This window comes from Bacillus sp. FSL W8-1202 (genome assembly GCF_038006165.1).
Taxonomy (GTDB): domain Bacteria; phylum Bacillota; class Bacilli; order Bacillales; family Bacillaceae; genus Bacillus; species Bacillus subtilis.
The window spans coordinates 3,078,080-3,191,043 of the sequence record NZ_JBBOUR010000001.1; the positions used below are offsets into that span (position 1 = coordinate 3,078,080).

Genomic DNA, 112,964 nt, shown 5'->3' on the forward strand with positions numbered 1-112,964 from the left:
GGCCGCCTAACAGAGCTCCTATTGTTTTGGCAATTCTGTCAAACCGCTTTACGAAAGATGCTAATTATGATAATGCTCTTATCGCTGAGGCTGCAAAAGTCGTCCTTAACGATCTCAAATAATATGTTTAGCCTTTTGCCACAAAGGAAAAGACATTACTTTTTTAACCCCTACCGTTCATTTTTTGATGAACGGTTCTTTCATAGGACCTCTAGAATCATATATTTAAACACCACAAAATTAAACGTTATTATAATTAACGGCAAGTTTTCATTTTATGGAACAAGTAAAGTTTGACCTGACAAGAATTAAGATTAAGCACCCTAAAATCCGTTTTCTTTCCTTCCAAGAATATACTCCTTAGTGCAAGCCATTATAAAGAAGTGAACATACAATGCAGACAACTCTCTTAAGTCTCTTATTCTGTGATCAATTTGTAATACTCATTGATATTCGGACTCTCTTCCCAATATTTCGTCTCGTTCGAAGACACTAACATATCAAACCACTTGAATTAACATAACTGAACTTGATATTGGTCACTGGCAGTTTCAATGCAATAGAACAACATTTGTTGTCTCAGAGGTTATCTATATGAGAATTCAACAATTTTTTTATAATAATTCATATTTTTGTATCGTTGCACTTGGTGGATTTGACTCTTTTAGTGTATGGAACCACACTTTTATTTTTTCACCTCTTTTGAGATCATCTGTGTTATCAATCTCACTTAATCCTACAATTACTATGTTATTTTTAAACTTGTTCATAAGTTGTCCTTCAGAAAGATCGTAATCTTCTTTTACTGGAGTTTCTGTAGTGGTAATGAGAATTGCCCTATTATTGTCTTTAAGCACGACATAGCCTACTAGGCTCTGCATCTTTGTTTCGTCTCCGTTTTGTTCATTTTTATTGCAGCCTGCAAGGAAAATAATGAGCACTATCAAGCTTACTCCGATTTTCGGCAACCTTTCTCCCTCCCGTCATGTTTAACAATCTCACTCCATAACTACATATCAATAAACTGTAGTGTAAATCTATCCAGAAACTTCTTCATTTTCTCATATTGAATCTTTTACAAGCTGGTAATACACAGACTAAATCGGGTAAAAATTCGTAGAGGTGATTTCATTGAATGATGATCATAAAGTAACTCATTACTCTTCATTTATTTTTTCAACAATCATGGTATTGGCGGTCGCCATCTTTCCACAATACACTTCTTGGTTTGTAACAGTTTTCTTCTTGGGTTTTGCACTTATCTATACATTCGAAAAACATAAAACAAGTTCTTCAAAAGCAATATCTTATATTTCGTATTTTTTATTCATTGTTTCATTGACTTACACTTTAGTTAATATGTAATAGTAATCCTCCCTTTGTGGGAGGATTTTTTGTTTAAGCTTATTTCTAGGCTGCTTTTGGGCCACCTCTATCTATAATGATAAAACTATCTGAACCATTTTTTTCTTCCGATCTTTGTCTTCGTAAATAGCAACATTTTGGCGTGTCATTAATGTAATACCGGCCATTTTAAACTCTTTTTGATCTTTATAATAAACAACAGGGACATTCACCAAACGGATCTACTTCTTTTTGTTCTTTCTCAAATGTTTGTATGTGGTTGTCTTCGAACCATACCCTTACTCTTATTCCGCTAAAATCGAGATTTTTACTTTTTATGATCCATTATTCACTTTCAAAATAACTTCCAATCACAGCATAATATATGTATAAATTGTTAATGGAGTTGATGTAATTGAAGATTAGGAAAATCTTATTGAGTTCTGCTTTATCCTTTGGCATGCTCATATCCGCGATTCCCGCATTGGCTGCTGGCACTTCGTCTGAGGTTGCAGTAAAAAGTGATGAATATGATTATGACACTATATACCGCATTAGTCCTCTGCCAATGGACTTCCAGCCAACAATAGAATACAACGGTTATACTTATACGCTTACACGTCATTATTTTGATTACTCAATCGGGTTTTACACGGCTATTTATACAAAAGTTGTTTAAATTTATAAAGGAGCTTTTTAGCTCCTTTTTCTCTTGTTTTAAGCACAAATACAAGTTTAAATGCTGGTAATAAACAATTCACTTTAAAGAAGTGCCGCCCGCAAAATGCGGCTTTTGCACACTACGCCAATTTTATATAGAAAAGCCAGACCTCCTCCAAGAGGTTCCAGCTTTTCTTAATGTGCTATCGATCTTCGTTAGTTCAACGGGAACTTTATCATTCGGTACAATTGCAGCCTCCCAACTTCTAGTTAGGGCTGGTGGGGAATATCTGATGGCTCTCTACACACATCAGACATTATAAGATTTCAATGTAGCCTTCTGTACCATGAACGCGAATTCGTTGCCCATCTTTTATCAGCTTGGCAGCATTTTCAACGCCAACAACTGCAGGTAAGCCATATTCACGGGCTATAACAGCTCCATGGGTCATCAGCCCCCCAACTTCGGTGACTAGGCCTTTTATGGATACAAACAATGGTGTCCAGCTTGGATCGGTAAAGGAGGTAACTAATATATCTCCATCTTCTAAATCAGCATCTTCCATGTTTAAAATGACACGCGCTCGCCCCTCTATCACTCCGGAGGAAACAGGTAGACCTACAATCGCTCCGGCTGGGAGATTTTCTCGTTTATACTCACCTGTAACGATTTCACCATCAGACGTGATAACACGTGGTGGAGATAGTTTTTCATATAATGTGTACTCGTCTTTTCGTGTACTGATGATTTGATAATCCAGTTTATGTGTGCGTACGACTTCGTGAAGTTCTTCAAAAGTGAGATAGTATATATCTTCTTTTTCATGAATAACGCCCGCTTCTATGAGTTGTTCGGCTTCTTTCAGTAAAGCCTGCTTATAAACGAAGTATCGATTAATCATGCTATATTTTGGATATTCCCTGAACCCGCTGAAATTCCGGATGATATCTATCATTCGTTTTGTTTCTTTGGCTTTTTGTTCACCATCCGGTAATTGCTTCAATCGATCTAATAACTCTTGTTCTTTCTTCAAAGCTTCCTGTCGCCCTTGCTCAAATTTCCGATGGCTGGCATTAGGCTCACTGCTATTGATATTATTAAGAATCATTGGGATAAGTGTAGTTGGTTTTTCGCTCCATCGAGTTCTTGTAATATCAATTTCTCCGGTACATCGCATTCCGTATTTGCTGAGATAATCATAGATCGCGTCTCGGGTTTTGCTTCCGCCATCAAACTTAGCCAGTTCATCCAAAAAATTATCATCTTTTACATGTTGTAAGTAATCAATTACCTCTGGATAAGGACGAATCACATCTGCGACGTCTAATAGCGCAAGACCCATTTCTGAAGTAATATTATGGGGTACAGATTGAGAAAGCGTATCTGCTGCGTTTTTTTCACCTAACCACTCGTTCATTTTTTCGTTAATCCATAATGAAGCATTCATAGCAGTTCGAATCACAACAGAACTTTCTGGGTTAAATAAAATCTTCTTTAATTCCTGGATATCTTCCAGAATAAAACGAAATAAATCTGATCCTGATTTCGTTTGGATGTTTTGTTTTAACTCTTCTATCGATGTTTGACTGCTCTCAATCAAATCAGACACGATTGTCGGATCGTTTTCAACTTGAGCCGGCATATCTGCATTGCCTCTGCTGGGATTTGGTGCTGTTTTATCATTTGGTATCGACTTTATGAAATCTCGTCGCTTTATTATGGTCATAAGTGCGTCTTTTAAGAGCTGATCGTGCTGCCCCATGCCTTTTAAGAAAACTTCTCTGCTGTCAGGGGATGCCAGATGATGTGTGACATCAACAAATAGCCTTCCACCGGCTTTACGCATGGGTGCAGCAGTCGTCAACAGAAAAAAAGACAATCCTAGTGGTTTTATGGGATCCGTCATCATTTGTTGATGACCAACAGAAATATAGACGTGATTTTCTTGGTCACTCGCTTCAGGGATGGGGAATAAAGTAGTGATTGGACGACTCTGTACAATATAAAAAGTATCGCGGGCCAAACACCATTCGATATCTTGCGGCTGGCCGAAATGAGCTTCGATCTGTCTTCCAATGCGTGCCAGCTGTAAAATTTGTTCATCAGTCAGTGTTTGAGCCTTTTGCTGATCAGAATCGATCTGATGTGTTTCTGTTCCGCCTTCTTTTCGTCCGTAGATAGCCAATTTTTTAGTTGCTATTCTCTTATCGATGATTTGCCCATCCTGTACTTTATAACAATCGGCAGATACCAAGCCGGAAACCAGTGCTTCACCAAGTCCAAAACCGGCATCGATGGATAACACCTTTCGGCTTGAGGTAATCGGATCAGCGGTAAATAAAATCCCCGAAGCCTGAGGGAAAACCATCCTTTGAACGATAACGGATAAATAGACTTGGCTGTGGTCAAATCCATTTTGCATACGGTAAATAACCGCGCGATCCGTAAATAGGGACGCCCAGCATTTACTGATATGCTGCAAGATTGCATCGACGCCGATAATATTTAAATAGGTGTCTTGTTGACCGGCAAAAGAAGCATGTGGTAAATCTTCGGCAGTTGCACTAGAACGCACGGCATAGGCATGTTCCTCGCCAAACTGGGAGAGATAGTGAGCCACTGCTTTCACAACATCGGAAGGAATGTCTACTTCCATAATGATTTGCCGAATCTTCCGGCTGATGTTACCAATCTGATCTCGGTCCTCAACTTTTAGCATTGCCAACTGATCCAACAACTCTTGTAACGTTTCGTTTTGTTCGATGGCTTTTTGATATCCTACTGTTGTGACACAAAATCCTTCTGGTACTTGTATACCTTGAATTTTTGATAATTCCCCTAAATGTAACCCTTTTCCTCCAACGAGCGAAAACTGTGTTTTTTCAATTTCATGTAAACCGAGAACCAAAGAACTCATTCTACATCTCCCCTTCAAAAAAAATATTGACAAGAGCTTCCTAGCAGGATATAATAAAATTATAAGATGGATATCTATAACTTTTTAACTAGAAAGCGCACGTAGTGTGATTATATCACCGTGTCTGTTTTTGTGCAATATAAAAAGAACCTGGGCAATTTCACCAGGTTCTTTTCTTAATTTCCATAGCTAGTCGCATTAAAAAACTTGGTTTGAGCTGATTCAATCCTCTAAGGAAATCCTAAAGTTGGGTTCTTTTTGAACTTACTTGCTTTGTTCGTAGAGTCCCCATTCATAAATTGGACTTTTTGTTCTTAGCAGTCCCACCTTTAACTAGTATAAAGTTATGAGGATCTGGTTAACTACCAGATATTTTTATTTTGAATAAGGCTTATGTTTGATAAAGAAGGGTTATGTAAAGGTGTCTGTTGTGAGCAAGCGCTGACTACAAAAAATTGATAGCATTCTCATTTAAATACCATTCTATTAACCTATAGAAAAAGTTATAAAACCAGATGGAGAATACCCTACCTCCAGTAATTCCAAGGCCGTTCACCTAGTAGAAAACAACCTTTAACCATTACTAACGATTTTAATAATCATTGATTATAAAACTTCTCCAGGAACGATCATCAGCCCGTTAGCTACCCCTGATTAAAGATGATCTGCTACCACACTGTTACGTTAGAACTTCCACTACTTTGATATCCTTCTGTCGCCATGACTTGGTAAGCCCAATTACTGCCCAGATTCATTCCATGGCTCTTCCATGCGTTCACATGATTGCTGAAAGTGATTGTAGCGTTGCTTCCGGTTGGTCTCTTCGTCTGACGAACACTCCAGTACTGCGTAAAAGTAGTGCGATCGCCATCAATGGAAGGTGCGTTATAACGTGTAGTTGTATATATGTCATATGTACCCCCATCACTTTTTACAGTACCTTTATACGTTCCAGTAGGCCTATAAGTACCCCATGAATCCACTACATAATATTCTATGAGAGGCGATCTCGTCCAACCATATAAAGTTAAATATCCATTGCCATTCGGTGCCCAAACTCCGGCATTATAGTTTATCGTCCTAAATGGCGAACCTGTAGTCCAACCTTTACCAACAACAAAATTTCCGGTATTAGACCAATTAACACTGTAATTCCCGCCAGATCCATTAACAGCGTTTACTATACCGCCCCCATCAGTCCAATTTTGCCAGTAGTCTGTGCTAGCTGCAGAGGCGGTTGCCGAAAACAAGCTAATACTCATTAAAGCTGCCGATAATCCAACTAAGAAATTCTTTTTAAACTTAAACATATGTTACCTCCTATAATATTTTTTCCGACTTTGAGGTAGCACTCGTATACATTTAAAACATTCTTAATTACTAATGCCAAAGCTTTTGATCGTCCCCTTCAGTATAATACCACGAATTCATGAGTGAATATTAAAAGTATTTGTAATTTAATTACAAATACCTAGAAACACATTATAAGTGGTCTTCTTCCACCATATCCTGATCCTTTTTTCGTAGGATCACAATTCTTGTTTCTAATTCAGATGGAGTAATATCTGCAATGAATTCCCATTGAACCATTTCAAATAAAGGAGATACACATTAGAGATTGTGAAATTATTGTAGCTGCCGCTTGTCTAATGAAGGGAAGCAAATTTATGAAGAATATGAAGAACTGAAGAAGAAAACAATTAAGGTTATACTAAGAAAGAACTGCTCAATTAGAATTATTGACCAAAAATTTGAGGATGATAGCTTAGATCAGTTTTACAAAGAAGTTGCAAGATTGTTATTTGAAAGGACTCTGAAAAAGAAAAATAAGAATTGACAATCGGGGTAACTGTGGAATGTAACCGAGCCTCCAATTCAAAATAAATTTCTTTAAAATACTTATTTTATTTAAAGAGGGACTGTATATCCCTCTTTAAAATTAAGCTTTAGATTGCTGCTGAAAGTAATAAAAATTGTACTTTTGATCAAACCCTTCTTCGCTTCCACAAAGAAAAATAATGAATTCAATAAATGCGATAATAGACGGAATACCAGTCCAGCAAAACAAAATATATAGAATACCTTGTCCTACTCTTCCCAAATAAAACTTATGTATTCCCAGACCCCCGAAGAAAAATGCTAATAATGCCGCTACAATTTTGTTCTTCTTGCTTACCATGACTTCCTCCTAGTTCATTGCTACCATTTTTAAAGTAATGCTTTCACATTATAATGCATTTTCCGCCAGAAATCGTGAAAATTTTGAAATTCTTTTGAGATTTTTTATTTTATTGAGAAATGAAAGCTCATATAATTGAACTAGATGGTTTTGGGAGGCATTTATTCAAAATGTATTGCCAAAGATTACGGCAATTACGAAAGGCACACAAATTAACAATGGAACAGTTAGCTGAGAAAATTGGAATTGCAAAATCAAGTTACGGCGGGTATGAAGCTGAAAGCAAAAAACCACCATTGGACAAGTTGGTTATTTTAGCTAGACTATATGATGTTTCAGTTGATTACATACTTGGATTAACAGATGATCCTGATCCTAAAGTGGAAAGAAAAAATCTAAAAGAGTTTTTAGAAAAACCAGATATTCACTGGGATGGATATAAACTTACCCCTGAGATATTAGATCCTATACGGAAAATTTTGAAGTTGGTTACTGCAAACAACAATTAAAAAAGCCCTCATAAGGGCTTTTGCATAAAACAATTATTTCATTGAATTTTCTGGACTCATTTCAAGAAGTTTATTCATGATGATAGCTAAACTTTCACCAGCTTTTTGTAGCTTCTCACCTGCTTTTATCAGAGTAATTAAAGCACTTAAAAAGTCCACTAAGCTATTTTGATTTATTGCAACTGTTTCTTTATAAGCTTTGTAAGCTTCTTCAAACTGATCAAATTGCACACCTTTCATAGCAACAACAGCTAATTTATCTGAAATATTTCCATATGACTCTGTTAAACTAAAAAATCTTTTGACATTGATTAGTAAGGCAATGCACTTTAAATAATCGTGCCCCAGACCAATATGTAAATTGCCTGCAGCAAACAGCAAATCGTTCAAAACTGTGTACGGTTCACCATTCCTTGCAACTGTTTCAATCCCTTTAGAGAACATTAGAGGATTATTGCTTTAGGATTTCTTTCTGCAGTTGCTTTTCTAATTCATTCTTTTATGGTTGGAACTCCTCCAAATAGGACAGATGCTTGTGAGCAATGGTATTCAACTTGAGCATATTTTTTAACAGCTGAAAAAACTCCCAAAAGAATTAAACTTATAATTATTAAAGTGATTGTCCAGGCGTTATACTCTGTTGTTATTGCTGTTATCAAAGAAAACAAAAAGTTTAATATAGGTACAATTGTAAGTTTTGATTTAAAAAAGGTAAGTACAATGGTAGTTATAGCTGCTAAACAATTAATAACTATTATAAATATGTACAAATCCATTGGGCTTGTCAAGAAAAGTGTGTAAGTTATTCTAGATATTTCTTCACACGTTCCTTTAGGTGGTCATGAACTAATAGTTGATTCATGACCATAGCCCATTGCTGGATGCGTCCACCATCCCATTTCTTTTCTAATTCTTTTGTTCGTAAAAACAATATTTTTAATAGGGCATTCTCATGGGGGAATGCTCCTTTTTTCGTGACTTTTCGAAAGCTAGAGTGGATACTTTCAACGGCATTTGTAGTGTACATGATTTTACGAATATTACCACCATAATCGAAAAGTTGTTCCACATGAGAAAAGTTTCGTTTCCATACGTCTACAGCTCCAGGGTACGTAGACCACTGCTTTTCAAAAGATTCAAATGCACTGTGACAAGCCTTAAGGCTTGGAGCTCCATACACTTTCTTTAAGGCAGCAGTAAAAGGCTTGTAGTCTTTACTTGGTATATACTTAATCGAATTTCGAATTAAATGAACAATACATCTCTGTACGGTCACATCAGGAAAAATCGCACGTGCTCCTTCTTCCAGACCACTAACGCCATCCATTGAGAGAAAGAAGATATCTTCTACACCACGAGATTTGATTTCATCAAAAATTTGCATCCATTTATGTTTACTTTCCGTTTCATTCAACCACAAACCTAGAATGTCCTTTTTACCTTCTATGGTATATCCTAGTATTGTGTAAACGGCATACTTCTTCGTTTCATAGTCATTACGAATGGTTGTGTAAAGACAATCGACAAACACAAAAGGGTAACAGTTACTTAAGGGACGATTTTGCCACTCTTCTAAATTAGGAAGTACAGTATCCGTAATGTCGGATACCATTTCATGAGATACAGAAAAGCCATAGATGTCTTCTATCGTGGAAGAAATGTCTCGTTGTGACATTCCTCTGGCATACATCGAAATGACCTTATCCTCTATAGAGGATACATCTCTTTTACGCTTTGGAATCAACTGCGGTTCAAATGAACCATCACGATCACGGGGGACTGCAATTTCAACTTCTCCTGCCGTTGTTTTCACGATCTTTTTGCCATATCCATTTCTTCTATTTCTTGTTTCTTTTTCTCCCTTGTCATTGGATTCATAGCCCAAATGGTGATTCATTTCACCTTTTAGCATTGACTCAAACATGGGACCAAATATGTCTTTTAATGCTTCTTGCATATCTTCTACTGATTTAGGCTGATACTGTTCGATAATCTTGTTAGCTAATTCTACGGAGTTCGGATCTCTTTTCAATTTCCCCACTGAAACCACTCCTTTAGCTTTATACTTATTATTCTATCAAATAAAAAACTGTGTGAGTAAGGAACCGTACGCATTCCTTACTTACACAGTTAATATTACACTCCCAATCCATTTAGTTTCACACCTTTTGATTAAAAGGATTCTTTTATCTTAATGGCTCTCCCGAAGCTATATGCCAATGTAGATGCTTCGAATCCTGATATTCTCCCAAGTTTGTAAGTACTCTACAAGAACCGTTTTCTTTTGTTACCATAGCTGCAACCTTTTTTATCACACCAAGCAACTCAAGTAGTAGCTCGTTATCCCCTTCTTCCAAAGTTATTAAAGAAGAAATATGCTTTTTTGGAATTGCAACTATATGGACTGGCCAAAAAGGTCTTGTATGATGATACGCTAAGACATTCTCGGTTTCAAAGACTTTATTTACTTTTGTTTTTCCACTTAATACTTCATCGCAATAAAAATCTTCAGTCATTATTAATCCTCCCAACAGCGTTTAGCTTCGATCCTCATAGTCAATATATAAATTAATCCAATGCTCTTCTCGAGGATTTGGCTCTTTGTTAGTTATGTACCAGCCGTTAAAGTGGGCAATCAAATGAATCATTATTTTTCTGCTTGTCCTTTAGAATCCATACCTAATTGGGTAAAGCCACTTTTAGTGCTTAACGGATCTCCATCTCGGGGGTATCAAATTGTATAAGAGCTATATAGTATTTCCTAAGTCTGTACCAAAAGGTTATAGAGCCACCAAAGTGATCTCGATAGTGACTAACTTAAATTTTTGGTTTATAACTCTTTGATTTTAAATAGTCGGCAATTTCTTCCGCGCCAAATTCTTGACCTATTTGTCCTCTTTCTTTAAGCACCCTCTAAACCTCACAATAAAATGATTATTTTATTACTATTATACTACAATTTTCCATGGTCATACTAAACAAAAAGCAGTCTATTCAGATCTGTTCCTTAGCGTTTTCTTCTTTTAAATTTTTGTTTAGTTTGAAACCAATTAAGACATTGACAATAGCTGCTGGAAGATATAAAATTCCTGCACCCATTATTTCTAACGCGGTACTAGAACTCACTATAAATGCCTGCATTTCTGTGTTTCTTGACTTCAAGCTAAGTAATACGAGGAAACCAGCTAAAACACCCATAAGCCGTGCAATAACTGAAATAAAGAAATCTGTTAGGACTCCAAATAATAGCCCTATAAGCGATAGCACAATCCCGAAAAAGCTGGACAATAAAACTAAATTTTTAATGGCATTTCACCCCTTTTTAAAGCCGCTTCCATTCAACATACCCAAACCGCTTTTGATACCGGTCTTCCAGTATAGCAGCCCATTCAATCCATCCTTCCGCAATAAGACTTTTTTTCCTCGTTCTCAATCCACTCTATCCAATACACCTAAACCCCCTAACGCTTTACGACTTGAATTTCCCTTACCTCACATTGCACATTACACTTTGATTTAAGCTCATTTGCTACCTCAATGATTTCATACATTGTTTGCAATTTAGATGTTCCGTGGCGGTAGCTAGATGTCAAATAACCTTCCTCATCTAACTTTGATTTGAAGTATTCCTTGTTTTCAAACTGCAGTACATAAAAATAATCAAGCAAAGGTATAAATCAACCTCTTTTAAATAATTTTGTAATCCTCATTGCTAATGGCAGCAAACCAATTATCATGAAAAAGGCAATTGCATTAAGCTTATTTTTGAAAAACAGGCTGGCCAAATTCCTTTCCATGCCCGCCGCTGTTTCTTTATCCATGAGTTCTTTAAACTCTTCATCATAGACCTGATCAACAAAAATAAACTTAATGCCAGTCAACAATCCAACTCCAAGCCAGATAATTAAAAAATAAGCTAATCCAATCATTGTTTTCTTCCCTATATCGAACGAAATTTGGTATTCTTGAGTATGTTGAATAAGTTATGTAGGTGATCTTGTGGAAGAGAAATACAAACGGGTATAATACTTCAATCGTTTATGATTACAAAGAATATTCTGATGTAAAATACGGCCGCTGCGCCAATTGTGATTACACTTTGTTCAAAAGCTCTGCGAAGAGTGGAATATTCTTGCGTGAATGTCGGCGATGCGGTATAAAAAAGAGCATTTAGTTTAATGCTCTTTAGCCTGCCTAATCTTCTTCTGTACCAACCTCATATACTTTAATTACTGAAACTGTAGTTGATTTTTCATTTATCTTTAATGTTTCGGTTCCAACCTTTACCCCTTTAGCCGCTATAAAAACGGATTTCTTCGCAGATGGATTATTTTCGAGTTTATTTCTTATTTCCCAAGTTAAATCCTTAACAGCACGTCCAACAGTATTTATACCTGTATAACATTTTATAATGTCTCTATTTGCACCCCTCAAGAAAAAATAGGGATTTTCTGAAAATTTGAGACTCTTCCATTCCGACATCCAAAGATAGCCTAATACATAGAATGCGTTATCTACCTTTTTATTTTGTATATCAATTAAAAGTTTATCGTATGATTTAGTATTATAGAAAACGCACTGATCTTTTAATTCACTATATGTTTTCACTTGTGTTTCTTTGTCAAACTCTTTGAGCTCATTTCGTAATGCAAATAGAGATCTAACGCTAGCCAATTTTTCAATATTAGGTTTTATGGTAAATTTATTTGTTCTAGTTATTTTTATTGAAGATTTTTTTTGATCTGTATGGGGGGAGAGACCATCTACATTATTGGGGCCCTCTAATTCGAATAATGGAACTCTCCATTCGACCCCGTGATATTTGATTCTCTTTTTGTTAGCAGTTTTAATGTTAACGTATTCATTTATATAGTCGCAATCTACATGGTTATTAAGCTCACCTTTTGGGAGCTTACGGAGGAAAAATATGGCTTGGGATTCTTTCCACGTCCTCTATTATGACTTAACTTAGCCTTACAATTAGAAGTTGGACAATAAAAAATTTCACTTCTATCCTTCATTTCTTTAGTAACTTCTGTTGCCTTAATCGGTTCCAATTTACCATTTGATCCTTTAACTAAAGCTTCATAAATAGCAGTCCCTCTCCCCATAAAACAAGCCTCCATTTAATTTTTCGCTCACTTTCATACGAATAGGCATAAGAAAAGTTTCAATTCTTATAAAACACTTCTTTTATCTTGATTCTTTATGCTCTCGGATTAAGACACGTAATGTGTTATGTTAATGCATGACTGTATAAGGAGTGATACATTGCTAAAAGTTGCAAAAATTTCGGTTTCTTGCATTGCATTAGTCTTGTGCGTATACTCTCTGTTTAATCAAAATGAATTATTGTTGCTGGTAGTTCAATTGTTTGTTGCAGCCCTTTTATCAGTAGTCGGAGTTGAAGCGATATTAAGCAAACAAAAACTGTCTGGATATTTACTGTTTGGATCAGCAGCCTTCTTACTTGTTGTAAACGTTGTGAAATTCATGATTTAATTTAATGTGTTAATTTCGTAGGAATATGGAGTCCCAAAACCAATAAATAAGACCTGCAACAATACTCATAATGTAATAATTTAAGCTTCTGAATACAGTAAGAGCATTTGGCGGATAATCAACAGTCCAGAACAAAAACACAGCTAAAAAGGCTACTGCAATATAAATTAAAAAATTGTTCAAACTGAATTTTCTGGGCCTTCTTCTAAGCCACACTTGCAAAGGGACAGCAAATACCAAGTAAGTGATTAAAGCATAGAATCCTATGATGCCAATAGTGACTAATGCGATTGCCATAAAACCAGAGTAAGCAAACATATACAGACCAAAGATTAGACCAAATGATAAACTAGAGATTATCAGAGTATAAACATAACTGTTTAACAATCTATTAGGTAGCAAAAGTCTATCCTCCTGTCTTCAAGAAACCTTATTAATACAAAACTTTACTTAAGCCAAATAGCCTTAGTCGCATCCACTACTCTACATTTTTCATCAAGATATGGGGAGTGTAATATTAACTGTGTAAGTAAGGAATGCGTACGGTTCCTTACTCACACAGTTTTTTATTTGATAGAATAATAAGTATAAAGCTAAAGGAGTGGTTTCAGTGGGGAAATTGAAAAGAGATCCGAACTCCGTAGAATTAGCTAACAAGATTATCGAACAGTATCAGCCTAAATCAGTAGAAGATATGCAAGAAGCATTAAAAGACATATTTGGTCCCATGTTTGAGTCAATGCTAAAAGGTGAAATGAATCACCATTTGGGCTATGAATCCAATGACAAGGGAGAAAAAGAAACAAGAAATAGAAGAAATGGATATGGCAAAAAGATCGTGAAAACAACGGCAGGAGAAGTTGAAATTGCAGTCCCCCGTGATCGTGATGGTTCATTTGAACCGCAGTTGATTCCAAAGCGTAAAAGAGATGTATCCTCTATAGAGGATAAGGTCATTTCGATGTATGCCAGAGGAATGTCACAACGAGACATTTCTTCCACGATAGAAGACATCTATGGCTTTTCTGTATCTCATGAAATGGTATCCGACATTACGGATACTGTACTTCCTAATTTAGAAGAGTGGCAAAATCGTCCCTTAAGTAACTGTTACCCTTTTGTGTTTGTCGATTGTCTTTACACAACCATTCGTAATGACTATGAAACGAAGAAGTATGCCGTTTACACAATACTAGGATATACCATAGAAGGTAAAAAGGACATTCTAGGTTTGTGGTTGAATGAAACGGAAAGTAAACATAAATGGATGCAAATTTTTGATGAAATCAAATCTCGTGGTGTAGAAGATATCTTCTTTCTCTCAATGGATGGCGTTAGTGGTCTGGAAGAAGGAGCACGTGCGATTTTTCCTGATGTGACCGTACAGAGATGTATTGTTCATTTAATTCGAAATTCGATTAAGTATATACCAAGTAAAGACTACAAGCCTTTTACTGCTGCCTTAAAGAAAGTGTATGGAGCTCCAAGCCTTAAGGCTTGTCACAGTGCATTTGAATCTTTTGAAAAGCAGTGGTCTACGTACCCTGGAGCTGTAGACGTATGGAAACGAAACTTTTCTCATGTGGAACAACTTTTCGATTATGGTGGTAATATTCGTAAAATCATGTACACTACAAATGCCGTTGAAAGTATCCACTCTAGCTTTCGAAAAGTCACGAAAAAAGGAGCATTCCCCCATGAGAATGCCCTATTAAAAATATTGTTTTTACGAACAAAAGAATTAGAAAAGAAATGGGATGGTGGACGCATCCAGCAATGGGCTATGGTCATGAATCAACTATTAGTTCATGACCACCTAAAGGAACGTGTGAAGAAATATCTAGAATAACTTACACACTTTTCTTGACAAGCCCAAGATATGCATATTTTCTCTCCCACTCGCTTTTTCTCCAAGCCTCTTGATTTGCAAACGATGATTTAATTGGTTTTGGGTACTCATCCTTTGACCAGCCGTCTTCAATATGGTTTAACTTAGGGTCATTATCATCGTAATACTTATACCAAACAGTAATCATTTTTAACATTATTGCCCCCTGCTTCTCTTTAAAATCGTAGTTTTATTGATTTATAATATCCATTATTTCTTCTTTAAGGGTATAGTACTGTACCCGATCATTAATATTGAATATTTCGAGTATTTTATTTGCATTCTTTTGCATCTGTTCTAGTTGAAATGTGTACGCATCTTTTTCAGCAACTTGTCCAAAATAAGTTTCTAAGTTACCGTCAATTTTAGTAATACCAATTTCATCATCAAACAACTTGTGTTCGATCTGCCATCCATGGCGAATTTCATGATATATATTACCTATGAGTCCTAGCACCTCATTAGCATCAGTTTCGAGATTCTCATAAATGAACAGGAATATTTTAATCCTCTTTTTTTCACCTAAAGTTATACCGCTTACCACTTCGCTACCATTTAATATCTGCTCGTAGGTTTCCTCTGATAAATCAGGTTTGTTTTTCCTTTCATACTCTAGCCTGTTAGCAGATATATATGGGTCTATAGTGAAATTCAATTTTTTATATTCAGTATCAAGTAAATCAATACATTTATTTATTCTAATCTTTAATTTTTGATTAATATTATTTCTTATCTTCACATAAACTCTCCTTTATTCAGTTTTCGAAATTTTATTCGAATTCCAAAAATCCTAATCTTACCAATCCATTTTTTAAATACTTGTGTAAGGGACGCTTAGTTGCTATAAAATATGCATCATCATCTTTGTTATTTGGATTGTCACCTAATGAATTTCTCATTGACATAAAACTGTCGAGTGCTGAATTATAAACGTCTCCATTAAGTTCTCGTCCAATATACATTATAGTTTGAATTGTTTTTAAGTCCTCAAATTCTATACGCCCTAATAATCTATATAACTCAACCTCTTTTTCTTTGTAATCTTGGGTGCTTTTTTCTCTTTCTTCTGAAATCATAATAACATTTTTAATTAACGGAAGTTTGTCATCTAAAAGACTATATATAGTTATTGTCATGCTTAATTCCCCTTTGCTTCAAAAGTAATAAAACATTCAATAAAAATCGTGATCCTTTCCAACGATTTTACCCTCAGCAACAGGTTTAATTACGATCACTTGTGGAATATCAACAGCTTGTTCAGTTCAATATCTCTGGATAGTTTCCTGATAGTGGTCTTTCTTTCGGTTAAAATGGGTTTCAAATTTTATTTAATAAGTGTTCTCACTTCCAATCTATATTGTTTTTTTAGTCTAAAAGACTAAAATTCAAATCATTGATAATTGCGTTAACCGTAACTGAATTACTTCCTGAATCACAAAAATTCTTAATATCTGTCCACAAAGGCCATCCATCAACTGTTTCTAAAGAAGATATATAATCACCATCCAACACTTCAACTTCATCAATAAAATAATATTTATTTAACATTTTATAGTGATGATAAAATTCATTTTGGGTCAGTCCAGCTACACGGCGAACTTCTTCGACTGAAAACACGGCATTCTCAGACCTCTCTATCATTATAGAAAAGACACTGCGTGTGTCTGGCACCAATTTCTTTAATTTGTCTGCTTCATTATTAACTATAATGACCATTTCTCTTAATTCTTCTTCATTATTGCCCCACTGTAAAATGTTATTTGCCGCCTCTAGGGATTGGCAAAAGTTGATAGTCTGCTTTTCTGTAAGATCCTCTATAGAACTTTCTAGTTTTGATACGGCATCTGCAAATTTTTTCTCATGATTTTTTTCATTTCTTGAAGTTTTTCAACTGGATATTTATCAACATTGTTAGTTATTTTGTGATGATCAAGACACAACATCATTAAATTGTCAAAATCTCTTCTCTCCTCATTGGTTTGATTCGGATTGAACCTTTCGCCTCCTGGCATTGCTGCTTCAATATGACAAATCTCTCCCAATAATTCTCCATCAGAACTTATTATCATCTTTTTACAACCTTCAAACGCGCATTGGTTTCCAGACGTTAAATATAGCCTCCTTTTAGTTTCTGTGGTCGGTTCAAGTCTCTTTACTTTTTCATACATCCTGTATTCCCCTTTCCTTACTATAATTAGTTTTATTAGCAATCCTCTGGTGAAGGTATTTACCCGTCATTTTTAGTTAAAATCGAAATTTTAAACCGATGCACCTTGTTAGAAGAATGATTTTATTTAATATTTTGCAGCTAACATTTTATTATCTTGCGTTTGATCCCAATAAGGATGGTTGAAAAATTCACCCCATAAGGTATTGGCTAATTCGCAAGTGCAACTTTCTTTAAAAAGGTCGTCCAATTTGGTCACATAGATGAATAATCTTTTGTACAAATTTTCCACCTTAACTTCCTCTTCTTTTTTACGAATTAAGCTTTGACCTTGATTTAAAGGATTTAAAATTTCTTTGTTTCTCTTTAAACGCTCTATGATGTTTCGCATCACTATATAAAATGCCTCATCAATTCGATCCACTGCTCTATAGTTTTCAACTGCCAAAATGGTTAGGATTATTCCACCAGGCATTCTCCAGTGCCTTCTGGATTTGCAGAACATTTTGAGTAATTTCACAATAATCCTTAATTGACCACCTGACTCCTCATTTTTTAAATGGAACCACTCTACAATTTTTCTCGGTTCCCAAAACCTCCACTTACTACCACCATGTTCATAAATGTAATCAGCGTCACTTAAATTCAGTTTATACCTTCTGTAAACAGCAAGATCTACATGCGAGCCATCTCTATAAACACATCTGATACAATTTGTATGGCAATCAATATGTGTCTCTGATTGATTAACAAAGGGTCTTAGCATTGAAAGTAATGCCTTCTTTGCTTTAACAGGACTTTTATCGATTTCATCTTTATCGAAAACGAGTGAAATGTCTATATCATTCTTTGAGAATAATCCATTCACAGTGGTTTCCATTGCAATACTGCCCTGTACAAATGGTTCTTCCAGAAGCTTATAAGATGAATTATTCATACTGTTGAAATACTCAATGCCTTTTTGCAAATTCAAAATTTCTTTTTCCATTTTCTTAATGAGACAAGTTTTCTCATATTCATTTGCTTCAACATTTTGTTTAACAAATTTTAAAAATGACAGATTCATATTAAACAAAATGAATTACCCCACTATTCTAATAAAAGTACGATTTTATGTAGACCTAGAAAACTTGTAATTCCTTCCTATGTTTGTAACTTTAGTATACCATTTTCATCCTGAGTAATCGATATGGCTATTGTCTTTTTGGAATATCAACAATTCCTGCAGCTCGATCTTTAGATATGTACAGACGTTACTAACAGCTCGGATACCGATCCATTTCGTCATTGTAAAGCTTTCTGACGGTCGGATACTCATGATCAATATCTCTTGGATAGCTTACGTATACTGATCTTTCTTTCATCTATTATGGGCTTTAAATTTTTAGTCAATCAAAGCACCGCACTTTAATAATTGAATATCGACGATTGGACTATGAAAAAAGCCAAGGTTTCCTTGACCTTTATCTACTATTTAACAGTAGTGAAACAGATTTCTAATTATCTCCATCCCATTGATAGGGTTCACCTATGGGACTGTACAGAATATCAATATCTATAAACTTCTTATGGTTCCCTTTAGGGTATTTAACTAAAATTAAATCCCACTTTCTAGGTACAAAGTCAACATCGTACCTCCAAAATTTTATTTCTTTGTTCTCTTCATTTACAATTCCATTAGCTTTTTTTCCATAGACCTCTAATTGTTCATTAGGAACATAGTATGCAGTATACTTATATTCTTGTTGTCCATTTCTATTCCCGACTTCTCGGTTGGATAGTCTATATGCGATAGAATCATATTCTTGATATTCCTCATTTTCTTCACTTTGATTGTTGTGCTCATTTTTTTCTGAATTAACTTTGTTATTAGATTGACCTAAATCATCATTTACGACTTCTTCTTGTATGTAAGAGTTAGCTGTGTAGTCTTCATGATCCTTGCTAAAATATACAATTAATATAATTCCAATTACACCAAGCAAAAAAATCGATACCTTTTTCATAATCCCGCCTACCTAATCAAAATATTTAATCTTTTCAGAACCTTAATCTGACTTTAATCAAGATCAAAAGAACAGTAGACTGAGTTATCTTCTTCATGTTTGATATATGTATTGCCTTTCAAGAAATAACGTAACCCTGTAGCAGCTTTTAGAATAGATATACTTAGCTCTCGCACATGTGATATTATGTCTCGATCATCTTGTTTAAATCCAGATGCAGAATATCTAACATGAATTTCAAATGATGAATCTTCGAATTTGAAGCTTATTATTTCCATCGCATTGCTCCTCTCTTTTCCTTAATTATACAACCGTCAGAATCTATTTAAAACTGCTGTTTTATTCAGAATTGACACTAATCAAAATATCCAAAAGGAAGGCTTTCTTTTAATAAAGACAGGTGAACTGCGATCACTTCTGAATCTTTTTCTTTTGAGCCTTCCAAAAGTTCAAGTGAGACGCTATTTAATACACCATTTACTTTCTTTAATTCAATCTCCATCTAATCTTCCTCACTATCTCTATTGTACAACCTATAATCACCTTCGCCATCTTCATGTTCAACGTCCCTTGATTCACATTTTTTGCAAATAAGATTCCCTTCATTGAAAATATTGTCTAACCCTGCATAATTAACATCATAGATTTTCCCGTTTCTCGCTCCACCTGTTGTATCAATAAGTTGTTTCGCCGTCACTGATACCTCAAGATAGAAAAAACGTTTGTTGCCGCAATCATTACATTTAGCCATTATTTAACGCCTCCTTATCCTGTCTAAGCTTCCGAATAGTCTCATTCTGTCTTTCTATAACATTTTCGTAATAGCAGAGTCTTTCTAAAGCTTGTATAGGATTTTTCTTAATCCACCTCAATCTTTCAATGAGCAGTCTCAGACTTAATTTATCCATTGAAATCATTTGATCACCCTCTCTATGTATAAAATTGTTGTTTTATTTAGTAGCCATAACAAAAAAAGCGTCCTAACTTTAGTTGTCGGTACGCTTTCTTTCATATAACAATATTCTAAGTTATTCGTATTTTCAAACTATATCTTCTGAAGTTGCTGACTCTTTCTTAAAATAAGCTTCTTACTGATCAAAAACTAAGAGCTGTATGCATTCAACAATTTCACTCCATAACCATGCATCCATTGTTTGCAATGTAAATCCATCGGGTAGCTGCTTCATTTTCACATTTACATTGAACCTTTTGCCGGTTGTTTTATGTACAACAGCTAGTTCTTCACCATTAAAGAAACGTACAATGGCCTCATCAAATTCAATAGGTTGATTAACCACATAACCTTCCTTTCTGCAGCTTATTTAAGTTCCTCACCGTCCATCTAAATGATTTATCTATGACGAGTTTCTTCTATTATATATGCCCATCTAAAATAACCCTTTCATATATTCAGCCTTTGCTCTAGGTTATTAGATATTATGATTGAATAAGATCGTTATTGATATTCGTTAAGTTGTATAAAAATAAGTCTTCGATTCATTTTTTGCTGTTACGATAACGATTAACGATTAATAATATTCAGCCTTATACACCCTCTTAATTATTCATTTTTTTAATTTCGCCCTTGATTTTCATTCAAATTTGTGAATCAGCCGAAAAAATCTCAAAATCCAATATTTGTTACTGAAAAGCAGGTATAAGACTTATTATATAGGGATTTAACTACCAATATGTGGGGGTATATTAACATCCAAATACTCAAAAGCAAGAACAAATGTACCCACAGCACTTCCATTTCCACACCCTATCCAAATTTTCATTTTCCTAATTCCACATCAAAATTACCCTTTTTCACATCGTAATCGCTATCGTAAAAGCCTATAGTATCAACGTTTTTCCTTATTGAAATTTTCCCTTTTTTATCAATATCTCCTGAAAACAACCACTTTCCCCTACTCCCGCTTATGTTTTACGATCGTTTACCTCCTATTCACTAATTAAAGTATCAAAATCTTTATGTTTACTGTCTTTTTTAATTGTTTATAAATTTTTACGATACGCATGTTACAGATATACTATATGACTTGACTGTATTTGGTGACGACTTAACAGAGAAATTTAATGCCCTTCTAACTTTTAACTGCAATGGGAATTGTGGTTGACCCAACAACTCAAGGTATTTCTGATAGTGAACAAGCAATGGATTATGATAAACCCCCTCCCCTTCTCTTAATTGAGGAGGGTATTTTTTTCGTAATGAAAAAATTGCAGAAAACATTACATCCTTTTACAATTTTTTCAATGACTATGTTATGATTGTTTTCGAGAGATTTTTGAAATTTTCAGAAAGAGGGGTTTGGATGAGTAAGATCGCTTCAGAAGTTGTCGCTACTACACTGAATGACTGGTACATTGCTATAAAAAAGCAAAAGGTTGATGAGTCAATAAAATATTATTCAGAGATAAAGAAACTTTTTGATGAAATGGAAGAAGATCAAGAAGTTCTTGCGTATTATAGTCTATTAGAAGAAAGACATAAAATGTTGCTGCATTCCTCACGAGGAGAGCCTTTGCAAAAGCATACCTATTTTACTGAAGACAATCAAAACTTCATTAAAAAAACAAATGATAAATTAGAATACAACTTTTATTTATTTGAAGCAATGTATGAGGCATACAACAAAAACTACGATCGAGCAATTAACTTATATGGATTAGCTGAAAAAAAGCTTGCAGAAATTCCAGATGAAATTGAAGCAGCTGAATTTTACTCTAAAGTCTCTTACTTATACACTCTTGTTAAACAAAGCATTGTGGCACAACATTATATAAAAAATGCAATTTCAATATATAAGCGACACCCTGATTACAAATGCAAACTAGCTACATCAACAATGATTGCAGCAGCAAACTATGCTGATATGAATCGATTTGAGGAAGCAGAACAATATTACTTAGAAGCAATTGATATTGCAAAAGAAACAAAAGATGAATTTTTAAAAGCTCAATTATTTCACAATCTCAGCATCGTTTATTCTGATTGGAATAAACCTGATAAATGCATCGAATCTCTTGAAAAAGCAATAGGAAATGAATCTTGGTTACATTCAATTTATTATATAAATTCTTTATTCATGATGATTAAAGAACTCTTTAAAATTGACGAAAAAATGAAAGCCATTAATTTTTACAATAAAGCACAGGAAAGACTCATAGTAATGGAGAATAAAGTATACGAAGCCAAAATTAGCATCTTATACAACCTTTATTGTGGTGAATTAAAAAATAATTTCAATAATTGTATTAGTAATATTGAGTTTTTAAAGCAACAAAATGAACTTGAAAGTGTAGATGAATTGTCCTACATAGCTGCAAAAAGTTTTGAATCAATAGGTGCTTTTGAAGAAGCAACGCGCTTTTTCAATGCGAAAATTTGGGCTGAACAGAAAATGAATCAGGTGGAGGGAATCTTATGAAAAAACTTGTGCTTTGCGTATCTATTTTAGCTGTGATTTTAAGTGGAGTAGCTTTAACGCAATTGAGTACAGATTCACCATCTAACATCCAGGTAGCTGAAAGGCCTGTCGGAGGTTAAAAAAGGTTGATTAATTAATTTAGCCCTACTCATACATTTGAGTGGGCTTTTATTTTATGATTTATGTCCACCAGTCAACCCAGCTCTGTGAAGCGCTGTACCTGCAAACGTAACTGAGATACTTCTCACTGTTTTATCCGAGTAAAACTTATTAAAGAGCATCAAGCAGCATCTATAAATGTCCATTGTGATATTTGTGGGAAGATCAATTGTTTTGGATCGATGAAATCCACCACCAAGCTCGTCCTTACTGTACCCAATTCCCAGGCTGATTGTCCGACCAACTTTATTATGTATACGTGCCCTTCTTGCGACTTCCTCACAAATTTCCAAAAGAACAGCCTTAATCTCTTCTCTCCTTGTATAATCCCTAAGTAAAATCTGACTCTTACCAAAACTAATCTGACCTTGCATCAATCAATGGAGCGCCTATTTCCGATAAATCGATTCCATGGGCATGATAATACAACTGGTTCCCCATTATTCCGAACTTCTTTTCAAGCAGTTCTAAAGGAAATTTAGCTAACTGACCTACAGTTGATATACCCATTCGATTCAGATTTCTTTCCATCCTCCCTCCTATCCCCCACATCTTAGACAAAGGGCGAACCTTCTAGAGTTTATTTGGTACATCTTCATATCTCCAACGTGCAATACCACTCTTTGTGTCCTTGCTCTCCAGGTCTAGTGCAAGCTTACTAAGCAACATATTGTCACCAATCCCAACTGTGCACATCAAACCAAATTCTCTCCACATGCTGCTTTGGATTGCTTTGGCCATTTCTTCAGGATTCTCTTTTCCTGCATCTAAAAAAGATTCATCAATTGAATACGTGTGGACACATTTTTCAGGAATAAATCTGTAAAACAGCTTTGTAATCTCAGTTGAAACTCTGATGAAAAGCTTCATTTGTGGATTTACAATGTGTATTCTTGGATCTTCAGGTATCTCAAATAGTCTCGATCCTGTTTTGATTCCAAAATCTTTTTTAAGTGCAGGAGATGCGGCTAATACTACACTTCCCTGTCTATCCGTATTCCCTACAACGGCAAGATAACATGTTAAAGGATTAAACCCCATTGCTACAGCCGATACAGAAGCATAAAAGGATTTCATATCGACACAAAGTATATTCTTACGTGGAAATTGTGGGTAATCAATCATTGTATGTAACTCCTATGATGTTATTCATGTTGATATAAACTGTATTGTCGTTCTGGTCTTTTACGTGTAGCTTTTGTTGTTCAAAATTAATGTAATGGACTCTGCCGGTGACATTTTCAATGAATCCATTGTTAAAGAGTTTGAATTTCAACTCTTTATTAAATTCAAGTGCCTCAGAAACGAGAATATCCATCTCATCAATTTGTTTGTCATCTAAAGATGGCTTTTCAACTTTTGATCCATCAATCAAATCTTGTTTAAGCTGTATTAAATGTTCTAGCATCATTGATGTCCATTGATTGTTCCTCGATCCCTAAGCATATAGACTCACTCCTTTATTGATCTAATATTAACAGAACTAATGTTCCCAACTCAATTAAACAAGAACAAATGTTCAATGTAAATGTTGGTAATAAATAAAACCCCCTTATAAAAGGGAGTTAATTAGGAGCAAATCAAGTTGCCATATTACTTAGGGTTTCATTGAAAGAAATGTACGACAAATATGCTGTCAAAGTGATCGCAACGCTTCGCTTCTGCTATCATCCTCTAATTAAAGTTGCAATGGATTTAGTTAGAATTCCAGATATAAAACATACAACTGTCATGATAGTCACCCAGATTAAAAAAGTCGGCTCTAACCCTATTTCAATTAGCATAAAAACTAAAGAGAGTACGAATATAATCAAAGTTGTTACCCATACTCTTTTGAAAATAAAGTATCCTATTATCCCTAAGATAAATGATACAGCCGGCAGTACAAGTAGTATTAAAAATGCAGGACGGGCTTGTCAAGAAAAGTGTGTAAGTTATTCTAGATATTTCTTCACACGTTCCTTTAGGTGGTCATGAACTAATAGTTGATTCATGACCATAGCCCATTGCTGGATGCGTCCACCATCCCATTTCTTTTCTAATTCTTTTGTTCGTAAAAACAATATTTTTAATAGGGCATTCTCATGGGGGAATGCTCCTTTTTTCGTGACTTTTCGAAAGCTAGAGTGGATACTTTCAACGGCATTTGTAGTGTACATGATTTTACGAATATTACCACCATAATCGAAAAGTTGTTCCACATGAGAAAAGTTTCGTTTCCATACGTCTACAGCTCCAGGGTACGTAGACCACTGCTTTTCAAAAGATTCAAATGCACTGTGACAAGCCTTAAGGCTTGGAGCTCCATACACTTTCTTTAAGGCAGCAGTAAAAGGCTTGTAGTCTTTACTTGGTATATACTTAATCGAATTTCGAATTAAATGAACAATACATCTCTGTACGGTCACATCAGGAAAAATCGCACGTGCTCCTTCTTCCAGACCACTAACGCCATCCATTGAGAGAAAGAAGATATCTTCTACACCACGAGATTTGATTTCATCAAAAATTTGCATCCATTTATGTTTACTTTCCGTTTCATTCAACCACAAACCTAGAATGTCCTTTTTACCTTCTATGGTATATCCTAGTATTGTGTAAACGGCATACTTCTTCGTTTCATAGTCATTACGAATGGTTGTGTAAAGACAATCGACAAACACAAAAGGGTAACAGTTACTTAAGGGACGATTTTGCCACTCTTCTAAATTAGGAAGTACAGTATCCGTAATGTCGGATACCATTTCATGAGATACAGAAAAGCCATAGATGTCTTCTATCGTGGAAGAAATGTCTCGTTGTGACATTCCTCTGGCATACATCGAAATGACCTTATCCTCTATAGAGGATACATCTCTTTTACGCTTTGGAATCAACTGCGGTTCAAATGAACCATCACGATCACGGGGGACTGCAATTTCAACTTCTCCTGCTGTTGTTTTCACGATCTTTTTGCCATATCCATTTCTTCTATTTCTTGTTTCTTTTTCTCCCTTGTCATTGGATTCATAGCCCAAATGGTGATTCATTTCACCTTTTAGCATTGACTCAAACATGGGACCAAATATGTCTTTTAATGCTTCTTGCATATCTTCTACTGATTTAGGCTGATACTGTTCGATAATCTTGTTAGCTAATTCTACGGAGTTCGGATCTCTTTTCAATTTCCCCACTGAAACCACTCCTTTAGCTTTATACTTATTATTCTATCAAATAAAAAACTGTGTGAGTAAGGAACCGTACGCATTCCTTACTTACACAGTTAATATTACACTCCCTGCAGGACCACCCAAATGAGATATCCTCCTAATCTTATTCATTATGCAATAATTCAAAACGTGCAATTTCCCATTCTTTTTTCGCTTTTAATGGTGTTGTATTAACCTTTTTCCCTGATTTTAAGTCATAGGAGGTTATTTCCCCTAAGACATTCTCTTTTTGCATGTCAAACCCTTTGATAAGGACGTACATGTTACTATCACCAAATTTAACATCATTCAATAACTTTTCACTATTTCCTGCATAGAATTTGAAAGATTTTTTCTTATTTAGATTTTCATCAAAAAAGCTAACTTTTCCATTGTATGAGACAGCAACGATCTCATCATTTATTCTCTTTAATTTTGTTGGGATGAATCCATTCTCCATTACAACTTCTTTTTTTGTTTTTAATGTCTCCTTATCAATCAATAATATTTTTGAAGGTTCTTTTTCATTTACATTATCATTAATAGCTAACATAAATGTTTTTTCATCAAAAGGTTGGAATGCATCTTTATCATCTGTAAAATAAACAGTTTTATTTGGAATAGAGGCTTTCTTTTCCTGCTTGTTCGTTTTTGGATCAATTGAAATGATGAACATATTCTCTTCATCACTAGTAATTGCGTAAATTTTATTATCTAGGACTTGCGCTGAAACAATTTCTCCATCAAGCTTAATTTGGTTTTTCTTTTGTTTGTCATCTTTCCAATAAACCAATTCACCTTGTAACCCTGAATCAGTGTATCCAACGTTTATATCATGTAACACATACTTATCTGAAGTGTTAATGAAAAAAGCTCCTTCATCTTCGGTTTCTTTAGATAAGCTTTTATCATTAAATTTCTTAATACGTCCAGTTTTGTTATTAATCATAAAATGGTTATTGCTTCTGTTTGAAGAAAAAAAAGTATCGTCTTTATTATATGATGATACACTAAGATTAATGCCATCCTTTATTATGACGCTATCCTGTACTGCCCCATTCTCTTTGTATATAGCTAACTCAGCACCTCTGTCTAATGTGTGTGAAAAGCCAACAATAAAATCGCCTTTGCTTATATTTTTTAATGCAGTTTTATTATTATTGTTCCTTTCTGTCTTATTTCCTGTCGGTTGTAAATCACATGAGCAAGTGACTATAAGCATACTCACCAGAATAAAAAGGGTCTTTAGTCTTTTCATTTTTTCCTCCTTATGAAGCAACAAAACAATCGGTTATAATCCGATTGTTTTGGCTTTGATCATTTGTTTAAAATCATTATTTTCTGTGGTGGAATATCACCGTATTATCTGATTTAACCAGTTCCATTGGAGTTACAAGAGTGTCCCATTTAATATTGTCAATGTCATGTCCTTGATTTTTCCATGAACGCCATGCTAGTTGAGAGCAGTAGAATTTTTTTGTTGTTTTTTTGTCAAAGAAGTTTAAATTATATTTCTTTTTGTCGTCAGCCTGTTTCTCTGCATATTTTGCAGCATTTATATATTTATCATTGTTTGATTTTCTAACCCATAGCCCATAAACTTTCTTTTTACTTCCCCAGTTATTAGTATATCTACGGACCCCATCTTGTTTAATTGGGCTCCAATCTTTATGCCAGGCTTCAACTGTTTTTGCCTTATTTCTAGATACAATAGCGGCATGTCCTACACCAATAGACCAGCTTCCAGAGTTAATCTCATAACTAACTAAGACATCGCCTTTGGTGCCCAATGACCCTGAGACTTTGTTTTCTGGTTGATATTCAGGTTCGTTCCACTTGTGTAAAACTTCATCAATTTCACCGGATTCTTTCAATTTTTTTATTTCTTCTTGTGACTCATTGTATAAGTCATCTGCATGTTTTTGTACAAATTGATATTCTTCCTTGCTCATTTCATAAAACTTATTAATCTGCTCATCGGTCAAGCCTTCTGCTTTTAACTCTTGGATTTCAGTTTGAACTCTTTGATCGGCAAGACTCGGGAATCCATCCGCTTTTGCACTATGACTAAACCCCAGACCAGAAATTAACATTGTTGTAGAGAACATGGTCGCTAATAAATACTTACTCCTTTTCATTGTAACATCCTCCTTATCAATTGTTAACTTTTTTTCAAAAATATAGAAGCGATAACACTTTTGAAGCAGCACACCAAAGGATTTGTGTGCTTTAATCGAGAGTTATAGAAATGAATTGCGCGTTATCCCAATAACTCCCTTTCTCACTAAAGCTTCCTACATTGACGATGCTCCACAGCAACAAAAGTTATTTAAACCCTTTTTATGTACCAAATCACCCCCTACCCAGACCCTATCACAATATTAGGCTGTATTGAATACCTTGTCCTATAAACAGATCAAAATCACCAATTATTCCAATATTTGAAAAAAGTTGTGCGTAGTTAATCTTTAACAAACACACAAGTTGTTCTTTATGTCACGTTTTCTGGATTTTAAAGTGCCAATATCTCATCAAGATTCATAAAACTGGTATAAAAGCACCTCTCCGTAAATAGTGACCTAAGTCACATTTTCACTTCATATTGAGAAAATTAGTGCTTAATTTTTTGAACACACTTCATACTTGGTTTTGGTCTTCCCTCTGTGAACCACTTTTGACAACAAAAAAAAACGAGGCTGATTTACACCACGTTTTTGTCCTTTATTCATTCCATTTAAGATGAGAAAAATAAAGACTGTCGAGACTTTATTCAACAGTCTGATCCTTTTTTACCAACTAAACTTTTATACTTAGATTCCTACCGGAAGCTCTGCGACCTGCATGTCACCAGATGCTGTACTACTATTAACGTGTGTACCAACACTTAAAGATAATCCAAAGAATGTTACCGCTAAGATCGAGCCAAGGATAAACTTCTTCATCAAATTCCCTCCAGTTTTCTCATTTTCTCTTTGACTTTGATTGCTTTATTAGCAAATTCCAAAGCCTCTTTGTAATACTCGCCCTTTTCATAATACCTTGAAATAACCAAGGAAAGGTCACTTACTCCATCTAAGTCACCTTTCTCTTCTAAGTATTGTACGTTTTCCCTGCATTTGTCAATGCTTTCATCTACCCTTTTACAATATAGGTCATGAATAATATTTATTTTGGTTTCATAAATTTTATTCGATCTAAACTTTAGCTCCTCTTGTCCTTTCTTGAGATAATACATGGCATTATCCTTGTCGCCTATTTTAAACCTCTCTCGGACAATCATATAAATGGAGTTAATGTAGTAAACAGATTCACGCCATTCATTGCATCTAACAGCTTTCTTAATTGCATTTATGCATTCTTGAGATTTATCAAAATTGGAATAAAGAATACTGATGTTGTGATATTGCATTGCTTCATAAAACTCATCTTTAAGTTCCTTAGCAGTCTTGATTGCAGTGAGAAAGTATTCCTCTGATTCTTCAAACTTCCCTAAATGCATATAATTCGTTGCCTTAATGACATAACAAATTGTAAGGTGTCTTTTATAATCTTCATGTTGACTGTATATATTGATTGCCTCATTAATATAACCTAACGACACTGCACTTTGATGAAGTGTCACATAGAGAGAAGCCGTTTTCATATAAAACTCTGCTGCTTCAATATCGCTTTCAATTTTAGAGAGCTTCTTTTCAGCAATTTTTAGCAAACTGATAGCTCGCTCATAATTCTTTGTATAGGACATGTACTCAGCTTCGTAAAGGTAAAAATAGTAGTCAATCAAGTTATCAATATTGTAACCCTGTAGCTCTTTCTTCTTCACTTTCCAGTCGTTTGGAGGCAGTCCCTTACCTTTGTTTTTGAAGAGCATCATCTTGTACCTAGACTCTAAAAGCTGATAATAAATGATAACCTTATCGTCTTCCTCCATATGCTTCAAGGATTCCTTAGCTTTCTTAAGAAGTTGCTCTGCCAAATCTATCTCACATTTCTTAATAGCAACATGAAGTTCATTCAGAGTATTAGCGACTACCTCGTGTGCGATCGTACCCATTTACAACCCCTCTTTTCTAAAATGTTTCGAATTATTAAACAATATAACAGATATTTGCAATATTTGGAATAATTTAAAAGTGATTTTCGGTAAGTTTTCGTCATACCGCAATAACCTTTTGGAGACTAAAAAAGTCCCTATTTCTTTTAATCAGTCCGCCTACTGATTGCATTATTGTCTTGAAATAAATAAAAGCGGGCTCCGAAAATGGAGTACCCGCTCTAGAAATATTGGCAAAATAAATTGTTTAAGATTTGAAATAAAAAAGAACCTGCATTAATCACGATTCTTTCCCTAATTTCCAGACTTTGTTTTTTGGTTAAAACCATTATTTTATTTAGTGTTCAAGTTAAAGTTGCTTATAAGCGCTGCCATATGAGGATTAATGGTAGTAGTCATCCTATATATTAAATCATCAAACTGTTTATAAAGATCCTTATCAAGAAATTCTTTAACTACGGTAGGGAAAAAATTATAAACCATATACTTAATCAACGCTAACAAGTCTTTATTATTTAGATATAAACAAATTAAAAAATAATCGTCAAATACAACAGTCCCTTCAGTTTGTTTGAAACTAAAATCGGTTCCATGCATAAACTGCTGTCTTAAAAAATCCAAAGATTTAAACGAAGGGGAACTAATAATTTTATTTAACTTATCTGTTAGTAACTCGTCAAAATGATCTTCTTCATTTTTTATCAAAAGTTCAGAAACATTTTTAAAATAAGTTTTGTTCCCATGTAAAGAATAAGTTTTAGTGAAAAACAAACCTAGTTTATCATGAACAGAATATGTTCTTGTTAAACATAAATTCATAAAATATTGGTAATCATCTAAATTGATGATCCAGACTGTAGACAAACTGGAAGAAATCCAGTTTGCCTACAGTCTTTTTTATTTTACAATGGAAGTACTACATAACTTGAGGTGATTGACATGCTTTCGAAACATAATCCCATTCAACGAGATCAATTAGAAATGATTACGTTAAATCAATTGGTACCGGCCAGCCACTTGGTTCGTAAAATAGAGGCAGCACTTGATTTTTCGTTCATCTATGACTTGGTGAAGGACATGTATTCAGAAATCGGTCGTCCCAGTATTGATCCTGTCATCTTAATTAAATTGACCTTCCTTCAATACACGTTTGGAATCCGGTCCATGCGCCAAACGATTGAACAAGTGGAAACCAATATGGCCTATCGCTGGTTCCTTGGGTATGGTTTTCACGATAAAGTGCCTCATTTCTCTACGTTCGGAAAAAACTATGAACGCCGTTTTAAAGATACCGATCTGTTTGAACAGATTTTCTATCGCATCTTAAAGGAAGCTGCCGAGAAAAAGCTAATCAGTGCCGAGCACGTTTTCGTGGATTCGACCCATGTTAAAGCGAGTGCGAACAAACGCAAATTTGAAAAGAAAGTCGTTCGCAAAGAGACACGCGCGTATCAGGAACGCCTTCAAGAAGAGATTAACCAGGACCGGGAAGATCACGGAAAAAAAACATTTCCTCCGGACAAGTTTGAGAAGGAAGAGAAGAAAGAAATCAAAGAAAGCACCACCGATCCAGAGAGTGGTTACTATGTGAAGGATGAACGGACGAAGCAGTTCGCCTATTCTTTTCACGCAGCCGCGGATCGTAACGGTTTTGTGCTTGGCACCATGGTCACACCTGGCAACACACATGATAGTCAGATTTTAGAGCCATTGGTCGGAAAGGTCATAGAGAGAGTCGGAAAGCCTGAAGCGGTCGCCGCAGATGCCGCGTACAAAACTCCTGCGATTACCCGTTACTTATTGGAACAGGGGATGACCCCTGCCTTGCCATACACACGACCACGTACGAAAAAAGGTTTTTTCCGAAAACATGACTATGTGTATGACGAATACTTTGACTGTTATCTTTGCCCGGCAGGTGAGATCTTGGCCTACTCGACAACGAATAAAGAAGGATATCGGGAGTACAAATCGCCAAAACAGATTTGTGCGACATGCCCATTTTTAGCCAGATGTACGGAGAGTAAAGACCACCAGAAAGTGGTGACGCGTCATATTTGGCAGGAATACGTAGAAGAGGCAGACCATCTTCGCTATCACGCAGAGGTGAAAGAGATTTATGCCAAACGTAAAGAAACCATTGAGCGTGTATTCGCAGATGGAAAAGAAAAGCATGGCATGCGTTGGACAACGTTAAGGGGACTTAAAAAATTGTCGATGCAGGCGATGCTTACTTTCGCTGCCATGAACCTGAAGAAGATGGCCAACTGGACGTGGCAAGGTCCAAAAATGGCCTAAATGATGAACTCGAAGAGGTCTGTCTTTTTATTAAATAGCTTAAAATCCCATAAAAAGCTAAAAAGGGGTTCGGAATGAGACCATTCCGAACCCCTTTTGTCGACAAACTGAATCATCTAAATTGATGATCTCTAATATTTCAGTAGGCAAGTGATCTTCTACATTTTCCACCCTGTATAATAAAAAGAAATAAGAAAAAGCACGGAATACTTCATGAAACCTAAACACAATATCGCTAAGTATGTTTAATAGAGGTTTAATTTGATTTTTCGGGCTTGTCAAGAAAAGTGTGTAAGTTATTCTAGATATTTCTTCACACGTTCCTTTAGGTGGTCATGAACTAATAGTTGATTCATGACCATAGCCCATTGCTGGATGCGTCCACCATCCCATTTCTTTTCTAATTCTTTTGTTCGTAAAAACAATATTTTTAATAGGGCATTCTCATGGGGGAATGCTCCTTTTTTCGTGACTTTTCGAAAGCTAGAGTGGATACTTTCAACGGCATTTGTAGTGTACATGATTTTACGAATATTACCACCATAATCGAAAAGTTGTTCCACATGAGAAAAGTTTCGTTTCCATACGTCTACAGCTCCAGGGTACGTAGACCACTGCTTTTCAAAAGATTCAAATGCACTGTGACAAGCCTTAAGGCTTGGAGCTCCATACACTTTCTTTAAGGCAGCAGTAAAAGGCTTGTAGTCTTTACTTGGTATATACTTAATCGAATTTCGAATTAAATGAACAATACATCTCTGTACGGTCACATCAGGAAAAATCGCACGTGCTCCTTCTTCCAGACCACTAACGCCATCCATTGAGAGAAAGAAGATATCTTCTACACCACGAGATTTGATTTCATCAAAAATTTGCATCCATTTATGTTTACTTTCCGTTTCATTCAACCACAAACCTAGAATGTCCTTTTTACCTTCTATGGTATATCCTAGTATTGTGTAAACGGCATACTTCTTCGTTTCATAGTCATTACGAATGGTTGTGTAAAGACAATCGACAAACACAAAAGGGTAACAGTTACTTAAGGGACGATTTTGCCACTCTTCTAAATTAGGAAGTACAGTATCCGTAATGTCGGATACCATTTCATGAGATACAGAAAAGCCATAGATGTCTTCTATCGTGGAAGAAATGTCTCGTTGTGACATTCCTCTGGCATACATCGAAATGACCTTATCCTCTATAGAGGATACATCTCTTTTACGCTTTGGAATCAACTGCGGTTCAAATGAACCATCACGATCACGGGGGACTGCAATTTCAACTTCTCCTGCTGTTGTTTTCACGATCTTTTTGCCATATCCATTTCTTCTATTTCTTGTTTCTTTTTCTCCCTTGTCATTGGATTCATAGCCCAAATGGTGATTCATTTCACCTTTTAGCATTGACTCAAACATGGGACCAAATATGTCTTTTAATGCTTCTTGCATATCTTCTACTGATTTAGGCTGATACTGTTCGATAATCTTGTTAGCTAATTCTACGGAGTTCGGATCTCTTTTCAATTTCCCCACTGAAACCACTCCTTTAGCTTTATACTTATTATTCTATCAAATAAAAAACTGTGTGAGTAAGGAACCGTACGCATTCCTTACTTACACAGTTAATATTACACTCCCGATTTTTCTGTTTCATAAAAGGTAATAAATAATCATAGTAATTATTTATTACATTAATGAAGCCCTCATGCGCTTTATTATTATAAACAATATAATCAAAAATTTCCTGTTCTTGAACTGAAGGTAACTTAACAACTGGGAATTCTTTTATTCTGTACTTATCGATATCAATATTAGATATGTTTATCTCTGTATTAAGAATATCGTAATAAAATGCCTCTAATATTTCAAAAATCTTATCTTCAATAACCGAAAAATTTAGAGTATCCAACAAAGATACATTACCATACTCAGGATTCAAACCATGGTCTATATTTTTTCTAAATTTCATGAGTAAATTATAATTATGGTTCCCCAATAAATCATTTATAAGACTGTATACTTTATGAGTTCTATATTCCGCTACCTTTTTTGCCTCTTTTTGAATTCTCTCGAAATTTGCGGAGATATAATTATCCGGTTTAGTAAATCTAAATTTTACAAGTGTTGCAATATTGTTTATAGCTATTGACAAATAATAAACTCTGTTAAAGTTAAAGAAACTTGGAGAGAAATACAAATTTATCCATGGCTCATTATTAAATTTCAAACGTTTACTTTTATATTCTCCACATAAAACAGCATACTTTAAATGAGAAAATCCAAGTTTTATAAAATGCTGCATAAAACCGTTATATATAAGTTTAAAGTACTCATCTTTATGCTCTTTATTTTTGTAGATCTCTAAGGTCCGCTTATATTCTCTAGCATCTAGTTCATCTAAATCTTGTAATAAAGAATCTATTTTGTGTTTCTCCATCTGTGTAAGGTCTCCATTCTATTATTTTAACCAATTATTGTTTCTGCAAAATAATAACAGAGCATCTACCGTATTGTATCTCTTTATCAATGAACAATTGCAATACTTTTGTTTAATAGACTATTCAATTTCAACACCATCATATGCATCGCCTATTGATATAAAATCATCCCTTAACCAATACCAATGCTTCCCCTTATTCTCAAGCAGTCGCTGTATTAAATCAGTAAATGAACTTGCTATCACCTGTGTTTCCCCGACAATCCCATGTCGATCAAAAAAGCTGTCATAGCATTTTCCTTTGCGCTCTTCGTTTAAGTCAATTGTTAGGTATTCTCCTTTTCCATCCGTGCAAACAATATACCACTCTGATGAAATGTCTTCCTCACAGAGCTCCCCAACAATAATAGGATTAGCCAATTTAAACTCAGCTGGTCGTACTATGTATATTGGATAATCCGCATTTTCATACAAAACTGCTCCACCACATTGTTCATAAAACTCACTAATATCTTTTGGTAGTTGATGCTTCTCGTCTATTACTGGAAGACCATCAGCTTCAAACAGCCGACAGTCTGATGTTGCAGCAATCTTCTTGACTAACATATCAATGCTCATGCCCATACCTACTTTCTAAAGTTGTATTGATTAAATGCGTTATAATATTGCTGTCTAGCTTCTTTAGGAACATTTGCAGCATCAAACATCTTCTCAGTAAGTTCTTGTATTTCTCTAGGTGATACTTCTTTCCAATTTACTTTACCGCCAACTTTTTTCCCTGTTTTTTCGTACAACCATTCTCTATAAACTTTCTTGGTAGCATTGTGTTGCTCTTTTGTTAAAGCTACTGTTGGCGTATTACTACCTCTACTCACATAATTCGGAACATTATGTTTAGCCCATACATCCATTACACCATGATGATTCTCTAAAGGGCTGTTACTTGGTCTATAATCAACGACATCAAAAGGTTTTACTTCCTTATCTGTCCCTTTAGCAAAACTCATTAATTGATTTTTTAAGTTTTCTCCATCCACTACATTGTATGGCACGTCCCCTACAGTAGCAAGGTCGTATTTAGGGTTGTAAGGCAGCAAATCTGGAATCTTGACGTCCTTAATTTTCTTACCTGCTTGACTAGCTTTATTTATTACCTTGCCTGCTGCATCAGCTTTGTTAATGGCTCCTGCACCTTTGGTTCCAAAAACAGCTACAGCCACTGAACCAACAGCGTAGGTTACCCACCTTGATCTAGAATAGGCATCCCCATTCACCATATCTTTTTGATATGACTCTTCTATTGCTGCTGAAATAGCGTCATATGTTTTCACTGGATGAATAACTGCATTTCCCAGTGCTGATAGTGTTTCTCCTGGATCGGTGATGAAGTCCCATATGCCGGTTACAGTGTCTTTTCCTACATCATATAAGCCTACTCCTACACCTTTTACGATATCCCAAGTGATTTCTCCTGCTCCTTCTAGCTGCTTCGCTTGTTCAACTTGCACTGCAAGCTGTACTTGAGCTGGCACCAGATTCTCGTACCCTACTTTCTTAGCAATCTCTAAATATTCATCAGGGTCAGATACACCATCATTAAGTTTTTTCTTTAATTCTTTAATTTCACGTTCTTTAGCTTCTTCTTGCTTCACGTTTAAATAAGATTCAGAATGCTTCTCAATATCGCCTTTTTTCTTATGTATGTCACTTTCTCTGTACGCTTTAGCGTTATAGTGAATCGGAGTGGCGTTCTTCCCTTTGCCTGTAGATTCCTGCAGCTTTTTAAAATCTTGCTGAATGAATTGTTCGTTAGGCTCTGTTTCAGCATATTCTGTTTTCAAATTCTCATCAAGCTTGTTTAGCTTATCAATTGTTTTTTCACGTTTGTCATCTGCAGAAGAAAGTTTGTCTTTGAAGTCTTCTGTTGAGAATATTTCAAGTGGAAGGATGTCATTGATGTCATTCAGAATGTCTTGCATTGCTTTTTTCTGTTCAGACATAATGGATTTTGATTTTGTGTATGCATTTACAAGTTCATGTTCTAAAAAAGATTCTTCTATGTAAGCATCAGACATCTTGGCATCTTCAAGTTTTGCAGAAACGCTGCTTAAGAAAGCAATCTTCATATCAATAAGATCAATCCATTGATCTGTAACACCGACATGATCATGATAAAACGCTTTAATGTTGTCTGCACCCTTACCGGAAAACTCGCTATCATCTAGGTCAGCTACGTCCTTAAACGCTTTTCTGAGCTTCACCATTTGTGATCGTAGTTCCTTGTACTCTTTGGTTCTTTTGTCCGCTTCAGAGAGCAATGAATCAGCTTCAAATACCTTCATTTCATTCTCCTTTCAAGCCTACTCTATGTAAATTTTACTACAATTATTTGCTTGAATAACAGAAAAAGACAACCAGAACTGACTGTCTTATACATCGTGCGATCGTGTTCTATAATAATTTTCAGCGGTATAGTAGCGCCATTCCCAAAAAGTTGCCCCATTGGATTCTATATACCGATCTAAAAATATCTCAAAATTTAAATTTAATGGTGTATACTCTCCTATTGCTAATATAAACAGATAGTTGGGATCCCCTTTATCCAATTTATCTTTGTCGATCATCAAATGGCACCCTTCTAATAAGTGACCAATTGGGATACCATTGATACCCTCAAACAAAGCCTCATATTTTAATTCTTCTTCAATCTCTTCAAGGCTAAATAAATAAAGTCCTCCACCTATATTCTCCCCATCAGAAAGAATTTCAAAAATTTTCGCGCCGTTATGTAGTGTCAAGAACTTCTGATAATCCTTTGGAAGGGTAAGCTGGTGTTTAGCCTCAAAGCTTTGAATGTCATTCAGGGTTGCTTTGTCCGGTGAAAAAGTAACAAGGAACTCCATGATATCCCCTTCAGAACAAAACAATTTAATCGCTCCTTTTTCATCTAAGAGACTTTTCAAACCATTTACAGTCTTATGAACAAAGTTAGTCACATACATCCCCCCTTTATTTCCTTTTAACAATAACCTTTCAAATTCCAAAAGATGTGAACAGATCGTGATAGGCGCTCTTTTCAATGAATATAATGCAATAAATTCTAAAAAGAGGTGCCTCCAAAAATTGAATTCTCTAATGAATGATGACATGGTAAAGATCATTAGAAATGGCCTTAGCGCATCCCAGCATCCAAAGCATATTCTTGTTGTAGGAGCTGGATTGTCCGGGCTTGTATCAGCATCTTTGCTGAAAAATGCCGGTCACAGAGTAACGATTCTCGAAGCGAGCGGCAGAGCGGGCGGCCGTGTCTGCACTTTGAGAGCTCCCTTTAGTGATGATTTGTATTTTAACGCTGGCCCGATGCGCATACCGAATAACCATTCGTTAACCTTAGAATATATAAAAAAATTCAAATTGCCAACAAATGTATTTATCAATAGAACCCCTATGGACATCATTTATGCAAATGGAATCAAAACACGTCTCCAAGTTTTTGAACGAGCTCCTGGAATATTGAGATACCCAGTTGCACCACATGAACAAGGGAAAACGTCTGAAGAGCTGATGCTTTCTTTACTGCAGCCTATTCTAAATTTTATCAATCAAAATCCAGCGAGAAATTGGCGGATTGTCGAAGAACAATACAAAAATTATTCGTTAAGCTCTTTTTTAAACACGTATTTTTCATATGGCGCGATCGATATGATCGGTGTACTTTTGGATATGGAAACGTATATGGGGATGTCCCTTGTTGAAGTATTGCGGGAATCTATCTTTTTTTCATCGCCCGCTCACTTCTATGAGATAACCGGCGGCATGGATCTGCTGCCTCACGCGTTTCTTCCTCAATTAAAAACAAACATTCTATACCATCAAAAAATGATGAAAATGTCTCAGGATGAAAATCGTGTAACGATCCATTGCCAGCATCAACAAACGGCAGAATTTGCATCGTTTACAGCTGATCTCGCTATTGTAACCATTCCTTTTTCAACATTGCGATTTGTAAAAGTCGAACCATACCATTCTTTCTCGTACTATAAACGGAGGGCCATCCGTGAGCTAAACTATATCAGTGCAACAAAAATCGGCATAGAGTTTAAAAGCCGATTTTGGGAAAAAGCCGGTCAGCGCAGCGGCAAATCTATTACTGATCTTCCGATTCGTTTTTCATATTATCCAAGCAGAAATATTGGAGCAAATGGACATGCTGTCATTCTGGCCAGCTATACATGGGCTGATGAGGCACTGATATGGGACAGTCTTTCAGAAGGAGAGCGAATCCAGTATACTTTACTAAATTTATCTGACATCTATGGTGATATTGTGTGGTCTGAATTTGTGTCTGGCACTTCTTTTAGCTGGAGCCAGTACCCGTATTCTGCGGGAGGTTTTACAGCTTTCGAACCAGGACAAGAATTAGAGCTGTATCCCTATATTCCTGTCCCTGAGGGCAGAGTTCATTTCGCCGGAGAACACGCCTCACTCACTCATGCGTGGATGCAAGGCGCGATTGAATCTGGAATACGTGTTGCTTATGAGGTCAATCGCTTACCTTAGATCATGCTCACCTTCTGTACTAAAAGATTATTACATTTCATATAATAAGATCTTGATTAGACGGACAAATTCAATCACAAAAACAAAGTAATCCTTGCATTCCTTCGCCCTCCATGCTATATTCATATAGCGATGAGCTGAATTGTGTAAGCCGATGTACACGCCTTTATGGCACGCACGAATGTGGCGTGTGGTGCATCGCCTCAATACGCAAAGACGTTTGCCTTAGGCAAACGTCTTTTTTGTGTTATCCGATTTTTGTGCCGTTTGAAACAGGCTGATCCGGCTGCAAAAGGACGACATCGCCCTGGCCGGGTATGCCGCCGAGGACCAAGACTTCCGATTTAAATCCGGCGATCCGGCGGGGCGGAAAGTTCACGACTGCTATGACTTGCTTGTTGACGAGACCTTCCGGCTGGTAACGCTTCGTGATCTGCGCGCTCGATTGTTTTATGCCGATTTCTGTCCCAAAATCTATTACAAGCTTGATTGCCGGTACTCTTGCTTCAGGAAATTCTTCCGCTTTTACAATTGTTCCCGTTCTGATATCCAATTTCTCAAAGTCTTCAATAACTGCCATATCAATAACTCCTTTTTCTCCTATTGTAAAGGAGATATACAATATTCTTTTAACTAAAGAGCCATCATTTTTTATCCGAATATAAGGTGTTTCGATACAGGCGGGGCGGCATTCCTGTGCTTTTCGTGAACCATCTTGTAAAAGAAGAAAGGTTTTGAAAGCCCAGCGCCCCGCTCACGACGGTAAGGGTTTCATTTCTCTCCATCAGCATTCGTTTTGCTTCCTCAAGGCGAAGGTCGGCAATATAGTTCTGCGGGGACTTCCCTGTCTGTTTTTTGAACCAGCTTGAATAGTAAGCTGGGTGATAATGCTCGATTTCTGCCAGCTTCTTAATCGTCAGCCGCTCAAATAAATGGCTGTGAATGTATGCAATTGAGGCATAGCTATGGGATTGAAGCTTTTCTTTTATGTATTGTACTAGCATATGAAGCGAGTTGGCTGTTCCGGCCTTTGCTTCCTCTGTCAGCAAGTACCTGATCGAAGACCAGAAAGGATCGAGTGCAGCTTCAATTCCCGATCCTGCACGATACTCATCAATTTTCATTGCATGAAGCGGAACATCCAGTACAAGACATTCATTTCTTCCGATAGAACGGAAGCGATGCTCGCACTGCGGCGGAATATATAAAAAATGATCCGGATTTAATTTCACCTGGCGCCCCTCAGTCTCAAGATCTATACTCCCTTCAAGCGGAAAAAGAAATTGGCTGTACGCGTGCTTATGTGAATGATATAGGCGTGTGTATGTCCGTTTTTCGCAAATCATCTCTTGAAGCGAATCCATCAGCAACCCCCTTCCTTTGGTCATCTTTTAATCCGGTAATGGTGTTCCGATATAGGCGAAAATCCGATTTTTTCATATAAAGAAACTGCCGCCAGATTTTCTTTCATCACTTGTAAAAACATGCGTTCCGCTCCGTTGTTTTTTGCCCATTCAGTCAACACCCTGATCACTTGGGTTCCTGCCCCTTTTCCTCTGTGCTCCTCAGCTACAACGATATTACTAAGTCCGCCATAACCATCAATGACAGAAACCGTGCCAAGCGCTGTCAGGCTTTCTTTGTCATACATCTTGAAAAAAGTTTTACACGGCGGCATGCGTTCGAAAATGTGTTTGTAACCTTTGTGACGCTCGGGCGAAAACCCTTCTAATTGAATAAATTCATCTATCCAAACAGATGATGGCTCTTGTTCCCACTTGTATGTAAATCGGCTGTTGTCATTTGTTCGGCTCATAATCGACCGGCACAACGCTGTCATCTGGAAGCACTCGTCTACCTTTTCATAACAGCTGTCTGCCAATGCGCCATCAAGCCCTTTCGGTGATGCGTTGCTAATATGAAAACAAACAGGTAAGCCTAAACTTTGATAAAAAAGTTCGGCTTCTAGCTGAAAATTCCCTTCAGGCATATCCGCAGAAGTCCATACGCTATTTGCCCTTTTGGTTACGCCAAAATTCGCTCTGAGAAGCCATTGCCCTATGCTTTTTTGAAAATAAGCCGGCCATGAAGCTGCCGCTAACCGTTCAATCTTGTGAATGTCATCCATTGCATAATGCCTCTCCCCTATGTATACTCCCTTGATATTATACAATATTCAGAAATATAAGACATCCATTTATTTGTTTACATAATATCTTTATTGTTCATTAATAATCCTGACAAAAATGTCCTAATTGAAAAAGACAGGCTTTCTAAAATGTCCTCCTCACGTTCAAATGCTTCTTTTGCGATTAAAGCAGTAAAGCCATGCAGCAGGCTTCTTAGCCCCCTTGTCGCATGAATGGCAGTCTTTTCACTTGCATAGCCGTTTTCAATGAGCAGCTTCGTCACAAGACAGACAATTTGGTCAGAGACGATTTCCGTCCGTTTGTCCTGAACCTTAAGCAGAGCCGCTTCATAATATCCGGGATTTTCAATTGCAAAATCAATATATGCATGTGCTAAAGAAAGCATAGCGGAATCTCCCTTTCGTTCGGTTACGGAGTCCGCCATTTGATCAAAAAGCTTTGTCAGTCCTCTGACAGCAAGTTCTGCTCTGATCGCTTGCAACCCGTTGATATGGTTATACAATGACGGGGGGCGCACATTCATTTTTTTAGAAAGTGCCGCAAGTGAGACACCGTTTACCCCTTCCTGATCGGCAATCTCCGCTGCAGCGTCTACAATCATTTTTTGGGTCAAACCTATTCTCGGTGACATTGCTCATCATCCTTTCTTTGCTTTTTGGATCGCCTGTCTCATCCGCTCTGAAGGTGATCGCAGGAATTTTCCATGTCCGACAGCGAGACAGGAAGGCGCCTTATCGGCGAGCAATTGTGCGCTTTTGATGGCCTCCTCCTTATTCCATGTAGCGAAAGCGGGAAAAGGAAACGTCCATTTTATCTGGCCTGAAACAGCGATTCCTCCGCGCAACTGAAACGCATCTCCTGCTATTAAAGTGCCGTTTCTTGTATCAAGAAATGACATGCTGCCCGGTGTATGGCCCGGTGTTGGAATGGCAAGCAGGGAACCAATTGTTTCACCGCCCGTCAGCAGTTGGTGAGGCTTTGTTTGTATGTGTTTCGGAATACCTCCTTTTATAGGCGTCTGCGGCTCATCCTGACGCAAGGATGTGTCACCTTGAAGCAAGAATGAATCCCGTTCCGAGATCATGACCTTTGCATGCGGAAATGTTTGTGCCAATGTATCCAGTGATCCGACATGGTCCCCATGTGCATGAGTCAGTAAAATATGCTGAAGCGGTTTTCCAAGCTGATTCACAGCTTGAATAATCCCTTTATAGCTGCCTGGCAGTGCGGCATCAATAAGGGTGACTTCATTTTCTTCCTCTACTAAATAGCAATTAACCGGAAACAATGCTGGAAAAAAAGTCAGCTGCCAAACCGTTTGGTACTGAGTAATTCTCATCCTTTTATTCCTCCTAACAAAAAACTAATGGTGTTAGTTTTATTATTAACTAACACCATTAGTTTTTCAAGAGTTTATTATTTTTTTATCGCTACATAAATGTTAACTTGTGCTCGCTGTGGCACTGCGGCACTTTGATCATACATCTCAAAATCACCTGTAAACGTGCGCAGATGCCGCTTATCCCAAGTCCAAATTTCCTTCCACGTTTCAAGCACAATCTCTTCAATAGGGCCGATTCTGGAAGTGAAAACGGCGTAAGCGGAAGCCGGCAAATCAATGTTTTCATATGGTCCCGGAAGAATGTCGTCGTATTCCTGAAACGTTCCGACTGAAAACGTATAAAACCCATTCGTCTCTTGTTCATAATTCGAATACAAGGCAATAATGCTCTTGTCTTTTTCAGCCTGTGATAAAAGAGCGCTCATATCCTGCTTCCAGAATTGATCCCACAGTGCCGGAATCCTCCTTTCTTCCGTCATTTCCAGTGCGTTGCTTGTCCGTTGTGACAGTCCGGCAAATCGTTTCCGGTCTAAGTGTGTTATATGTGAAAAGCCCATACGATCTCCTCCTTTTTTTAAGATTATAGACAAAGAAACCTGACAGCAGTGTGTCAGGTTTCATATATTTTTCGCATGTGATGAATGGTTTCTTTTACTTTATCCCGTATATGAAGAGGCTGCAGAACCTCAATATCCTTTCCGAACTGGAGCAAAAAACCGATCAGCCATTGATCTTCTGGAAGTGAAATCACTGCCCGGCAGATTTCATCTTCCTCACAACAGTGAAGGACATCATATCCGAACCATTCACCTATACGCTGACGTGCTGCCGGCTGAACAAGAATAACCAGTTCAGTTAAACGGCCCTTCTGGTACCAATTCTTATCCCATGGCAAAGTATCCAGCTGAATGTCTTTTCTGATAAAGGTTTGATGTAAGATGGCCAGATCTTTCATCCGGTTCAGTTTAAAAAAGCGAAAATCATTTCTCACCAAGCAATAAGCGTATAAATACCAGTGCCCCGCCTTGCAAACCAATGTATAAGGTTCAGTTTCACGAAGAAGTGTTTCCCCGCTTGCGCTTGTATATGTAAAAGATATCGTTGACAATCGATCGATGGCAGTGCTGATTTTCTCACGAAACGCCTTTTCATCCTCGGTATGGCCCCATGCCGTCATGTCAATAAACCATTTTTCTGTTTGGTGCTTAAATGCTTGAGCAGAGTGCTCCGGTATAAGGTGTTTGATTTTTTGATAGGCTGTGCTGTGAGTAACGGGTTCATACATAGATGAAACGCTCTGCAACGCGGAAGCAATCGCAAACAACTCCTCCTCGTTCAGCCACTCTCTTTCAAGCCGGTACGTTTCCATAATGCCAATTCCGCCCCCGGAACCCTGTGAGGTCACAATCGGAATACCAGCCCTATTGATCGTCTCAATATCACGGTAAATTGTTCTGACAGATACTTCAAACAGCTCAGCAAGCTCTGCAGCCTGCACTTGTTTTTTGCTGATCAATAACACAACCATCGCTAACAAACGTTCCAGTTTCATTCTGCGCACCTTTTCTTCTTGTATTTTCCAACAAAACAATCATAACATTTTGATAAAGCTTGGGCATATCTATTATGCGGCGGAATACACCTCGCATATGCTATGAAAACAGGGGGTTCCCCTTCTTTTTTGTGTTCAGTATTTATTTCAGCTACTATTTCCAACCGGATAAGCATACACTTCTCAACGGAGGGGATTTCACATCATGCATCTTACACTTCAGAGCGTTTATCCTGCCATGATCATTATCTTTTTTCTGTATAAAAAAATTAAAAGGTCCATCGGATACCAGCCGCTGAAGCCCCGCTGGCTGTTCACCCGTATCATTCTTTTCTCGCTGTTTGCTTTTGGCCTTTCAATCTTCAGCGCCATTCACCCTTTTTTATATGGATATCTCATTTTGGGCATTCTTGGCGGATGGCTCCTTGTCTTTTTCGCTAAGAAAAACATCTCCTTTGAAAAACGCAGAGGAAAGATCTATTTTCGGACTCATATTTGGGTAGAAATGATTCTCTTAACCTTATTCCTGTCAAGATTTCTATATCGAGTGACAGAGCTTTATCTTACCTCGCCTGATCTAAACAGCCTTGGATCTTACAGTCAGTCAATCGGAACGGACCCTCTGACAATAGGCGTCTTTTTTCTGATAGCCGTTTATTATATCGGTTTTTCTTCTTTTGTCATCAAGCTCAGCAGAAACGAACTCGAACAGCACGGACACAATAAAGAAAAAGACATCCTTGCCCGCTAGCAGCGAGTTAAGCAAGGATGTCTTTTTCAATCATGCTGTGTATGATGGATCATTTGCTGAAGAACATCTAAAACATGTTCATCCTCCGGAGAGTAATAAATCGATGTTCCTTCTCTGCGCGATTTGACAAGCCGGAGATTTTTTAAAAATCTAAGCTGGTGGGACACGGTGGATTGCAGTAAATTCAGCTTTTCTGCAATTCCGTTTACTGCATGCTCACCCTGGGACAATAAATGGAGAATTCTGATTCGGGTAGGATCAGAAAGCGCTTTGAATGTTTGCGCGACTAGAAACAGCGTCTCCTCGTCCAGATCAGCAGCCGATTGTTCCGTTTCTCTAAATTCAGTCATATGTATCACCTTTCTTTATTCATAGTTTTATCTTATAACAAATGCGCTTGAGTGCAAACCAGCCTGCTTGTATTCCATTTCAATCTCATAGTTTAAATTTATGTTTCAAATCAGGTTTTTACTTGGTCTGATATACCGTCTTATGTCATAATAAAAAAGGTCATACTGCTCCAAACATTGAGGGTGAAACACAGTGAAGAAAAAGAGAAAAGGCTGTTTCGCTGCTGCGGGTTTTATGATGATTTTTGTCTTTGTCATCGCCTCTTTTTTATTGGTCCTGCTTTTTTTCAACCGGGATTTAATCAAAAAACTTCCGATCGATACGAAAACGATTGTTTTGGAACGTTTAACCGATTACAAACCCTTGGTGGAAGAAGAGCTTGAAAGCCAAGGACTCTCTAATTATACATCACTCATATTAGGCATGATGTATCAGGAGTCAAAAGGAAAAGGCAATGATCCCATGCAGTCCTCTGAATCTCTGGGGTTAAAACGCAATGAGATAACAGACCCTCAACTCAGTGTTAAACAAGGCATCAAGCAATTTACCCTCATGTACAAGACCGGTAAGGAAAAAGGCGTGGATTTGGATACCATTATTCAAAGCTACAACATGGGGGCAGGTTACATTGATTTTGTAGCTGAACATGGAGGAACGCATACTGAGGAATTGGCAAAACAATACTCCGAGCAGCAAGTCAAAAAAAATCCTGATCTGTATACTTGCGGGGGAAATGCGAAAAATTTCCGCTATCCGTATTGCTACGGTGATTATACGTATGCAGAAAAAGTAAAAGAAAAAACAAAAACTGTTGAAGAATCTTTGCAGGTTGCAACACTTGAAACCATGGAATCCAAGGCTCATGAATAAGAGTCTATCAATTTACTGACAAAAGCCCAAAAATGAATTTGGGCTTTTGCCATGTTTACACGTAAAAAAAGCCATACTGAGTATGGCTTTTAATAATACGGTGAAATCATCAAATATACAATAACGCCTGTAAGGCTTACATACAGCCATAGAGGCATTGTCCATCTCGCAATTTTTTTGTGGCGCTCTACCTGCATGCTGAAGCCTCTGATCAGCGTAAACAGCGCAAGCGGCACAATAATTGCAGAAAGGCAGATATGTGTAATTAAAATAAAGAAATAAATCGGGCGCATAATACCTTCTCCGCCATAGAGCGTGTTTTCCGCAATCGAGTGGTACGTCACATAGCAAATCAAAAATAGTAATGTTGTTGTGAACGCAGCCAAAATAAAGCGTTTGTGAGCTTTGATATTTTTCTGTTTAATCATAATCAGCGCGGCCAATAAGAAGATAAACGTAAAGCTGTTGAATATCGCATTCAGCATTGGCAAAATGTGAATATTCGCATGGCTGAACTGATCTAATTTAGGCATAAAAAACAGCACTGCGATTAAACCGTTAATCAGAACTGTCAGCGTAAGGACAATCCCCGTGTAATTTTTCGGTTTATTTTCTGTTTGGTTCATTTGGTGACCTCTCCTAATTTGTACTGGCTATCCAAATCGTATGCAAATTCAAAGAAGATGTCAACGGTTTCGATTGCTTCGTCAGAAATTAGACACACTTCAAAGGCCGGAGGCTATTAGCCCCGGCCTGTTAGGTTTACGCCTCTTTTATCAAATGTTCAATGACCTTATGTTCATTTTCATTCAGCAGGTTCTTTTGAATTTTCGAATGAATGGGTTTATTCATATGCTGATCCAAGATATCGGCCGTTTCTTTATCCCCGGCAATAACCATTCGTTCCCATCTTTTCGCGGCAGCTTTTTGATCAAGGCTGGCAGCCAGCCGCTTATACAGTCTCGATTGGTTCTCTGTTACATGTTCCCTCATCCGGTTCTCTTCAAATGGTGGCGCTTTGTCTACAGCGGAATGGCTATTCTTCCAAGACTCATTGATCATATCATACTCATAACGCTCCACCGCCTCAATTTTTCCTAAAACAGTTTCAATAATTTTCACTTCATGCTGCTGAGTTAAAATAAACGCCGTACTTGGGTATGCCTGGCGCAAACCCTTTAGCTGATCCAGGACAGCTGTTTCTTCCCAGTAAAATCTTGTATCTACAGGGACTTGAAGCTTAATAGGTTCCCATATGCCGCTGTCGGAAACAAAAAACACGAGACTGCGGGGCATGTCTTTTCCCATTGCATTCAAGTATTGATTCATTTTAGCCCTGATTCCATCCAGACACTTTTCCTCCTCTGGATCACTAGCTGCCAAATACTCTTTTAATCGGCTGAATCCTGACTTTAGGGCAATCTTCCATTCTCCCCCCTGCTGCTCTGGATTTCTCATGTCTGTATTGAGATACAGAGAGAGAATTTTATCCGGCGGTTCCAATTTGACATACTGTAATTTGTTAATCAATGAATCAATCGCCATTCCGATTCCTCCTTTTTCACAGGTTAGTTTTCTTTTTCCTCTCTTAAAAACGATCAAACCTGACTTTGCGCTAATTTCTAGTAATAATGGAATTGTTGTTTACAATACGCCTCTCTTCTAATACAATTGGTAACTGTGTTTCTAAGCTGATTTTTGAAAGGAGTTTGATCTTGTTTACTATTAAAGAAAAAAAATCGTCAAGAGCTTGAAGAGGAATTAAATGATTTAGAATTTCAAATTTATCGCATGCAGGAGAATATGAAGGATTTATCTAAAGATGCCAAAGTGCTTGGTATTGATCAATCGAACACTGAAGAATGGATGATTGTTTCCTCGATTGATGATGGCCAAACATGCAAAATTATGCTAACTGATTGTAAAACGGCTTACCGAGGAAAAGGCTGTTTTTCACTTGTAGCGTCTTACAAGGACGATGCCATTCATATAGGCGATATAAAAGGCCCTCCGAATCACGGGTTTGGTTCCATTTGCATGAAATATTTAAAAGATATTGCAAGAGACCACAATATACCGAAAGTCACCGGAGACATCGCCAAACGGGATTGGAATCATGTAGACCGGCTGATTCACTTTTATGAAAAACATCAATTCAAAGTATGTATCGATCATGATACCCAATCCGGCAGCATTAAGTGGGTTGATTTGTAAAAAAGTCTGGAAGAAAGAGCCAAGATATGCTGTAATGGTATAAAAACATTGATGGAGGGTTCTATGTACGCCTCAAAACTGAAAATGGGAGACGAAATCCGGATCGTGTCTCCCGCGACCAGCATGTCTATATTATCAAATGAAGCAAAAATCCAAGCAAAAACGGCGTTAGAACGCTTAGGTTATCGGGTAACCATCGCTGAACACGCAAATGAATGTAACGAATTTGATTCATCCTCTATCGAGTCAAGAGTCCAAGATCTGCACGCTGCCTTTTTTGATCCAGGCGTCAAAGCGATTTTAACGACACTCGGAGGGTTTAATTCAAATCAGCTGCTGCGTTATCTTGATTACGAGAAAATCAAACGACATCCAAAAATTCTGTGCGGCTATTCCGATATAACCGCTCTTTGCAACGCTATTTATCAAAAAACGGGTCTTGTTACGTATTCAGGTCCCCACTTCTCAACATTTGCAATGAAAAAAGGACTCGATTATACAGAGGAGTATTTTCTTTCTTGCTGCGCTTCGGACGACCCGTTTGAAATTCTTCCTTCAAGTGAGTGGAGCGATGACCGCTGGTTTTTGGATCAAGAAAACAGGCGTTTTTATCCTAATAACGGCCCTGTTGTAATCCAAGAAGGTTATGCGGAAGGCACTTTAATTGGCGGAAACTTATGCACGCTTAATTTGCTGCAGGGAACGGAGTATTTTCCTGAAACAGAACATACTATTTTATTGATTGAAGATGATTATATGTCAGACATCCACATGTTTGACCGCGATCTGCAATCACTCATCCACCTCCCCGCTTTTTCACATGTAAAGGCGATTTTGATCGGCAGATTTCAGAAAGCATCAAACGTATCAATGGATCTTGTAAAAGCCATGATCGAAACAAAAAAAGAATTATCCGGCATCCCGATCATCGCAAATATAAATGCCGGACATACCTCGCCAATTGCCACGTTCCCTATAGGAGGAACATGCAGGATTGAAGCTATTTCGAGCACATCACGAATATGGATTGATAAGCATTAATCAGCTTGTAAATTTTTTTACAAGCTTTTTTAGCGCAATCGGTTATGCATGCCGCACGAGACATGACAAATGTCATATAGGAGGCATGATGTGTGCTACTACAAAAGACTTCTCTCATTAGCGTATACTGAACCGAGACACACAATGAGAGGATACTTACTATGACTGAACAAACCATTGCACATAAACAAAAACAGCTGACAAAGCAAGTCGCTGCATTTGCTCAGCCTGAAACAAAAAACAGCCTGATTCAGCTTTTGAACACGTTTATCCCATTCTTCGGCCTGTGGTTTCTTGCTTATCTCAGCCTCGATGTCTCCTATCTTCTTACGTTAGCATTAACGGTGATTGCCGCAGGTTTTCTAACAAGAATTTTTATCATCTTCCATGACTGCTGCCATCAATCTTTTTTCAAACAAAAACGCTATAACCACATTCTCGGTTTTCTGACAGGTGTCCTGACTTTATTCCCGTATCTTCAATGGCAGCACAGCCATTCGATTCATCATGCAACTAGCAGCAATCTGGATAAACGCGGAACAGGAGACATCTGGATGTTAACAGTAAACGAATATAAAGCTGCATCCAGACGAACAAAGCTTGCATACAGACTTTATAGAAACCCGTTTATCATGTTTATTCTCGGACCGATTTATGTTTTTCTGATCACGAACCGTTTTAACAAAAAAGGCGCAAGACGCAAGGAACGTGTAAACACATACCTTACGAATCTGGCAATTGTCGTGTTGGCTGCCGCTTGCTGTCTGATCTTTGGCTGGCAATCGTTTTTACTGGTGCAAGGCCCGATATTTCTGATTTCAGGTTCAATCGGTGTTTGGCTGTTTTATGTGCAGCATACCTTTGAAGATTCTTATTTTGAAGCGGATGAAAACTGGAGCTACGTTCAGGCTGCTGTTGAAGGCAGTTCATTTTATAAACTCCCGAAACTGCTTCAATGGCTAACAGGCAATATCGGTTACCACCACGTTCATCATTTGAGTCCAAAGGTGCCTAACTATAAGCTTGAAGTTGCTCATGAACATCACGAACCATTAAAAAACGTACCGACAATCACCTTAAAAACAAGCCTGCAATCACTCGCGTTCCGTCTATGGGATGAAGATAACAAACAGTTTGTGTCATTTCGGGCTATAAAACATATACCTGTAAGCCTTCCGCCTGATTCACCAGAAAAACAGAAGCTGCGGAAGAATGCCTGATGATAAAGGAGGTCTTCTAATATACTAGAAGGCTTCCTTTTTATTGTTGGAGGGTGCATTCTGGCTTTCACAATGATAAAGTTACAAGTAAGATGAAAAGCTGAAAATGAGGTAAGATCATGATTAAAAATCATTTTACATTTCAAAAACTAAACGGGATTACGCCCTATATATGGACGATATTTTTCATCCTCCCCTTCTACTTTATATGGAAATCATCATCTACATTTGTTATTATTGTCGGCATCATTTTGACGCTTTTATTTTTTTCGGTATATCGATTTGCTTTTGTCTCAAAAGGCTGGACCATTTATTTGTGGGGATTTTTATTAATTGGCATTTCAACCGCCTCCATTACCCTGTTCAGTTATATTTATTTTGCTTTTTTTATCGCGTATTTTATTGGAAACATTAAGGAACGCGTCCCTTTTCATATTTTATATTATGTCCATTTAATAAGCGCAGCCGTCGCAGCCAATTTCAGTCTCGTATTAAAGAAGGAATTCTTTCTGACACAAATTCCTTTTGTCGTCATTACCCTCATCAGCGCAATTTTATTGCCCTTTAGTATAAGAAGCCGCAAGGAGCGCGAACGGCTTGAAGAAAAGCTCGAGGATGCAAATGAACGGATTGCAGAACTGGTAAAATTAGAAGAGCGTCAGCGAATTGCCCGCGATCTCCATGACACGCTTGGGCAAAAGCTTTCTCTTATCGGGTTAAAAAGCGACTTAGCAAGAAAATTGATATACAAAGATCCCGAACAAGCAGCTCGTGAACTGAAAAGTGTTCAGCAAACAGCGCGAACTTCTTTAAATGAAGTAAGAAAAATCGTTTCCTCTATGAAGGGCATCCGGCTCAAGGATGAATTGATCAACATCAAACAAATTCTCGAAGCAGCTGACATTATGTTTATCTATGAAGAAGAGAAATGGCCCGAAAATATCTCATTGCTGAATGAAAACATTTTGAGCATGTGCTTAAAGGAAGCTGTCACAAATGTCGTCAAACACAGCCAGGCTAAAACTTGCCGAATTGACATTCAGCAGCTCTGGAAGGAAGTTGTGATTACAGTGTCTGACGATGGAACATTCAAAGGAGAAGAAAATTCCTTTTCAAAAGGACATGGCTTACTCGGGATGAGAGAACGGCTTGAGTTTGCAAACGGAAGCCTTCACATCGATACCGAAAACGGAACCAAGCTTACCATGGCAATTCCTAATAATTCAAAATAAACATAAAGGATGGCTTATATGATTAGTATATTTATTGCAGAAGATCAGCAAATGCTGCTGGGCGCTTTAGGATCACTTCTAAACCTCGAAGACGATATGGAAGTCGTAGGAAAAGGTACAACCGGCCAAGATGCTGTTGATTTTGTCAAAAAACGCCAGCCTGATGTATGTATTATGGACATTGAAATGCCCGGAAAAACAGGGCTTGAAGCTGCTGAGGAGCTAAAAGATACAGGCTGCAAAATTATCATCTTAACCACCTTCGCCAGACCCGGTTACTTTCAGAGAGCTATTAAAGCTGGCGTTAAAGGCTATTTGTTAAAAGACAGTCCTAGTGAAGAGCTGGCCAACGCCATCCGTAGCGTCATGAATGGAAAACGCATCTATGCACCTGAGCTGATGGAGGACTTATACAGCGAAGCTAACCCTCTTACAGATAGAGAAAAAGAAGTGCTTGAACTTGTGGCTGACGGTAAAAACACAAAAGAAATCGCTCAGGAACTCAGCATCAAAAGCGGGACGGTGCGGAATTATATCTCAATGATTCTAGAAAAGCTTGAAGTGAAAAATCGAATTGAAGCCATTACCCGGTCAAAGGAAAAAGGCTGGTTTAAATAAAAAAGGATCTTGGCATCTGCCAGGATCCTTTTTTTAACCTGAAATTCCCGTTTGAGAACCTCGCCGCAACCAGAATTAAATTGATCCATATCCTCGCTCCTATACCCGCTGAACGATTGCTTGGTTAACAGCCCAATAAAAGACTTATCCCTGTTAAAATGGTCGGCCATTGCACATCAGCAGAATTTCTTATATTGATTATTTTGTATTTTCAGTATGACAAAGTTGTGCCACTTCGCTCCCGAAGCTGCCATGCCCAACTGCAAGAGCTTAATATCACAATAAAAAACCGTCTGAAATCAATCCGATTCCGTTCCGTAAATGGCATCTGCTACATCCAACTGCTTATTATCTGCCAAAAAAGATACAACACCAGCTCGTTTCGCTGATCAAAGATAGTAACAACCAGCTATAAATGTCATGATGCCGAATGTCTCTGTAATGTGGAACCAATCTTTTAACCCGAGAGCCCCTGAATCGCACATAAAGAGAAAAACGGGACCACTTTCTTTTATCAGCATATGATATAAACAGCTCTAAGCAGAACAAAAAAAGACACAAGCCAAAAGCTCATGTCTTTTATCACAATCTATATTATTAGTTTAAGACTTTAACACTTACAGTTTTGACGCCCCAATTAGAAGCATCACTTTTACTTGGTACAAATACGTCGATTTTATTTCCTTTAATAGCGCCGCCAGTGTCTGCTGCTGTTGCTTCCCCGTAGCCTTCAACATAGACTTTAGAACCTAGCGGAATTACATTAGGATCAACCGCAATAACTTTCGCGTTCGGGTTCTTATTTAAGTCAATGCCTGTAGCTGTAACGCCGGAAATGCCGCCGTCGTTAGCAGTGTAAGCAGTAGCAGTAACTGTTAGTTCTTTTGAAGCTTCTTGATTATTTGTATTTGATTGAACAGCCTCCTCCTCTGTGTTAACAGAAGTTTCTGCCTCAGCCTTTGTTTCTTGTTTAGGTTGCTGTTGTACAGCTTCTTGTTTAGGTTGCTCTTTTTGCACAGCCTCTTGTTTTGGTGCAGCTTGAGGTGCGTTTGTTTGCGCATTCTCAGTAGCTGTGTTTGCTGCTGTTGCCTGACCTTTTACTGAAAGAGTTGATCCAGCATAGATCATGTCAGAGCTTAAGTTATTCCAAACTTTCAGGTTGTTGACTGTCGTGCCGAATTTTTGAGCAATCTTAGAAAGCGTATCTCCCGCTTTAATTGTATATTGCCCAGTCGTGGTTGTTTCTTCTGAAGAAATGGTCAGTTTTTCTCCTGCAATGATATTATCAGAAGTTAACTTGTTCCATTCTTTTAAGTCCTTTAGGTTCACTCCATTTTTCTGAGAGATTCCCCAGAGCGTATCACCCTTTTGCACCGTAATTTCTTTTGCAGAAGCGTGAGCTCCGAATGCAGTTGTTGAAAGTGCAGCAACTGCCACAAAGGACATAATCGTCTTCTTCATAAGTAAATCCTCCCTTGTTAGCTTTTTATTGGCGGCTAACAGGTGATATCGTAACACACGTAAATGTCAAATCAATAACAAAAAGATATGATTTAGATTACAGTTCCTTTACATGAAGGATTTAAGACTTGCTGAACCCTTGATTTAATAGGCTTCGCAGGTCTTTTTATTTTGAGGCGAAACAGAGAAAATAAAATATGTTTTTTATAGAAAAAAAGATTGATTTTCTGTTTTTTTAGTCTGTCATCCTTGCATAAGCTTGTATTTCTTGTAAAAATAGCCGGCCGTATTTTGCTCTTTTTTGTTCTCCGACTCCTTTTATAGACAAAAGTTCATCATCATTTACGGGCTGTTTTCCTGACATTTCTTTTAACGTTTGGTCAGAGAAAACAACAAATGGCGGAACACCCTGCTCAGCCGCAATTTCTTTCCGAACCATGCGCAATCGTTCAAATAGCTCGTCATTTTCAGTAATCGCTGCCGCTTTTAACGCTTCTTTTCTCGCTACTGATAATTCTCCTTTCAGCACATTCCTTCCTTTACTGCTGACAAAAAGAGTCGGAAACGTTCCGTCTGACATCCTGATGAAGTCATCAGAAATAAGAAATTCGATAAAATCACTGATTTCGCCAACGGATTGGTGTTTTAATATCCCGTATGTTGAAAGGTCTGAAAAGCCATTTTCAAGAACTTTTTTATTTTTGGAGCCGGCAAGCACCTGGGCAACCATCGTCTTGCCAAACCGTTCTTTCATACGAATGATACAGGATAAGACCATTTGCGCCTCCCGCGTCACGTCATGGGCCGCTCTTGTATCGGTACAGTTTCCGCACTGTCCGCACGCATCAGGCTCCTTTTCTCCGAAATACATAAGGATAAAACGCTGCAGACAATCTTCCGTATGACAGTAGTCGACCATTTGTCTCAGCTTTTTTAAATCCTGCTTTTGTTTCTCTTCATGTTCTGATTGCTCAATTAAGAAGCGCTGCACCATAATATCCTGCGGTGAAAACAGGAGAACACATTCACTGGCAAGACCGTCCCGTCCAGCTCGTCCTGCCTCTTGATAATAGCTTTCCATATCTTTCGGAATTTGTGCATGCAGAACAAATCTGATATTTGATTTATCAATACCCATTCCAAAAGCAGAGGTTGCCACCATCACTTGAAGCTCATCATTAAGAAACCTTTCCTGCTGCTCTTTTCTCACATCATCAGCCAAACCTCCATGATACCGGCCTGCCCTGACATGGTTTCGTTTCAATTTCTCATATATCCGATCAGCTTCTTTTCTAGTCGCTGTATAGACAATTCCTGCTTCATGCCTGTTGTTTTGCACATATTCGTCTATAAACCGATCTTTATTTTCTCCTTTTACTACTTTAAAGGTTAAATTCTCTCGGGAAAATCCGGTATATACCGTGTTTTCTTTTTGAATATGCAGCTGTTTGCAAATATCATCATGAACCTCGGGTGTGGCTGTTGCTGTTAACGCCATGATGACAGGCTTGTCGTGTAATTCACGGAACAAGATTTCAATATTCCTGTAGCTTGGCCTGAAATCATGGCCCCATTGAGAAATACAATGCGCCTCGTCTATTGCGACCAAAGGAACATCTATGCCCTGCAAAATCCGGATAAACTCTGTGGACGTTAGTCGCTCTGGTGTAATGTAAAAAAGCTTATAAGCCCCTTCTTTGAGTCCGTTCAGCCTCTCATATATTTCCTGATTGGATTGTGTGCTGTTAATGTAGGCGGCGTTAATCCCCGCTTCTTCTAACGCATCAACTTGATCCTTCATCAAGGAAATCAACGGTGATATGACGATCGTCGTCCCTTCAAACATTAATGCCGGAATTTGATAGCAAATCGATTTGCCGCCTCCCGTCGGCATAATGCAGGCCGTATTTTGCCTCGCTTCCGTCACCAAGCGGATCGCTTCATCTTGGCCGCTCCGAAACTTCTCATAACCAAAATAATGAGCCAGAAGGGATTGGGCTCTATGTAACATAACGTGTAAACCTCGCTTTTCCTTGAATTTCTCCCATCATATCATAAAAAAGCGGCCTTCATTTCTTTCACACAAAAATGGAATATTCACTATACCAAACCTTTTTAGATAAAATAAAAAGCCATTTCCGAAAAGGAAATGGCTTTCGCTACGTCTTGCCGTATGCAAGTAAGAAAGTTTTAAACCACCACTCCTCAAAGTGGGTGTTTGCAGAAACGTTCCTGTCGTCCTCTGCAATGGAGGCATGACATTCCGGCTTCGATATAAAACTCCCTATTACAGCTTAAAGGTTAAAACTTAATTAACAATACGCACAAAGTAGCTTCTTTAATATAGTACACCATCAGGCGGTTTTAATCAAGAGGTCAGAACAATTGTTTAGAAAAACTTTTTCCAGTGAATAAAACTGCTTTTTCTCCAAAATACCTGACAATTCGACAAACAAAAAATATATTACAATAAAAAAAACAGCCTTTTTCGCTAAAAGCGAATGATTATTTTCTTCTATATTAATGTGTATATACAAAAAGACTCCTATTTGTAACGATAGGAGTCTTGGCTTTATTAGAATTTTGCAGCAAGATCTTTTGCTTCTTGTAAACCTTTTTCAACGATTTCTTGCGCTTGATCAGGTGCTGCGTTATGTCCTTCGATGACAACTGTGTGCAAGTCTTGAACACCCCAGAAACCAAGAACTGTTTTCATGAAGTTTAATGACATTTCAAGTGCAGCCATTGGTCCTTCTGAGTAGACACCGCCGCGAGCGTTAAGAAGCGCAACTTTTTTGCCGCCCATTAAACCGACTGGTCCTTCTTGTGTGTATTTGAATGTAACGCCTGCGCGAGACAGATAATCAACATAAGTATGAAGCACTGCTGGCACTGTGAAGTTCCAAAGCGGGAATGCAAAAACAACTTTGTCAGCTTTTACAAACTGGTTCAGATATTTGTCAGCAATTGCTGCTTGTTTTTTCTCATCTTCTGTCATTTCCATTCCTTGACCTGCTTTAAATGTTCCGTTAATCATATCTCTGCCAAGGTAAGGAAGGTTTTCCTTATGAAGATCTAATTCAACCACTTCATCATTAGGGTTGTTTTCTTTATAAGCAGCTAAGAAAGCTTCGTAAAGTTTAGTTGAAACGCCTTCTTCAGCTGTACGGTCGCTTGATTTTACAAATAAAACTGTAGACATTTGTATTCCTCCCGGTAAACTTTTTATATTTACTTACAAATAGTATGTTACTTTCTTTTTTACGCAAAGTCAATCACTTTATTTTGAATATGAGATTTTTTTTCAAAAAAAAGCAAGTACATCTAATATCGGTGTACTTGCTTGCCATTTTTACTTCGAATCTTGTTCACGATCTAAGATTTCATACGTCTGCGAGCTTTTTTGATCAATTGTTTCTTTGTTGGATAAGTCTTTTACCTGTTCATGAAACTCTCTTTCATAAGAAGGAGCATCTGTCTCCAGATCATCCTCCACATCAGCTTGGGCCTCAACTGTCATTCTTGCATAAGGAACAGCTTCAAGTCTTTCGTAAGGAATCTCTTGACCGGTTTTTTCACACACGCCATAAGTTCCATCTTTCATCTTTTGTAATGCACGGTTGACCTCCTCTAACAGCTCCCGGTCAATCTCTTTCACTGTTTGGTCTGTCATCCGGTCTGTGACGAGCGTCCCGTGATCTGCCATATGGTTGTCAACCCCATTGGAAAGCTCCCCCACTTCTTCCGTCATTGATTCTGTTTCCTTTTTCTCGCCAGACAATTCTTTTTGCATATCGAGCAATTTATGATAGAGATGCTGTGTTTGTTCTTTTGTCAGTGCCATGTATATCCTCTCCTTTCTATCCTGTTTCCCGTTTTGCCTTCTGTCAAACATGGGAACATCGATGGAAAGATGAGCTACTGCCTTTTTGAACGGATCGTGACCGCTGGCGTCGATGGTGCTTCGGGTTTTCGCTGGCACTTTTTGTTCTTCTCTTCTGGCGGTATATAATAGGTTGCGCCTATATTTAATCTGCCGCTCAGTTCATCAATGGTCAGCTCGCCGAATTCAAGATGATAGTCAATTTTTTCGACATTCAGCGTTTCAATATGTATATAGGTTTCTTCAGATTCCTGTTTGCTGCTTTGTTTCTGTTTCTCAAGCACTGAAAGTCTTTCTTCACATTCACGCAGTTTGTCAAGTTCTGGTTTCAAGCAATGCCTGATCAGCGACCGGAACATTTTTTTCATGACATCACGACCCTTTGCATACTCCTCTTTCGTCTACATATATAATGAGGTATATCCCATAGAAAGGAGAGGTTTTCATGCTTCCGACTAACATCAATATTTCTCATCTCAAGACTAACTCGATAGGCACCGGCTCATCCCTTACCTTTGGTTCTGCGGAGTTAAGGAACAGGTGCTCTGCTATCAAAAGAAATAACGGTTTTGGGGAACAAAATGCAGATGTTATTGTTATGGTCATTCCGATTGAATCAATTGATGACCGTGATGGGGCAGATGCACTCAGTATGAAAATCAATCATCAATAACAATGGTTTTCGCTTGACCTTCGTCTTTTTGAATGGTGATGTATAGGATTCCGTCTTTAAAAATGGCATTCATCTTTCCATGAAGATGGTCGGAAAGCGGAATTTTCTTTTCAAAACTTCCGTATTTCCCTTCTTTTTGGCGAAAGTCCTGTTCATTAAAATAGGAAAAGCGCTGCCCCTTCACCACTAAATAATCTCCGTACGATAATATGTGAACGTCTTGTTTACGGTAGCCTGGAAGATAAATTAAAAACTGCACTTCCGTAACGGTATCTACAATATCCATGCTCGGAAATGAAGCATCTCCTTTCCCTCGCTGATCTTGCTGCGCAAACGGAAACGGAGATTGGCCATTTGTCATAAAAGGGGTTTTTTGGTCTTCATCAAATACCTGTTTCCAAAAGTCACCGCCATACATCTGCTGTGCGAATTCCATCCACTGCTTCATCTTTTCGAAATCCATTTGAAGCCCCCTGTCTTAACATACTTTATAACCGCCAGCATACAACTATAGAAAGGAGGTTTGCCTGTGGTTCAACCAACTCCGTATATCAATATTAATATTTTCATGCTGAAAATTAATTCCTTTGAAAATGCTTCAGCGGTTAACGTAGGACAAAATTTATTGGCAGAATGGCAAAATTCAGATAAAAAAAATCAAGGCTACGGACAGAATTTTGGAGATGCGAGCGGATTTATGGGCACGAGAAGCCATGTGGATGACAGAGACCAAATTGATTCTCCGGCCTCTTTTGAAAGTGAAGCCGTTAACTCCTCAATCAAAAGGAAGTGATGAGATGTTCTTTTCACCCTCCGTCGTGAATGTCGGCGGATTTAAAATCAATACGATGGACCGTGGTTCCTCTTTAACACTCGGTCCGTATCAGCAGGTCGATTACTTTTTATCAGCTAAAATAAATCAAGGGTTTGGGGAAGAAAATGGCGACTTTACTCCTCTTGTCGTACCGATTTCAAATGTATTAGATGCAGATCTTGTTGATTCGAACTCAGCGAAAAACAGTGTGGTGTAATAAGAACAGGGCGCACATGCCCTGTTCTTGTTTTTATATATAAAAAAAGCCTAACCATTTTTTGAACGGCTGGCTCATCAAATATTCAGCTGCACAAATGCTTTGTCAGCACCGCCTGAACCTCGCTTAAATCGGTGTCTTTCGCAAATTCTAATTCGAACGTTTTGCTTCTTGTCATCAATAAAAGCCCAGTGTCCGGATCAAACATTCCCGCTTCTTGGATGGCAAAGCTTTCAATTGTTTTATATGGAAGAAATACACGAACCTTCTTTTTAGAAAACATTTTATTGTCAAAGAAAATGATCCGCTTATTTGTAAAGCAAATTTGGTCCACTCGGAGCTTATAAATCGATTCTATTCTTTCCCCTTCAACGAGCAAAGCCTCAAGCTTCTTTGCATCCGTTGATCTGCTAACAGAAAAAATACCCAATGAAGAACCCCTCTTTCTGCATTTATCTATTTGTTTTATCATTCACTACATAAAAATAAGTCCTTTATCCCTATATAAGAATACGACATAGAAGACATTTAAACCATTACGAACAGATTACATTTTTCAAATTTTTGATTTGTTTTTTGGCTTTTAAGCTGTTGTCATCAAGTAATACGCACATATAGAGAAAAAAGTTTCAATATTCAGCAATGTTTTTATAAAAAAGTGGTTTTTAATGATTTTTTTAATTTTGTTTTATATTTCCTGTTTTAACCACAAAAAAACCGCAGCTGAGCTGCGGTTTTATGTATCGACTGCTTTTAACAAAATCTGTTTGATGCTTCAAGGAAGCATTACATCTCTTCGAAGTATTCTTTATAATAGCCGCCGACTTTATTCGTATTGTCGACCACAAAGAGAAACTCCTCTGTTTCATTTTTTACTTCATATTCTTTTCCCGGCGTTAAAACGCGGTTTACGATATATTTTTTCGCGTTTGTCTGCACACACTTTACTTTTTTAATTGTTTCTTTTTCAAGCCAATTTTTATGAATCATGATGAAATCTCCTTTTCTTATCTATAAGTTTATTGTAGCTTTTTTCTTTTGTAAATTGCAATATCGGTTATTCATTGATTTTGCCTTGATTTCTATTATAGAATGTTTGTATACGCTTACGTTTGAAGCAACTATCACAGCTTATTTCTGCTATTCAATCCAGGAATCAATGTGCTATCACCAAGAATCTCAGAACAGACCATAAAAAATGACTGGAGGTTTGTTACGGATGAGTTCTTTAACGATGCAAGTGACGAAAAGGCTGGAGACATTTTTACAGGGAACAAAGAAGCTTTATATTGACGGAAAGTTTGTTCCGAGTGCCTCAGGGGCAACCTTTGACACTCCAAACCCGGCGACCGGCGAAACCTTGATGACGCTGTATGAAGCCCAGGCTGCGGATGTGGACAAAGCTGTTAAAGCTGCCCGGAAAGCCTTTGACCAAGGTGAATGGAGAACAATGTCTCCAGCTTCGAGAAGCAGACTGATGTATAAGCTGGCAGACTTAATGGAAGAGCATAAAACTGAGCTTGCTCAGCTTGAAACACTTGATAATGGGAAACCGATCAATGAAACGACTAATGGAGATATTCCGCTGGCTATTGAGCATATGCGCTATTACGCCGGCTGGTGTACAAAAATAACAGGACAGACGATTCCGGTTTCCGGCGCTTATTTTAATTATACGCGTCATGAGCCTGTCGGTGTCGTCGGCCAGATCATTCCATGGAATTTCCCGCTCCTGATGGCGATGTGGAAAATGGGCGCGGCACTTGCAACAGGCTGTACAATCGTCCTCAAACCGGCTGAACAAACACCGCTTTCAGCTCTTTATTTGGCAGAATTAATTGACCAAGCCGGTTTCCCTGCCGGTGTAATCAACATCATCCCAGGATTCGGTGAAGATGCGGGAGAAGCGCTGACGAACCACGAAGCGGTTGATAAAATTGCCTTTACCGGTTCCACTGAAATCGGAAAGAAAATCATGTCCACCGCAGCGAAAAGCATTAAGCGTGTGACATTGGAGCTGGGCGGAAAATCGCCTAATATTCTTCTGCCGGATGCGAATTTGAAAAAAGCCATCCCGGGCGCTTTAAACGGTGTGATGTTTAACCAGGGTCAAGTCTGCTGTGCGGGCTCACGTGTCTTCATTCATAAAGACCAATATGATGAAGTTGTTGATGAAATGGCATCCTATGCTGAGTCACTCCGCCAAGGAGCGGGACTTCATAAAGATACTCAAATCGGGCCTCTCGTAAGCAAGGAACAGCATGAACGCGTTCTTTCCTATATTCAAAAAGGAAAAGATGAAGGAGCAAAAGCAGTGACCGGCGGAAGCTGTCCTTTTGAAGCAGGATATTTTGTCGCACCGACTGTGTTTGCGAATGTTGAAGACGAAATGACCATCGCAAAAGAAGAAATTTTCGGACCCGTGCTGACTGCAATTCCGTACGAAACAGTCGATGAAGTTATTGAACGGGCAAACCATTCAGAATATGGGCTTGCAGCCGGACTATGGACAGAGAACGTCAAGCAGGCTCACTATATCGCGGACCGACTTCAAGCCGGAACCGTTTGGGTCAACTGCTATAATGTGTTTGACGCGGCGTCTCCATTTGGCGGTTATAAACAGTCAGGACTCGGACGAGAAATGGGATCATATGCCTTGGATAATTACACAGAAGTCAAAAGTGTATGGATAAACCTTGAAGACTAACATGTATGTTTAAAAAACTGCTGCCTGCCAGCAGTTTTTTTCTTTCTGTAATGGCAGTAAAAGACGCTGAATATATATGCTTCTGAAGGAGTTGAGCGTGATGGGCACACTTCAGGAGAAAGTGAGGCGTTTCCAAAAGAAAACCATTACGGAGTTAAGAGACAGGCAAAATGCTGATGGTTCATGGACATTTTGCTTTGAAGGACCAATCATGACAAATTCCTTTTTTATTTTGCTCCTTACCTCACTAGATGAAGGCGAAAATGAAAAAGAACTGATATCATCCCTTGCAGCCGGCATTCATGCAAAACAGCAGCCAGACGGCACATTTATCAACTATCCCGATGAAACGCGCGGAAATCTAACGGCTACCGTCCAAGGATATGTCGGGATGCTGGCTTCAGGATGTTTTCACAGATCTGAGCCGCACATGAAGAAAGCTGAACAATTTATCATCTCACATGGCGGTTTGAGACATGTTCATTTTATGACAAAATGGATGCTTGCCGCGAACGGGCTTTATCCTTGGCCTGCTTTGTATTTACCATTATCACTCATGGCGCTCCCCCCAACATTGCCGATTCATTTCTATCAGTTCAGCTCATATGCCCGTATTCATTTTGCTCCAATGGCTGTAACACTCAATCAGCGATTTGTCCTTATTAACCGCAATATTTCATCTCTTCACCATCTCGATCCGCACATGACAAAAAATCCTTTCACTTGGCTTCGGTCTGATGCTTTCGAAGAAAGAGATCTCACGTCTATTTTGTCACATTGGAAACGCGTTTTTCATGCACCATTTGCTTTTCAGCAGCTGGGCCTACAGACAGCTAAAACGTATATGCTGGACCGGATTGAAAAAGACGGAACATTATACAGCTATGCGAGCGCAACCATATTTATGGTTTACAGCCTTCTGTCACTTGGTGTGTCACGCTATTCTCCTGTTATCAGGAGGGCGATTACCGGCATTAAATCACTGGTGACTAAATGCAACGGGATTCCTTATCTGGAAAACTCTACTTCAACTGTTTGGGATACAGCTCTAATCAGCTATGCCCTTCAAAAAAATGGTGTGACCGAAATGGATGGCTCTGTTACAAAAGCAGCCGACTTTTTGCTAGAACGCCAGCATACCAAAATAGCAGATTGGTCTGTCAAAAATCCAAATTCAGTTCCTGGCGGCTGGGGGTTTTCAAACATTAATACAAATAACCCTGACTGTGACGACACTGCAGCCGTTTTAAAGGCGATTCCCCGCAATCATTCTCCTGCAGCATGGGAGCGAGGGGTATCTTGGCTTTTATCGATGCAAAACAATGACGGCGGATTTTCTGCTTTCGAAAAAAATGTGAACCATCCACTGATCCGCCTTCTGCCGCTTGAATCCGCCGAGGACGCTGCAGTTGACCCTTCAACCGCCGACCTCACCGGACGTGTACTGCACTTTTTAGGCGAGAAAGTTGGCTTCACAGAAAAACATCAACATATTCGACGCGCAGTGAAGTGGCTTTTCGAACATCAGGAACAAAATGGGTCTTGGTACGGCAGATGGGGTGTTTGCTACATTTACGGCACTTGGGCTGCTCTTACTGGTATGCATGCATGCGGGGTTGACCGAAAGCATCCCGGTATACAAAAGGCTCTGCGTTGGCTCAAATCCATACAAAATGATGACGGAAGCTGGGGAGAATCCTGCAAAAGCGCCGAAATCAAAACATATGTACCGCTTCATAGAGGAACCATTGTACAAACGGCCTGGGCTTTAGACGCTTTGCTCACATATGAAAATTCCGAACACCCGTCAGTTGTGAAAGGCATGCAATACCTTACTGACAGCAGTTCGCATAGCGCCGATAGCCTCGCGTATCCAGCAGGGATCGGATTGCCGAAGCAATTTTATATTCGCTATCACAGTTATCCATATGTATTCTCTTTGCTGGCTGTCGGGAAATATTTAGATTCTATTGAAAAGGAGACAGCAAATGAAACGTGAATCTTATCAAACGGAGATGTTCAATTGGTGTGAAGCCCTGAAAGATCAGATTCAAAAGCGAGGACAGCTTGACCAGTTTGTAGATCAAATCGACCAGATGATTGAGGCTCTGGAAGATGACCAAACAACAGAAGAAGATTGGTATAAACAGGCCGCTGCTCTTTATCGGGATATTACAGAATCAGATGATACAAGTGAAAGACGCGCTTATGTCCCTATAGGGAAACATGTGCTGCCAAAGCTTCCGTACAAATACTCCGCCTTAGAACCTTATATTTCACGCGATATTATGGTCCTTCATCATACAAAACATCATCAAAGCTATGTCGATGGCCTGAACAAAGCAGAATCAGAGCTTAAAAAAGCGAGAGCAACAAAGAATTATGACTTAATCACTCATTGGGAAAGAGAGCTTGCGTTCCATGGAGCAGGCCATTATTTGCACAGTATTTTTTGGTTTTCTATGCATCCAAACGGAAAACGGCGTCCTACAGGGGCATTGTTCCAAATGATAGACCTTTCATTTGGAAGCTATTCCGCTTTTAAAGAACATTTTACCCAGGCCGCTAAAAAAGTGGAAGGCGTCGGCTGGGCCATTCTGGTCTGGGCACCTCGATCAGGACGGCTGGAGATTTTAACGGCAGAAAAACACCAGCTCTTCAGCCAATGGGATGTGATCCCCCTTTTACCGCTTGACGTATGGGAGCATGCCTACTATTTGCAATACAAAAATGACCGGGCCAGCTATGTCGATCACTGGTGGAATGTCGTGGATTGGCGCGAGGCTGAAAAACGTTTTGAGCAGGCAAAAGAAGTCGTTTGGAAGCTCTATTAAAAAAAGCCCCCTTTCCCCGGGGGCTTCGTGTTTTAAAAAATCCCTACCACATGCAAAAACACGATGATGATGGCAACAGGAGATAGATATCGAATGAGCAGCAGCCAAACCGCAAACCACTTTCGTTTGAGATTGGAACCGCTTTTCAGCTCGTCAAACAAATCCTGTTTCGGTATTTTTAGCGGGACAAAAATCGAAATCAGTAACGCACCTAACGGCATTAAAATATTGCTCACAAGATAGTCGGCCGCATCAAAAATAGACAGATGAAATATAGTGACGTCACTTAAGACACCGTATGACAATGCAGACGGCACACCGACAATAAAAATAGCAATTCCGCCTAACCAAGCGAATCGTTTTCTCTTATTGACATCACCTTTCGACAGTACTGCGACCAAAATTTCCAGCATTGAAAAAGCAGATGTCAATGCAGCAAATAAAAATAGAAGTAAAAATGCTAATAAAAAGATAATTCCGAACGGCATTTGATTAAACACAGTCGGCAGCACGTTAAATAACAGAACCGGGCCTTGGTCTGGTTTGAGGCCGAATGAAAAGACAGCTGGAAAAATCGCAATTCCGGCCATTACAGCAACAAGCATGTTCATAACAGTTACAGATACAGCGGACTGTACCAGATTTTCCTGTTTCTCTAAATAAGCGCTATACGTTACCATGACAGATACACCGACACTTAATAAGAAAAAGGATTGTCCCATTGCATATAAAATGGTATTGGCATCAATTGCAGTTAAATCAGGCATCAGGAAAAATTTGATTCCTTCCATCGCGCCATCAAGTGTAACCGAGCGCACCATTAAAATGATGAATAATAGAAAAAGCGCCGGCATTAATACTTGGCTTGCTTTTTCAATTCCGCTGCTTACCCCTTTTGCAACAACTAAAATTGTTACCACCATAAAGAGCAGCTGGCCTCCTACAGCCAAATAAGGATTTGAAATGGTACTTGCAAATATCGTATCAAAACCAGATGTCTGCGATAAACCGCCAGTGAAGCCTTTTATAATATAAATTAAAATCCATCCGCCGACGACACTGTAGAAAGATAGAAGAATAAAGCATGTCACCATGCCTAAATAACCGATCCAATGCCACTTCGTTCCTGGAGCAAGTGTTTTATAGGACTGAACGGCATCTTTCTGTGTTCTTCTGCCTATGATGAATTCACCTAACAATAAAGGCAGTCCGATTAAAACCGTAAATAAAATAAAAATAAGTAAAAATGCGCCTCCACCGCTGGTTCCGGCAACATATGGGAATTTCCATATCGCACCAAGCCCGATAGCTGATCCTGCCGCGGCTAAAATAAAGCCGAGCTTCGAAGACCATTGATTTGCTTCCTTCACCGTATCACTCCTATTTGATCTAACCATTATAAAGGTTCATTGTAAGAATATCTTCCTATATAGTCAAGAACATTTTAATTAGTTTACATCATATATCTATAGACATCTGCCAAAAACTAATATTGAATTATTCAGAAAATTATTTATAATAAGAGAATGTTATGAAATTTGTAAGAATTTCTGCTGAAGTTCTTGATAAGTGTGTTAGGAGTGTTTTTATGGACATCATTAGAAAAATAAGTCATTTTGCAGGACAAACCTTTGGCATATGGGTCATTGTTTTTGCAGTGCTGGGATTTTCTTTCCCATCTTTATTTACGTGGATCAGTTCTTATATTACGATTTTTCTTGGCATTATCATGTTTGGGATGGGCCTTACACTGCAAGCCGATGATTTCAAAGAGCTGGTCAGAAAGCCTTGGCAAGTTATTATTGGAGTAATAGCTCAGTATACGATCATGCCGCTCGTTGCTTTCGGCCTCGCATTTGGGCTTCATCTTCCAGCTGAAATCGCAGTTGGTGTTATTCTTGTCGGCTGCTGTCCCGGGGGAACTGCATCTAATGTTATGACATTCTTAGCAAAAGGAAATACTGCCCTTTCTGTTGCGGTTACAACCATTTCTACCTTATTGGCACCTGTTGTAACACCGTTGTTGATTATGCTGTTTGCCAAAGAATGGCTTCCTGTCTCGCCGGGGTCTTTGTTTATCTCAATTTTACAGGCGGTTTTATTTCCGATCATTGCAGGTCTGATTGTCAAAATGTTTTTCAGAAAACAAGTGGCAAAAGCCGTACATGCCCTTCCGCTTGTTTCTGTCATTGGCATCGTTGCGATTGTCTCAGCTGTCGTCAGCGGCAATCGGGAAAATCTGCTTCAATCGGGGTTGCTCATTTTTTCAGTTGTTATCCTGCATAACGGTATCGGTTATTTACTTGGGTTTTTTTGTGCAAAGCTTTTAAAAATGGATTACCCGTCTCAAAAAGCGATTGCAATCGAAGTCGGCATGCAAAACTCCGGGCTTGGGGCTGCACTTGCCACGGCTCATTTCTCACCGCTATCGGCCGTACCAAGCGCAATATTCAGTGTGTGGCATAACCTTTCAGGTTCTATGCTTGCAACATATTGGTCAAAAAAAGTGAAAAAGAAACAAGCTGGATCCAAAAGCAGCAATCTATCACTTTAAATATGCATCAAAAAAGGTACATCACTTTATCGTGATGTACCCTTTTTTATTATCCTTCTAATAAAAGCTGTTCAGGATCTTCCAGTAAATTTTTGATTGTCACGAGGAAGCCAACCGCTTCTTTACCGTCTACAATCCGGTGATCATAAGATAAAGCGAGATACATCATCGGACGGTTTTCGAAACGCTCTTCATCAATTGCTACTGGGCGCAGCTGAATCTTATGCATGCCCAGTATACCGACTTGAGGGCTGTTTAAGATCGGAGTTGACATCAGTGAACCGAAAGTCCCTCCGTTGGTAATCGTGAAGGAACCTCCCTGAAGCTCGCTAAGGGTTAATTTATTGTTTCTTGCTTTTTTCGCAAGCTCGCCGATCTCTTTTTCGATTCCTGCAAATGTCAGGCGGTCCGCATCTCGTACTACCGGTACGACAAGGCCTTCATCAGCAGCAACAGCGATACCGATATCATAGAATTTCTTAACGATCAACTCATCGCCCTGAATTTCCGCATTCAACAGCGGATATTTTTTCAATGCAGCCACGACCGCTTTCGTGAAGAAAGACATAAAACCGAGCTTCACTTCATTTTGCTCAAAGAATTGATCTTTGCGGCGTTTTCTGAGATTCATAACAGCCGTCATGTCCACTTCATTAAATGTAGTCAGCATCGCCGATGTTTGCTGCACCTCTACAAGGCGTTTTGCAATCGTTTGTCTGCGGCGTGACATTTTTTGCACTTCGACAGGTTTGTCAAAGCTTTGCTGTGCTTTTGGAGCCTGAGGCTGCTGCTTTTGCTGAGGAGCCGGTTTTGATGCCGGTTTTTCGTACGCTTCGACATCCTGCTTGCGCACTCTTCCAAGCGGATCTCCAGTTGGAACTTGAGACAGGTCAATTCCTTTTTCTCTCGCCAGCTTACGGGCCGACGGAGAAGCGATCGTTCTTGATTTTGCTTCAGATTGTGCTTCCTCGCTCACCTCTTGTGCAGCTGGTTCAGCCTGTTTCTCTTCTTTCACGCTTTCCTTGCTTTCTGCTTTCTCTGTAGGAGCAGGGGCAGAACTTTCACCCGCGCCTTCTGAAATCGTACCGATAATTTCTCCGACCTGGACGGTATCACCCGAATCTTTCAATACCTCTTGAAGTACACCCGATTCTTCTGCTGTCAATTCAACATTCACTTTATCCGTTTCTAGTTCAAGCAGATATTCACCCTGTTCTACATAGTCACCAGGCTGCTTTAACCATTGGGCTATTGTTCCTTCTGAGATTGATTCTGCTAATTCAGGTACCTTAATTTCCGCCATTTTTTCATTTCCCCCTTAGTTTTTGCGAGTCAAGCTATCAGATACAATACGTTCCTGTTCTTTTTTATGAACTGTCGGATCTCCCTCTGCAGGGCTGGATCGTCTTCTTCGTCCAATATATTGAACGCTTACTCCCTCTGGTGCAATCTCTGTCAAATACGGGCTGATATAACCCCAAGCCCCCATGTTCTGCGGCTCTTCCTGCACCCAAACGATTTCTTTCAGGTTCGGAAGTTTTGCAAATAACTCTTTGACTCCTTTTGCCGGGAATGGATACAACTGTTCAATTCTCGCAATGTGAAGCCACTCTTTACCGTCTTCTAACTTATTAAAATGATCACTGATGTCTATAGACACTTTACCGCTGGATAATACAAGTCTGGTTACTTTTTCATAGTCATGAGAAAGTCCCGACTGTTCATAAACAGGCTGGAAGCGGCTTTCGCTGAGCTCCTGCACTTCCGACACCGTATTTGGGTTGCGAAGAAGGCTCTTCGGCGTCATAATGACGAGCGGTCTGATTTCTTCACGAAGCAGCATTTTAGCCTGTCTTCTTAAAATATGGAAATACTGTGCCGCGCTTGTCAGGTTGGCAACCGTCCAGTTGTTTTCTGCTGCAAGCTGCAAGAATCGCTCGATTCTTCCGCTTGAGTGCTCAGGCCCCTGTCCCTCGTAACCGTGCGGAAGCAGCATGACTAATCCGGATTTTTGGCCCCATTTCGCGCGTCCGGCAGAAATAAATTGGTCAAAATACACTTGAGCAGCGTTGGCAAAATCTCCGTACTGTGCTTCCCACAAAACAAGCGTTTCCGGTGAATGCACGTTATAGCCGTATTCAAAACCGAGAACCGATCCTTCAGACAGCGGGCTGTTATGAACAGCAAATGATGTGCTGCAGTCAGATAAGTGATGAAGCGGCACAAATTCTTCGCCCGTCTCACTGTCATGAAGCACAAGGTTTCTTTGGGCGAACGTTCCGCGCTCGGAATCCTGTCCTGTTAAACGAATCGGTGTTCCGTCTTTCAAAATTGAAGCAAACGCGAGTGATTCTGCCAAAGACCATTCCACTTTTCTGTCATCATCGAACGCCTTGGCGCGTCTTTCTAAAATGCGCTTTAGCTTGCCGAAAACATTAAATGACTCCGGCCAGTTGATCAATTCGCCATTCAGCTTGCGGAGCACATCAAAATCAATCGAAGTGTCCACATCTGGGAAACCGTTTGATACAGGCTCTGGAAGTTCAATTTCACAGGCAGTGTGTTCCTTTTTAGACGGAACTTTCTGATATGCATCTTCAATGCGCTTCGTTACCGATTTTTCGATGTTTTGAACGACTTCCTCGGTAAGTACGCCTTCTTTTACCAGCTTTTCAGCGAAAATTTGTTTGACGGTCGGATGCTTTCTGACAGCATCATACAACATTGGCTGAGTGGTTGACGGTTCATCCATTTCGTTGTGTCCATAGCGTCTGTACCCGATCAAATCAATCAGAAAATCCTTGTTGAATGTTTTTCGGTATTCGACCGCAAACTTAACAGCTGAAAGACAAGCTTCAGGATCGTCCGCATTCACGTGAACAATCGGAATTTCATAACCCTTGGCCAGGTCGCTGGCATATTTTGTCGATCTGGATTCAGCGCTTTCTGTTGTAAATCCGATCATGTTATTGGCGATAATATGAATGGCACCGCCTACTTGATACCCTTTTAAAGAACTTAAATTCAATGTTTCAGCTACAATTCCTTCCCCAGGGAATGCAGCGTCTCCATGGATTAAAATAGCCAGCGATTTTGTTTCATCTTGTACCGGGTATCCGCTTTGTGTTCGCGTTTCCTGTGCCGCTCTTGTGCTGCCTTCAACAATCGGATTGATAAATTCCAAGTGGCTCGGGTTGTTCGCTAACGTAATGCGCGCTGATTTTGTTTCAGCGTCTTGAAGCTCCCGATTCGCCCCCAAATGGTATTTGACATCCCCTGTCCATCCGTAGCTGATTCCAATTGATCCCTCAGACGGGACAAGATCTTTATTCGGCGCATGCTGGAATTCAGAGAAGATGATTTCATACGGTTTGCCGAGCACATGTGCCAAGACATTCAGGCGTCCCCTGTGCGCCATCCCGATGTTGACACTTGTCGTGCCTGATTTGACAGATTGTGCAATAATGTCATCAAGCACTGGAACAAGAGCGTCCAGACCCTCAATGGAAAAGCGCTTCTGCCCGACGAATGTGCGGTGCAAAAACTGCTCAAAGCCCTCTACTTCAGTCAGTCTTTCCAGCACAGCCGACAGTTTTTCAGCTGAGTTCTTCTGGAACAGCTCGCCAGATTCAATCTTTCTTGTCAGCCACTCGCGCTCTTTGAAGTCATGCACATGGTCAAATTCAAAAGAGATGGTTCTTTTATACGTATTTCGTAAATACTGAATGGCTTCTAAACCGTTCGTAATGTTTTTAGGAGCGTCTTTGCAGATGACAGACGCAGGTATTGCTTTTATTTCCTCTTCTGTTAGCCCGTAATCGGATAATGGAAAAAGTTCGCTCTTTTTCCCATCCTTTCTGAGCGGATTGACGGAAGCGTTCAAATGGCCATAGGTTCGGATATCTTCTGCAAGTCTGACTGCGGATGCGATCTTTTGAATCAGATCGGCTGTAACACGTCCCTTTTCTTTTGTTCCCGAGGCCTCTTTTATATCGCTTGGCGGAGCACCGAGCTCGTCGAACATTTCCTTCAAATCCGGGTCAATGCTGTCCGGATCCTGGGTATATTGATCGTAAAGCTCCAGCGCATAGCCGAGGTTCGGACCGTAAAAATCTTCCCAATTCATTCGTTGTTTCATACTATTTTGAAACATTTGAATATTACCCCCAACTTAGATAATCAAGTGATTGATTCACTATCTTGAAATAACTTTCGAACGCTGTGTCCAAAATTATGTAATAAAAACGCTTCCAACGATATTTTACCACTGTTTGCAATTTGATTCTACCTTGATTGTTCACAAAATAGTAAAAAACCTTTATAAAAAACAAAAAATTTAATCATTCGAAAAAACAAACGCCAAAAAGCATAGGATTAAGGGCTACCCTATGCTTTTATGAAGCAGTTTTTTCAGCAGCGGATACAGAACATCCGGTAACTGATCAACATCCGGGACAAATATACTGAATTTTCCGTACATATCCTGGATCGTCTTCATTTGCGATTCTTCTATTTCTGAGTTGGAGAGAAAAACATTTATCACTTCTATTCCTCTTTTTCGGGCTTCGATAACCGCCTCACTTGTATCGACGATCCCATTTTGTTCGTAGCCAAATGCGGCCGGCTCTCCATCTGAGAAAACAATTAAGAACTTTTGCGCCTCGCTGCGATGCAGCATTTTTTTCGTCATCTGCCTAATTGCGTACCCGTCACGGTTATCTTCTTCTGGCTCAAGCTGCATAATGGCCGGTCCAGACTCTTGTCTTAATGATGATTGGAAGGGAATAACCGTATTGAAATAGTTTGGCTGGCTTGTTTCGGTTGCATCATTTGTGTCCTCCCAGAACCCGACAATCTGATGCGGAACCGCTACCGATTTCAACGCTTCGTGAAACAGCACGATTCCTCGTTTTGTTTCGTCCATTTTGTCGAACATGCTGGCTGAACAATCGACCAGCAATGTAAAAACTGCGTCGATTTCTGAAGATGGTTCTTGCTTTTTGTAGAACAGGCGCGGATTTCGCTCAGTGAAGTAGCGAAGAAGCTTATTGTTCAGTCTCCCGGCATGAAGATCTGTTCTCGGCAATGTTTTTTTATGTTCAAGCGTTTTTTGAATCATTTGTTTCAAACGCTTTTGATACGATTCAATCGTTTTTGCCTGCTGTTTATAAGAAAGCTCTTCTTCACTGGTTGCCGGCTGCGGTTCTTTATAAATTGGAAATGCATATTTATTTTCTTTGCCGTCAGCCATCCCCGCTCCGTTCGGCTGGTCTTTTTGGGACTCCAGCGCTTCCAGCTTGGAATAGTCTTTCCGTTTCGTTTGTCTGGCTGATCCTTGAACAGAGCCAAGGGCCTGATCTCCATCGTCGCCTTCCCTTGAAGCATCTTTTCCTAAATCTGATTTTGCGCCGTGTTCAATATCAAATTGAAGGAAGCTTTTAGACGGTGCTTCTGTTTCCCGGTGCCATGTCGGCATTTCTTCTTCATGGATATCCTCATCACCGTCTGATTGTTTTGGAAGCGTGATGTCATCACTCAGCTTCGGCGCTTTTTTCTCTTCTTCAAATAACGGCTGTTCTGCAGCTTTTGCGTAGTCAAGCTCAGGCAAAAAGAAGTAGGTGTTCAACATGTCTTTATCGAGCACCTCTTCAAGCCCATCCATGAGGTCCTCAACAATTTTCAGAACCTGCCGTGTCGAATCTGCTTCATACACACGCAAGAGCTGCTGCTCTATAAACGGGCGCATCAGATCGATATCTTCACGCATGGACGGAAGGGTCTCAAGCGGCGATTCCGCTGTGAGCTTGACATAGATCGCGCAAAAGAGCGCATCCGTAAAAATGCTTCGTTCCAAATTTAAGGTCAGCTGAGTTGAGAAATGTTTTCTGTACATGTCTTTTCGCTTCGCAAATACATGTTTCGTACCCGGACGCTCATGTTTGATGCGTTCTTCGATTCTAATGTCTTCAAGCAGCATAAAGAGCTGCTTGGCAAAACTTTTAAACGTAAGATGGCGATGGATATCATTCAAAAAGTTCGCAAACTCATGCAGCGAGCTATATCTTGTTCCGACTGAACGCAGGTAGACGTCGCTTTTCAGACCCGCTTCCATGTCCTCAGCTGCCCTGTCTTTCCAAAAGTGGCTCATATAGATTTTCTTTTCAAATGGATTGTAATAGGACTGAACGCCATACTCCACTTCTACCGCTTCACTCTTGGTGAGTGTTTTGGCCAAATCAGTCAGCATCATAAATAAAAATGAATCAATTGTGCTGTCGTTAAATTTGATAAATTTCATCGCAGCCCCCTCATTCAAACAGAGTTTCTGCAATATTTCGGACGGCCGCTTTTTCCCGATCATCATCAAGCTTTTCTACAATTCCCCGCTCAATGGCACGACGCGGCGGAATATAAGCAGCTAAATCACATGTATCGATTAAAGCTCTGATGGATGCCGCTTCTTCAGACACCTGTCCGTTATTGGCCTGAACGATCAAGTCAGAGGAAAGCGTGATAAATCTGTCAATCAATTTCTCGTCTTTCAAGGCTGACTGAGACATGAGCACTTGTTTCAGCAGCTCGCCTTTAATATAAGGCACATCAATGATGACAAAACGGTTTTTCAACGCTTCATTCAGAGGAACAGTTCCGACATAGCCTTCATTGATGGCTGCAATGACCCCGAAACCGCTTTTAGCCCGTATGACCTCGCCTGTAAACGGATTTGTCATCATTTTTCTGTAATCTAATACACCGTTTAAAATAGGCAGTGTTTCCGGCTTCGCCATATTGATTTCATCTATATAAAGAAAATGTCCTTCCTTCATTGCCTTTGTAACAGGTCCTGAAACAAACTCGATTGTTGCCTGGCCAGATTGATTTTCAATCGTTTTATAACCGACCAATGCCTCAGCGTCCAAGTCGACTGAACAGTTGACGCTGTGCATCGGTTTATGAAAATAGCTGGACAATGTTTCTGCCAGCTTTGTTTTTCCTGAACCTGTAGGCCCTTTCAGCAGGACATTTTTCCCCATGGCTAATGCAATAATGGCGTCAAATAAAATGGCTTCATCCTCCGCCTCATAGCCTGATGTTCCTATAAGCGATTGAAACTCTGGGGAAATAGGCTGCTCTTTATATGATAAAAGCTTTTGTTGTATATCTTCCGGCAATGTTAAGTGCTGTAGTTGTGTTGTCATAGACAGATTCCCTTTCCTATTCATATTCCTTAACGAGTATACTAAAAAAGCCCCTGTATGCTCAATACAAAAGGGCTTGGATGATATTACTGCTTCTCGTTATTTCCCAAAAGGGCTCCGCAGACAATACGCGCACCGGAATTGCCGCTTGGGTTTGTCAGATAATCGTCCGCTTGTTCATGAATAATAAATGCACTTCCGTCCTCGTCGAGAATATTTAGTTTACTTCCTTTTTTCAGTGAAGTGTCAGGCGCATTCATTATGACATCTACCTTTCCATCAGCACCGACTTCAAGGTTCGGCAGATCTCCGGCATGATGTCCCATCGGATTATTGAAGCCGTGTTCTTTGTTCAGTGGATTAAAGGGACCGCCCGCTGATTCAAAATCCGGCCTGACACAAGAACCTTTCTCATAAATATGAAAACCGAGAGAAGCACCTGGACGCAGGCTGTTTGCGGAAATATGAATATCGAGGCCTTCATCATCTGATTCTTTGATCTCTATAAAGCCGACTGCTTTCCCTTCACGATTGACCAACTGGACATGATGACCAAACGCTGACGTTTCAACCACTTTTTTTTCCGGCACCCGGTTAGGAGGGTCTGGAGGTTTTTTTTGTCCGCATCCGGCAACTCCCAGTGCCGTCAGCATCATCAACAGCAAGAGACGGTACATACTGTCTCCCCCTTGTTTTTTCTAACAGTGTGGTCAATCATTGTCTGGTATAAACAAAAAAGCCTATAAAAGGCTTCAGCTTGTAGAGAAAACGCGTTTTTTCTACAAGCTTTTTTGTTTTATACAGTTTCTTTAGATATTCATCAGGTTTCAGATGCAGAAAAAGCGCTCCCACATGCCTAGCCCTGCTTGGCTAGGTATGTGGCAATTTTCTTCATGTTCTGGCATGCGGCTGTGAGGAGAACTTGTTCACTCACATTTCGTTTTCCCCTCAACCTGAAGCCTATAAAAGGCTTTTTGTCATACTCATTTTTAAAAATAACTTCTTGCGCCCAAGTACCGCTGTTTCCAATACGAATTGCTGAGATTGGAAATGTCGACGCCCGATGAGCTTGCATGAATAAAATCACCGCCGCCTAGATAAATCCCCATGTGAGACGGGCCGGATTTATATGTGGTAAAGAAGACAAAGTCTCCTACTGACGGCTGGCTGACTTTCTGCATGACATTCCAATACCCTGCCGTACTCAATCTTGATATAGATGATACATTATTAATGAGGTAATAAATGAAGCCGCTGCAATCAAAACCGGCAGGCGTGTTTCCGCCCCATCGGTAAGGCACTCCAACATATTTTTTCGCTTCCGTTATCATTCTGTCAATCTTCGAGCCTATTTGAATGTTTGACCCTGAGTTATCTTTTGGCTTTGTTGGCTTTGTCGGGTTTGAAGGATTAGATTTTGATGCTCCCGAAATAGTCAGAACCTGCCCGATTTGCAGCACATCCGATGATAAATTGTTTTTATCACGGATGCTTTGGACAGTGACTCCGAGCCGATTTGCAATTTTCCACAGCGAATCGCCTGCTTTTACCTTGTACGTCGTTGTTTTTGAGGGATTGGAGTTTGACGGCTTTTTTGAACCGCTGTTTCCGCTCTTCGGTGAGCTGCTTCCTTTTATTTTGAGCACCTGTTTAGGATAAAGTGTATCTGATGTTAAGCCATTTAAGGTTTTTAATTCAGCTACAGTCATATTTAAGCTGTTTGCGATTTTCCACAGTGAGTCACCAAGCTTAACCGTATATGTACTTTTTGAAGAACCTGAAGAATTGGAACCGCTGTTTTTCTTTGATCCATTTGATCCGCTTGAACTGCTTGTCCCTTTGATCTTAAGCTTTTGCCCCGGACGAATCAGGTCACTGCTCAGGCTGTTTAAGCTTTTAAGCTCAGAAACACTCATTTTATGATTTTTAGCAATCATCCATAGGGAATCACCATATGCAACTGTGTATGTTGATGTTTTGCTTGAGTTAGATGGGGATGTCGTGCTTTTTTTGCTGCTTTCAGGAACCTTAAGACTTTGTCCGACATAAAGCACCGTTGATTTCAATTTGTTTTCGGATTTCAGAGCTGATATTGTCGTATCATACTGGCGGGAAAGTTTCCAAAGAGAGTCACCGCTTTTTACTTTTATCGTTTTTGCTTCCGCGGGTGCTGCGGCCATCGACGACCCAACAACTGCAGAAACAGCCAAGCCGGCTACAATCTTCTTTTTCATTCATTCAACCTCCTAAACTGTTTTTTTGCAAAAACAGCTAGTATTTTGTTTCCAAAAATGGCACACAACTGTTTTATCGTCAATTTTTCAGCAAGTTAAACCCTTTTCAAACATTTGGCGCAGCATTTTCAGCATCGTTCGACCTTTAAACCTTCAAATAAACATCTAACATTTTACATAAGCACGATATGTTTTTCGAAAGTCTAAGGAACTATTTAAGCGAGGGTAAAAATGATGGTTTTCTATTGATGAACGAAGCAGTTTCTCCTCCTTTCTTGTCTATTTTTCTAATCAATTCTCTATCGGCGTGTCAAATCCCTCTTATGAAATGGCAAAAAGCCTGTTCTTTCGATAAGAACAGGCTTTTACACTATGCATTTGCTGATTGAGTTTTTTGTTTTACAGCTTCAAGAATGCTGTCGGCCGCTTTTTTAGAGCCGCCTGCCGCTTTCAGTGATTGTCCAATTTCTTTTGCCTTTTCAGCATACGAACGATTATTCATTACTTCTTGTATCGTCTCTTTCAGCAGGCTTTCAGATAATTCTTCTTTTTTTAACACTTTTCCTGCACCGACTTTTTCCACCTGATCTGCGACAACAAATTGGTCGCCTCCCATCGGAATGACAACGAGCGGGGTTTCAAAATACAAACCTTCACTTGTGTTGTTCATTCCGCCGTGTGTCACAAATAAGCTGGCTCTTTTCAAGATCTCAAGCTGAGGGACATACGGGCGTACAATGAAATTCTCCGGAATGTCGTTTAACTCACTTGTTTTAATATGCTTGCCGATGGAAAGCACAACTTTACCGTCAAAATCCTTACACACTTCAAGGCATTGATTAAAAAACTGCTTTTGATTATTAAAAATGGTTCCCATTGAAATAAACAGCACGTTTTCATTGTCAATCTGATCAAATGGGAAATCATTGTTTCCGGCTCTTTCTGTAATGGAAGGACCGACAAATACATATCGCTCGCCAAATTGCTCAGCCAGTGGCTGAAATCCCCTTGATGTAAAGACAATTGTCAAGTCACCATCAGCTAAAAAAACATCAAATGGCTTCTTGATCTCTGCTTGAAAATCAGCATTTAAAGTTTCTGCAAGCTGCTGGTATGATTCATAATGAGGCGAATCTTCAAGTGATCCTTTCATGTACGCTCCCATCATTTCCTTCGCAAATTCCTCATTCATCGCAAAGGTTGTACACAATGAAAATCTTGGCAGCTTCAGCAGGTTGGCGATGACTTTACCCGCGAGAAGATGGTGATCATATATGACATAATCATACGATTCATGTTTGACTTCCTCATAAATATGAGTCGCAATATCTTTACAGCTTTTCAAAAAAGCGCAGATCATTTCAGTAAAGTCTCTTTCTTCATCACCGGTTGCGTTTTTCCCGAAGTAATCTCCCCTGAAATCATGATACTCACGAAACTCTATATCAAGAGCTGTGATTTTTTCTTTATATTCCCTCACTGCGTAGTACGTAATGTTTTCTCCCCGAGATTTCAGCTCCTTCATCACACCGATAGAGGGATTAATATGCCCTTCACCGGGGAAACCGATCATTAATACATTTGCCATGCGGCAGCACCCTTCCTTTGAAAATTTATATAATATTTTATACGGTACTATAAATACATAAACAGGTAAAGTATTTCACTTTATTAATATTCATCACATATAACTTTTCTACCAGTTTATATTCCCTGTCTTCAAGACAAAAAGCATTCAGCTTGAAGCGAATGCTTTAATAAAGATACGAATTCAGTCATTTTGTCTCATGATAGGATTCTTAATCAGGCCCTTTTTATTATTTTTACGTTCTTGGTGAAATTAACGGATATAATACACCGTCTTTGGCAAACGACATCTTCCCTGTTTCCTCTGAAACCACGAGCACCAGTGCATCCGTATAGCCCGACATACCGAGAGCCGCCCGGTGCCGGGTTCCCAAATGGATATCCACTTCCTTCGTCGTCAGCGGGAGCACATTGGCTGCTGACACGAGTTTGTTTTCCCTCACTAATAAAGCGCCGTCATGAAGAGGGTTTCCGGGAAAAAAGATGCTTTCAATTAATGAAGAGCTGATCTCGGCGTGTAGGGAGGTGCCTTTTTGAATAAAATGTTCAACCGGGTCTGCTCTTTCAATCACAATTAAAGCTCCATGCTTATGTTCCGATAAGGCTTTAATCGCCTTGGCCAGCTCAATAAATGCCGGCGTAAATTCCTCAATGTATGATTGCAAATAAAAGGAGGATGCAATCCCCTGCATGTCCTGAAAAATGTGCCCTAATTCATCTAATTCACAAAGGAGACACTGGTCTTTTTCGTGAAGCGTTTTCAAGATTAGAGATGCATCACCTAATATTTGCTCTAGGTACACCTGTATTTTCTCCTTGAACGCATTTTCTGATATCTGCTCATAGCGCATAATCTTCATCTCCTGTTCAAATTTCCAACTTTTCACGAATGCTTATCTTATTGATGCACATTCTATTGGTAAAGGAGGGATGTAAAGAATGGAAATCGAAAGAATCATTCAGTATATTTGCACCTTTTTAGGCGTGATTTCGCTTTCTTTTATTTATGCCCAAATGTTTAGAAAAACGAAACCGACAAAAAAAGAATAGGCCCGGCGTTCATTGCTTTTTATACATAAAATGTTATAATTTCTCTCGTTATGAAAAAGAAACGGAGATCAATGTATGAAAGAAACTCAAAACGCCCGGGAAAAAATCAAACAGCTCTTGCACATTTTAATACCGATATTCATTACCCAGGCGGGGCTTTCTCTTATGACTTTTCTAGATACGGTGATGTCAGGGAAAGTCAGCCCCGCTGATTTAGCGGGTGTCGCGATTGGCTCAAGCCTTTGGACTCCTGTTTACACAGGACTTGCAGGTATATTAATGGCGGTCACCCCGATTGTCGCTCAGCTATTAGGCGCAGAGAAAAAACAGAAGATCCCCTTTACTGTTTTACAGGCTGTATACGTGGCCGCGCTACTTAGCATCGCCGTTTTATTGATTGGATATGCTGCAGTTGACCTTATTCTTGGCCGATTGAACCTTGATATTCACGTGCATCAGATTGCTAAACACTTTTTAGGCTTTTTATCACTGGGAATTTTCCCTTTATTTGTTTACACCGTGTTGAGATCATTCATCGACTCATTAGGAAAAACGAGAGTCACCATGATGATTACACTCAGTTCTCTTCCAATCAATTTTGTATTGAATTATGTATTTATCTTCGGGAAGTTCGGAATGCCGGGACTTGGGGGTGTAGGCGCGGGGCTGGCATCCGCTTTAACTTACTGGTGTATCTGCATCATCAGTTTTTTCATTATTCATAAAAACGCACCGTTTTCTGAATACGGGATTTTCCTTACCATGTATAAGTTCTCTTGGAAAGCATGCAAAAATTTGCTCAAAATCGGGCTGCCTATTGGGTTCGCCGTGTTTTTTGAAACGAGCATTTTCGCAGCTGTCACGCTTCTCATGAGCCATTTTCATACAGTGACCATCGCGTCCCACCAGGCAGCCATGAATTTTGCGTCTCTTTTATATATGCTGCCGCTCAGCGTGTCTATGGCTCTAACCATTGTTGTCGGGTTTGAAGCGGGTGCAGCCCGTTTTAAGGATGCACGCTCATATAGCTTAATCGGCATCATGATGGCGATCGGCTTTTCTTTGTTCACTGCCGCCTGTATCCTTTTATTCAGAGAGCAAATTGCGGGCATGTACACTTCTGACCCCGATGTGCTCCGGCTGACACAGCACTTTTTAATTTATGCGCTGTTTTTTCAGCTTTCAGATGCTGTTGCCGCACCGATCCAGGGAGCACTCAGAGGGTACAAAGATGTGAACTATACACTTGGGGCCGCTTTTGTCTCTTACTGGGTCATTGGCCTTCCGGTCGGTTATATGGTTGGTACGTTTACAAGCCTCGGTGCACTCGGCTATTGGATTGGATTAATAGCGGGACTCGCCGCCGGAGCAGTTGGGCTGTTTTTCAGGCTGGCAAAACTGCAAAAACGTTATTCGCAAAAACAACACATGTAAAAGGGGTGATCAATCATGGCAAAAAACAAAAAATTATTTGAGTATCTTTCTCAGCATGCGGAAACCATCAGTTCAACATGGTATGAAACAATCGAGGAGACTGATCCCAATTCCATTTATGCATCAACAGACCCTGTTGTCATTCACAATTTAAAGAGCCAGAATCTTGCCTTTAACTATAAAATAAACCGTATTTTTATAGATGATGAGGACGTATACTTGCCTATACTGAAAGAATGGGCCTTTGAAGTCACACAGGATCAAGAGCATTTAAAAACTCCTATCCACTATATTATTCGGGAGTTTGTCAGAGTGAGAGATTTATATGTTTCTTATGTGAAAGAATTTGTCCATCTCAATCAGGATACTGTGAAAACCGAAGAAGCCGAAGACCTGTATCACGCCCTTATAAAAGCGTTTGATCTTGTGATTCATATTTTTATAGAAGAAATGTACAAAAACACAAGCCTTCAGCTTCAGGCCCAAAAAGATATGATTACTGAATTGAGCGCTCCGGTCATCGTGCTGTTTCACAGCGTCGGACTGCTGCCTTTAATCGGAGATATTGATACAGTCCGCGCCAAGCTGATTATGGAAAACACACTGCATCAATGTGCGAGAAAAAAGGTGACACAACTGTATATTGATTTGTCAGGAGTAGCTGTGATTGATACGATGGTTGCCCATCAGCTTTTCAGTCTGATTGAGGCGCTTCGTTTAATCGGTGTTTCTTCAACTTTGTCTGGAATCCGTCCGGAAATCGCGCAAACAGCGGTTCAGCTAGGTTTGTCTTTCGAAGGTATTTCCTTGAGATCCACTCTCGCTTCAGCAATTGCATCGGACTTAAAATTAAAAAAGGTATAAGGCTTAAGGCCTTATACCTTTTTGATTAATCATTCCATTGATACGTCCAATATATTTCTTCTTCAAACCATGTTGCCATAACAGGTTCATTATTTTTCAATTTCTCTTCAAGCTCTCTGAGCATGCCTTCTGTTTGTGTGCGGTGAGCTCTTAACGCATTCATTTTAATATCAGCTACTTCTTTGATATCAAGTACGACATCAGCTTCGCCGAGAACCTCTTCTCTGTTGCGGGTAATGGCCATGCAGATTGTGCGCGGACGGTCTTCTTTCTTTTTGCGGTATAATGCACGGATAACCGCTTCCCCGCATGCATCATGGTCAGGGTGCACACCGTGTCCGGGATAAAATGTGACAATTAAACTTGGTTTTACATCATCTATGATCTCTTCCATGATATCAGCTAAATACTCATCGTCTTCAAATTCGAGCGTTTTGTCACGGAGTCCAAGCATCCGAAGGTCATTGATATCCATTTCTTTGCAAGCATTGATGAGCTCTTGTTTTCTTAGCAGCGGCAACGTTTCCCGATTCGCGAAAAATGGATCGCCCATATTTCTGCCCATTTCACCTAAAGTGGCGCAGGCATACGTAACGGGAATGTCTTTTTTTCTGTTTAAGGCAATGAGGCCTGCCACTCCATATGATTCATCATCAGGGTGAGGCAGGATTACTAGTACATGTTCTTTCATTATTATTCACCCTTTTCTTTAAACTGTGAACGGTTTTTCGCTGATTTGCAGAGAAATAGCCAGTTTACCGCCCGGCAGGTGTCCCGCCATTAATAAACGGTTTTCTTCATCTACCGTGTATTCAGTCAAGCCTTCAGCATAAATCCAGCCTTCTTCTGTTTTCAAGCCAACGCGGTAAGGCCCGTTGCCTTTGATTTTTGCCTGATGATAAGTGACTTTTGCATTGCGGATATACGCAACAACCGTCATGTTCTTTTCATTTAAGTGCGCTGAATAAGAACCTGTGGTGGTTTCTAAATGGATATATACAGGGCGGTCCGCATATCGTTCTAAAGATGCTTGCACATCTTCTTTTATGATCGCTTTCATGATTGCTCCCCTCTTTCTTCTTTTAAATACTCTGCACGTTCTGTATGTAATTTGACCAGCTGATATTTCACAGCCGGTTCGAGCTGTGAATTCACAATGCGCTGAATCGCGGCAAAATATTTTTCCAGCATCGGTTTTCGGAGTCTTGGATGTGTTCGTTTATCCAAGAGCTCAAGATCAATCGCCTCTGCTACCGCTTCTGCGTCATCATGTGCGAGAGATCGGTTATTCCAAAGTGAAGCATAGGCTTTCACTATCTCTTTATCATTGTCCATCGTCTTGCTCCTTTATGTCTTACATACATGAAATGATTATACATAATATATGCATCAGCTGAAAAGCCAAAGGCCTCAATGGCTTTTTGACGCCCGTTTCCACTTCACTTGTGAAAACGTAAACAAGAGCAGCGCAGCCCATATACAGCTGAATGTAAAAGCCTTCGAGCTTGAAAATGGCTCATGGTAAACAAACAGCCCGATCAGCAGGGTAATGGTCGGCGCAATATATTGTAAGATACCGACTTGATACAGTGGCAGCCGTTTCGCTCCTTCCGCAAACAATAAGAGCGGCAAAGCCGTAAACACACCGGCCAAAAAGAGAAGCAGCCACGTCCCTCCGCTTTCTGCACCCGCTGGCTGAACATGTCCGCTGAACAGCAAATACCCCAATGCAATGGGCATAATCATGAATGTTTCCAGCGTTAAACCGATGGCGCTCGGCAGGCTTGTTCTTTTTTTGCTTAACCCGTACAGCCCAAAGCTGAATGCGAGGAGAAGCGCAACATAAGGAATGGAGCCGTATTGGAACGCCGAGATGATGACACCGGCTGCCGCAATCGAAACGGCCACTAATTGCAGGCGATTCAGTTTTTCCTTTAAAAATAAAATCCCAAGGAGCACTGATACAAGCGGATTAATGTAATAGCCAAGACTAGCCTCAAGCAAAAAGCCATGGTTTACAGCCCATATGTATACAAACCAGTTGATCGAAATCAGGATAGAAGCAAGAAATAAAGAGAGGATACCTCCGTTCTTTTTCAGAGAGCGCAGCTCCTGCCATCCTATTTTCCATTGCCGCAAGAAAAAAAGTACGATACACATAAAAACAAAAGACCATATAATACGATGAGCCAAAATATCAAGAGCCGGCAGCTGTTCGAGAAGCTTCCAATAGAGCGGAAACAGGCCCCACATGATAAAGGAAACGGCTGTGTAAATAACGCCTTTTTTTGTTTCTGAATATTGCATTTATATCCCTGCCTTTCTTTAGAGCATCTTATATTATATCACGTGAAAGATCTGGCGGGCATATACTATTTTGTTCGTGAAGAAAGGATGTGAAGACAATGTTTGAGTGGAACAAGTACTTTCCTTTCCACAATCAATTTTCTAAAGAAGCATTAAAAAAAGCTGATCCGAAAGAAGTTGAAACGTATGTCAATCGTGTGATGGAAAGTGTGTTCGGCAGTGATTATGCGGCTCAATTTCCTTTCCGCGATCCTCTCCCCCAAAAAGAACAGCCCGCCAAACCTGATGTCAAACCTGATATTGATATATTCGAAACTGCAGACCATGTGTTTGTAAAGGTGCCAATCAGCGAAGAATGGCTGGAACAAGTGAGAATCAAACACACATCTCACGAATTATGGTTGGAAAACTTCCCAAGAGCAGATCATCCGATAAAAGTAAATCTTCCTTGTTTAGTCAAACGCAAAGGAACAAAAGCCGTCTATAAGGATGGCCTTCTGGAAGTCATGTTTCAAAAGCAGCAAGACTACAATATGTCCGAGGTAGAAATCATCCGATAAAAAACGGCCTGCAATAGATGCAGGCCGTTTTTATTAATAGAAGCCGGGATATCCCCCGTATGGCACGCCGGCACCAAAACCGTACGGACCGCCTCCGTATCCATAAGGGCCAGGAGGATAGGCATAGGGACGAGAATAGTTAAACAGCGCACTCCCGAGAAAACCGCCTAATAAACCGCCGACTAGAGGAGCGCCAAACAAAAAAGGACTACGCGCCGGATATCCGGCTGGACCTGGGATTCCGCGATAATACGAATGATGAGGGTACATGATTTTTTCCTCCTTTATGTCTGCCTATACGTAAAGTATTCAGCAAGGAAGAAAAACGATTGGGCTACGGACTGTCTATGATTGTTACATCACAAGCCCTGCCAATAACACACAGCCGAGTCCTGTAACCGAAAGAACTGTTGTAAGCAGCGTCCAGGTTTGAAATGTTTCTTTCATGCTCAAGCCGAAAAATTCCTTTACCATCCAAAATCCTGCATCATTTACATGACACGCAATGACACTGCCGGCTCCTGTTGCAAGCACCATTAACGCGGGGTTTACACTGCCAGCCTCCATAAGCGGAGCTGCCATTCCCGCTGTGGTAAGCGCAGCCACGGTAGCAGAGCCTAGACACAGACGCAGAACCGCGGCGATGGTCCATGCAACGAATAGCGGCGACATGTTTGTTTGGCGGAAAAAATCAGCGACATAATCGCCGACCCCGCCGTCAATCAGCACCTGTTTAAACGCTCCTCCCCCTCCTATGATGAGCAGCATCATCGCAATTTGCGAAATTGATTCTGAAATAGATCTGCTGATTTCCTGCATAGATATTTTACGGGCATATCCCATCGTATAGAGTGCAAGCAACAGCGAAATGAGCATTGCCGTTCCCGGAGTGCCGATAAATTCTATAATGTCTTTTCCTTTTGAATGTTCATTCAATAATAAAGAAAAAACTGTTGCCATTGCCATAAAGATAACCGGGAATAAAGACGTGACAGCACTGATCGCAAAGCCCGGTGTTTCATCCAGCTGAAATTCTTTCCTCGGTCCTAACCCCGATAAGTTTCCATGCTTTTGATACGCACCAGGAAAACGTTTCATCGCAAATTTATTAAATAAAGGCCCGGCAATCACAGTTGTCGGAACAGCGATGATGATTCCAAAAAGCAGCACCTGGCCAATATGAGCACCGTATGCAACTGAGATAGCAGTTGGAGCAGGATGCGGGGGCAAAAATCCGTGAGTAACATTTAAGGCGGCGGCCATCGGGATTCCCAGATACAGAAAAGGCATTTTTAATTCTTTAGCAATCGCGTAAACAATCGGTATCAACAGAACAAGACCCACTTCAAAAAACAGCGCAATACCGATGATAAAAGAGGCAACTACAACCGCCGCCTGTATTCGTTTCCTCCCGAATTTGTCAATCAGCGTAATGGCAATCCGGTAGCCGCCCCCAGCATCAGAGACAAGCCTCCCAAGCATCGCGCCAAGTCCAAACACTAAAGCTAAATGCCCCAGCTGCCCGCCAATTCCAGTCTCAATTGAAAGAACAATTTTATTGATATCCATTCCAAGTCCGATGGCTACTAAAAATGAAACGACAAACAGTGAGACAAAGGTATTTAATTTTACTTTAATAATGAGAAATAACAGAATCAGCACTCCGACAGCTACAATTAAAATCGGCATGGAAACCCCTCCAAAAGTGTTTTATATGATTCTCGCGACATTGTTTCGGCGCTTTTCATGCCTAGATGAATAGAAAACGCTTTCATTTATAAATAACAACGTCTTGGTTATATGATTGTTATCTATTGATCAACTAATATGTTCATACTAATCTCCTAATCAATGACTGTCAATCGTTTTTATGAGCTTGTCTCGATTATCTACCGCCTAACCTATGATTCATTAGTTATATGTTGATTAACTTTTGGTTATATGTTATGTTTTTTAAAGTTGACTGCCAATCATTATATCTCTCCATTGTCTGAAAGCAAACGAGACAATATGAGAACAGACGGATAACAACTTCACAAGAGGAGGAGTACACATGCCATTATTGCGTTTTGATGTAATTGAAGGCCGTGACGAAAAATCGCTGCAATTGTTATTAGATACTGCTCACCAAGCGATGGTTGAAGCGTTTGGTGTTCCGGAAAGAGACCGTTATCAAATTGTCCATCAGCATCCCGCAAACGAGCTTATAATCCAAGATACGGGATTAGGGTTTCAGAGAACCAAGGATATGGTCATCATTAGCATGACAAGCAAAGCAAGAACCGAAAGCCAAAAGGAAAAATTGTATGCTCTGCTTGCTGAAAGGCTAGAAGAAAAATGCGGAATTTCCCCTGAAGACCTCATGGTATCTATTACTGAGAATGGTGACGCAGACTGGAGTTTTGGTCTCGGTGAGGCGCAATTTTTGAATGGAAAACTATAAGATTTCGTCTCCCCACAAAAAAAAGAAGAGAGAGCTCCAAAGAAGCTCTCTCTTTTTTCATAAATGCGGAAGTCATCAGTATAGAAGCATCCAGCAATACGAAAAACCTGGATTTCCTTTTATATCCGGTTTAAATGCCAATTGGAAGCTGACTGGGTTTTGGCCGAAAATATAAAATTTTGCTGATTTGCATAATAAGATACATCATAATCCCCATTTACAATAGGTTGGATGTTATAGCTTATTGATCATTTCCTATTTTATATATCCCCTTCATATGCACATGACACTTTTGCCAATCCGGAAATGTCAGTCTGACAAATATAAAAAGTCATGTAAACGGGTGTGAACCGTACTTACATGACTCACCATGGAAACAAAGGCTCTTTTTCAGACGCCGCTTTCCTTATTTCTCTTCTTCACACACTGTGTCACCAGGCTCGCAAAATTGATCGGCCCATGCCTGCATTTCTTGAAATACAGCTTGAAGCGCTGTTCCTTTTTCAGTTAGCGTGTAGATGACTTTGACCGGCGTTTCAGGGAGAACCTGCCGTTCGACAATCTCGTTTTGTTCAAGCTCCTTCAAGCGCTCTGCCAGCATTTTTTGGCTGATCATCGGTATTGTTTCCGTTATCTCTTTAAACCGTTTCGGCCCATCCATTAGCACATGGATGATCAGACCGTTCCATCGTTTTCCCAGCAATGAGAATGCGGATTCCATTTTAGGGCACATCGTATTTCCCACAAGTCTTCATCCCTTCATCTATTGATTGACATGTATTCAATGATCCATTACAATAACCTTTCAAGTTACATTTAGTAAGCTTCTAACTTTTCTATTATCATACCACGTTTATCCGAAGGAGGAAACACTATGACGAATACTCTGGATGTTTTAAAAGCACGTGCATCTGTAAAGGAATATGATACAAATGCCCCGATCTCTAAGGAGGAGCTGACTGAGCTATTAGACCTTGCCGCTAAAGCGCCTTCTGCTTGGAACCTTCAGCATTGGCATTTTACAGTATTCCACAGCGATGAATCAAAAGCGGAGCTTCTTCCTGTAGCGTATAATCAAAAACAAATCGTTGAGTCTTCTGCTGTTGTTGCCATTTTAGGCGATTTAAAGGCAAATGAAAACGGTGAAGAAGTTTATGCTGAATTAGCAAGCCAAGGCTATATTACGGATGAAATCAAACAAACATTGCTCGGCCAAATCAACGGTGCTTACCAAAGCGAGCAATTCGCACGTGATTCCGCTTTCTTAAATGCTTCTTTAGCTGCTATGCAGCTTATGATTGCCGCAAAAGCAAAAGGTTATGACACTTGCGCAATCGGCGGATTTAACAAAGAGCAGTTCCAAAAGCAATTTGATATCAGTGAGCGCTATGTTCCGGTTATGCTTATTTCAATCGGCAAAGCAGTGAAGCCTGCGCATCAAAGCAACCGTCTGCCGCTTTCAAAAGTATCAACTTGGCTGTAAGGATATGAAAAACCTTAGTCCGAAATCCGGACTAAGGTTTTTTTATACAATCGCCTCTTTGTACCATTCACGAGCCTGTTCAGCTTCATGCTGAGTCAGCTGATGGCCCCCGTCCTGCCAGAAAACGGAGGCTGATGCCCCGCTGTCACGCAAATAGCGGTAAAGCTCTTCTGATTCTTCCTTCGTGCAAAGAGGATCGTATTTCCCGGCACCGATAAAAACAGGGAGCCCCGCCATATCAGGCAGCTCGATACTCCGAATCGGAACCATTGGATGATGCAGAATAGCCCCTTTTAACACATCTTTATAATGAAAAAGCAGGCTTGCCGCAATGTTTGCGCCGTTTGAATAACCGACTGCAATCACTTTGCCGCGATCAAACTGATGCGTTTCTGCAGCCTCGTCGATAAAATCTTTCAATTCTCTTGTCCGCACCACAAGATCTTTTTCATCAAAAACTCCTTCACTCAGACGTTTGAAAAATCGCGGCATTCCATTTTCAAGCACCGATCCTCTGACACCAAGCAAATGGGCATCAGGGTCTATAAACCGCCCCAATGAAAGCAGATCGTGTTCATTACCACCCGTGCCATGCAACAGCAAAAGTACGTTGTCAGATGTTCCTTTCTCATAAATATGCTTCATTATAAATTCCCCCTTTTAAAGTTCAGGTAAAATGTCTGTAATTTGTTGTCTATGTTTCTCCAGCCATTCAGGCAGTTTTAAGGAAGTCCCTAGCTCAGCAAACGTTTCATCTGTCATAAAGCCCGGTTCATCTGTGGCAATTTCAAATAAGATACCGCCTTTCTCCCTAAAATAAACTGATGTAAAGTATTCCCTATCGAGAATTTCTGACGAAGGCAGATGGTTTTCAGCAATAATCGGCAGCCATTTCGCCTGTTCCTTTTTCTTAGTCCGAAACGCTACATGGTGTACCGTACCATATCCTCCGACTCCTCTTTTTTCAGGATGTAAATGGACATCAATGACACCGCCGACCGCCGCTGAAGATGCCAGTCTGACAATCTGGTCTTCTTCGGCCACTTTGGTGTATCCAAAGCTTTCCGTTAACAATTGTATGGTCGCCTGCGGGTCGTAGGAATATAGCAGCACACCTTTCATTCCCGTAATTGCTTCATTTGTTGTGATCCCGTCAGGCGTCCACTCGCTTTTGCCGCTTTTCGCATCCTCCATGATCGCCAGCGGAAGGTCTTCTGTATCATCAAAAATAAGACCTTTTTCACCAAACAACGTTTTTTCCTCTAGGCTCAGCCCGCTTTTCTCAAGACGTTCCTTCCAAAAAGACAGGGAGCCTGAGGGAACTGAAAAGTACACCCGGCCCGCTTGGCCTTTTCCTACCGTTCCCTGTCCGCTTCCTTGGAACGGAAAAAAGGTCATTATTGTACCGGGATCTCCGTTTTGATTCCCAAAGTAAAAATGATACGTTCCGGGATCATCAAAGTTTACTGTTTTTTTAACGAGCCTGAGCCCAAGCACTTCTGTATAAAATCGCAAGTTTTCTTGCGGATCTCTGGCGAATGCTGTGACATGGTGCAATCCTTCTGTTTTCATTTTCTCACTCCTATTTATCTCGATTTCAAGATATTTATTATTTTAAACCTTTATTGAAAAGGATGCAAACCATGTGTTTTGATTAAATAATTGAAAAAATCATTTTTTTCTAATAATTATCTTGTGATCTTTTCTTACAACTGCTATTATAGTGAGCATTATCATGTTTCAGGAGGAAAGTAAATGGTTAAAAAAGCACTTATTGTTATTCTCATTCTTTTGCCATTCGTTCAGCTCGCGCTTTTGCCGCTTGTGAATCGAATAGAACCGATTATGTTCGGCCTGCCGTTTTTCCACTTTTGGCTGCTGCTGTGGATTATTGTTACGCCGTTATGCTCGTTTGGCATTTATCAGATGCAAAAAAAAGATGGAGGACTTGAATAATGCAAGGGAATCTGACTGCACTTCTCATTACTGCTATTATTGTTTTAACCGTTGTCTGTATCGGCTTTCTCGCCGGAAGAGACAAATCCTCACGTACTTCTGTGGAAGAATGGTCTGTCGGCGGCAGACGCTTCGGCGGTCTTCTCGTCTGGTTTTTAGTAGGCGCTGACCTTTATACGGCCTATACTTTCTTAGGGTTGACCAGTACTGCTTTTACAGGCGGAAGTGTTGCATTTTTCGCCATTCCTTATTCTGTGTTGGCCTACTTTATCGCCTACTTCTTCTTGCCAAAACTTTGGAAAGTTGCGAAAATTCATAAATTAACAACACTCGCGGATTATGCCCGGGAACGTTTTAACAGTAAGCTTTTGGCAAGCCTCGTTGCCATCGTTGGGGTACTCATGCTTATTCCGTACATATGCCTTCAGCTGAGCGGCATTCAAGACACGCTTCAGGTTGCCGGCACTGGCTATATTAACGTAAAATTCGTTGTGATCATTTCATTTATTCTTGTTGCTCTTTACACATTCTTCAGCGGGATTAAAGGGCCCACATATACAGCCATCATTAAGGACATTTTAGTATGGGTCATTATGCTGTTTATGGTGGTGTCCCTCCCTCTCATTCATTTTAACGGCTGGACGCCAATGATTGACACGTTAGTGAAGGAAGCGCCGCAAATGCTGACGATACCTGCAGAAGGGCCAAAAGGCATCCCTTGGTTTATCACAGCATCTATTGTTTCCGCTCTGGCACTTTTTATGTGGGCGCATGCCGCTACAGGTGTTTTCACGGCGAAAAGCGCTGATGCAGTAAGAAAAAACAGCATGTTTTTGCCGCTTTATAATATCGTGTTAATTTTGGTTATTTTTCTTGGCTTTATCGCCTTTCTTGTTCTGCCGGAAGATACAAATCCAAGGCTGGCGCTGCTGCATTTGATTCAAACATCTTACGGCGGCGTGGCACAAGGCTTTGCATATGCCACTATCGCTCTTGCTTCATTAATACCTTGTTCCATTATGGCAATCGGCGCATCGAATTTATTCGCCAACAACCTATACCGGGATTTGATTCATCCGAATGTGTCGCAAAGCAAGCTGACTCTTGTCACACGTTCAATGGTGTTTGTTGTCATCGGTCTTGCGCTGCTGTTTGGAATGCTGTTCCCGACTGCCTTAGTGACACTTCAGCTATTAGGTGTATCCGGCATGGTGCAAATCTTCCCTGCGATCGCTGTCAGCCTGTTCTGGAAAAACCAAACGAAAGAAGCAACGGTTATCGGATTATTAGCCGGCCTAGCGGTAACGTTTATTGTGTATATCACTCAATCCGCACATGGCATTTATGAAGGATTCTGGGGATTGGCCGCCAACATGATCGCTGTGGTCATCCTGAATCCGCTGTTCGTTAAAAACGCGGGATCCAATCCTGTCATTGAAGGTTTATTTGGCAAAAAACAAGACGCTAATCCAAATCAAAAGGGCGCATAAAAAAACCATACGCGGCAGCGGGACTGACCCCATAAGATGAGACAAATAAAAACACCTTCAAGTTTGAATACGGATGATTGTTATCCGAAATTAGACTTGGAGGTGTTTTTTCTATGGGGACAAGAGTGAGTTATCCGGTTGAAGTGAAACAGAAGGCTGTAGAAATGAGATTGGCAGGCGTACCTATGAAAGAGATCATGCAGGAGTTGAATATCAAAAATAATACGCAGATTAAGACATGGGTCAGATGGTATAAGGCTGGTGATACACATCGATTTGAACAGCCTGTTGGTAAGCAATACACTTATGGAAAAGGTCCGGAGTATTCTTCCGAATTAGAGAAACTGCAGGCAGAGAATCGATATCTGAGACAACAGAATGAAGTGTTAAAAAAGTACAACGAATTGGAAAGGAAGTTGATAGCCAAACGTCAGTCGAACTTGTAGAAGAATTGCACAGCACAATGACCGTGCAGGATATCTGTATTCATTTAGGTATCTCTCGCTCGTCTTATTATCGTTGGAAGAAGAATCTGAAGAAAGATCATCCCAAGCGCCATTTAGAAAAACAAATCGGCACGTTGTGCCGAGAGCACCAGTATCGATATGGATATCGAAAAATCACAGCTATATTAAAAAAGAGAATGTGTATTAACCATAAAACGGTTCAGCGTATTATGCAGAAAAATCAGTGGCAGTGCCGGGTTAAGGTGAAAAAGCGCAAGAAGAATGGGCAGCCATATGCCGTGGTCGACAATATATTAGATAGGAACTTTCAGTCTGATCATCCTCTTGAAAAACTAGTAACAGACATCACGTATTTGCCTTATGGACAGAAACAATTGTACCTTTCCAGTATATTGGATGTATATAATGGAGAAGTGATTGCTTTTACGATTGGAGATAAGCAGGACACAGACTTTGTCTTACACACACTTGATCAACTGCCAACACTGCCTGAGAACTGCGTGTTACATAGTGACCAAGGATCTGTGTATACATCTTACGAGTATCAGAAAGCTGTTAAAACAAAAGGCATTACCATGAGCATGTCCCGCAAAGGGACACCCGCTGATAATGCCTCCATCGAATCGTTTCATTCCTCACTAAAGTCTGAAACGTTCTATCTTAACAGCATTGATCGAACCACGACCGCCATCGTAGAACGCACTGTCATAGAATACATTCATTATTATAACAATATTCGTATTCAAACGAAACTAAACAACCAATCACCGATAAATTATCGGCAATTGGCTGTTTAAAAGGTGTTTTGATCCCTGTCTCAAAAACGGGGGTCAGTCCCGCAGCCGCGTATGGTTTTTTTTACATTTCTTTTTTCAGTGTTTCAATTGCCTTTTCCATTTGCGTATCATTATCAGACAGCTTCTTTTGAAGTTCTATCATTAATTTCGTTGTTGTATCGCCGGTCAGTATGCCTGTTTCTTTCAGCTTCTCTTTTTTCTGGAACTGTTTGACGACAGATACAAAGTCCTGGTCATACGTACTGTTAACCTTTACCTTGTAACCAAGTGCTTTGAGCATTTTCTGAGCCACTTTGACGTTTGTGCCTGTATCACCTGATTTGTACGTTTTATCTGCGTCCAAATACGGCAGCTTCGCGTAATCAGGCAGCTCTGCTTTCACTTGAGGCTTGATGCCTTTTTTGTGAATCCATTCGCCGTCAGCAGTCAGCCATTTGGCAACTGTCAGTTTGACGGTAGAGCCATCATCATATTCTTTCGCCGTTTGTACTGTACCTTTGCCGAATGTCGTCTCGCCGATTAACGGTACGTCTGACGATTCATGAAGAGCAGCGGCCATAATTTCGGCTGCGCTTGCTGTACCGTCATTTACCAAAACGACGGTCGGCTTGGTCACTTTCCGTTCTTTTTCGGCCTTCATGACTTCTTTTGAACCGTTTTTGTATTCAACCTGCATGATGTTTTTCCCTTTATCAATGAACAGGTTGCTCATCGTAATCGCCTGTTCCATTAAGCCGCCCGGGTTGCCTCTCAAATCTAAAATATAGCCTTTGGCGCCTTTTTTCTCTAAACTGTCAATCGCATCTGTCAGCTCTTTAGCTGTTGTTTCAGAGAAAGAAGTGATTTGAATTTCTCCGATGTTGTTGTCTTTCATCTCTGAATAGACAGTCTCTACAGGAATGGTATCGCGCTTAATGGAAAGATCGATATTCCCCACTCCCGCTCTGTTCAGTTCAAGCTTCACCCTTGTGCCCTTTTTGCCTCGGATTAAAGCGACGGCTTCATTTACATTCATGCCTTTTACGCTTTTTCCATTCACCTTAATGATTTGGTCTCTCGGTTTGATACCGGCTTTTTCAGCAGGTGAACCTTTAATTGGGGATACAATAAGGATTTCTCCGTCTTTCTCCTCTACTTGGGCTCCGATTCCTTCAAAAGATGCTGAAATCGTCTCGTCGAATGATTTCGCTTGCTCTTGATCCATATATGTAGAATACGGATCATCCAGTGATTGAATCATTCCTTTAATTGCTCCGTCTACTAATTTGTCATCATCTGTTTTTTGGTAATAATCACTTTTGATTTGCTCATACGCTTTATTTAATTTGTCGAACTTGCTGTCTCCTGTGCTTGTTGATTTTTGGCCCAGGACACTGGAATTGCCCGTAATAAATAAAGTAAGCGCCGAAGCGACAACTGCAGTGATCAGCACAATAAAAAACAGTTTTAATTGCCGTTTCAATTAAACACCACCTTTTTCTTCTTACATTATTATCATGGACGAACTCTTATTCGTCAACTCGGAGCAGAAATGAAAGAGAAACGCCCTTCTTTTGCTTTTCATAAACCTATGTCTTTATACGACATATGATAAGGAAAAAGGAGGATTCGATATTGAGCCGATATTTAGAAATGCTGTCCTTATTCGGTGTCGCAGGGGCGCACCCAGGCGGGCTGGCTTTTTCAAAAGCGGTCTTGCAAAAGGCTGCACCCTCTCCGAATCAGCCGATTCTTGATGCCGGATGCGGAACAGGACAAACGGCGGCTTATTTAGGACATTTGCTGTATCCTGTAACAGTCGTTGATAAAGATCCTATTATGCTTGAGAAAGCGAAAAAAAGATTCGCGAATGAAGGGCTTGCCATCCCTGCATATCAGGCGGAGCTGGAACATCTCCCGTTTTCTTCTGAGTCCTTTTCCTGTGTCCTGTCAGAATCGGTCCTCAGTTTTTCACGCCTGACATCCTCTCTTCAAGAAATTTCAAGAGTTTTAAAACCCGGCGGGATGCTGATTGGTATTGAAGCTGCTTTAAAAAAACCGATGCCACCTGCAGAAAAGAAGCAAATGATGGATTTTTACGGATTTACTTGCTTACATGAAGAAAGCGAATGGCATAAACTCCTAAGATCCTATGGCTTTCAAAAAACAGAAGCGATGACACTTCTTCCGGAAGACATGGAATTTGAACCAACCACAGAAATGGATTTATCGCAAACGATTGATCCCATCTATTACGATACGCTTCAAACACATTATCAGCTCATGCAGTTATATAGTGAGTACATGGGTCATTGTATTTTTATCGCGTACAAGTAAAACGGCGTATCGCCCCCTGTTTTCGTCCAACCTTTTTTTCCTATCTATCATATGCTGATAGAAAGTCAGGATAGGAGGGGAACAATATTGGAGAGATATTATCATCTTTGCAAAAACCATCAAGGTAAAGTCGTCAGAATTACAGAGAGAGGCGGGAGAGTTCACGTCGGCAGAATTACCCGTGTAACAAGAGACAGAGTTTTTATAGCTCCGGTCGGCGGAGGGCCAAGAGGTTTCGGTTACGGATATTGGGGCGGTTGTTGGGGATACGGAGCAGCTTACGGGATTTTCCTCGGTTTAATTACAGGGGTCGCTCTTGCTAGTTTATTCTTCTGGTAAGCATAGAACAAATGCTAGATTCACCAGACACAATGAAGCCCGCTTATCTAGTGTAAGCGGGCTTTTCATTTTAAATTTTCTTCACTTTTTCAAAGTACTCTTCAAGCGTTAAATCATTATCTTGGATGACCTTTGCGGCTTTTTTGCCTACATAGCGCAGATGCCATGGCTCATATTCATATTTCGTGATATCTTCTTTATTTTTCGGATAGCGAATGATAAAGCCATATTTATAAGCATTGTCCTGCACCCATTTCCCGTCTGCCGTGCTTCCGAACGCTTCATTTAGCTCAAAGCCATTGCTCCGGCTCGAAATGTCCATCGCAAGGCCTGTTTGATGCTCGCTTTCACCCGGATAAGCGACCGCTTCCTTTGCCTTCTTTTCCCCTTTTAGGCTTACTTCATTGTCAAAAATGACTTTCTGTCTGTCATACGAACGGTACCCTGAGACAGCTGCCAGTTCATAGCCTTCCTTTTTGGCAGCATCGAACATTGTTTTTAACGCGTCGGCCGCTTCTTTTCTGATGTAACGTTTTTGAATCTTTTCTTCAAAAGAAAACTCTACATCTGGTATGACAAGATCGCTAGGTTCATAGTTTCCGGGCAGTGCATATTGTTTATTGACAAGCGCGAGTATATTTTCTGGATTTTGAATGGTTTCCAGACCATCGACTTTTTTAATATCATTGAAATACTGGCTTTCCAATGAAAACTCACTGTTTTGAGTGTTTGATTTTTTGCTGTCAGCTGTTTTTTGTTCTGTTTGTTTTGTTTCTGCGGTGGTTTTCGTATCCTTTTGAGCATCTCCGTTCGACATGCTGCAGCCGGCTCCGACTATTGCCGTTACACTCAGAGCGGCAGCCAGTGAGAACCATTTACCGAACTTTTTCATATTACATTACCTTCCTTTATCAATCGTTTCCGCATTCATAAAGAAGAGGCTGCCGGCACCCAGCACGCCTCTAGATATATTTTATTGTGATACGGAATGTAAAGCCACTTCTATCATATCATGAAATGTCGTTTGACGCTCTTCCGCTGTCGTTTCTTCTCCTGTTAATACGTGATCACTCACGGTGAGAATTGACAGGGCTTTTCTTCCGTGCTTCGCTGCTAATGTATACAATGCAGTTGTTTCCATTTCAACGCCAAGCACACCGTATTTTGCAAGTTTTTCAATTTGCGAATCGTCGTTGTAGAACTGGTCAGCTGTAAATACGCTTCCTACAGTCACCGGCACACCTTTATCCTTTGCCGCATCATAGGCATTTTTTAAAAGCTCGAAATCTGCGCAAGGCGCAAAATCAATGCTTCCAAAAGCGACTCTGTTCATTTGTGAATCAGTCGAGGAGGTCATCGCCAAAATGACGTCTCGCACTTTGACATCTTTACGAATAGCGCCGCAAGAACCGACTCTTATTAGATTTTGCACATCGTAGCTTTGAATTAATTCATTCACATAAATTGAAATAGACGGAACGCCCATTCCCGTGCCTTGTACTGAGATTTTTTTACCTTTATATGTACCCGTAAATCCATACATGCCTCTGACTTCATTATAGCATTCTACATTTTCAAGATACGTTTCTGCAATAAATTTTGCTCTGAGAGGATCTCCCGGCAAAAGCACTGTATCCGCAATTTGTCCTTTTTCAGCACCTATATGTACACTCATCTCATATCCTCCTGTAAATCTAAATTATCATCCAGCCCGTCCATTTTACAACGAATGTCATGATGAAACAAACTTTAGCATTGATTATAAAGGAATATGTCGAAAAAAGAAATGTTCGAGGGTCTGTTAGGCACTTCCTCAGAAAAACGGATAATCGGGGTGTTAATTTGAAAACCTAACCGCAGGAAGGAGGGGTGGACATGGGTAAAAAACATCGCAACCGGATCACCGGCCAAAAAAAGAACAATCATATACCTGAAAAAGATATCATTGCAGCTGAAGAAGCACACGGGAAAGAATATTCCGCTGCCAAACGCAAGCCTTAAAACTGCAGAAAACTGCGGGTTTCCGCAGTTTTCTTTTCATTATGTCGTTTGTACAATCAGACGATTGATTTTCCTCCAGCCGGCGGGAAGCAGTTGATAATATGTTTTCCCTCTTCTGCCTTCATCAATCAGGATCACGTCCCCTGTGGCCATGAATCTTGCATCATAATCACTCGGAACAGTGTCGAATACATTAAACAAAGAGAATGCTCTTTTCAGCACGTCTTGATGATCGCTCCCGTTCAGTTCAGTTCGATAGACGGCTCTGTAGCCCTTTTTTTCGCCAAACCGGGGTGTCTGAAATATTGTCACGTCATAGGAACAAGACTTCTTTTTAAACACGGATAACATCATCAAGATCCCCTCCCTTTTATTTCTATAACATATTGGCGTTTTTGCTGTGTTTTCCTCTCTCTATTTTTGTCGAAACCGCTTAATCTTTTCGTCAAAACCTTTTACCAGGAAAAACAGAAGCAAGCCGAGGCTAAAGCCGCCTAACACATCCGTCACAAAATGAACCCCCAGATACACTCTGCTTATGCCGACTAAAACAGTAATTACACCGGCTATGATATATACCATTTTTTTATGCTTGGAAAACGGGAGATGTTTCACTAAAAAGTAAGCAATAACAGGATAGACACAAGCAGCATTCATGGAATGGCCGCTCGGAAAACTGAAGGATGATTCATGAACCAGCGGTGCAAAATCAGGCCTCGCTCTTTCGATCCATTCTTTTAAGACTTTGTTTAACAGCCGATCTGTGCCGAATACTAAGAGCATCAACAGGCCGTCCCATGTTTTTCTGTAGAAAAACATGCCTGCTCCAATGATGACAATTAGAGGGAGCAGAAAAGAAGAAGCACCAAGATGCGTGATCCCCGTCATGACTTCATTAAGCCATGGCTGACGGATCAAAACAGCTGCCTTGCTTATTGCTTCATCTGCAGATTGAACAGCATTTGTATGAATGGCCGCAGCTAGAATGAGAAAGAAAAGAAACAAGCTAACGTGCTTGTACAATTTAACCACCTCAATTTTCACAGAAGTCATAGAACATGAATAATAAAACCGGAGCTGACCACTCCGGTTTTAAGCCTCACTCATCTTCATCCAGCTCCTCATCTATCATACATTTTTCTATCAAATAATCAAAGGTAATATCAGCGATTTCAAACAGCTCATCCTCACTCGGTATGTAGCCCCGTCTTGCAAGCTCTCTGTAAAAAAATTCAGCGATTTCTTCCGTATCAATCACAAGATCTATTTCTTTCATCTCCGTACCGCCTCCTTTTTATGTTTTATGAAAAAACAGGCTGAATTATACCCGGTGTTCTAAACAATTCTTTCAGTCATATATTGAATAAAAAACGAGCCATGGGAGGCTGACGCTATGATTGCTAAAATGATGGAAGCACTGGACGGAGAAAGATTTGATATCTTAATGGAAAAAACGCTCAAAGGAATGACGCGTGTGATGATTTGGGGCTGTCTGCCATATTTTTTATATGTCTTGATCCGTATGTTCACAAACTAACTGAAATGCTCTTTTAAACTTTCCAAAACAAATATCATCATGTCTTTATATTCTTCATCATGAAACATTTCGTACAGAATTTTGTAGTCATTATAAATATCCAGAAGCTCATCAACAATTGACACAGCAAGGATGTGAAGGGTATCTTGATCTTCATCATCGCCTTCAAACTGAAGAAGAGCAGACGATGCGATATCTTCGCCGATCTCATGGCCAGTTTCTCCGACATAATGGACAAACAACAGCTGATGCACAAACTGGTCCATTTCATATTTTCTAAGCACCAGCGTGAGATCCTCTTCCTCCGTTTCAAGCCACTCTCCATCCTTTAAACGGGTCAGCTCATAAATGATATCTTCCCAGCCATCTTCTAAATATCTCCAAATTTCTGTTCTATGGCCGATAATGCGAAAGAGTTCTTTTCCATAATCTTTTACATAAACAACGTCCCCAATAAGGAATTCATACTCAATATCAAGCTTCTCCATGTCGACAATGACACCCTCATAATCTTTATAAAGCTGAATAGATGATTCAAAGTATAAAACTTCGTTATGATTGACTTCATAAAGATAGTGTTTATCAATTTGGTGTACTTTTGTGATGGTGCCGACTGTTCCATACATAATGACGACTACGATATCCCCTACTTGGAATTTCGGTTTATTTTGCTTCATGGTGTCTCCCCCTCGCCGCAACATTTCTCATACGCTATCGTATGCCGGGTGAAGCCAATTCGCATGGGCATGAAAACCAAAGGAAATATCCAATTATGGCATGGGGGACATAAAAAAATCCGCAGTGATCTGCGGATGAAACAGCTATTATCTGCCGTGCACTTCAGACTCGTATTTATCCCAAGCTTCATCAAACGTCGCCATCGTGTGAAGGTAATCAGCATTCAGCTCCAAATATGAACTGATTTCATGATAATCGGTTGATGTTTTTGGAAAGCTGTGATCCTCATACGCCTGATTGGCAAATTCACTGATGCTGTCCTTCGGCTTAGGGTGTCTGTATTTCAATAAATAGTGATAAAAGGATTTCATGGGTTTCCCCTCCTGGTGTCTGTCTTTTGTTGTTCTATTATACAGTTCAAGTGTAAAATTACAACAAAAGAATACTGAAACATGACTCAGGAGAAGTCAAAATAGTTGCGTTTCAAAATTCTTTCTGTCTCCATGAGCTGCTGATATGTCAGGCTTTCAGGCAGTTTTTTTGTTTGAATTAAAAGCAGCTGATCCTCAATCTCTTTAACCGTGTTTTCCTCTTGATAGGTCATACCGCAGGAAGAACATACCATGGCAGGGGTGTCTGTCAGTTCTATAGCCCTCGTTCCATCAGGGAGCTCCCAGTACACCGTGTTCCTGCCGGGCACCGCTTCAAGCTTGCCGCACCATTCGCATGTTTTCATGAAGAATCCCCTCAGCATTCAGTCTCTTTCTGTTTTTTCTGCTGCGCCAAAAATTTCTTTTCTTTGAGCTGATCTCTTTTCTCACGCCGATTTTTTAATGTTTCATGCTCCGGATTTGCGATGTATGCCTCTCTCCTTTTGATTCTGTCTACATTTTCAGGTGTAAACGAAACTTCTTTGTCAGCAAAAATGGCACTCAGCCCGATCGGCTCCTTTTTGTCAGCGGTTTCAGGGAAAACGGACTCAAAATAGGCGTCTGCCTGATTGGGGATATAATTCTCTGGTTCCGGATATGACGTAATCACACCTTCAAAATTTCTTAAGATCACTTTGTCAGGACTTTGTGACAGGACATAGTTTGGCTGCAGGGCGATTTTACCTCCTCCGCCTGGTGCGTCAACGACAAAGGTAGGAACCGCATAGCCTGAGGTATGACCTCTCAGCCCTTCAATGATCTCCAAACCTTTGGAAACAGGAGCTCTGAAATGCCCGATTCCTTCTGACAGATCACATTGGTAAATATAATAAGGACGGACTCTGATTTTTACCAAGTCATGCATGAGCTTTTTCATAATTGGAACCGAATCATTAATACCTGCTAATACGACAGCCTGATTTCCGACCGGCACTCCCGCGTTCACCAGCTTTTCACATGCCTCAACGGATTCTTCTGTCATTTCGATGCTTGTGTTAAAATGGGTGTTCAGCCAGACCGGATGATATTTTTTCAATATCTCGCACAGATGATCGGTAATGCGCTGCGGAAAGACGACGGGCGCTCTTGTTCCGATTCTGATGACTTCCAGATGCGGAATGCTGCGCAGCTCTTTTAAAATATATTCTAAAATTTGGTCGTTGATGAGCAGCCCATCACCGCCTGAAATTAAACAATCTCGGATTTCAGGTGTTTCCCGGATATAAGCAATTGCAGCATCAAGCTGTTTTTTGGGGACTCCCATTCCGATTTGTCCGGAAAAGCGCCTTCTTGTGCAGTAGCGGCAGTACATGGAACATTGATTCGTGACAAGAAACAGCACACGGTCGGGATAGCGGTGTGTCAGACCGGGTACCGGTGAATCTTCATCCTCATGAAGCGGGTCTTCCAGATCGTATTTTGTTTTGTGCATTTCTTCAGAAAGCGGCACAGACTGCATGCGTACCGGGCATCTCGGATTGTCGGGGTCCATTAAAGAAGCATAGTAAGGTGTAATATTTAAGGGGATCGTTTTAGTAGAAATTCTGACGCCTTCCTCTTCATCCTCAGTCAGATTGATGACTTTCTTTAAATCATCTAACGTTCTTACAGTATGTGTCAGCTGCCAAAGCCAATCGTTCCATTTCTCTTCCGGAACGTCCTTCCATAACTCGATCTCCTTCCAATGCCGTTTCGGTTTATACCATTTGTTTTTCAAACGAATTCCTCCTCGCGCATATTTTGACTTACAGTTGCTTGCACCAAATATTCATGTTTTCAAGGCCTTCGGCTATAAAGCAATTATTGATCAGCCTTCCGCCATATTGATAACCTGAATGGTACAACACAGCATTCATCCCAAAAGACGAAGCACGGGCGAGAGAAAATACATGAAAGATATCCTTTCCAGCCATTTCTTTTTCTAACGCCTCGATTAAAAAGCTTGTTAACGAATGGCCGCGATATTCCGGCAGCACAGCGCAATCGGTTATTTCTGCATGCCCAAGCTCTGGATTGATTTCTGCGCTTGCTGCGCTGATCAGGCGGTCATGATCAAGCATGATATAATACACCGTATTTGCATTCATCGTCTTTTCAATATAAGCGGGGTCAAATACCGGGGTTGGGTACGTGCGGAATACTTTTTTATACAGCATCGATAGCTGGTACATGTCGTTTGTTTCTGCTTTTCTCATCGTAAAAACGGGTGTACTGTCGTTGCGAAGACGGGGCGCTGTGCGATATATGGCTTCGATGATCTCCTGTTCCTCTGTATAAGAATCTGTTTGTCTTCGGCTTTCTGAAAGGTAACGTACCATGACACAAGCCGAATGGCCGAGATAATAGCCCTTTAGATAGCCCTCCGGCGCAAATAATTGTTTGGCAAGGATTGGCTCATCATGCTGCTTCGCATAGACAATGATTTTTTCTGCATTCTCTTCTTTTGCCGCTGCCACGATATCCGGCAGGGCCTTCTCAATGGCTCCGTCATAACGGACCACTCTGATTCGTTTATTAAAGCCGTCACGGTCCAAAACTGCTGTGACACCGCTACTCTTTATTGACTTGAGCATCCGCATCCTCCCCATCTGTATGAAGCCCGCACCAATCCATGACAAAAAGTGCAATAATTTTAGCAGATTCTATCATGGCTTCAACCTCAATGTATTCATTGGCCTGATGAGCCGTTTTTGTTTCCCCCGGCCCGAAAACGATTACTGGTGTATCTCCTGCATGGTACAAAAGCCCTCCATCCGTTCCCCACGGGGAAGCCTCAATAATCGGCTCTGTCTGTTTCATTTTTTGATAGGCTGATTGCAGCACAGAAATTAAAGGGTGATCATCAGGTAAATCATTCGGCAGCCATTGAGCGCCAAACCATTCTACTTGTACGGGATGACGTTTAAACCATTCGTCATGGTATTCTAAATCCTTCAGCCAGTTTTCCAATTCAAGTTTTACAGCTTCTGGTTTCTCATGGGGAGCAATTCCGCATCTCCCTTCTATGACGACACGGTCTGCAACTGAAGATGGCCAGGCACCGCCCGAGATGGTGCCGATATTCACCGGTACCGGTATTGGGATATTGTCATACAGCGGATCTGAAATTCTCGCATTGCGGACTTTCTCCAGCTCTTGTATCGCTGTGATAACGTGCATGCTTTTTTCAATCGCGCTTACCCCTTCATAGCGTGTGCCCCCATGTGCGGATAATCCCTTCACAGTGATCCGAAACCACATCGAACCCTGCTGCTTAATAAATAGTTTCATATTCGTCGGTTCAGGAATCAGCGCCCCGTCAGCACGATAGCCTCTCATGATGGCGGAAAGTGTACCGGCGCCGCCGCACTCTTCATCTACAACACTCTGAAACAATACATCTCCCTTCAGTTTGACATCACAGGCGTACAGGGCTTCTAAAGCAAAAAGAAGGGCTGTATTGCCTCCCTTCATATCCGTTGAGCCGCGGCCGTATATTTTACCGTTTTCTTCGACAGCTTGATACGGTTCATACTTCCAATCCTTTACGCTTCCTTCAGGCACAACATCGATATGGCCGTTCAAAATCAGGGACCTGCCTCCGCCGGCTCCCGTTTTTTTAGCCACGATATTCGGGCTCTCATGAAAATCGGATCGGTTAGATTTAAAGTAGGGATGCTGTTTTAATTGCTTTATGCTTGGCTCCCATACATCAATGTCCATCTGAAATTGCCGCAGCTTTTCAAGCACAACAGCTTGGGCGTTAAACTCTGCCCCCAATGTGCTTTTTTCCCCAATCAGCCTTTTGAGAAGACGAATGGCTTTGGCCGAATGCTGATCAAGCCACCCGATTACTTTTCTTTCAATGTCTTGCATCCTCATTCCCCCTCTTAAGAAAAAGGCATATCTATTTTGATTTCAGCTTCTGTCAGCCTCGTCACCTCATCGATTGTCGAGCCATTCATCAGCTCTTTTAAAATGAAGTGATGGCTATCGACCTCAAGAACCGCTTTTTCGGTAATAATCAAATCTACACAGCCTGCAGCAGTTAATGGCAGCGTACATCTTTCTGTTAATTTAGGCCTTCCCTTTTGATCTGTATGACTCATGACGACAACCACTTTTTTCGCTTTTTGGGCAAGCTCCATCGCCCCGCCCATACCAGGCACCTTTTTTCCCGGAACAAGCCAATTTGCCAAATCTCCTGATTGGCTCACCTGCAGGGCGCCTAAAATTGTAATATCAATTTTGCCTTTTCTGATCATCGCAAAAGACATGGTTGTATCAAAATAAGACGCCCCTTTTACAGCGCGGACAGGATAGCCCGCGGCGTTGCATAAATGGGCATCCTCTTCTCCCTTTTCGGGACTTTCTCCAATGCCAAGGACACCGTTTTCCGCTTGAAACATGACCTGCATGTCAGGCGGCAAAAAGTTCGGTACCAAGGATGGGATACCGATACCGAGATTCACAATCATGCCCTGCTTAATTTCAGTAGCAGCCCGTTTTGCAATCTGTTCTCTTTCGGCTACTCCCAAGCCCATTTCCAATTCACTCCCTCGCTTCGTACAACTCCCTCAACAAAAACCCCCGGTGTGACAATCATTTCTTCAGAAATCTCACCCATCGGAACGATACGCTCAGCTTCGGCAAAGGTTCTCCTGGCGGCCATTGCCATAAGCGGATTCATATTGCGCGCGGTTTTGTCATACGTTAGATTGCCGAATTCATCAACAATGTAAGCATTGATGAAAGCAAAATCAGCCGTCAGCGCCTCTTCAATCAAGTATCGTTTTCCCGCCACTGTTACGATGTCCTTTTTTTCGCAAACCATTGGATTATCAATGCCCACATCGGTTAAAATACCGCCAAGCCCCGCTCCGCCGGCGCGAATCCGTTCCGCAAGCGTTCCCTGAGATGAAAATTGAACCTCTAACGTCCCCTCTGTCATCTGTTTTCCGGCTACAGGATTGGAACCGATATGCGAGGCGATCAGGGTTTTGACCCGTTGATTAACAATAAGCGGGCCGATCCCGATATCCGGGAAACCGGCGTCATTGCAAATCACAGTTAAATCCGTTACACCGCTGTCCAATATCGCTTCAATCAATGAAGGAGGCGACCCGACTCCCCCAAAACCGCCAAACATCAGAACCGATCCATCCCGAACATCTGCAATTGCTGTGTCAATGCTGATTGCTTTTTGAAATGGCGCCATTTAATGTCAATCCTTTTTTAAGTTTTTTTCGACCGCTGCAACTGTTTCTGAAAAAATAGAGATAAGCTCTTCCATTTCACCGTCTGAAATGGTAAAAGGAGGAGCAATAATGACAGCATCTCCTTCTCCGCTGTCTATTCCAGCTTTGGAAGGATAAACAATCAGCCCGCGTTTTTTCGCCTCGCTGACAATAATCTGGGTTACCGCCTGCTCTTGCGGAAACACTTTCTTCGTTTTTTGGTCTGCCACAAATTCAACGCCTAATAGCAGTCCTTTTCCGCGCACATCACCTATAATGCCGCTTTGAGATGCCGCCTCATCAAGCTTTTTCTTCAGCACAGCGCCCTTTTTTTCTGATTGTTTGATCAAGCCGTGCTTTAACACATATCGCAAAACTTCAAGAGCAGCTTTGGCTGAATAGGGATGTGCACTATATGTGTGACCGCTCATAATCACACCTGACCCTTGTTTTATCGTTTCAATAATAGAATCAGATACGACGGCAGCGGCAATAGGCGCATAACCGGCACCGAGTCCCTTCCCCAGTACAGCAATATCAGGTACGGTGTCCCAATGCTCTGTCGCGAGCATCCTTCCTGTTCTCCCAAGCCCCGTCATCACTTCATCTGCAATAAAAAGCACATTGTGTGTGCGGCATACCTCACTTAATCTCTCATAATATCCCGGAGGCGGAGTAATCGCTGCTCCTGCAGCACCAATAATAGGCTCAGCCACAAAGCCGGCGATGAATTGGCTTCCGATTCTTTTGATCATAGTGTCCAGTTCATCAGCTGCAGTCTGAACAAAGTCTTCTTCTGTCTCGTGATTCAGCCGATAAATATGTGGAGCTGAGATAGCTGGATACCGCTCAATGAGATGGGTGAACCGGTATCTCCTTTCATAAAAACCAGACAATGAAAGCGCTCCCAAAGTTATTCCGTGGTAACTGCTCCATCGAGACAAAAAGATGGATTTTTGTGTTTGCTTTTTTTCCTGCCAATACTGAATGGCGATTTTCATAGCTGTTTCTATCGCTTCTGATCCGCTGTTGACAAAAAAAGACCAATTCACATCTCCGGGCAGCTCCTGTGCCAAGAGAGCGGCTAATTGCTCGGCGGGCTCACTCGTAAACTGTGAGCGGTAAGCAAAAGACACCTGATCAAGCTGTTCTTTCAGCTTCTCAGTCACATCACGAACTCCGTGGCCGATATTACATGTCACCGCACCTGACGAGCCGTCGAGATATTTTTTTCCGGTCTGATCATAAACATATGAACCCTTCGCATAACTGACAACCGGATAGGCCGAGCTAAGCTCTGGCTTAATCAAATAACTGCTCATGCTCCCACCTCAAAACCCCTTTTACCATATTGTATGAGTGTCCAAATGGCGGCATGACGTTCCCCGCAAAAACTTTTTCACATAAAAAGAGCCTTCCTAATAGGGAAGGCTCTCAGTTTGTCGACAAAAGGGGTTCGGAATGGTCTCATTCCGAACCCCTTTTTAGCTTTTTATGGGATTTTAAGCTATTTAATAAAAAGACAGACCTCTTCGAGTTCATCATTTAGGCCATTTTTGGACCTTGCCACGTCCAGTTGGCCATCTTCTTCAGGTTCATGGCAGCGAAAGTAAGCATCGCCTGCATCGACAATTTTTTAAGTCCCCTTAACGTTGTCCAACGCATGCCATGCTTTTCTTTTCCATCTGCGAATACACGCTCAATGGTTTCTTTACGTTTGGCATAAATCTCTTTCACCTCTGCGTGATAGCGAAGATGGTCTGCCTCTTCTACGTATTCCTGCCAAATATGACGCGTCACCACTTTCTGGTGGTCTTTACTCTCCGTACATCTGGCTAAAAATGGGCATGTCGCACAAATCTGTTTTGGCGATTTGTACTCCCGATATCCTTCTTTATTCGTTGTCGAGTAGGCCAAGATCTCACCTGCCGGGCAAAGATAACAGTCAAAGTATTCGTCATACACATAGTCATGTTTTCGGAAAAAACCTTTTTTCGTACGTGGTCGTGTGTATGGCAAGGCAGGGGTCATCCCCTGTTCCAATAAGTAACGGGTAATCGCAGGAGTTTTGTACGCGGCATCTGCGGCGACCGCTTCAGGCTTTCCGACTCTCTCTATGACCTTTCCGACCAATGGCTCTAAAATCTGACTATCATGTGTGTTGCCAGGTGTGACCATGGTGCCAAGCACAAAACCGTTACGATCCGCGGCTGCGTGAAAAGAATAGGCGAACTGCTTCGTCCGTTCATCCTTCACATAGTAACCACTCTCTGGATCGGTGGTGCTTTCTTTGATTTCTTTCTTCTCTTCCTTCTCAAACTTGTCCGGAGGAAATGTTTTTTTTCCGTGATCTTCCCGGTCCTGGTTAATCTCTTCTTGAAGGCGTTCCTGATACGCGCGTGTCTCTTTGCGAACGACTTTCTTTTCAAATTTGCGTTTGTTCGCACTCGCTTTAACATGGGTCGAATCCACGAAAACGTGCTCGGCACTGATTAGCTTTTTCTCGGCAGCTTCCTTTAAGATGCGATAGAAAATCTGTTCAAACAGATCGGTATCTTTAAAACGGCGTTCATAGTTTTTTCCGAACGTAGAGAAATGAGGCACTTTATCGTGAAAACCATACCCAAGGAACCAGCGATAGGCCATATTGGTTTCCACTTGTTCAATCGTTTGGCGCATGGACCGGATTCCAAACGTGTATTGAAGGAAGGTCAATTTAATTAAGATGACAGGATCAATACTGGGACGACCGATTTCTGAATACATGTCCTTCACCAAGTCATAGATGAACGAAAAATCAAGTGCTGCCTCTATTTTACGAACCAAGTGGCTGGCCGGTACCAATTGATTTAACGTAATCATTTCTAATTGATCTCGTTGAATGGGATTATGTTTCGAAAGCATGTCAATCACCTCAAGTTATGTAGTACTTCCATTGTAAAATAAAAAAGACTGTAGGCAAACTGGATTTCTTCCAGTTTGTCTACAGTCTGAGAGCCTTCCTAATAGGGAAGGCTCTTTTGAAATTTCAGCATCTAGCAAATAAAAGCGGCTCCAACAATAATTAATAAAATGAACAAGACAACAATTAACACAAATGTATTTGTCCCGCAGCCAAATCCGTAACCGTACCCAGAGTATCCATACATGCTGTTTTCATCCTTTCATATCACGATATACGGCATTTTATGCGGGCCAAGTCCCAAATGGTTTGTGCAAACGCCTATTTCATGTAAGGAAATAATGAAATACAGTATGCACCTGCTCATATTTTTTAAACGTCAGCTTTTCGTAAAACTGAGTTGCACCGTCAGTGCTTGCAGCAACTAAGTAGGCTGCTTCCATTCCTAGTGATTTGGCGATGGACAGCATTTCTTTCACTAAGATACTGCCGTAGCCCTTCCTTTGAAACTGATCTAAAATTGCCACTTCTTCGATTTTAGCCGTTTTCTCTTGATGATCGATAAACAGCTCGCCGCACCCAATGGGAACTTTCTGTGCCTGGTCGCTGTAACAAACAACAAGAATGATTATACCTGCTTCATAGAAAGGATATTTTCTTTTTAATTTTTGTTCAGCTATTGCTTCTCCAATATAAATGGAATCGTAAATTTTCATAATAGAAGATCCGTCGCTAAGACTTTTCGCCGTCCCCCATGCGGTTAAAGGATGTCCCATCTGCCCCTTCCAGTCACTAAGCTTCATGTCATATAGTAGCTCATCCTCGACGACAAAACCGCTTTTTACAAGCGACTGCTTCAAACCGAGCGGAAAAACATGCTGCGGCGACGCTTTTAAATGGAGATAATTCGCATCAAGCAGCTTTGGTACGGAGGGTAAAAAGTTAAGTAACCGCTCCAATGGAAACGTATCATGAAGCTGAACAAAGTTATGAGAAAAAATTTGCGGAAGCTGCGGATCTCTGTATACGCTGTAATGATCAAACGATGCCGATTCAGACGTTAACAATATATATTGATGTTCCGTTTTTGAATAATGTCCTGTCATGAACGTCTCCTTTTTATGACCTATACCTTTACTCTGTTGCAATATTCAATTTCTTTATAATCTCATCGTACACCGGATAAAACGGCTTTCCAATTGGAAATTGCTGAATATTTCGGAAAGAAGCGGAGATTGGCTTCTGATGTAAAAAAAACTTCCTTGCTACTTGTTCACTAATCGGGTGAAAGACGCCGTTTAGAAACAAAAACGGCTCGCGTTCGATGAAAAACACCCGTCGGCCAGGCGGATTTTTGATCAATTCAGATCGTTTCCACGTAATCGGCGGCCCTTCCGGAAGCGTCTCCATCTCTTCTTTTCCAATTGTCACTATGTCTTTTCTTTGAAATTGATAAAATTGAAACGCATACTGGTCCACAATTCGCCTTTTTTTTCCGGCTTCGATATAAAATATTGCAGGATGATTAGCTTCCTTTACTAAAATATAATTCGGAATGTTTAAAATTTTGCCAATCCTATATTGGAATAAATATGGGTCTGGAACAGCGACAGTCCAATTTAGATACAAAAAACCCCACTTTTCTCCAACAGGATGCCTTACACCCTGATCAAAAAAATACACATATTGATCTGAACCTTTTACAAAAGAGCCGTCAATCAAATCGGCGGGCAGAAACCGATATGCATTTTGAAATGAATCTGGGGTTTTATAGGTTGTGTCTAATACTTCATTTATCGGCAGAAATGGGGTAAAGTTGTTGAGTCTCGCCCAAAAAATTGCGTCGCCATGATTCCAATGCTTCATATCATCATCCCAGTAGCCTCCAAATTTATGGTGGATGAGATTAAGTAACGAACGGCGATGCATAACTGAGCAATGATCAACTTGAAATGCGGCCTGATCAAGCACTGCATTGGCATTTCTGTAGAAATATGAGATTTCCTCTCCCCTTTCGTTTACATGTACAACTTTTTGTTTTGAATAGACCGCCTGCGCTTCAGGTTTATGTGAAAACTCTTGCACCATACGGCTCAGCCGCTCAGGATGATAAACAGTGTCGTCAGTAAGATAGGAAATGTAATCGCCGTCTGCAAATGGGAGCGCACTGTTAATTAATGTGGCATAACGGGCTGTTTTTAATCGATCTGCAGGATGCACGAAACTGTTATGATATTGAATGCGCCGGTCATGGAGATACTTGTGAATCACCGCAGTTGTTTCTGCATTCGATTGATCATCCATGATAAAAAGCTCCCAAAGATCATGCGTTTGCTGTATCACGCTTTCGATCGCTTTTTGCAAATAATCGGGTTTGTTGTAACTTGTTAAAATAATAGACACTTTCTCTCCCATCTATACCGCCTCCCTCCGTCAAACATAAAAACGGCTCCGCAGCAAGCAGAGCCTCTGTCATCATTTAAAAAGCACCCCAGCTTACAACACTTGAGAGTGAAACATGAGATCTCGTGTTATTTAACGGGTTTTGGAAAATAACCAAATCAGTCAGAACTTCTTTTACGATGACATTTTGAAGTGTATCTCCGTTAATCAAATTGACTTTTGAAACCGGTACGCCCAGCTCTTTTGCAAAAACAAGCTGGCGTCTGAGGTCAGATGGATTTCCTTCAGAAGACGATTGACGTATAAGCAGAATCAGCAAAAGCAAAATAAAATGCAGTTCATCTTGGTTTTCTTCTCGATCCACTTGTTTCTCTAAATCCAAATCATCCCTCTCCCTTATCCTTATCTCTGTTTCACAATATGTGCGACTCCGATTTATGGTATAGGCTATGTCCACTCCATTAAAAAATCAGCATTTTCCTTAAATAGATGAAAATTAGATCAGGTACGGCGTTCGACTCATACCAAATAACAGCCGGAAGAATATGATTAACGTGAGTTCACTATCGAATAGGAGGTGTGTGTAATGAGCTCTGAAAATGCACAGTTAAAAAAGGATTTAATTAAAGCCGTTTTAAGCCCTTTATTTCCAACTGCAACAGAAGGAGGAGAAAACATGGATAGTAACCTTAAAGACTTGCTTGAAGCTGCCATCGATCAAAGAGTAGATGAAAGTGAGACGGTTACGGCAGAATCTCTTTTAGACCCTTCCCTTCCGGCAAGATGGATTTTTGCCAGAGTTACGCCAGGCACGACAATCAGCATTGTGACTGATTCAGGTGACATGATCGGACCGGTTGTTTTCGTTGCTTTCGATCAAGTTCACGGTATCGTCTTTGTAACACAGGAAAGCTCCGTCACTCCGGCAGGCCAAGCTACAACATTAATTGATGTAGACAAAGTAGAAAGCGTTACGTTCTTTTCATAACATCCGATGAAAGTCTTGTATATCCAGTCGGGATACGGAGGAATATACAGTTATTTTGATCGCTGGGCTGAAGAATGTTTTCAGAACACTCATACAGAGTATATGATTGCAGATAAACCTGAAGCAGAATCTTTGATGAAGATCGAAGCGTTTCAGCCGGACTTCACACTTATGATGGTTGGAGACCGCGTTCCTCACGACTGGCTGACCTGGTTAAAGGGTAAGGATATCCCCGTGTATGTTTGGCTGACCGAAGACCCATTTTATATGGATATCAGCCTTCAGGTAATTAAGCTTGCTGACGCCATATTAACGATAGAACAAAATGCAGCTCTCTACTATCAAGAGCTCGGCTACCAGAACGTCTATTATGTTCCGATACCAGTTAACCATCGGCTGTTTAAAAAAATGGGCACCGAACATTCCTATCATTCAAATCTGTTAATCATCGGCTATCCTTACCCTAATCGGGTTCAGCTTATGAAAGAAG

Annotated in this window: 131 protein-coding genes, 1 other RNA gene and 6 pseudogenes (2 of these 138 running past the window's edge); 40 read left to right on the top strand and 98 right to left on the bottom strand. The window is 40.0% G+C overall.

Going from position 1 to position 112,964, the window contains the following annotated elements; genetic code table 11:
- Positions 1–122, top strand: the 3' portion of a protein-coding gene (bla, locus tag NSQ09_RS16015) for a class A beta-lactamase (RefSeq protein ID WP_122895459.1). The gene continues 799 nt to the left of window position 1, outside the view; the window shows 122 of its 921 coding nt (coding positions 800–921); the start codon falls outside the window, past its left edge; it ends in the stop codon at positions 120–122.
- Positions 123–614: 492 nt separating this feature from the next.
- On the opposite strand, the gene NSQ09_RS16025 is transcribed toward bla, so the two are convergent.
- Positions 615–968 carry a DUF3221 domain-containing protein gene (locus tag NSQ09_RS16025; protein WP_046663317.1) on the bottom strand — a complete coding sequence of 118 codons (354 nt, stop codon included), beginning with the start codon at positions 966–968 and terminating at the stop codon, positions 615–617.
- Between the two features lie 163 nt (positions 969–1,131).
- Here NSQ09_RS16025 and NSQ09_RS23110 point away from each other — a divergent pair, with 163 nt between their 5' ends.
- Together NSQ09_RS23110 and NSQ09_RS16030 are read left to right on the top strand one after the other, a co-directional pair.
- A complete protein-coding gene (locus NSQ09_RS23110; protein WP_044052516.1) occupies positions 1,132–1,365 on the top strand; it encodes a hypothetical protein in 234 nt (77 codons plus the stop codon).
- 394 nt (positions 1,366–1,759) lie between these two features.
- The gene (locus NSQ09_RS16030; RefSeq protein WP_160221638.1) at positions 1,760–2,023 is read left to right on the top strand and encodes a hypothetical protein; all 264 of its coding nucleotides are present in this window, start codon (positions 1,760–1,762) and stop codon (positions 2,021–2,023) included.
- A gap of 298 nt (positions 2,024–2,321) precedes the next feature.
- Here NSQ09_RS16030 and ppsA read toward each other — a convergent pair whose 3' ends face one another.
- From ppsA to NSQ09_RS16045, 3 genes are all read right to left on the bottom strand, one after another.
- Positions 2,322–4,922 carry a phosphoenolpyruvate synthase gene (ppsA, locus tag NSQ09_RS16035; RefSeq protein ID WP_341032012.1) on the bottom strand — a complete coding sequence of 867 codons (2,601 nt, stop codon included), beginning with the start codon at positions 4,920–4,922 and terminating at the stop codon, positions 2,322–2,324.
- A 668-nt stretch (positions 4,923–5,590) separates the two neighbouring features.
- Positions 5,591–6,232 carry an endo-1,4-beta-xylanase XynA gene (xynA, locus tag NSQ09_RS16040; protein WP_015251938.1) on the bottom strand — a complete coding sequence of 214 codons (642 nt, stop codon included), beginning with the start codon at positions 6,230–6,232 and terminating at the stop codon, positions 5,591–5,593.
- A gap of 629 nt (positions 6,233–6,861) precedes the next feature.
- Positions 6,862–7,101 carry a TM2 domain-containing protein gene (locus NSQ09_RS16045; protein ID WP_003231362.1) on the bottom strand — a complete coding sequence of 80 codons (240 nt, stop codon included), beginning with the start codon at positions 7,099–7,101 and terminating at the stop codon, positions 6,862–6,864.
- A 170-nt stretch (positions 7,102–7,271) separates the two neighbouring features.
- On the opposite strand from NSQ09_RS16045, the gene NSQ09_RS16050 reads away from it, so the two are divergent.
- Positions 7,272–7,610, top strand: coding sequence for a helix-turn-helix domain-containing protein (locus tag NSQ09_RS16050; RefSeq protein ID WP_009967401.1), 339 nt, complete (start codon positions 7,272–7,274; stop codon positions 7,608–7,610).
- A gap of 33 nt (positions 7,611–7,643) precedes the next feature.
- On the opposite strand, the gene NSQ09_RS16055 is transcribed toward NSQ09_RS16050, so the two are convergent.
- The 6 genes and pseudogenes from NSQ09_RS16055 to NSQ09_RS16080 all read right to left on the bottom strand — a co-directional run bounded on the left by NSQ09_RS16055 (position 7,644) and on the right by NSQ09_RS16080 (position 11,539).
- Positions 7,644–8,000: a hypothetical protein gene (locus NSQ09_RS16055; RefSeq protein WP_004399488.1), complete on the bottom strand. Its 357-nt coding sequence runs from the start codon at positions 7,998–8,000 to the stop codon at positions 7,644–7,646.
- Positions 8,001–8,412: 412 nt separating this feature from the next.
- Complete coding sequence (locus NSQ09_RS16060; RefSeq protein WP_031600262.1) at positions 8,413–9,660, bottom strand: IS256-like element ISBsu2 family transposase; 1,248 nt, start codon at positions 9,658–9,660, stop codon at positions 8,413–8,415.
- Between the two features lie 136 nt (positions 9,661–9,796).
- Positions 9,797–10,126: an HIT domain-containing protein gene (locus NSQ09_RS16065; protein ID WP_029318060.1), complete on the bottom strand. Its 330-nt coding sequence runs from the start codon at positions 10,124–10,126 to the stop codon at positions 9,797–9,799.
- 806 nt (positions 10,127–10,932) lie between these two features.
- Positions 10,933–11,062, bottom strand: a pseudogene (locus tag NSQ09_RS16070) (hypothetical protein).
- A 9-nt stretch (positions 11,063–11,071) separates the two neighbouring features.
- A complete protein-coding gene (locus NSQ09_RS16075) occupies positions 11,072–11,284 on the bottom strand; it encodes a hypothetical protein (protein ID WP_033883988.1) in 213 nt (70 codons plus the stop codon).
- Between the two features lie 3 nt (positions 11,285–11,287).
- Positions 11,288–11,539, bottom strand: coding sequence for a hypothetical protein (locus tag NSQ09_RS16080; RefSeq protein ID WP_029727209.1), 252 nt, complete (start codon positions 11,537–11,539; stop codon positions 11,288–11,290).
- A gap of 65 nt (positions 11,540–11,604) precedes the next feature.
- Between NSQ09_RS16080 and NSQ09_RS16085 the strand changes: the two genes are divergently transcribed.
- Positions 11,605–11,784, top strand: a complete 180-nt coding sequence (locus NSQ09_RS16085; RefSeq protein WP_341032523.1) for a hypothetical protein — start codon at positions 11,605–11,607, stop codon at positions 11,782–11,784.
- Positions 11,785–11,804: 20 nt separating this feature from the next.
- On the opposite strand, the gene NSQ09_RS16090 is transcribed toward NSQ09_RS16085, so the two are convergent.
- Both NSQ09_RS16090 and NSQ09_RS16095 read right to left on the bottom strand, forming a co-directional pair.
- Complete coding sequence (locus tag NSQ09_RS16090) at positions 11,805–12,218, bottom strand: hypothetical protein (RefSeq protein WP_341032015.1); 414 nt, start codon at positions 12,216–12,218, stop codon at positions 11,805–11,807.
- 272 nt (positions 12,219–12,490) lie between these two features.
- The gene (locus NSQ09_RS16095) at positions 12,491–12,721 is read right to left on the bottom strand and encodes a hypothetical protein (protein ID WP_341032017.1); all 231 of its coding nucleotides are present in this window, start codon (positions 12,719–12,721) and stop codon (positions 12,491–12,493) included.
- 160 nt (positions 12,722–12,881) lie between these two features.
- Between NSQ09_RS16095 and NSQ09_RS16100 the strand changes: the two genes are divergently transcribed.
- Entirely contained in the window at positions 12,882–13,112 is a 231-nt protein-coding gene (locus NSQ09_RS16100; RefSeq protein WP_029727207.1) for a membrane protein, read from the top strand.
- A 9-nt stretch (positions 13,113–13,121) separates the two neighbouring features.
- Here the strand turns inward: NSQ09_RS16100 and NSQ09_RS16105 are convergent, their stop codons facing one another.
- Positions 13,122–13,514, bottom strand: a complete 393-nt coding sequence (locus tag NSQ09_RS16105) for a UPF0715 family protein (RefSeq protein WP_029727206.1) — start codon at positions 13,512–13,514, stop codon at positions 13,122–13,124.
- A 199-nt stretch (positions 13,515–13,713) separates the two neighbouring features.
- Here NSQ09_RS16105 and NSQ09_RS16110 point away from each other — a divergent pair, with 199 nt between their 5' ends.
- Complete coding sequence (locus NSQ09_RS16110; RefSeq protein ID WP_031600262.1) at positions 13,714–14,961, top strand: IS256-like element ISBsu2 family transposase; 1,248 nt, start codon at positions 13,714–13,716, stop codon at positions 14,959–14,961.
- A 1-nt stretch (position 14,962) separates the two neighbouring features.
- On the opposite strand, the gene NSQ09_RS16115 is transcribed toward NSQ09_RS16110, so the two are convergent.
- The 13 genes and pseudogenes from NSQ09_RS16115 to NSQ09_RS16175 all read right to left on the bottom strand — a co-directional run bounded on the left by NSQ09_RS16115 (position 14,963) and on the right by NSQ09_RS16175 (position 21,076).
- Positions 14,963–15,157, bottom strand: coding sequence for a hypothetical protein (locus NSQ09_RS16115; RefSeq protein ID WP_341032021.1), 195 nt, complete (start codon positions 15,155–15,157; stop codon positions 14,963–14,965).
- A gap of 33 nt (positions 15,158–15,190) precedes the next feature.
- On the bottom strand, positions 15,191–15,739 hold the full coding sequence (locus tag NSQ09_RS16120) for a hypothetical protein (protein ID WP_029727204.1): 549 nt from the start codon (positions 15,737–15,739) through the stop codon (positions 15,191–15,193).
- Between the two features lie 31 nt (positions 15,740–15,770).
- Positions 15,771–16,136 carry a DUF3775 domain-containing protein gene (locus tag NSQ09_RS16125; RefSeq protein ID WP_029727203.1) on the bottom strand — a complete coding sequence of 122 codons (366 nt, stop codon included), beginning with the start codon at positions 16,134–16,136 and terminating at the stop codon, positions 15,771–15,773.
- A 229-nt stretch (positions 16,137–16,365) separates the two neighbouring features.
- Complete coding sequence (locus tag NSQ09_RS16130) at positions 16,366–16,716, bottom strand: hypothetical protein (RefSeq protein WP_337298895.1); 351 nt, start codon at positions 16,714–16,716, stop codon at positions 16,366–16,368.
- A gap of 110 nt (positions 16,717–16,826) precedes the next feature.
- A complete protein-coding gene (locus tag NSQ09_RS16135) occupies positions 16,827–17,168 on the bottom strand; it encodes a hypothetical protein (protein ID WP_337298896.1) in 342 nt (113 codons plus the stop codon).
- A gap of 126 nt (positions 17,169–17,294) precedes the next feature.
- Positions 17,295–18,233 carry a cyclic GMP-AMP synthase DncV-like nucleotidyltransferase gene (locus NSQ09_RS16140; protein ID WP_154230817.1) on the bottom strand — a complete coding sequence of 313 codons (939 nt, stop codon included), beginning with the start codon at positions 18,231–18,233 and terminating at the stop codon, positions 17,295–17,297.
- A 105-nt stretch (positions 18,234–18,338) separates the two neighbouring features.
- Positions 18,339–18,559 (bottom strand): annotated as a pseudogene (locus tag NSQ09_RS16145) (helix-turn-helix domain-containing protein).
- A 104-nt stretch (positions 18,560–18,663) separates the two neighbouring features.
- On the bottom strand, positions 18,664–19,173 hold the full coding sequence (locus tag NSQ09_RS16150) for a hypothetical protein (protein WP_029727200.1): 510 nt from the start codon (positions 19,171–19,173) through the stop codon (positions 18,664–18,666).
- Positions 19,174–19,226: 53 nt separating this feature from the next.
- Positions 19,227–19,451, bottom strand: a complete 225-nt coding sequence (locus tag NSQ09_RS16155; RefSeq protein WP_029727199.1) for a hypothetical protein — start codon at positions 19,449–19,451, stop codon at positions 19,227–19,229.
- 77 nt (positions 19,452–19,528) lie between these two features.
- The gene (locus NSQ09_RS16160) at positions 19,529–19,675 is read right to left on the bottom strand and encodes a hypothetical protein (RefSeq protein WP_164972541.1); all 147 of its coding nucleotides are present in this window, start codon (positions 19,673–19,675) and stop codon (positions 19,529–19,531) included.
- A complete protein-coding gene (locus tag NSQ09_RS16165) occupies positions 19,676–19,924 on the bottom strand; it encodes a hypothetical protein (RefSeq protein WP_032679225.1) in 249 nt (82 codons plus the stop codon).
- A gap of 337 nt (positions 19,925–20,261) precedes the next feature.
- Positions 20,262–20,495: pseudogene (locus tag NSQ09_RS16170) on the bottom strand (hypothetical protein); the annotation flags it as partial.
- Positions 20,496–20,950: 455 nt separating this feature from the next.
- A complete protein-coding gene (locus NSQ09_RS16175; RefSeq protein ID WP_284691204.1) occupies positions 20,951–21,076 on the bottom strand; it encodes a hypothetical protein in 126 nt (41 codons plus the stop codon).
- Between the two features lie 203 nt (positions 21,077–21,279).
- Here NSQ09_RS16175 and NSQ09_RS16180 point away from each other — a divergent pair, with 203 nt between their 5' ends.
- From NSQ09_RS16180 to phrK, 3 genes are read left to right on the top strand one after another with little or no spacing between them, the layout of a single operon-like run.
- A complete protein-coding gene (locus tag NSQ09_RS16180) occupies positions 21,280–21,450 on the top strand; it encodes a phage holin (RefSeq protein WP_250634977.1) in 171 nt (56 codons plus the stop codon).
- A 44-nt stretch (positions 21,451–21,494) separates the two neighbouring features.
- Positions 21,495–22,610 (top strand): response regulator aspartate phosphatase RapK, encoded by a 1,116-nt coding sequence (rapK, locus tag NSQ09_RS16185; RefSeq protein ID WP_129137677.1) that lies wholly within the window; start codon positions 21,495–21,497, stop codon positions 22,608–22,610.
- Positions 22,607–22,729 carry a phosphatase RapK inhibitor PhrK gene (phrK, locus tag NSQ09_RS16190; RefSeq protein WP_004399440.1) on the top strand — a complete coding sequence of 41 codons (123 nt, stop codon included), beginning with the start codon at positions 22,607–22,609 and terminating at the stop codon, positions 22,727–22,729. Before rapK ends, phrK begins: the two co-directional genes overlap by 4 nt.
- A 54-nt stretch (positions 22,730–22,783) precedes the next feature.
- Here phrK and NSQ09_RS16195 read toward each other — a convergent pair.
- The 9 genes and pseudogenes from NSQ09_RS16195 to NSQ09_RS16235 all read right to left on the bottom strand — a co-directional run bounded on the left by NSQ09_RS16195 (position 22,784) and on the right by NSQ09_RS16235 (position 30,875).
- Positions 22,784–23,894, bottom strand: a pseudogene (locus tag NSQ09_RS16195) (Y-family DNA polymerase).
- Positions 23,887–24,180: a YolD-like family protein gene (locus NSQ09_RS16200; protein WP_080529416.1), complete on the bottom strand. Its 294-nt coding sequence runs from the start codon at positions 24,178–24,180 to the stop codon at positions 23,887–23,889. The pseudogene NSQ09_RS16195 and the gene NSQ09_RS16200 overlap by 8 nt, the downstream one beginning before the upstream one ends.
- A 256-nt stretch (positions 24,181–24,436) precedes the next feature.
- On the bottom strand, positions 24,437–24,664 hold the full coding sequence (locus tag NSQ09_RS16205; RefSeq protein WP_341032525.1) for a DUF2651 family protein: 228 nt from the start codon (positions 24,662–24,664) through the stop codon (positions 24,437–24,439).
- Between the two features lie 39 nt (positions 24,665–24,703).
- Entirely contained in the window at positions 24,704–25,951 is a 1,248-nt protein-coding gene (locus NSQ09_RS16210) for an IS256-like element ISBsu2 family transposase (RefSeq protein WP_031600262.1), read from the bottom strand.
- 130 nt (positions 25,952–26,081) lie between these two features.
- Positions 26,082–27,215: a hypothetical protein gene (locus NSQ09_RS16215; RefSeq protein ID WP_080529417.1), complete on the bottom strand. Its 1,134-nt coding sequence runs from the start codon at positions 27,213–27,215 to the stop codon at positions 26,082–26,084.
- A gap of 76 nt (positions 27,216–27,291) precedes the next feature.
- A complete protein-coding gene (locus NSQ09_RS16220) occupies positions 27,292–28,095 on the bottom strand; it encodes a septation ring formation regulator EzrA (RefSeq protein WP_080529418.1) in 804 nt (267 codons plus the stop codon).
- 672 nt (positions 28,096–28,767) lie between these two features.
- Entirely contained in the window at positions 28,768–28,899 is a 132-nt protein-coding gene (locus tag NSQ09_RS16225; protein ID WP_273796633.1) for a hypothetical protein, read from the bottom strand.
- Complete coding sequence (locus tag NSQ09_RS16230; protein ID WP_080529419.1) at positions 28,899–30,011, bottom strand: response regulator aspartate phosphatase; 1,113 nt, start codon at positions 30,009–30,011, stop codon at positions 28,899–28,901. The genes NSQ09_RS16225 and NSQ09_RS16230 overlap by 1 nt, the downstream gene beginning before the upstream one ends.
- A gap of 333 nt (positions 30,012–30,344) precedes the next feature.
- On the bottom strand, positions 30,345–30,875 hold the full coding sequence (locus NSQ09_RS16235; RefSeq protein WP_341032045.1) for a Cthe_2314 family HEPN domain-containing protein: 531 nt from the start codon (positions 30,873–30,875) through the stop codon (positions 30,345–30,347).
- Positions 30,876–30,950: 75 nt separating this feature from the next.
- On the opposite strand from NSQ09_RS16235, the gene NSQ09_RS16240 reads away from it, so the two are divergent.
- A complete protein-coding gene (locus NSQ09_RS16240) occupies positions 30,951–32,309 on the top strand; it encodes an IS1182 family transposase (RefSeq protein ID WP_041339714.1) in 1,359 nt (452 codons plus the stop codon).
- Between the two features lie 296 nt (positions 32,310–32,605).
- Here NSQ09_RS16240 and NSQ09_RS16245 read toward each other — a convergent pair whose 3' ends face one another.
- The 5 genes from NSQ09_RS16245 to NSQ09_RS16265 form a co-directional block, all read right to left on the bottom strand.
- Positions 32,606–33,853 (bottom strand): IS256-like element ISBsu2 family transposase, encoded by a 1,248-nt coding sequence (locus tag NSQ09_RS16245; protein ID WP_031600262.1) that lies wholly within the window; start codon positions 33,851–33,853, stop codon positions 32,606–32,608.
- Between the two features lie 19 nt (positions 33,854–33,872).
- Positions 33,873–34,748, bottom strand: coding sequence for a hypothetical protein (locus NSQ09_RS16250; protein WP_341032047.1), 876 nt, complete (start codon positions 34,746–34,748; stop codon positions 33,873–33,875).
- Between the two features lie 120 nt (positions 34,749–34,868).
- Positions 34,869–35,366, bottom strand: a complete 498-nt coding sequence (locus NSQ09_RS16255) for an SMI1/KNR4 family protein (RefSeq protein WP_080530061.1) — start codon at positions 35,364–35,366, stop codon at positions 34,869–34,871.
- An 8-nt stretch (positions 35,367–35,374) separates the two neighbouring features.
- Positions 35,375–37,090, bottom strand: a complete 1,716-nt coding sequence (locus tag NSQ09_RS16260; protein WP_341032049.1) for a ribonuclease YeeF family protein — start codon at positions 37,088–37,090, stop codon at positions 35,375–35,377.
- Positions 37,091–37,177: 87 nt separating this feature from the next.
- Complete coding sequence (locus NSQ09_RS16265) at positions 37,178–37,744, bottom strand: SMI1/KNR4 family protein (RefSeq protein ID WP_212060154.1); 567 nt, start codon at positions 37,742–37,744, stop codon at positions 37,178–37,180.
- A 127-nt stretch (positions 37,745–37,871) separates the two neighbouring features.
- Here NSQ09_RS16265 and NSQ09_RS16270 point away from each other — a divergent pair, with 127 nt between their 5' ends.
- Complete coding sequence (locus tag NSQ09_RS16270; protein WP_341032053.1) at positions 37,872–39,308, top strand: flavin monoamine oxidase family protein; 1,437 nt, start codon at positions 37,872–37,874, stop codon at positions 39,306–39,308.
- A 247-nt stretch (positions 39,309–39,555) separates the two neighbouring features.
- On the opposite strand, the gene csaA is transcribed toward NSQ09_RS16270, so the two are convergent.
- From csaA to NSQ09_RS16305, 7 genes are all read right to left on the bottom strand, one after another.
- A complete protein-coding gene (gene csaA, locus NSQ09_RS16275) occupies positions 39,556–39,888 on the bottom strand; it encodes a chaperone CsaA (RefSeq protein ID WP_017697558.1) in 333 nt (110 codons plus the stop codon).
- 64 nt (positions 39,889–39,952) lie between these two features.
- Positions 39,953–40,678: an AraC family transcriptional regulator gene (locus NSQ09_RS16280; RefSeq protein WP_341032526.1), complete on the bottom strand. Its 726-nt coding sequence runs from the start codon at positions 40,676–40,678 to the stop codon at positions 39,953–39,955.
- A gap of 14 nt (positions 40,679–40,692) precedes the next feature.
- Positions 40,693–41,436 (bottom strand): GNAT family N-acetyltransferase, encoded by a 744-nt coding sequence (locus NSQ09_RS16285; protein WP_041336305.1) that lies wholly within the window; start codon positions 41,434–41,436, stop codon positions 40,693–40,695.
- A 77-nt stretch (positions 41,437–41,513) separates the two neighbouring features.
- A complete protein-coding gene (locus NSQ09_RS16290; RefSeq protein ID WP_341032056.1) occupies positions 41,514–42,089 on the bottom strand; it encodes a TetR/AcrR family transcriptional regulator in 576 nt (191 codons plus the stop codon).
- A 6-nt stretch (positions 42,090–42,095) separates the two neighbouring features.
- Positions 42,096–42,797: an MBL fold metallo-hydrolase gene (locus NSQ09_RS16295; protein WP_086343935.1), complete on the bottom strand. Its 702-nt coding sequence runs from the start codon at positions 42,795–42,797 to the stop codon at positions 42,096–42,098.
- A gap of 77 nt (positions 42,798–42,874) precedes the next feature.
- Positions 42,875–43,357 carry a GyrI-like domain-containing protein gene (locus tag NSQ09_RS16300; protein ID WP_014480008.1) on the bottom strand — a complete coding sequence of 161 codons (483 nt, stop codon included), beginning with the start codon at positions 43,355–43,357 and terminating at the stop codon, positions 42,875–42,877.
- Positions 43,358–43,410: 53 nt separating this feature from the next.
- Positions 43,411–44,352: a helix-turn-helix transcriptional regulator gene (locus NSQ09_RS16305; RefSeq protein ID WP_144453371.1), complete on the bottom strand. Its 942-nt coding sequence runs from the start codon at positions 44,350–44,352 to the stop codon at positions 43,411–43,413.
- Positions 44,353–44,557: 205 nt separating this feature from the next.
- On the opposite strand from NSQ09_RS16305, the gene csk22 reads away from it, so the two are divergent.
- Positions 44,558–45,103, top strand: coding sequence for a mother cell-specific sporulation protein Csk22 (gene csk22 / locus NSQ09_RS16310; RefSeq protein ID WP_095843767.1), 546 nt, complete (start codon positions 44,558–44,560; stop codon positions 45,101–45,103).
- A 26-nt stretch (positions 45,104–45,129) separates the two neighbouring features.
- Here csk22 and czrA read toward each other — a convergent pair whose 3' ends face one another.
- A complete protein-coding gene (gene czrA / locus NSQ09_RS16315; protein WP_003231284.1) occupies positions 45,130–45,453 on the bottom strand; it encodes a Zn(II)-responsive metalloregulatory transcriptional repressor CzrA in 324 nt (107 codons plus the stop codon).
- A gap of 193 nt (positions 45,454–45,646) precedes the next feature.
- Here czrA and NSQ09_RS16320 point away from each other — a divergent pair, with 193 nt between their 5' ends.
- A complete protein-coding gene (locus NSQ09_RS16320) occupies positions 45,647–46,324 on the top strand; it encodes a lysozyme family protein (protein WP_003231283.1) in 678 nt (225 codons plus the stop codon).
- A gap of 89 nt (positions 46,325–46,413) precedes the next feature.
- On the opposite strand, the gene NSQ09_RS16325 is transcribed toward NSQ09_RS16320, so the two are convergent.
- Both NSQ09_RS16325 and NSQ09_RS16330 read right to left on the bottom strand, forming a co-directional pair.
- Positions 46,414–46,950, bottom strand: coding sequence for a DUF420 domain-containing protein (locus NSQ09_RS16325; RefSeq protein WP_003231280.1), 537 nt, complete (start codon positions 46,948–46,950; stop codon positions 46,414–46,416).
- Between the two features lie 136 nt (positions 46,951–47,086).
- Positions 47,087–47,869, bottom strand: coding sequence for a VLRF1 family aeRF1-type release factor (locus tag NSQ09_RS16330; RefSeq protein WP_017697172.1), 783 nt, complete (start codon positions 47,867–47,869; stop codon positions 47,087–47,089).
- A gap of 180 nt (positions 47,870–48,049) precedes the next feature.
- Here NSQ09_RS16330 and NSQ09_RS16335 point away from each other — a divergent pair.
- The 5 genes and pseudogenes from NSQ09_RS16335 to desR all read left to right on the top strand — a co-directional run.
- Positions 48,050–48,538: pseudogene (locus NSQ09_RS16335) on the top strand (hypothetical protein); the annotation flags it as partial.
- A 63-nt stretch (positions 48,539–48,601) separates the two neighbouring features.
- A complete protein-coding gene (locus tag NSQ09_RS16340) occupies positions 48,602–49,579 on the top strand; it encodes a S66 family peptidase (RefSeq protein WP_041351143.1) in 978 nt (325 codons plus the stop codon).
- 161 nt (positions 49,580–49,740) lie between these two features.
- Complete coding sequence (gene desE, locus NSQ09_RS16345; protein ID WP_041351144.1) at positions 49,741–50,799, top strand: fatty acid desaturase DesE; 1,059 nt, start codon at positions 49,741–49,743, stop codon at positions 50,797–50,799.
- 119 nt (positions 50,800–50,918) lie between these two features.
- Entirely contained in the window at positions 50,919–52,031 is a 1,113-nt protein-coding gene (desK, locus tag NSQ09_RS16350; RefSeq protein ID WP_121548881.1) for a two-component sensor histidine kinase DesK, read from the top strand.
- Between the two features lie 18 nt (positions 52,032–52,049).
- Complete coding sequence (gene desR, locus NSQ09_RS16355) at positions 52,050–52,649, top strand: two-component system response regulator DesR (protein ID WP_004399356.1); 600 nt, start codon at positions 52,050–52,052, stop codon at positions 52,647–52,649.
- A gap of 597 nt (positions 52,650–53,246) precedes the next feature.
- On the opposite strand, the gene NSQ09_RS16360 is transcribed toward desR, so the two are convergent.
- From NSQ09_RS16360 to NSQ09_RS16385, 6 genes are all read right to left on the bottom strand, one after another.
- Complete coding sequence (locus NSQ09_RS16360) at positions 53,247–54,110, bottom strand: LysM peptidoglycan-binding and 3D domain-containing protein (RefSeq protein WP_041339842.1); 864 nt, start codon at positions 54,108–54,110, stop codon at positions 53,247–53,249.
- A gap of 235 nt (positions 54,111–54,345) precedes the next feature.
- Positions 54,346–56,121 (bottom strand): DNA helicase RecQ, encoded by a 1,776-nt coding sequence (recQ, locus tag NSQ09_RS16365; RefSeq protein ID WP_095843770.1) that lies wholly within the window; start codon positions 56,119–56,121, stop codon positions 54,346–54,348.
- Between the two features lie 141 nt (positions 56,122–56,262).
- A non-coding RNA gene (ssrS, locus tag NSQ09_RS16370) (6S RNA) lies at positions 56,263–56,449 on the bottom strand.
- Positions 56,450–56,685: 236 nt separating this feature from the next.
- On the bottom strand, positions 56,686–57,312 hold the full coding sequence (gene azoJ / locus NSQ09_RS16375) for an FMN-dependent NADH-azoreductase AzoJ (RefSeq protein WP_003231260.1): 627 nt from the start codon (positions 57,310–57,312) through the stop codon (positions 56,686–56,688).
- Positions 57,313–57,462: 150 nt separating this feature from the next.
- Positions 57,463–57,954, bottom strand: a complete 492-nt coding sequence (locus NSQ09_RS16380; RefSeq protein ID WP_003231259.1) for a TraR/DksA family transcriptional regulator — start codon at positions 57,952–57,954, stop codon at positions 57,463–57,465.
- A 74-nt stretch (positions 57,955–58,028) separates the two neighbouring features.
- Entirely contained in the window at positions 58,029–58,361 is a 333-nt protein-coding gene (locus NSQ09_RS16385; RefSeq protein WP_024573296.1) for a hypothetical protein, read from the bottom strand.
- A 77-nt stretch (positions 58,362–58,438) separates the two neighbouring features.
- On the opposite strand from NSQ09_RS16385, the gene NSQ09_RS16390 reads away from it, so the two are divergent.
- The gene (locus NSQ09_RS16390; protein WP_015383862.1) at positions 58,439–58,666 is read left to right on the top strand and encodes a hypothetical protein; all 228 of its coding nucleotides are present in this window, start codon (positions 58,439–58,441) and stop codon (positions 58,664–58,666) included.
- On the opposite strand, the gene yocM is transcribed toward NSQ09_RS16390, so the two are convergent.
- A complete protein-coding gene (gene yocM / locus NSQ09_RS16395; RefSeq protein ID WP_042976035.1) occupies positions 58,653–59,129 on the bottom strand; it encodes a salt stress-responsive protein YocM in 477 nt (158 codons plus the stop codon). The genes NSQ09_RS16390 and yocM overlap by 14 nt on opposite strands.
- A 66-nt stretch (positions 59,130–59,195) precedes the next feature.
- On the opposite strand from yocM, the gene NSQ09_RS16400 reads away from it, so the two are divergent.
- Positions 59,196–59,459, top strand: a complete 264-nt coding sequence (locus NSQ09_RS16400) for a hypothetical protein (protein ID WP_004399338.1) — start codon at positions 59,196–59,198, stop codon at positions 59,457–59,459.
- Between the two features lie 4 nt (positions 59,460–59,463).
- Entirely contained in the window at positions 59,464–59,697 is a 234-nt protein-coding gene (locus NSQ09_RS16405) for a hypothetical protein (protein ID WP_003231251.1), read from the top strand.
- 85 nt (positions 59,698–59,782) lie between these two features.
- Here NSQ09_RS16405 and NSQ09_RS16410 read toward each other — a convergent pair whose 3' ends face one another.
- Positions 59,783–60,127, bottom strand: a complete 345-nt coding sequence (locus NSQ09_RS16410; protein ID WP_003220141.1) for a PH domain-containing protein — start codon at positions 60,125–60,127, stop codon at positions 59,783–59,785.
- Between the two features lie 356 nt (positions 60,128–60,483).
- Positions 60,484–60,687: a DUF6501 family protein gene (locus NSQ09_RS16415; protein ID WP_003231245.1), complete on the bottom strand. Its 204-nt coding sequence runs from the start codon at positions 60,685–60,687 to the stop codon at positions 60,484–60,486.
- 229 nt (positions 60,688–60,916) lie between these two features.
- Here NSQ09_RS16415 and dhaS point away from each other — a divergent pair, with 229 nt between their 5' ends.
- From dhaS to NSQ09_RS16430, 3 genes are all read left to right on the top strand, one after another.
- Complete coding sequence (dhaS, locus tag NSQ09_RS16420) at positions 60,917–62,404, top strand: aldehyde dehydrogenase DhaS (RefSeq protein WP_015714095.1); 1,488 nt, start codon at positions 60,917–60,919, stop codon at positions 62,402–62,404.
- A 100-nt stretch (positions 62,405–62,504) separates the two neighbouring features.
- Positions 62,505–64,403: a sporulenol synthase gene (gene sqhC / locus NSQ09_RS16425; protein ID WP_129137684.1), complete on the top strand. Its 1,899-nt coding sequence runs from the start codon at positions 62,505–62,507 to the stop codon at positions 64,401–64,403.
- Entirely contained in the window at positions 64,393–65,238 is an 846-nt protein-coding gene (locus tag NSQ09_RS16430; RefSeq protein WP_095843772.1) for a Fe-Mn family superoxide dismutase, read from the top strand. The genes sqhC and NSQ09_RS16430 overlap by 11 nt, the downstream gene beginning before the upstream one ends.
- A 32-nt stretch (positions 65,239–65,270) precedes the next feature.
- Here the strand turns inward: NSQ09_RS16430 and NSQ09_RS16435 are convergent, their stop codons facing one another.
- On the bottom strand, positions 65,271–66,608 hold the full coding sequence (locus NSQ09_RS16435) for a sodium-dependent transporter (protein WP_014477075.1): 1,338 nt from the start codon (positions 66,606–66,608) through the stop codon (positions 65,271–65,273).
- A gap of 218 nt (positions 66,609–66,826) precedes the next feature.
- Here NSQ09_RS16435 and NSQ09_RS16440 point away from each other — a divergent pair, with 218 nt between their 5' ends.
- Complete coding sequence (locus tag NSQ09_RS16440) at positions 66,827–67,792, top strand: bile acid:sodium symporter family protein (RefSeq protein WP_024572776.1); 966 nt, start codon at positions 66,827–66,829, stop codon at positions 67,790–67,792.
- 49 nt (positions 67,793–67,841) lie between these two features.
- Here the strand turns inward: NSQ09_RS16440 and odhB are convergent, their stop codons facing one another.
- The 8 genes from odhB to cdaS all read right to left on the bottom strand — a co-directional run bounded on the left by odhB (position 67,842) and on the right by cdaS (position 79,672).
- Positions 67,842–69,095 carry a 2-oxoglutarate dehydrogenase complex dihydrolipoyllysine-residue succinyltransferase gene (gene odhB / locus NSQ09_RS16445; RefSeq protein ID WP_033884553.1) on the bottom strand — a complete coding sequence of 418 codons (1,254 nt, stop codon included), beginning with the start codon at positions 69,093–69,095 and terminating at the stop codon, positions 67,842–67,844.
- 15 nt (positions 69,096–69,110) lie between these two features.
- Positions 69,111–71,945 (bottom strand): 2-oxoglutarate dehydrogenase E1 component, encoded by a 2,835-nt coding sequence (gene sucA, locus NSQ09_RS16450; protein ID WP_024572778.1) that lies wholly within the window; start codon positions 71,943–71,945, stop codon positions 69,111–69,113.
- A gap of 228 nt (positions 71,946–72,173) precedes the next feature.
- Positions 72,174–74,090, bottom strand: a complete 1,917-nt coding sequence (locus NSQ09_RS16455; RefSeq protein WP_086343943.1) for a nitric oxide reductase activation protein NorD — start codon at positions 74,088–74,090, stop codon at positions 72,174–72,176.
- 10 nt (positions 74,091–74,100) lie between these two features.
- A complete protein-coding gene (locus NSQ09_RS16460; protein WP_010886530.1) occupies positions 74,101–75,015 on the bottom strand; it encodes an AAA family ATPase in 915 nt (304 codons plus the stop codon).
- Positions 75,016–75,077: 62 nt separating this feature from the next.
- Positions 75,078–75,668, bottom strand: coding sequence for a superoxide dismutase family protein (locus tag NSQ09_RS16465; protein WP_015251895.1), 591 nt, complete (start codon positions 75,666–75,668; stop codon positions 75,078–75,080).
- Between the two features lie 312 nt (positions 75,669–75,980).
- On the bottom strand, positions 75,981–77,225 hold the full coding sequence (gene cwlS / locus NSQ09_RS16470) for a D-gamma-glutamyl-meso-diaminopimelic acid endopeptidase CwlS (protein WP_038429142.1): 1,245 nt from the start codon (positions 77,223–77,225) through the stop codon (positions 75,981–75,983).
- A 370-nt stretch (positions 77,226–77,595) separates the two neighbouring features.
- The gene (locus tag NSQ09_RS16475) at positions 77,596–78,813 is read right to left on the bottom strand and encodes a macrolide family glycosyltransferase (protein ID WP_341032079.1); all 1,218 of its coding nucleotides are present in this window, start codon (positions 78,811–78,813) and stop codon (positions 77,596–77,598) included.
- Between the two features lie 235 nt (positions 78,814–79,048).
- Complete coding sequence (gene cdaS, locus NSQ09_RS16480; protein WP_082098093.1) at positions 79,049–79,672, bottom strand: cyclic di-AMP synthase CdaS; 624 nt, start codon at positions 79,670–79,672, stop codon at positions 79,049–79,051.
- Positions 79,673–79,937: 265 nt separating this feature from the next.
- Here cdaS and NSQ09_RS16485 point away from each other — a divergent pair, with 265 nt between their 5' ends.
- Together NSQ09_RS16485 and rsbRC are read left to right on the top strand one after the other, a co-directional pair.
- On the top strand, positions 79,938–81,296 hold the full coding sequence (locus tag NSQ09_RS16485) for an MATE family efflux transporter (RefSeq protein WP_129137687.1): 1,359 nt from the start codon (positions 79,938–79,940) through the stop codon (positions 81,294–81,296).
- A 15-nt stretch (positions 81,297–81,311) separates the two neighbouring features.
- Positions 81,312–82,160 carry an RsbT co-antagonist RsbRC gene (gene rsbRC, locus NSQ09_RS16490; protein WP_017697150.1) on the top strand — a complete coding sequence of 283 codons (849 nt, stop codon included), beginning with the start codon at positions 81,312–81,314 and terminating at the stop codon, positions 82,158–82,160.
- A gap of 25 nt (positions 82,161–82,185) precedes the next feature.
- Here rsbRC and bshB2 read toward each other — a convergent pair whose 3' ends face one another.
- From bshB2 to rarD, 4 genes are all read right to left on the bottom strand, one after another.
- On the bottom strand, positions 82,186–82,851 hold the full coding sequence (bshB2, locus tag NSQ09_RS16495; protein ID WP_003231215.1) for a bacillithiol biosynthesis deacetylase BshB2: 666 nt from the start codon (positions 82,849–82,851) through the stop codon (positions 82,186–82,188).
- 18 nt (positions 82,852–82,869) lie between these two features.
- Positions 82,870–83,220, bottom strand: coding sequence for a YojF family protein (locus NSQ09_RS16500; RefSeq protein ID WP_003231213.1), 351 nt, complete (start codon positions 83,218–83,220; stop codon positions 82,870–82,872).
- On the bottom strand, positions 83,217–83,495 hold the full coding sequence (locus tag NSQ09_RS16505; protein WP_003231211.1) for a hypothetical protein: 279 nt from the start codon (positions 83,493–83,495) through the stop codon (positions 83,217–83,219). The genes NSQ09_RS16500 and NSQ09_RS16505 overlap by 4 nt, the downstream gene beginning before the upstream one ends.
- 75 nt (positions 83,496–83,570) lie before the next feature.
- Positions 83,571–84,467, bottom strand: coding sequence for an EamA family transporter RarD (rarD, locus tag NSQ09_RS16510; protein WP_015383877.1), 897 nt, complete (start codon positions 84,465–84,467; stop codon positions 83,571–83,573).
- A gap of 98 nt (positions 84,468–84,565) precedes the next feature.
- Here rarD and gerT point away from each other — a divergent pair, with 98 nt between their 5' ends.
- Positions 84,566–85,027 (top strand): spore germination protein GerT, encoded by a 462-nt coding sequence (gene gerT, locus NSQ09_RS16515; RefSeq protein WP_017697149.1) that lies wholly within the window; start codon positions 84,566–84,568, stop codon positions 85,025–85,027.
- A 33-nt stretch (positions 85,028–85,060) separates the two neighbouring features.
- Here gerT and NSQ09_RS16520 read toward each other — a convergent pair whose 3' ends face one another.
- Entirely contained in the window at positions 85,061–85,297 is a 237-nt protein-coding gene (locus NSQ09_RS16520) for a hypothetical protein (protein WP_014480034.1), read from the bottom strand.
- 84 nt (positions 85,298–85,381) lie between these two features.
- Complete coding sequence (locus NSQ09_RS16525; protein WP_341032084.1) at positions 85,382–86,716, bottom strand: gluconate:H+ symporter; 1,335 nt, start codon at positions 86,714–86,716, stop codon at positions 85,382–85,384.
- Positions 86,717–87,080: 364 nt separating this feature from the next.
- Between NSQ09_RS16525 and NSQ09_RS16530 the strand changes: the two genes are divergently transcribed.
- Entirely contained in the window at positions 87,081–87,470 is a 390-nt protein-coding gene (locus tag NSQ09_RS16530; protein WP_021481482.1) for a tautomerase family protein, read from the top strand.
- 406 nt (positions 87,471–87,876) lie between these two features.
- On the opposite strand, the gene yodB is transcribed toward NSQ09_RS16530, so the two are convergent.
- Entirely contained in the window at positions 87,877–88,215 is a 339-nt protein-coding gene (gene yodB, locus NSQ09_RS16535; RefSeq protein WP_004399427.1) for a transcriptional regulator YodB, read from the bottom strand.
- Between the two features lie 129 nt (positions 88,216–88,344).
- Here yodB and NSQ09_RS16540 point away from each other — a divergent pair, with 129 nt between their 5' ends.
- Complete coding sequence (locus NSQ09_RS16540; RefSeq protein ID WP_014477092.1) at positions 88,345–88,953, top strand: nitroreductase family protein; 609 nt, start codon at positions 88,345–88,347, stop codon at positions 88,951–88,953.
- A 42-nt stretch (positions 88,954–88,995) separates the two neighbouring features.
- On the opposite strand, the gene NSQ09_RS16545 is transcribed toward NSQ09_RS16540, so the two are convergent.
- Positions 88,996–89,598 (bottom strand): alpha/beta hydrolase, encoded by a 603-nt coding sequence (locus NSQ09_RS16545; protein ID WP_017697144.1) that lies wholly within the window; start codon positions 89,596–89,598, stop codon positions 88,996–88,998.
- A 15-nt stretch (positions 89,599–89,613) separates the two neighbouring features.
- On the bottom strand, positions 89,614–90,525 hold the full coding sequence (locus NSQ09_RS16550) for a ring-cleaving dioxygenase (protein ID WP_003231191.1): 912 nt from the start codon (positions 90,523–90,525) through the stop codon (positions 89,614–89,616).
- A gap of 183 nt (positions 90,526–90,708) precedes the next feature.
- On the opposite strand from NSQ09_RS16550, the gene NSQ09_RS16555 reads away from it, so the two are divergent.
- The 3 genes from NSQ09_RS16555 to NSQ09_RS16565 all read left to right on the top strand — a co-directional run bounded on the left by NSQ09_RS16555 (position 90,709) and on the right by NSQ09_RS16565 (position 93,663).
- Positions 90,709–90,909 (top strand): DUF3311 domain-containing protein, encoded by a 201-nt coding sequence (locus NSQ09_RS16555; RefSeq protein WP_003231189.1) that lies wholly within the window; start codon positions 90,709–90,711, stop codon positions 90,907–90,909.
- Complete coding sequence (locus NSQ09_RS16560) at positions 90,909–92,399, top strand: sodium:solute symporter family protein (protein ID WP_015714110.1); 1,491 nt, start codon at positions 90,909–90,911, stop codon at positions 92,397–92,399. The genes NSQ09_RS16555 and NSQ09_RS16560 overlap by 1 nt, the downstream gene beginning before the upstream one ends.
- 113 nt (positions 92,400–92,512) lie before the next feature.
- A protein-coding gene (locus tag NSQ09_RS16565) for an IS3 family transposase (protein WP_087614160.1) occupies positions 92,513–93,663 on the top strand; the annotation gives its coding sequence in 2 pieces (ribosomal slippage) (positions 92,513–92,786 and positions 92,786–93,663; 1,152 coding nt in all).
- A 61-nt stretch (positions 93,664–93,724) separates the two neighbouring features.
- Here NSQ09_RS16565 and ctpA read toward each other — a convergent pair.
- The gene (ctpA, locus tag NSQ09_RS16570) at positions 93,725–95,125 is read right to left on the bottom strand and encodes a carboxy-terminal processing protease CtpA (RefSeq protein WP_341032091.1); all 1,401 of its coding nucleotides are present in this window, start codon (positions 95,123–95,125) and stop codon (positions 93,725–93,727) included.
- Positions 95,126–95,277: 152 nt separating this feature from the next.
- Here ctpA and NSQ09_RS16575 point away from each other — a divergent pair, with 152 nt between their 5' ends.
- Positions 95,278–95,979 (top strand): class I SAM-dependent methyltransferase, encoded by a 702-nt coding sequence (locus NSQ09_RS16575; RefSeq protein ID WP_014480045.1) that lies wholly within the window; start codon positions 95,278–95,280, stop codon positions 95,977–95,979.
- A gap of 87 nt (positions 95,980–96,066) precedes the next feature.
- Positions 96,067–96,318: a hypothetical protein gene (locus tag NSQ09_RS16580; protein ID WP_017697142.1), complete on the top strand. Its 252-nt coding sequence runs from the start codon at positions 96,067–96,069 to the stop codon at positions 96,316–96,318.
- Between the two features lie 70 nt (positions 96,319–96,388).
- On the opposite strand, the gene ldcB is transcribed toward NSQ09_RS16580, so the two are convergent.
- On the bottom strand, positions 96,389–97,210 hold the full coding sequence (ldcB, locus tag NSQ09_RS16585) for an LD-carboxypeptidase LdcB (RefSeq protein WP_017697141.1): 822 nt from the start codon (positions 97,208–97,210) through the stop codon (positions 96,389–96,391).
- Positions 97,211–97,291: 81 nt separating this feature from the next.
- Positions 97,292–97,993 (bottom strand): purine-nucleoside phosphorylase, encoded by a 702-nt coding sequence (gene deoD, locus NSQ09_RS16590; protein WP_003241589.1) that lies wholly within the window; start codon positions 97,991–97,993, stop codon positions 97,292–97,294.
- A 200-nt stretch (positions 97,994–98,193) separates the two neighbouring features.
- Between deoD and NSQ09_RS16595 the strand changes: the two genes are divergently transcribed.
- Entirely contained in the window at positions 98,194–98,319 is a 126-nt protein-coding gene (locus NSQ09_RS16595) for a hypothetical protein (RefSeq protein ID WP_003231174.1), read from the top strand.
- Positions 98,320–98,358: 39 nt separating this feature from the next.
- Here the strand turns inward: NSQ09_RS16595 and yodL are convergent, their stop codons facing one another.
- The 3 genes from yodL to NSQ09_RS16610 all read right to left on the bottom strand — a co-directional run bounded on the left by yodL (position 98,359) and on the right by NSQ09_RS16610 (position 99,595).
- Positions 98,359–98,673, bottom strand: coding sequence for a shape determination protein YodL (gene yodL, locus NSQ09_RS16600; protein WP_017697140.1), 315 nt, complete (start codon positions 98,671–98,673; stop codon positions 98,359–98,361).
- 60 nt (positions 98,674–98,733) lie between these two features.
- Positions 98,734–99,342 (bottom strand): phosphatidylglycerophosphatase PgpB, encoded by a 609-nt coding sequence (gene pgpB / locus NSQ09_RS16605; RefSeq protein WP_284929094.1) that lies wholly within the window; start codon positions 99,340–99,342, stop codon positions 98,734–98,736.
- Between the two features lie 76 nt (positions 99,343–99,418).
- On the bottom strand, positions 99,419–99,595 hold the full coding sequence (locus tag NSQ09_RS16610) for a YozD family protein (protein ID WP_003231166.1): 177 nt from the start codon (positions 99,593–99,595) through the stop codon (positions 99,419–99,421).
- 117 nt (positions 99,596–99,712) lie between these two features.
- On the opposite strand from NSQ09_RS16610, the gene NSQ09_RS16615 reads away from it, so the two are divergent.
- Positions 99,713–99,856, top strand: a complete 144-nt coding sequence (locus NSQ09_RS16615; protein WP_017697138.1) for a hypothetical protein — start codon at positions 99,713–99,715, stop codon at positions 99,854–99,856.
- Here NSQ09_RS16615 and NSQ09_RS16620 read toward each other — a convergent pair.
- The 15 genes and pseudogenes from NSQ09_RS16620 to cgeC all read right to left on the bottom strand — a co-directional run bounded on the left by NSQ09_RS16620 (position 99,853) and on the right by cgeC (position 111,868).
- Positions 99,853–100,533, bottom strand: a complete 681-nt coding sequence (locus NSQ09_RS16620) for a hypothetical protein (RefSeq protein ID WP_129137691.1) — start codon at positions 100,531–100,533, stop codon at positions 99,853–99,855. The genes NSQ09_RS16615 and NSQ09_RS16620 overlap by 4 nt on opposite strands.
- A 147-nt stretch (positions 100,534–100,680) precedes the next feature.
- A complete protein-coding gene (locus NSQ09_RS16625) occupies positions 100,681–100,905 on the bottom strand; it encodes a YozE family protein (RefSeq protein WP_017697137.1) in 225 nt (74 codons plus the stop codon).
- Between the two features lie 86 nt (positions 100,906–100,991).
- Positions 100,992–101,270, bottom strand: a complete 279-nt coding sequence (locus tag NSQ09_RS16630; RefSeq protein WP_015714114.1) for a YokU family protein — start codon at positions 101,268–101,270, stop codon at positions 100,992–100,994.
- A gap of 11 nt (positions 101,271–101,281) precedes the next feature.
- The gene (gene ablA / locus NSQ09_RS16635) at positions 101,282–102,682 is read right to left on the bottom strand and encodes a lysine 2,3-aminomutase (RefSeq protein WP_284929093.1); all 1,401 of its coding nucleotides are present in this window, start codon (positions 102,680–102,682) and stop codon (positions 101,282–101,284) included.
- A gap of 28 nt (positions 102,683–102,710) precedes the next feature.
- The gene (ablB, locus tag NSQ09_RS16640) at positions 102,711–103,538 is read right to left on the bottom strand and encodes a putative beta-lysine N-acetyltransferase (RefSeq protein WP_129137693.1); all 828 of its coding nucleotides are present in this window, start codon (positions 103,536–103,538) and stop codon (positions 102,711–102,713) included.
- Positions 103,516–104,826, bottom strand: a complete 1,311-nt coding sequence (locus NSQ09_RS16645; protein ID WP_341032105.1) for a peptidase — start codon at positions 104,824–104,826, stop codon at positions 103,516–103,518. The genes ablB and NSQ09_RS16645 overlap by 23 nt, the downstream gene beginning before the upstream one ends.
- Positions 104,827–104,834: 8 nt before the next feature.
- Complete coding sequence (locus NSQ09_RS16650; protein WP_015383895.1) at positions 104,835–105,488, bottom strand: 3-oxoacid CoA-transferase subunit B; 654 nt, start codon at positions 105,486–105,488, stop codon at positions 104,835–104,837.
- Entirely contained in the window at positions 105,473–106,162 is a 690-nt protein-coding gene (locus tag NSQ09_RS16655; protein WP_341032108.1) for a CoA transferase subunit A, read from the bottom strand. The genes NSQ09_RS16650 and NSQ09_RS16655 overlap by 16 nt, the downstream gene beginning before the upstream one ends.
- 6 nt (positions 106,163–106,168) lie before the next feature.
- Positions 106,169–107,503 (bottom strand): aspartate aminotransferase family protein, encoded by a 1,335-nt coding sequence (locus tag NSQ09_RS16660; protein ID WP_326383259.1) that lies wholly within the window; start codon positions 107,501–107,503, stop codon positions 106,169–106,171.
- Positions 107,484–107,615, bottom strand: a pseudogene (locus tag NSQ09_RS16665) (hypothetical protein); the annotation flags it as partial. The gene NSQ09_RS16660 and the pseudogene NSQ09_RS16665, both read right to left, overlap by 20 nt.
- A 111-nt stretch (positions 107,616–107,726) precedes the next feature.
- Positions 107,727–109,085, bottom strand: coding sequence for an IS1182 family transposase (locus tag NSQ09_RS16670; RefSeq protein ID WP_041339714.1), 1,359 nt, complete (start codon positions 109,083–109,085; stop codon positions 107,727–107,729).
- Positions 109,086–109,216: 131 nt separating this feature from the next.
- Positions 109,217–109,330, bottom strand: a complete 114-nt coding sequence (gene yoyG / locus NSQ09_RS16675) for a YhzE/YjcZ family sporulation protein YoyG (protein ID WP_003218179.1) — start codon at positions 109,328–109,330, stop codon at positions 109,217–109,219.
- A gap of 79 nt (positions 109,331–109,409) precedes the next feature.
- Complete coding sequence (cgeE, locus tag NSQ09_RS16680; protein WP_326383258.1) at positions 109,410–110,189, bottom strand: spore maturation N-acetyltransferase CgeE; 780 nt, start codon at positions 110,187–110,189, stop codon at positions 109,410–109,412.
- A gap of 28 nt (positions 110,190–110,217) precedes the next feature.
- Positions 110,218–111,498: a spore maturation glycosyltransferase CgeD gene (gene cgeD / locus NSQ09_RS16685; RefSeq protein ID WP_341032116.1), complete on the bottom strand. Its 1,281-nt coding sequence runs from the start codon at positions 111,496–111,498 to the stop codon at positions 110,218–110,220.
- Between the two features lie 64 nt (positions 111,499–111,562).
- Positions 111,563–111,868 (bottom strand): spore maturation protein CgeC, encoded by a 306-nt coding sequence (cgeC, locus tag NSQ09_RS16690; RefSeq protein ID WP_014477111.1) that lies wholly within the window; start codon positions 111,866–111,868, stop codon positions 111,563–111,565.
- A 204-nt stretch (positions 111,869–112,072) separates the two neighbouring features.
- Here cgeC and cgeA point away from each other — a divergent pair, with 204 nt between their 5' ends.
- A complete protein-coding gene (gene cgeA, locus NSQ09_RS16695; RefSeq protein WP_017697128.1) occupies positions 112,073–112,474 on the top strand; it encodes a spore crust protein CgeA in 402 nt (133 codons plus the stop codon).
- A gap of 6 nt (positions 112,475–112,480) precedes the next feature.
- A protein-coding gene (gene cgeB / locus NSQ09_RS16700) for a spore maturation protein CgeB (protein ID WP_042976310.1) crosses the window boundary here: on the top strand, positions 112,481–112,964 show its 5' portion. It continues 470 nt past the right edge of the window; the window shows 484 of its 954 coding nt (coding positions 1–484); the start codon lies at positions 112,481–112,483; the stop codon falls past the right edge of the window.

Bases quoted from the DNA above. Each gene is read 5' to 3' on its own strand.
- ppsA (WP_341032012.1), bottom strand. From the start codon at position 4,922: ATGAGTTCTTTGGTTCTCGGTTTACATGAAATTGAAAAAACACAGTTT.
- xynA (WP_015251938.1), bottom strand. From the start codon at position 6,232: ATGTTTAAGTTTAAAAAGAATTTCTTAGTTGGATTATCGGCAGCTTTA.
- NSQ09_RS16045 (WP_003231362.1), bottom strand. From the start codon at position 7,101: ATGGTAAGCAAGAAGAACAAAATTGTAGCGGCATTATTAGCATTTTTC.
- NSQ09_RS16050 (WP_009967401.1), top strand. From the start codon at position 7,272: ATGTATTGCCAAAGATTACGGCAATTACGAAAGGCACACAAATTAACA.
- NSQ09_RS16065 (WP_029318060.1), bottom strand. From the start codon at position 10,126: ATGACTGAAGATTTTTATTGCGATGAAGTATTAAGTGGAAAAACAAAA.
- NSQ09_RS16080 (WP_029727209.1), bottom strand. From the start codon at position 11,539: ATGATTGGATTAGCTTATTTTTTAATTATCTGGCTTGGAGTTGGATTG.
- NSQ09_RS16095 (WP_341032017.1), bottom strand. From the start codon at position 12,721: ATGGGGAGAGGGACTGCTATTTATGAAGCTTTAGTTAAAGGATCAAAT.
- NSQ09_RS16115 (WP_341032021.1), bottom strand. From the start codon at position 15,157: ATGTTAAAAATGATTACTGTTTGGTATAAGTATTACGATGATAATGAC.
- NSQ09_RS16125 (WP_029727203.1), bottom strand. From the start codon at position 16,136: ATGACAATAACTATATATAGTCTTTTAGATGACAAACTTCCGTTAATT.
- NSQ09_RS16130 (WP_337298895.1), bottom strand. From the start codon at position 16,716: ATGGTCATTATAGTTAATAATGAAGCAGACAAATTAAAGAAATTGGTG.
- NSQ09_RS16135 (WP_337298896.1), bottom strand. From the start codon at position 17,168: ATGTATGAAAAAGTAAAGAGACTTGAACCGACCACAGAAACTAAAAGG.
- NSQ09_RS16140 (WP_154230817.1), bottom strand. From the start codon at position 18,233: ATGAATCTGTCATTTTTAAAATTTGTTAAACAAAATGTTGAAGCAAAT.
- NSQ09_RS16150 (WP_029727200.1), bottom strand. From the start codon at position 19,173: ATGAAAAAGGTATCGATTTTTTTGCTTGGTGTAATTGGAATTATATTA.
- NSQ09_RS16155 (WP_029727199.1), bottom strand. From the start codon at position 19,451: ATGGAAATAATAAGCTTCAAATTCGAAGATTCATCATTTGAAATTCAT.
- NSQ09_RS16160 (WP_164972541.1), bottom strand. From the start codon at position 19,675: ATGGAGATTGAATTAAAGAAAGTAAATGGTGTATTAAATAGCGTCTCA.
- NSQ09_RS16165 (WP_032679225.1), bottom strand. From the start codon at position 19,924: ATGGCTAAATGTAATGATTGCGGCAACAAACGTTTTTTCTATCTTGAG.
- NSQ09_RS16180 (WP_250634977.1), top strand. From the start codon at position 21,280: ATGGGAATTGTGGTTGACCCAACAACTCAAGGTATTTCTGATAGTGAA.
- rapK (WP_129137677.1), top strand. From the start codon at position 21,495: ATGAGTAAGATCGCTTCAGAAGTTGTCGCTACTACACTGAATGACTGG.
- phrK (WP_004399440.1), top strand. From the start codon at position 22,607: ATGAAAAAACTTGTGCTTTGCGTATCTATTTTAGCTGTGATTTTAAGT.
- NSQ09_RS16200 (WP_080529416.1), bottom strand. From the start codon at position 24,180: ATGATGCTAGAACATTTAATACAGCTTAAACAAGATTTGATTGATGGA.
- NSQ09_RS16215 (WP_080529417.1), bottom strand. From the start codon at position 27,215: ATGAAAAGACTAAAGACCCTTTTTATTCTGGTGAGTATGCTTATAGTC.
- NSQ09_RS16220 (WP_080529418.1), bottom strand. From the start codon at position 28,095: ATGAAAAGGAGTAAGTATTTATTAGCGACCATGTTCTCTACAACAATG.
- NSQ09_RS16225 (WP_273796633.1), bottom strand. From the start codon at position 28,899: ATGAAGAAGTTTATCCTTGGCTCGATCTTAGCGGTAACATTCTTTGGA.
- NSQ09_RS16230 (WP_080529419.1), bottom strand. From the start codon at position 30,011: ATGGGTACGATCGCACACGAGGTAGTCGCTAATACTCTGAATGAACTT.
- NSQ09_RS16240 (WP_041339714.1), top strand. From the start codon at position 30,951: ATGCTTTCGAAACATAATCCCATTCAACGAGATCAATTAGAAATGATT.
- NSQ09_RS16250 (WP_341032047.1), bottom strand. From the start codon at position 34,748: ATGGAGAAACACAAAATAGATTCTTTATTACAAGATTTAGATGAACTA.
- NSQ09_RS16255 (WP_080530061.1), bottom strand. From the start codon at position 35,366: ATGAGCATTGATATGTTAGTCAAGAAGATTGCTGCAACATCAGACTGT.
- NSQ09_RS16260 (WP_341032049.1), bottom strand. From the start codon at position 37,090: ATGAAGGTATTTGAAGCTGATTCATTGCTCTCTGAAGCGGACAAAAGA.
- csaA (WP_017697558.1), bottom strand. From the start codon at position 39,888: ATGGCAGTTATTGAAGACTTTGAGAAATTGGATATCAGAACGGGAACA.
- NSQ09_RS16285 (WP_041336305.1), bottom strand. From the start codon at position 41,436: ATGGATGACATTCACAAGATTGAACGGTTAGCGGCAGCTTCATGGCCG.
- NSQ09_RS16290 (WP_341032056.1), bottom strand. From the start codon at position 42,089: ATGTCACCGAGAATAGGTTTGACCCAAAAAATGATTGTAGACGCTGCA.
- NSQ09_RS16295 (WP_086343935.1), bottom strand. From the start codon at position 42,797: ATGAGAATTACTCAGTACCAAACGGTTTGGCAGCTGACTTTTTTTCCA.
- NSQ09_RS16300 (WP_014480008.1), bottom strand. From the start codon at position 43,357: ATGGGCTTTTCACATATAACACACTTAGACCGGAAACGATTTGCCGGA.
- NSQ09_RS16305 (WP_144453371.1), bottom strand. From the start codon at position 44,352: ATGAAACTGGAACGTTTGTTAGCGATGGTTGTGTTATTGATCAGCAAA.
- csk22 (WP_095843767.1), top strand. From the start codon at position 44,558: ATGCATCTTACACTTCAGAGCGTTTATCCTGCCATGATCATTATCTTT.
- czrA (WP_003231284.1), bottom strand. From the start codon at position 45,453: ATGACTGAATTTAGAGAAACGGAACAATCGGCTGCTGATCTGGACGAG.
- NSQ09_RS16325 (WP_003231280.1), bottom strand. From the start codon at position 46,950: ATGAACCAAACAGAAAATAAACCGAAAAATTACACGGGGATTGTCCTT.
- NSQ09_RS16330 (WP_017697172.1), bottom strand. From the start codon at position 47,869: ATGGCGATTGATTCATTGATTAACAAATTACAGTATGTCAAATTGGAA.
- NSQ09_RS16340 (WP_041351143.1), top strand. From the start codon at position 48,602: ATGTACGCCTCAAAACTGAAAATGGGAGACGAAATCCGGATCGTGTCT.
- desE (WP_041351144.1), top strand. From the start codon at position 49,741: ATGACTGAACAAACCATTGCACATAAACAAAAACAGCTGACAAAGCAA.
- desK (WP_121548881.1), top strand. From the start codon at position 50,919: ATGATTAAAAATCATTTTACATTTCAAAAACTAAACGGGATTACGCCC.
- desR (WP_004399356.1), top strand. From the start codon at position 52,050: ATGATTAGTATATTTATTGCAGAAGATCAGCAAATGCTGCTGGGCGCT.
- NSQ09_RS16360 (WP_041339842.1), bottom strand. From the start codon at position 54,110: ATGAAGAAGACGATTATGTCCTTTGTGGCAGTTGCTGCACTTTCAACA.
- recQ (WP_095843770.1), bottom strand. From the start codon at position 56,121: ATGTTACATAGAGCCCAATCCCTTCTGGCTCATTATTTTGGTTATGAG.
- azoJ (WP_003231260.1), bottom strand. From the start codon at position 57,312: ATGTCTACAGTTTTATTTGTAAAATCAAGCGACCGTACAGCTGAAGAA.
- NSQ09_RS16380 (WP_003231259.1), bottom strand. From the start codon at position 57,954: ATGGCACTGACAAAAGAACAAACACAGCATCTCTATCATAAATTGCTC.
- NSQ09_RS16385 (WP_024573296.1), bottom strand. From the start codon at position 58,361: ATGAAAAAAATGTTCCGGTCGCTGATCAGGCATTGCTTGAAACCAGAA.
- NSQ09_RS16390 (WP_015383862.1), top strand. From the start codon at position 58,439: ATGCTTCCGACTAACATCAATATTTCTCATCTCAAGACTAACTCGATA.
- yocM (WP_042976035.1), bottom strand. From the start codon at position 59,129: ATGGATTTCGAAAAGATGAAGCAGTGGATGGAATTCGCACAGCAGATG.
- NSQ09_RS16405 (WP_003231251.1), top strand. From the start codon at position 59,464: ATGTTCTTTTCACCCTCCGTCGTGAATGTCGGCGGATTTAAAATCAAT.
- NSQ09_RS16415 (WP_003231245.1), bottom strand. From the start codon at position 60,687: ATGATTCATAAAAATTGGCTTGAAAAAGAAACAATTAAAAAAGTAAAG.
- dhaS (WP_015714095.1), top strand. From the start codon at position 60,917: ATGAGTTCTTTAACGATGCAAGTGACGAAAAGGCTGGAGACATTTTTA.
- sqhC (WP_129137684.1), top strand. From the start codon at position 62,505: ATGGGCACACTTCAGGAGAAAGTGAGGCGTTTCCAAAAGAAAACCATT.
- NSQ09_RS16430 (WP_095843772.1), top strand. From the start codon at position 64,393: ATGAAACGTGAATCTTATCAAACGGAGATGTTCAATTGGTGTGAAGCC.
- NSQ09_RS16440 (WP_024572776.1), top strand. From the start codon at position 66,827: ATGGACATCATTAGAAAAATAAGTCATTTTGCAGGACAAACCTTTGGC.
- odhB (WP_033884553.1), bottom strand. From the start codon at position 69,095: ATGGCGGAAATTAAGGTACCTGAATTAGCAGAATCAATCTCAGAAGGA.
- sucA (WP_024572778.1), bottom strand. From the start codon at position 71,945: ATGTTTCAAAATAGTATGAAACAACGAATGAATTGGGAAGATTTTTAC.
- NSQ09_RS16455 (WP_086343943.1), bottom strand. From the start codon at position 74,090: ATGAAATTTATCAAATTTAACGACAGCACAATTGATTCATTTTTATTT.
- NSQ09_RS16460 (WP_010886530.1), bottom strand. From the start codon at position 75,015: ATGAATAGGAAAGGGAATCTGTCTATGACAACACAACTACAGCACTTA.
- NSQ09_RS16465 (WP_015251895.1), bottom strand. From the start codon at position 75,668: ATGTACCGTCTCTTGCTGTTGATGATGCTGACGGCACTGGGAGTTGCC.
- cwlS (WP_038429142.1), bottom strand. From the start codon at position 77,225: ATGAAAAAGAAGATTGTAGCCGGCTTGGCTGTTTCTGCAGTTGTTGGG.
- NSQ09_RS16475 (WP_341032079.1), bottom strand. From the start codon at position 78,813: ATGGCAAATGTATTAATGATCGGTTTCCCCGGTGAAGGGCATATTAAT.
- cdaS (WP_082098093.1), bottom strand. From the start codon at position 79,672: ATGAAGATTATGCGCTATGAGCAGATATCAGAAAATGCGTTCAAGGAG.
- NSQ09_RS16485 (WP_129137687.1), top strand. From the start codon at position 79,938: ATGAAAGAAACTCAAAACGCCCGGGAAAAAATCAAACAGCTCTTGCAC.
- rsbRC (WP_017697150.1), top strand. From the start codon at position 81,312: ATGGCAAAAAACAAAAAATTATTTGAGTATCTTTCTCAGCATGCGGAA.
- bshB2 (WP_003231215.1), bottom strand. From the start codon at position 82,851: ATGAAAGAACATGTACTAGTAATCCTGCCTCACCCTGATGATGAATCA.
- NSQ09_RS16500 (WP_003231213.1), bottom strand. From the start codon at position 83,220: ATGAAAGCGATCATAAAAGAAGATGTGCAAGCATCTTTAGAACGATAT.
- NSQ09_RS16505 (WP_003231211.1), bottom strand. From the start codon at position 83,495: ATGGACAATGATAAAGAGATAGTGAAAGCCTATGCTTCACTTTGGAAT.
- rarD (WP_015383877.1), bottom strand. From the start codon at position 84,467: ATGCAATATTCAGAAACAAAAAAAGGCGTTATTTACACAGCCGTTTCC.
- gerT (WP_017697149.1), top strand. From the start codon at position 84,566: ATGTTTGAGTGGAACAAGTACTTTCCTTTCCACAATCAATTTTCTAAA.
- NSQ09_RS16520 (WP_014480034.1), bottom strand. From the start codon at position 85,297: ATGTACCCTCATCATTCGTATTATCGCGGAATCCCAGGTCCAGCCGGA.
- NSQ09_RS16525 (WP_341032084.1), bottom strand. From the start codon at position 86,716: ATGCCGATTTTAATTGTAGCTGTCGGAGTGCTGATTCTGTTATTTCTC.
- NSQ09_RS16530 (WP_021481482.1), top strand. From the start codon at position 87,081: ATGCCATTATTGCGTTTTGATGTAATTGAAGGCCGTGACGAAAAATCG.
- NSQ09_RS16540 (WP_014477092.1), top strand. From the start codon at position 88,345: ATGACGAATACTCTGGATGTTTTAAAAGCACGTGCATCTGTAAAGGAA.
- NSQ09_RS16545 (WP_017697144.1), bottom strand. From the start codon at position 89,598: ATGAAGCATATTTATGAGAAAGGAACATCTGACAACGTACTTTTGCTG.
- NSQ09_RS16550 (WP_003231191.1), bottom strand. From the start codon at position 90,525: ATGAAAACAGAAGGATTGCACCATGTCACAGCATTCGCCAGAGATCCG.
- NSQ09_RS16555 (WP_003231189.1), top strand. From the start codon at position 90,709: ATGGTTAAAAAAGCACTTATTGTTATTCTCATTCTTTTGCCATTCGTT.
- NSQ09_RS16560 (WP_015714110.1), top strand. From the start codon at position 90,909: ATGCAAGGGAATCTGACTGCACTTCTCATTACTGCTATTATTGTTTTA.
- ldcB (WP_017697141.1), bottom strand. From the start codon at position 97,210: ATGAAAAAGTTCGGTAAATGGTTCTCACTGGCTGCCGCTCTGAGTGTA.
- deoD (WP_003241589.1), bottom strand. From the start codon at position 97,993: ATGAGTGTACATATAGGTGCTGAAAAAGGACAAATTGCGGATACAGTG.
- NSQ09_RS16595 (WP_003231174.1), top strand. From the start codon at position 98,194: ATGGGTAAAAAACATCGCAACCGGATCACCGGCCAAAAAAAGAACAAT.
- yodL (WP_017697140.1), bottom strand. From the start codon at position 98,673: ATGATGTTATCCGTGTTTAAAAAGAAGTCTTGTTCCTATGACGTGACA.
- NSQ09_RS16610 (WP_003231166.1), bottom strand. From the start codon at position 99,595: ATGAAAGAAATAGATCTTGTGATTGATACGGAAGAAATCGCTGAATTT.
- NSQ09_RS16615 (WP_017697138.1), top strand. From the start codon at position 99,713: ATGATTGCTAAAATGATGGAAGCACTGGACGGAGAAAGATTTGATATC.
- NSQ09_RS16620 (WP_129137691.1), bottom strand. From the start codon at position 100,533: ATGAAGCAAAATAAACCGAAATTCCAAGTAGGGGATATCGTAGTCGTC.
- NSQ09_RS16625 (WP_017697137.1), bottom strand. From the start codon at position 100,905: ATGAAATCCTTTTATCACTATTTATTGAAATACAGACACCCTAAGCCG.
- NSQ09_RS16630 (WP_015714114.1), bottom strand. From the start codon at position 101,270: ATGAAAACATGCGAATGGTGCGGCAAGCTTGAAGCGGTGCCCGGCAGG.
- ablB (WP_129137693.1), bottom strand. From the start codon at position 103,538: ATGCTCAAGTCAATAAAGAGTAGCGGTGTCACAGCAGTTTTGGACCGT.
- NSQ09_RS16645 (WP_341032105.1), bottom strand. From the start codon at position 104,826: ATGAGGATGCAAGACATTGAAAGAAAAGTAATCGGGTGGCTTGATCAG.
- NSQ09_RS16650 (WP_015383895.1), bottom strand. From the start codon at position 105,488: ATGGGCTTGGGAGTAGCCGAAAGAGAACAGATTGCAAAACGGGCTGCT.
- NSQ09_RS16655 (WP_341032108.1), bottom strand. From the start codon at position 106,162: ATGGCGCCATTTCAAAAAGCAATCAGCATTGACACAGCAATTGCAGAT.
- NSQ09_RS16660 (WP_326383259.1), bottom strand. From the start codon at position 107,503: ATGAGCAGTTATTTGATTAAGCCAGAGCTTAGCTCGGCCTATCCGGTT.
- NSQ09_RS16670 (WP_041339714.1), bottom strand. From the start codon at position 109,085: ATGCTTTCGAAACATAATCCCATTCAACGAGATCAATTAGAAATGATT.
- yoyG (WP_003218179.1), bottom strand. From the start codon at position 109,330: ATGTATGGATACTCTGGGTACGGTTACGGATTTGGCTGCGGGACAAAT.
- cgeE (WP_326383258.1), bottom strand. From the start codon at position 110,189: ATGACAGGACATTATTCAAAAACGGAACATCAATATATATTGTTAACG.
- cgeD (WP_341032116.1), bottom strand. From the start codon at position 111,498: ATGGGAGAGAAAGTGTCTATTATTTTAACAAGTTACAACAAACCCGAT.
- cgeA (WP_017697128.1), top strand. From the start codon at position 112,073: ATGAGCTCTGAAAATGCACAGTTAAAAAAGGATTTAATTAAAGCCGTT.